This is a genomic window from Pseudofrankia saprophytica, assembly GCF_000235425.2.
GTDB lineage: Bacteria > Actinomycetota > Actinomycetes > Frankiales > Frankiaceae > Pseudofrankia > Pseudofrankia saprophytica.
Genome location: NZ_KI912266.1, coordinates 2,617,285 through 2,711,955 on the forward strand (window position 1 = coordinate 2,617,285; position 94,671 = coordinate 2,711,955).

Below are 94,671 nucleotides of genomic sequence, written 5' to 3' on the forward strand. Positions count from 1 at the left end.
CGTGATGCGCCTCGCGGGCCCGTTCCAGAACGGCCCGGTCGGGAGCGGTGAGGAGCGCGGCCCGGGCGTCGTCGTCCGCCCGCTCCGCGGCCTGGCGGTGCCGCGCGGCCTCGGCGGCGGCGCGCTGGGCGGCGCGCAGCAGCCCCGCGACCTCGACGACACCCGGTGGGGTGCGTACACCGGCCAGCAGGTCGCGGTCGGCCCGCAGCCGGGTCACCTCGTCGGCCGCCTCCCGTGCCCGCCGGGCGGCCTCGTCCCGCGCGACTGCCGCGGTGTCCCGGGCACCTCGGGTCTCGGCGACCGCGGCGGTGACCCGGTCGAGGGCCGCGCGGGCGGCCGTGTGGGTGGCCTGGGCCTCGGGCTGGGCCGCGAGCAGCCGTCCCAGCTCGTCGTGGTCACGGCTGGCCTGTTCCAACGGGGCGCGTGCGGGCGCGGCCGCCAGGTCGTCGCGGGCCGCGGTGTCGGCCCGCTCGGCCGCCTGCCGGCGTTCGGCCGTCTCGGCGGCGGTCCGGCTCGCGCTGGTCAGCCGGGTGGTCAGCTCGGCGACGCCGGCCGGCGTCCGGACCGCCGCCAGCAGGTCCCGCTCGGCGCGGGCCCGGTCCAGCTCGGCGGTGGCCTCCTGGGCGGCGCCGGCCTTGGCGGCGACGTCGGCGAGCGCCGCGTCGACCAGGCCGGCGACCTCGACGAGCGTGTCCACCCGGCCGGCGGCGCTGGCCTCGGCCTCCTCGGTGGCGTCGCGGTAGCCGTCGAGCTGTCTGTCGAGCACCTCGGCGCGGTGGCGCTGTTCGGTCGCGCGGTTGTTGGCGGCGACGCGGATCTCGTCGTAGACGCCCAGGCCGAGCAGCTTGGTGAGGATCTTCTGCCGGTCCGCCGGCTTGGCGTGCAGGAACTCGGCGAAGTCGCCCTGGGGGAGCACGACGCAGACGCAGAAGTGCTCGAAGCTCAGGCCGAGCAGCGCCTCGACGGCCCTGCTCACCTCGGAGTCCGCCGCGACCACCTCGGTCTGGTCGCCGGGGGCGCCGAGCCCGGCCGGGTCGGCGAGCTTCTCCAGCCGGGCATTGCGCACCGTGACCCCGCCGCTGGCCATCCGGCGCAGCTCCCTGGCCGCCACGAAGCGGCTGCCGGCCGCGTCGAACACCAGCCGCACCGTGCCGCGCGCCACCGTCGGGGCAAGGGCCAGCGACACCATCCGCCGGTCGTTCCACCGGGGCACCGAACCGTAGAGGGCGAACGTCATCGCGTCGATGACGGTCGACTTGCCGGACCCGGTCGGCCCGACGAGCGCGAAGTAGTCAGCATCCGCGAAGTCCACCGCCACCGGGTCCCGGAACGAGCCGAAACCGGCGATCTCCAGCAGCACCGGTCGCATCAGCTCTCTCCTTCCGGCGCCCGTCGGCCCCCGGCGGCCTCCCGACCAGCGACGACGACCGGGGCCGTCGGGCTAACCATGCCGGTCGGCTCCGACAGTTTCGTCGTGCAGGGCGGCGAAGAGCGCCTCCACCCGGTCGTCGGCGATGTTCTGCGTGCCGAGGTACTCGTGGAAGAGGTCCGTCGGGCCGCGCTGCCCCCCGTCCGCGAGGCGGCTGGGCCGCGAACCGGTGGCCGCGGCGGCGAACTCCGGGTCGATGCGCACCTCCAGCGCGTTCGGCAGCAGTTCCAGTACCTGCTCGCGCAGCCCGGCGCGCGCCGGCTCGCGTACCCACACCCGCAGCAGGGCGTCGCCGTACTCGGCAGCCGCCTCCGCGAGCTCCGCCACGGCGCCGCGCACCGTCCGCAGCCGCCGCCCCGCCGTGACCGGGATGTCCACGCCCTTCGCCGGGACGCCCGGCGACGCGTCGACGACCCGGACCACCGGCGTGTAGTCCTCCTCGCCGAAGTCGACGGCGAGCGGGGAGCCGCAGTACTCGACCGGGCAGGGCGCCGGCAGCGTCTGGCGGCGGTGCAGGTGGCCGAGCGCGACGTAGTGCGCGTCGGCGGGGAACGCCGTCGCCGGCACGTAGTAGTCGAAGATCGACTGCGCCAGCCGCTCGCCGCCGCCGAACCTCCCGCCGGTCACCGTGAGGTGCGCGAGCACCAGGTTGACGGCGTCGTCGTCGAAACCGCGGGACAGCGCGGCGAGCAGGTCGCGCACCATCTGGTCGTACCTCGCCGCGTTCTCGGCCGGGGTCTGGGTCACGAGCTCGGCGGCGCGCACCGCGTAGCGCTGCGACAGGAACGGCAGCACGGCCACCCGGACCGGTTCGCCGGTGCCGCGGGCGGTGAACGGGACGACCCCGCCCTTGTCCGCCCTGCGCACCGTGCCGACCATCGTGATCCCGGCGGCGTGCATCAGCGGCCGGTATGCCTCGAACGAGCGCGGATGGTCGTGGTTGCCGGCGATCACGATCACCTCGGCGCCCGTGCCGCGCAGGCCGAGCAGCGTCTGGACGGCGAGCCGCTGCGCCTCCGCGGACGGCGCCGCCGAGTCGTAGACGTCGCCCGCCACCAGCACCGCGTCGACCTCCTGGGCGCGGGCGATGCCGACGACCTCGCGCAGCACCGCTTCCTGGTCGTCGAGCCGGCTGCGGCCCTTCAGCGACTTGCCGATGTGCCAGTCGGACGTGTGCAGAAACCTCATGGCGAGCTGTCCTTCGCGGCGCGGCCGGGCGCGGGGCGTGCCGGCCGTTGGACGAGCGGTGCGGTGGAGGCGGTCGGGCGATCAGGTGGTCAGGCGGTCGCGCGGTCGCGCGGTCAGAAGGGCGGCGGGTCGTCGTCGGGGTCGGGTAGCTGGCCGAACGGGTCCGGGCGGGACGGCGCGGGCACCGCGGGCCCGCCGGCGGCCGTCGCCGGCGCTGTGAGGGCGTCGTCGTCGCCCGCCTCCGACGGCCGGGTCGCCCAGGCGGGGAACGGGAACGTGACGGCCAGCGGGACGGGGATCTCCGGCTGGGTGACGAACATCGAGCCCGGCTTCGCCAGTGTCGCCCTGGCGCGCTGGCTCGGCGGCAGGAACCCGTACTCCGGCCGGGCCGCCTCCGCCGGGTCGAGCCGCCCGACGATCCGGATCGCGCTGTTCGCGATGATCCGCCGTTCCACCTCGCTCGCCGTCTGCTGCGCGCCGACCAGGATGATGCCCAGCGACCGGCCGCGCTCCGCGATGTCGAGCAGCACCTCCTTGATCGGACTCGTCCCGTCCCGCGGCGCGTACTTGTTCAGCTCGTCGAGCATCGTGAACAGCAGCCCGCCGGGGCCCGCGTCCTCCTTGCGCCGCATCTCCGCCGCGAGCACCACGCCGACGACGAACCGCTGCGCCCGCTCCGGCAGGTTGTGCAGGTCGACGACGGTCACCTGGTGGCCGGCCGTGCTGACCCGCCGGCCCGCGGCGTCCGGCAGGTCAGCCCGGATGACCGTGCGCAGCGCCCGCAGCGACGAGCGCAGCCGGCGCACGAACGCGTTCACCGTGCCCGCGCCGGTCGCCGGCCCTGCCCACTTCGCCCGCGCGCCCTCGTCGTTCACCCGGTCGATGACGAAGTCGACGAGCTCCTCGTAGGTCCGCAGGACCTGCCCCTCGACCTTGACGCCGCCGTCCGCGCCGAACGGGACGGCGTCGAGGCGCAGCCGGTTGGTGACCTGGTGGACGACCATCGTGTACTGCTGGCGATCGTCCTCGGAGTCCGCGAAGACGTACGGGAGCAGCTCCTCCCGGCAGAACTCGAGCGGGGTCCACCAGAACGCGCTCACGCCGGACGTCCGTGCCGCGACGTGCGGGCGGCCGGTGGTGTCGCCCGGCAGCGGCGGGGCGAAGAAGCCGGCGGACGCGAACGGTTCGGCCGGCAGCCCGAGCCGGTCGTAGACCGCGCGGACCTCGTCTGTCAGCCGGATGTTCGGCCGGTCCAGGAACAGCAGGTCCTCGCCCTTGACCGAGAACACCAGCGCCTTCGCGTTCACCGCCGCCCGGCCGAGCACGCCACAGCGGAAGACCGAATACAGCAGGAACAGCGCGAAGCTGGTCTTCGTCGCGACGCCGGAGATGCCGCTGATGGAGACGTGCGCGCCGCGGGTGCCGTCCAGGAACTCCAGGTTGACGTAGATCGGGCTGCCGTCGCGGCCCAGGCCGACCGGGATGCGGCGGTCCATCTGGTCGAAGTAGAGCGCGGTCGCCCGCTCGTCGCCGGTGGCGCGGCGCACCAGCTCGCCCGGGCGGGGCGGGACGTAGATCTCCGGTTCGAGGCGCGTCGTCGTCACTTCGGCGATCTCCTGCACCTGGGCTGGCAGCACACCCTCGGCGATCAGGAATACGTCCGAGTCGAAGCTCGCGCCCTCGTGCCGTGCCTCGACCTGGGTGACCACACCGGCCGTCATCACCGGTCCGACCCCGGGCACGGTGCGGATCGTGACGACCACGTCGTCCAGCTGCAGGTAGCTGCCCTCGTTCAGCGCGACGTGGAACAGCAGCGGGGTCGCCTCTTCGGTGCCCATCACCCGCCCGACCGGGGGGGTGACCGCTGTGGGGGCGGCAGCCGGCCCGGCCGGCGCGAGGGCCGCGTCGTCCGGAGTCGCCTGGCGCGTGCCGTTCGACGGCGCGCCATTGCGGCCACCAGCCTCCGTCACCGTCACCGGGTCCGTCACCTCCACCGTCGCGCCGTCTGTCGCCCAGCGCCCGCCGCGCGTCCTCGTGCTCGTGCTCGGAGCGTGCACGCCCGGACCGCGATCACCCCGGCTCCGCATTATCCGGCCGGACGCGACCGTGGCACGTTCGCCCGACTTCGGCGTGTCTCGCCACATCCGATCCGTGGCCGTGGGGCGGGCTGGCCGCGGAGCCCGAACCGACCGCACCATATGCCGCGGTCCGGACAGTTCGCCGGCGCGTGGCTCTCGGTGGTTCCCCGCCGCCGGTTCCTCCAGGGGCTGTGATCGTCCTGACGGACAGATCGAGCACCCTGGAGGCGGCGCGCCCTTCCCGCGGCAGGGCGGTTACGGGCGGACCTCGTAGACGATGTTGAACGGGGTCTGGGCGGCCCGGCGGAACCGGGTGAAGCCAGCCTCGGCCGTCACCCGCCGGATCGCCGCCTCGCCCGCTTGCGCGCCCAACGCGTGACCGCCGGGCTGGGAGAGCGCGTTGGGCACGCACATGAACGTCGAGCCGCTGTAGTACGCGCGCCCGACCGGGTTGAAGTTGCCCTCCACCGTGTCCGCGGCGAAGGGCTCGACCAGCAGCCAGGTCCCATCCGGGGCCAGCGCCTCGCGCACCCGCCGGGCGGCGCCCACCGGGTCGCCCAGGTCGTGCAGGCAGTCGAACATCGCCACCAGGTCGAAGTCACCGCCGGTGAACGTCTGCGCCGTGCCCACCTCGAAGGTGACCCGGTCCGCGAGACCGGCGGTGGCGGCCTTCTTGCGGGCCAGCTCGATCGACTCGGCGTGGTAGTCCAGACCGACGACGGTGGTGCGCGGGTAGGCCTCGGCGATCAGGATCGACGAGGACCCCAGCCCGCAGCCGAGATCCGCGACCCGCGCCCCGGCGGTCAGCTTCGCGTCCACCCCGTCGAGCGCGGGGATCCAGCTGGGAACCAGTTCGGCCACGTAACCGGGGCGGTAGAACGCGTCACAGCCGAGGAACACGTCCTCGTGGTGCTCGTGCCAGCCGAAACCGGCGCCGGTGCGGAACGCCTCGCTGATCTGGGGCTCCGCCCGCAGCATGCCGAGCGAGAGGAGGAACGCTCCCGGGATGTTGGGACCGTTCGGGTCGGCCAGGCAGAACGCCTGCTCCGGCGTGAGCGAGAACTCACCGCTAGCCGGGTCGTAGCCGACATAGCCGCCGGCGGCCTGCCCCCGCAGCCACTCGGTCAGGTATCGCTCGTTGCAGCCGGTGCGCTCGGCGAACCGCTCCGGCGTCGCGGGGCCCTGGGCGAGCGCCTGGTAGAGGCCCAGCCGATGACCAATCACCACCGAGCCGGCGGCGTGGGTGGCCGAGAGATCGTTGACGGCCCTCCCGAGGAAGTCCATCACCCTGGCGTGGTCCATGACTGTCTCCTCATTTCCGTGCTTCGTAGTTCCGTCCGCGTCTCGTCGTCCGCCGGGGCTGGTGCCGGCCGACGAGGGAAAGATTCGGCCGGTGGCCTTGCACGCGACTTGCATGCGCTGACACGCCGCTAACGTGGCGCTCGCGGCAGGTTCTGATCGAGCCCACGCGGCCGGTTCGAACGAGGTGCGCCGGCCGTAAGGCCGATCGAGGCGGAACCACGACGCGCTGGCCTCGGACGGCGTCCACGGGCCGACGGTTCGGAGGGCTGACGGGTTCTCGTCAGGTCCGCCCCATCGCGGCTGGGACGGGAAATGCTGGCGCGCTGGGGGTGGGCGACGGTGGATGGGTTCGCGCCGGTGCGGGTGGAACTGCTGGGTCCGCTGCGGCTGGTCGTCGACGGCGTGCCGGTCGACGTGCGCGGCCCGAAGCAGCGCGCCGTGCTCGTGCTGCTGGCACTCGCCGAGAGCCGGATCGTTCCGGTCGACCGGCTGGTGGACGCGCTGTGGCCGGCGGAGGTCCCGGAGTCGGGCCGCCAGGCGTTGCACAGCCAGATCCATCGGCTGCGCGGGCAGCTGGCCGCGGCGGCCGGCCGGTTGCGCACGCTTCCCGACGGCTATCTGCTGGAGCTCGGCGACGACGGTCTGGACCTGACGCAAGCCCGTGCCCTGTTGGCCGCCGCGCGGCGGGATCCGGCCGGCGCGTTCGCGCGGCTGCGCCGGGCACACGGGTTGTGGCGCGGCCCGGTCCTCGCCGATCTCGGCGACGTCGAGCCGATCGCCGCCGCCATCGAGGGCTGCGCGCGGCTGCGCCGGGAGGTGATCGACGCGCTGGTCGCGGCCGGACTCGCCGAGGGGGAGGCGGCCGCGGTCGCCGGCCTTGCCGCGGCGTCCGTCGCCGCCGAGCCGCTGCGCGAGCCCGCGGTGCTGCTGTCAATGCGCGCGCTGGCGGCGACCGGCCAGGCACCGGAGGCGTTGCGTGTCGCGGCCGCCTACCGGCGCCAGCTCGTCGAGGAGACCGGCCTGGATCCGTCCCCGGCGCTGGATGCCCTGGTGCGGGACGTCGCCGCCGGGGCCGCTGGGCCACCGCCACCCTCGATGGCGGCCCCCGCGCCGCCATCGCCGTCCCCGAGGCCCGCACCCCCGATGCCCTCGCCGTCCCCGATGCCCCCGATGTTCCGGTCGGCGCCGCACCCGGCGACTCGGCTCTTCGGCCGCGACGGGCAGGTGGGGGCGCTGCACCGGCTGCTTGCCACGGAACGGCTGGTGACCCTCGTCGGGCCCGGCGGCGTTGGCAAGACCAGAGTCGCGCTGGAGGTGGCCCGGTCGAGTGACGTCGCGACGGTGCTGCCGCTCGCGCCCGTCACCGACCCGGCCGCGCTGCCGCATGCGCTGGCGGCGGCCCTGGACCTGGAGGTCGTCCAGGGCGACGTCCTGGCGGCCTGCGCCGCGGTCCTCGGCGCGCGTCCCGGCCTGCTGATGATCGACAACTGTGAGCACCTGCTCGACGCGGCACATGACGCGGTCGGCGCGCTGCTGTCGAGGTGCCCACGGCTGACGGTGCTCGCCACCAGCCGCGAGCCGCTGGGCCTGGCCGCGGAGTACGTCTGGCGGCTCGCGCCGCTGCCGCTTCCTCGCCCGTCCGGCCAGGCGCTCGCGGCTCCGGCCGGCTTCGAGGCTGCAGCGGACCCAGCGGACCCAGCTGGCCTGCCGGACTCCGCCAACCCGACGGACCGTGGCGGCCAGACGGATCCCGTCGACCCGGCCGGCCTTGCCCGCGTGCCGTCCGTGGCGCTCTTCCTCGAGCGGGCCGGCCGGGTGCGGCCCGGGCTGGCGCCGACGCCGGGCGAGCTGTGGACCGTGGCCGACATCGTGCGCAGGCTCGACGGGATGCCACTGGCCATCGAGCTCGCGGCGGGCCGGCTCTCGGCCTTCTCCTTCTCCGACCTGCGAGATCGGCTGGACCGCTCGCTCGACCTGCTCGGCGGTGGCCGGCCCAGCGGCGACCCGCGGCACCGAACGCTGCGGGCGACCATCGAGTGGTCCTACCGGCTGCTCACCGCTGACGAACGGCGCCTGTTCCGCCATCTGTCGGTCTTCGTCGACGGCGTCGGCCTCGACACCGCCGAACGGCTCGCCGCGGACCTTGGCCTGGCCGGCGATCCCGGCGGCGCCGTCGCCCGCCTCGTCGACACTTCCATGATCAACGCGGATTTCGCCGCCGGGCAGCCGCGGTACCGGATGCTCGAAACGCTCCGGGCCTTCGGCGTGGACCGGCTCGCAGCGGCCGGCGAGGACGAGGCCGCCGCCGGCCACCTGCTGCGCTGGGCCTGCCGGTTCGCGGGATGGTTCGACGCCGTGGTGCGCACGGAGCGCGAGCCCGAGGCCGACGCGGCCCTGCGCCGCGAGCTGCCGAGCCTGCGGGCCGCCTGGCGGCTGGCCCGCGACCGCGGGGATCTCGATGCGGCGGCCGCGTTGGTCGTCACGCTGTACGACGCGATCGCCTACCGCGATCTCATCGAGATCCGGGGCTGGGCCGAGGAACTGGCCGCCGACCCCGCGATGGCCACCCATCGGCACGCCGCCCCGGTGTTCGGCGCGGCCGCCGACGCCCTGTACCACCGTGGCGCATATGCCCAGGCCGAGCGGCTCGCGCGCATCGGACTGGCGCTTGCCACCGACGACGCGGCCCGGTCGTGCTGCCTGCTGCCACTGTCGATCTCGACCCTGGCCCGCGGCGCGTATGCCGAGACGATCGAACATTCCCTCGCGGCCTTCGAGCTCGACTGCCGCCCGCGCGAGAACCTGGGTGTCGCCGCCCTCGCCGCGACCTACGCGGGTGACCTGGAGCGTGCCCGGAGACTGAACGAACGCGGCTCGGTGGTGTCCGTGTCACCGTCATCGCGCGCCTGGGACGCCTATGTCGCCGGGGAGGTCGAGAACCACGCGGGCCGCGACGAGAGCGCCGAGGAGCGGTACACCGCCGCCATCGACCTGGCCCGCGGCTCCGGTGCCACCTTCCTCGTCGGGATCGCGGCCGTGGGGCTGCTGACCGTGCGAGCCCGTGCCGGCCGGGTCGACGAGGCGCTGGCCGGCTACCGCGAAGTGATCGACTACTTCGCCCGCACCGGGAACTGGATACACCTGTGGACTACCCTGCGCAACCTCGCCGACCTGCTGCGCCGCCTCGGGGACCACGCCCCCGCGGCCCTGCTCGCCGCCGCCGCCGACCACGCTCCGGACGCCTCGGCCGTCGCCGACCACTCGGCCGTCGCCGACCAGGACCTCCCAGCCCGGGTGGCCGATGGCGACGAGGAGCCGCGCGGCACGATGCCGTCCCCTGCCGCGAGTCCCGGCCGGGCCGAGGTCCTCGCCGCCGCCCGGCAGGCGATCACCCGCAACCTCGGCCGGACCTGAGCCCTGGCCAGCCGTAGCCGTAGCCTCGGCGGCTGGGGACGGCTACGCGTCGACGTACTGGGCGAGGTGCTGGCCGGTGAGCGTGGAGCGGGCCGCGACCAGGGCGGCCGGGGTTCCCTCGAACACGACCCGCCCGCCGTCATGGCCTGCGCCCGGGCCGAGGTCGATGATCCAGTCGGCGTGTGCCATGACCGCCTGATGGTGCTCGATCACGATCGCCGACGCGCCCGCGTCGACGAGCCGGTCCAGCAGCCCCAGCAGCTGCGCGACGTCGGCGAGGTGCAGACCCGTGGTCGGCTCGTCGAGCACGTAGACGCCGCCGGTCTCGGCCAGGTGGATCGCCAGCTTGAGCCGCTGGCGCTCCCCGCCGGACAAGGTCGTGAGCGGCTGGCCGAGGCGCAGGTAGCCGAGGCCGACGTCGGCCAGCCGGGCGAGGACGGCGTGCGCCGCCGGCGTCCTCGCCGGCCCGCTCGCGAAGAACTCCGCCGCCTCGTCGACCGACAGGGCGAGCACCTCGCTGATGTCCAGGCCGCCGAGCCGGTACGTGAGCACCTCGGCCTGGAAGCGCCGTCCCTCGCATTCCTCGCACACGGTCGAGACCCCGGCCATCATCGCGAGGTCCGTGTAGACGACGCCGTTGCCGTTGCAGTTCGGGCAGGCGCCCGCCGAGTTGGCGCTGAACAGGGCGGGCCTGACCCCGTTCGCCTTCGCGAAGGCCTTCCGGATCGGGTCGAGCAGGCCGGTGTAGGTCGCCGGGTTGCTGCGCCGTGAGCCTCGGATGGGGGCCTGGTCCACCGAGACGACACCGGCGCTCTTCGGGATCGAGCCGTGGATGAGGGAGCTCTTGCCCGACCCCGCGACCCCGGTGACGACGACCAGGACGCCGAGCGGGATGTCGACGTCGACGTCGCGCAGGTTGTGCCGGTTCGCGCCGCGGATCGCCAGCTTCCCGGTGGGCGCGCGGGTCACGGTCCGCGGCGCCGCCCGGTCGTCGAGGTGGCGGCCGGTGCGGGTGCCGCTCGCCCGCAGCCCGGCGACGGTGCCCTCGAAACACACCGTCCCGCCCGTGTTCCCGGCGCCGGGGCCGAGGTCGACGACGTGGTCGGCGATCGCGATGGTCTCCGGTTTGTGCTCGACGACCAGCACGGTGTTGCCCTTGTCGCGCAGGCGCAGCAGCAGGTCGTTCATGCGTTGGATGTCGTGCGGGTGCAGCCCGATGGTCGGCTCGTCGAAGACGTAGGTGACGTCGGTCAGGCTCGACCCGAGGTGGCGGATCATCTTGGTCCGCTGCGCCTCGCCGCCGGACAGCGTCCCGGACGGGCGGTCGAGGCCGAGGTAGCCGAGCCCGATCTCGACGAACGAGTCGAGAGTCGCCCGCAGGGTCGCCAGCAGCGGCGCGACCGATGACCCGTCGAGCGCGCGCACCCAGTCGGCGAGGTCGCTGATCTGCATCGCGCAGGCGTCCGCGATGTTGACGCCGCCGATGCGGGAGGCGAGCGCGGCCTGGTTCAGCCGGGCGCCCCCGCACTCCGGGCAGGCGGTGAACGTGACCGCCCGTTCCACGAAAGCCCGGACGTGTGGCCGCAACGCCTCCTTGTCCTTCTGAAGAAACGCCTTCTGGACTCGCGGGACGAGACCCTCGTAGGTCAGGTTCATGCTCTCGACCTTGACCTTGACGGGCTCCTTGTAGAGAAAGTCCCGTAGCTCCCGCTCGCTGTAGTCCCGGATCGGCTTGTCCGGGTCGAGAAACCCGGAGGCGGTGAAGACGCGGACCTGCCAGCCGTCGACGGTGTAACCGGGGATGGTGATTGCGCCCGCAGCGAGGGACTTCTCCCGGTCGAACAGCTCGTCGAGGTCGATGTCGGTCACCGAGCCCATGCCCTCGCACCGCGGGCAGGCGCCGGCGGGCAGGTTGAAGCTGTAGTGGAACGCTGGTCCGGCGCTTGGCACACCCAGCCGGCTGAACACGATCCGCAGCAGCGCGTTCGTGTCCGTGGCGGTTCCCACCGTCGACCGGGAGTTCGTGCCCATGCGTTCCTGGTCGATGATGATCGCGGTGGTGAGCCCCTCGAGCAGGTCGACGTCGGGGCGGGCCAGGCTCGGCATGAAGCCCTGCACGAAGGCGCTGTAGGTCTCGTTGATGAGCCGCTGTGACTCGGCCGCGATCGTGCCGAAGACGAGCGAGCTCTTACCGGAGCCCGACACGCCGGTGAAAACGGTCAGCCGGCGCTTGGGAATGTCGACGCTCACGTTCTTCAGGTTGTTCTCGCGAGCGCCGTGGACACGGATGAGGTCGTGACTGTCGGCGGCGTGCATAAGGCCAAGCTATCCACCGGTCCGGACAAATCGTGACCGCAATTCACCCCTCGGCGACGAGCGCGGCCTGCCGGCCACGACCTCAGTGGCGGCTGGTGGAGGTCGTGCGGGCCCGCTGGTGGGGGCGTGCGCGGCGAGGACGTCGGCGTGGCAGGGGCCGTCGAGGGGGCACCAGCAGGCGAGCGGGTGACCGGCGAGCTCGTCGAGGTGGGCGAGGACCCAGGAACGCGAGACGGCGCGGTGGCCGGCGGGCAGCTCGTCGGGGCCCTCGCCGCCGAGCCAGGCGGCGTACTCGCGGATGGCGACGGTGCGGTCCCGGCCGGGACCGCGATGGTCGAACGGGTTGCCCCAGGGGGTGGTGCGGTCGACCTTGACAGCGCCCGTGGGCATGCGCCAGCCTGGCGCGCGCGAAAGCCGGACGCGCGTCGGCGGGCCGTCTGATCGTCGCGGGCCGTCTGATCGTCGCTGGATGTCCATGACGGTCTTCTTCCCGGCTCCGGCCGCTCCAGGCAGTTCGGGGGCTATCCGAGGAGGGTGTCGAGGGTGACGAAGCCGTAGCCGCGGTCGCGCAGGGCGCTGATGATGCCGGGCAGTGCGTCGGCGTCGAGTGTCGAGTGGTCCTGCGGGTGGGAGCCCAGGTGCATGAGAACGATCTCGCCGGGCTGGAGCGCGTCGACGACGCGGGCGGTGACGGACGCGGCGCTGCGGCCACCGGACGTGCCCTGCCAGCCGAGGGTGTCGACCGTCCAGCGGACCGGCACGTAGCCGAGGGCGTTCACAGCGGCGATGTCGTGGGCGTTCCGGTCGCCGAAGGGGAAGCGGAACAATGGCCGCGGATCCCGGCCGCTCGCCGCCTGGATGTCGTGCTGGGCGCCCAGCACCTCGCTGCGCAGCGCGGCGTCGTCGAGCTTCGTGAAGTACGGGTGGGTCGACGAGTGGTTGCCGATCCGGCCGCCGGACGCCGCGATGTCGCGCACCTTCGACGAGTAGCTGTTGGCGAACTGCCCGGTGAGGAAGAACGTGCCCGGAACATGCTCGCGCGCGAGCGTCGCGAGGATCGGGGCGACGCCGTCCGCGTTGGCGCCGGCATCGAAGGTCAACGCGACGATCTTGCGGTCCGTCGGGATCCGCTCCCAGTCCTTCCCGAGCAGCCGCGCCGGCAGCGCGGTCCCCTGCGTCGTCGTCGGCGGCGGCCCCGCCGTGCCTGGCTTCGTTGTGCCTGGCTGTGGCGTCGCGGGCCGGGACGGCTGCTGGCTCGCGGGCCCGCTCGGGGTCGGCCCAGTCGGCGAAGCCGTCGCCTGGCCGGTGCCACCCGGCGAAGCCGTGGCGGTGGCGGTGGCCAGGCCGCCAGTGGGGCTGGACGTCGTGCCCGCCGGTTGGCCCTTCCCGTCCCCGCCGCAGGCCGGGAGCACGGCCAGGCACGCGGCGAACGCGCACAGAGCGGTGACACGGCGTCCGCGCGTCATGGTGGATCCGACGCTGTACCTGGCCACGGGGTTGCGCGTCCCGGCGCCTTCGCGCCTGGCGGCGGCCCCGTCCGCCTGAGCTGTCCGTGCCGGCATGACCGTCTCCCAGCCGTGTGTCGGCCGCCGGCCGATCGGGCGCTCGCCCACCTGTCAGCCACCTGCCTGGTGAACGCGTCCTGAGCTTCCGTGGACGTCAGGAGACAGCCACCCGCGCGCGGGACTGGGCCGGGTCGCGCATCCGGAGCAACGGCACGCCGATGCCGTAGCAGACGAAGTCGCCTTCGGGGGCGATCTCGATGACGCGGCTTTCCGCCCTGCGCTCCGGCGGCACCCTGGAGACCAGCTTCGCGGCCGGCGAGCCGTCGTCCAGGGAACAGGCGGGATGCACGACCGCCCGGCCGTGGAAGCTGATCGTCGCCGGCGGAATCGGCGCCAGCAGCGACAGGAGCCCGCCCCTGCGTACCGGCACCGTCACCGCGACGTGCCCGGTGGCCGCGATGTGCTTCGCCTTCCAGCTCTCCACGCCGGTGACCACGTAGAGGCGCCGGTCGGTGACCGTGTACAGGACTCCGCTCGAGCGCGGCTGCCCGGATGGGGTGACGTGCGAGACGGTCGCGAACGACGCCTTGCCGAGCGCGCGCCAGATCATGTCAGGCGTGAGCCGCCGCCCTGTGGGGTGTGCTCTGACGACCTTGTCCCGTGCTCTGACGACCTTGTCCCGTGCTCTGACGACCTTGTCCGTGACGGATTCCAGAGGGGCCCTGGTTGTCGTTTCCATGTCTGTCCCGCCTGTTGCCCGCGTGTCCTCGTGGGTAACCGTCCTCGACTGACCGCCTGCCGTCGCGTTCGGCGCGTCGGCGGGCCGAGGTGCTCCACCTCGCTTCCACCAGCGAACACCTGCCCGCCGACTCCGGGTAGGGGAGTTCGGCGCGGCCGGCCATGGCCTTTCGCGCAGCGAAAGGCCCACTGATGCTCGGCACGGGGGTCGAAAGACCCGTTTGATGAACGCCCCAGGAGCGACCTACCAACCCCGACGCCCTCCGCGTCGTCGGGGTGGTCGTCGGGGTATCAGCGGGCGCCGCGGATCAGCCGGCCGGGGCGGGCGCCGGTGTCAAGACCGTCGCGGCGGGTGACCGTGCCCGCGACCATGGTGAGGTCGTAGCCGGAGGCGTCCTGGACCAGGCGGCGGCCGCCGGCGGGCAGGTCGTAGGCCATCCGCGGGGTGTGCAGGGTCAACCGGTCGAGGTCGACGACGTTGAGGTCGGCCCGCTTGCCGGGGGCGAGGACGCCGCGGTCACCGAGGCCGAACAGGGCGGCGGTGTCGGAGGTCTGCTTCTTGACGACGTGCTCCAGCGGTAGCCGGGCGCCGCGGTGGCGGTCGCGGACCCAGTGGGTGAGCAGGAACGTCGGGTAGGAGGCGTCGCAGATCATGCCGCAGTGGGCGCCGGCGTCGGACAGGCCGGAGACGCCGGCCGGGTGCGTGAGCATCTCGCGGATCACGTCGTGGTTGGCCTCGGCGTAGTTGAAGAACGGGATCATCAGCATGGACGTCGCCGGATGGTCGGTGCCGGCGGCCTGCTCCAGCATCAGGTCGTAGAGGGCCTCGAGGCCGCCGACCCCGCGCCGCTCGGCGATGGCGGCGACCGTCTGCTCGCGGGTCGGCTCGTAGTCGGGCGGATCGCCCATCGCGTAGAGCCGGTCCAGGCTGAAGGCGATCAGGTCCTTCATGCCGTCGAACTGCCTCGCGCGGTCGACCGGCAGGTCCTCCTCGGCCAGGATCGCCTTCCTGACCGCCGGCTTCGCCAGCTCGAAGCCGCGCTCCGCCGGAGACAGGTGCGCGAGCGCGCGGAACGACGGCCGGTGGGTAAAGGCGTGGTGGCCGGCGAAACCGATGAGCATCCCGAACGGGCGAGCGGCGATCTGCGGGTACAGCGGCGATCCCGCTTGGAACGCGGCGGCGGAGGACTCCATCAGCTCACGCCACATGGTCGGGGCGGCATCGACCTGGAGCAGCGCGTAGGAGACCGGGCGGTCGATCTCCTTGGCGAGACGGCGCATCCAGTCGAGCTCGCGGGCCGGGGCGACGAGGTCCTCGCCGGCGGAGCCGGTCGGCGCCAGCTCGAAGACGGCCCGCCCGCCGCGCGCCATCGCCCGGCCAAGCCCGAACAGCTCGTCCTCGGCGGCATAGGTGCCCGGGACGGGCTCGCCGTTCATCGCCCGGTGGGCGACCGTCCGCGACGTCGAGAAGCCGAGCGCGCCGGCCTCGACCGCCTCCTGGACGAGACGCGCCATGGCGGCGATGTCGTCGGCGGTGGCGGCCTCGTTGCGGGCGCCGCGGTCGCCCATGACGTAGGCCCGGACCGGCCCGTGCGCGACCTGGACGCCGAAGTCCACGGCGAGCTCCCGGTCGGCGAGCCGGTCGAGGTAGCCGGGGAAGGACTCCCAGCCCCAGGTCATCCCCTCCGTGAGCGCCGTGCCCGGGATGTCCTCGACGCCCTCCATCAGCTCGATCAGCCATGGCTCGCGGCCGGGGGTCACCGGCGCGAAGCCGACGCCGCAGTTGCCGGACACCACGGTGGTGACCCCGTGCGAGCTGCTCGGCTCCAGCAGCGAGTCCCAGGTGACCTGTCCGTCGTAATGGGTGTGGATGTCCACGAACCCTGGAAGTACGTACCTGCCGGTCGCGTCGATCGTCTCGGCGGCCTCGGTCTCGATCCCGCCGGCACCGGCGCCGGCGCCGGCCACCCGGTGGACATCGACGATCTGCCCGTCCTTGACGCCGACATCGGCCCGGAACGGCGCCGTCCCCGTCCCGTCCACCACCAGGCCGCCAACGATCTTGGAATCCAGCATCTCGGGCAGCTCCGCTTCGGATCCAGCTGACCTGGGGCGATGTCGGCGCGCGACCGGACCGTCGCCAGGCAGATTTATACAATATCCACAGTATGACCCACATCACAGCTCAACGGAAGTGGCGCCGTTGGGTGGTGGCGCGGATGGCCGTCGCTTCGTCGCCGTCCTTAACCGATGGACCTGGCTGGAACAATGGGAGGCGACGAAGGAAGGATGTTCTCTGTGAGCAACCACGAGGTGCTGCCGCTGCTCGGTCAGGTCGCCGACGCCGTGTCCGGCGCGATCGGCCGAGCGCGCCCCGAGCTCGCGGGAGCGGACCCCGTGGTACGCCGGTCGGAGCACGCGGACTTCCAGGCCAACGCCGCGCTCGCTCTCGCCAAACGGGCTCGGATCAGGCCCGCGGACCTCGCGGCCGAGCTGGTCGCGGCGCTCGCCGACGGGCCGATCGGCACGGTCGAGGTCTCTGGCCCGGGCTTCCTCAACATCAGGGTTCCCGACGCCGCGGTCTGGGGGCAGGTGGCGGCGCGGCTGGGGAGCGCTCGCCTGGGCGTCGGCCTGCCGGACGAGGGCCGGCGGACCGTGGTCGACTATTCCGGGCCGAACATCGCCAAGGAGATGCACGTCGGGCATCTGCGGACGACGATCATCGGCGACAGCCTCGTCCGGGTCCTGGGTTTCCTGGGCGCGGACCTGGTCCGGCAGAACCATCTCGGGGACTGGGGCACCCAGTTCGGGATGCTGATCCAGTACCTCGACGAGCATCCCGAGTCCGCCTGGCACCAGGACGAGCTGTCCGCCGGCACCTCGGCCGTGTCGGCCCTGGACGAGCTGTACAAGGCCGCCCGCAAGGAGTTCGACGCCGACCCGGCCTTCGCGGACCGCTCCCGGCAACGGGTGGTCGGCCTTCAGTCCGGCGATCCGGCCACCCTCGCCAAGTGGAAGGAGATCGTCGCCGAGTCCGAGAAGGCCTTCCGGGTCATCTACGACCGCCTGGGCGTCCTGCTACGCCCCGAGGACTCGGTGGGCGAGTCGTTCTACAACCCCATGCTCGCGGAGACCATCGACGAACTGGTCAAGGCCGGGCTCGCCGTGGAGAGCGACGACGCCCTGGTGATCTTCTCCGAGGAGGTCACCGGTCCGGACGGCACCCCGGTGCCGCTGATGGTTCGCAAACGCGACGGTGGCTATGGCTATGACACCACGGATCTGGCGACGATCCGCTACCGCGTTCATGACCTCAAGGCGACCCGCCTGTTGTACGTCACCGACTCCCGGCAGGCCCTGCACTTCAAGATGATCTTCGAGGCCGCCCGCAGGATGGGCTGGCTCACCGACGCCATCGACGCCGAGCACGTCCCGTTCGGCACCGTGCTCGGCAAGGATGGCCGGCCGTTCAAGACGAGGGCGGGCGGCACCGTGCGGCTCATGGACCTTCTCGACGAGGCGGTCGCGCATGCCCGTGCCGTCGTCGCGGAGAAGAACCCGGAGCTGGCGGCCGCCGACCTCGACCAGATCGCCGAGCTGGCTGGCGTCGGGGCGGTCAAATACGCCGACCTGTCGACGTCGCGGCTCAAGGACTATGTCTTCGACCCCGATCGCATGGTCGCGCTGACCGGAAACACCGGCGTCTACCTGCAGTACGCGCACGCCCGGATCCGGTCGATCCTGCGCAAGGCGGGTGATCCGGAGGCCAGCGTCGACTCCGGCGTGGCCCTGGAACCCGCGGAACGTGCGCTGGCGCTCGAGCTCGACGGTTACGGCGCCACGCTGACCGAGGTCGGTACGACCCTGGAGCCACATCGCCTGGCTGGGTATCTGTACGAGCTCGCGCGGGACTTCACGGCCTTCTACGAGTCCTGCCGCGTCCTCGACGCCGAGGAGCCCGTCCGCTCCAACCGGCTGGCTCTCTGCCAGCTGACGGCCCGCACCCTCGGCCACGGCCTGTCACTCCTCGGCATCACGGCCCCCGAACGCATGTGACGCCGGAGCCCGTGCCAGGACGGCCGGGCGCCCGGATGTGACGCGGGTGCCCGGCCGTGCGGGTCGGCTGTCCAAGGTCGGCCCCGCGGCGTGGGCGACCGTACCTGGACGGCCGTTTGATCAGCTCGGCGCGTCACCCTGGATACCGGTGATACGAGCATCTCCGAACACCGACACCGACTGGTCCCAGTAGTCAGCCTGGACCTTTGTCGTCATGAGCCGCAGCCGCAGGACACCTGTGACGTCGATGTCGAGGGGAACCGAGTTGCCCAACTTGACCGTGTTCGAGGCCAGCCGGCGGCCGTCACCAAATATCTCGATCAGGTAAGTGGTGCCGCTGGTCGCGTCGTCCGAAAGGCCGACCGTCGCCTGGAGGCGGTGAGCATCCCGCCCAAGATCGTATTTAGCGTACGTCGAGGTATCGCCGCTGTATCCGTACTTTGAGGGGACCAGGACGCTTCCGGTATGGGCGGTCGACAGGCACGGGGATGCCCCAGATCCTGAGAACGGGCGTCACCTGTCGGCGAGAGTTGACCAGATTCGGCTCCAGCCGTCCCTGTGGTTCGTGGACCGTCGGCGCCCCATCCGTCGCCGCGGTGCCCGGCCGTGCCCCGGAGTTCCAGCCGGCGCGAACGCCACCGAGTACGTGGCCGGCGGCGGCCAGAGGCGGGAAGCGCCGTAGCCGGCTCGGGGACCGACGGGCGGGCGGGCTGTTCAATACCCACCCGACGATGGGTGTTCGCCCCGCTTGGTGAGCAGTTCGACGGTGTCGCCGGGCGGCGGCGACGACGAGACCGCCATGGTCGGCGGTTGTGGTGGGCAGCCGCCGGCCGAGGGACGAGAAGGGCGGCAGCCGATAAGTGACCAACCCCTCGCCGACGCCCGGTTGGGCGGGGTGACGGAGGCGTGCTATCGCCCTTGTCTGCGAATCTCGGAAAATTGATACCTCGTGCCGTCCTGTCCTCGCCGGTGTGGAATCCTGACGGTGGGCCGAGACGGCCCGCCACGAAGTCGGGAGCATCGAAAGCCTGGTGTTCTCACCGCCGGTGTTCGCATGTTTCACAGTGTTGAGGAGCTCTGGACCGGTGCGAGTTTCGAGGTTTCGCCGCCGTTGGGTGGCGGTCGGCGGATGCGTCGCGGCGCTTGCGTTCGGCTTGACCGCCTGTTCCGACTCGTCGAGCGGGCCCGGTGGGGTGAGCCCGTCCGCCACGGGGTCCGCCGCCGCGTCGCGTTACACGACGCCGCTGAAGGGGATCTGCCCGTCCACAGTCGTCATTCAGGCGAACTGGTGGCCCGGCCTTCCTGACGGGTACCTGTACCAGCTTCTCGGCCCGAACCCGACGATCGACGTGAGCAAGAACCGGGTCGAGGGAGCGCTGGGCGCTACCGGCGTGAGGCTCCAGGTGCGCGCCGGCGGGCCGGCGACGGGCTTCCAGCCGGTGACCTCGCTACTGGCTCAGGACGACAGCATCCTGGCCGGCTATGTGGGAACGGACGAGGCAGTGCAGGCTTCCGGGGGGCAGCCGACGGTCGCCGTCTTCGCGCCCTACGAGAAGTCTCCGCTGGCGCTGATCTGGGGCAACCCGGAGTGGAACTTCACCAGCGTTGCCGAGATCCGCCAGTCGGGCGCGACGGTGCTGGCCAGCGCGAGCGGGACGTCCTTTCCCGACGTCTTCATCCGGGAGGGGTCGCTGGCCAAGTCCCAGGTCGACACCTCCTATCAGGGATCTCCGGACCGGTTCGTCGCCGCCGATGGCAAGATCGTGCAGCAGGCGTTCGTGACCAACGAGCCCTATCTGCTCCAGCACGATGTCAAGGCGTGGGGCAAGCCGGTGAAGCACCTGCTTCTGCAGGACGAATACCCGGCGTACATCTCCGCGCTGGCCGTTCGGCCGGACAAGGTGTCGGCCCAGCACGCCTGCCTGGCCAAGCTGGTGCCGCTGTTGCAACAGGCGCAGCGGGACTACGTCGCCAATCCGGCGCCGGTGAATCAGCTCCTGCTGAAGGTCGTCGGCACGCTGCACACGGGTGGGTTCACCCTTTCGCCGGAGCTGCTCGCGTACGGGAACGCCACGCAGAAGCAACTCGGGTTGATCGCCGACGGCAGTGACGGAGTGTTGGGTAGCTTCGACACGGCCCGGGTACAGACGCTGATCGGCCGGCTGGTCCCGGTCTTCACCGCGAAGGGTAGCGAGCCGAAGCCGGGGCTGGCTCCTTCGGACCTGGTTACCAACGAGTTCCTCGACAAGACAGTGACGTTGAAGTAAGGGACGTTGACGTAAGTGACGGGCGGGGGCCGTCCCGGCCGGGACGGCCCCCGCCCGTCACTCCTGCCTGGCGAGGCGGTGAGCCGGGTGACCGGCCGGAATGGCGACGGAAGAAAGGCGACGTCCGGGCAGGGCCGCCTCGGACGATCCGTATGATGAGTATCGGGGTCTTGTGGCCTCCCCTGATAAGGCTGCGAAGGGAACGTCACCCATGAACGAAGGTTCGTCACCCGGCGTCGACATCACCGTGCCGCACTCGGCGCGAGTGTGGAACTACTGGCTCGGCGGGAAGGATTTCTATCCGGTCGACCGTGAGTTCGGCGACCGGCTCTACGAGCTGCTTCCCGAGATTGTGCAGATCGCCCGGCAGGCTCGGGCCTTTCTCGGCCGCGCGGTCACCTACCTGGCCGGAGAGGTGGGTATCCGGCAGTTCCTCGACGTCGGCACCGGCCTGCCGACGGCCGACAACACCCATGAAGTGGCGCAGCGGATCGCCCCCGAGTCACGGATCGTCTACGTCGACCACGATCCGCTGGTCCTGGTGCACGCGCGGGCCCTGCTGGTCGGCGCGCCCGAGGGGGCCACGAACTACGTGGACGCCGACGTCCGCGAGCCGAAGAAGATCCTCAGGGCTGCCCGTGAGACCCTGGACTTCACCCAACCAATTGGGTTGATCATGCTCGGGATCATGGGAAACGTGGCCGACCTCGACGAGGCGTACGCGATCGTGCGCGAACTGCGCGACGCCCTTCCCTCCGGCAGCTACCTCGTGTTCAAGGACGGCACCTACGCCATCATGGGCGAGGACCGCGCCGACACCATCCACGATCTCCACGAGCACGAGAAATTCCCGTACCACATGCGCACTCCCGAGCAGGTGGCCCGTTTCCTCGACGGTTTCGAACTCATCGAGCCGGGTCTGGTCTCGACGCCGTTGTGGCGGCCCGCCCCTTCGGCCGAACCGCCTCTGCCGATCGACGACCTGTGCGGCGTCGGCCGGAAGCCCTGACGTCCGCCGTCCAGTCGGAACGGGTGTCACACGGCGTGCTGTGAGTGGAGTGTGGCGATTTTTTGGATAACTTTTATCGTGTCGTCGGGCGTCGTGCTTTTGAGCGCCAGGTTGTCCATGGCGAGCATGTAGCGGATGACGTCTTCCGGTTTGTCGAGGTAGATGGCGCCCGTGAGGTGCTCCACGTAGACGACGTCGGCGATGTCCGGCTCGCCGAATCGTAGAATGCTGAATGCGCCTCCCTCGGCGGGGTGGGGGCTGACGCCGAACGGAATCACCTGGATGATGATGTTCGGGTTCGCGTTCAGAGCGATCAGGTGTTCGAGCTGGCCTTGCATGACGGCCGGCCCGGCGACCGAGCGCCGCAGTGCCGCCTCGTCGATCACCGCCCATGCCCGGGGCGGGTCTGGCCGGTCGAGAATGGCCTGCCGGCTCATCCGTGCCTGGACCCGGCGTTCGACGATGTCGGCGTTGTCCGCCTGGTGACCTCCGGATATGACGGCGCGGGCGTAGTCCTCGGTCTGGAACAGGCCGGGGATGAACTGAAGCTCGTAGGTCCGGATCAGGATCGCGGCTTCCTCCAGGCCCAGGTATGGCTGAAACCACCCCGGCATCACGTCGGCGAAACCCTGCCACCAACCGGGCTCGTTAGCCTCACGGGCGAGTTCGAGCAGCGGCGAGCGGTCCTTCTCGTCTGTGACGCCATACAGGGTCAGCAAGTCGGCGACATCGCGTTCCTTGAAACTGACCCGGCCCAGCTCCAACCGGCTGATCTTTGACTCGGACGCCCGAATGGTGTAGCCAGCGTCCGCCCGGCTAATGCCCTTCGCTTCCCGGAGTCGCCGTAGCTGCGTGCCCAGTACAACGCGGCGTACGATCGGCCCGCTCGCCCGTTGCAGCGTCATTCCTCCGCCTTCATCCGGCCACATTGCTGGCAGCGTACCGGATGATGATGGCAGTCCATGTGGCCGGGTTCACCAACAGCGCCGGGACAATCCGGCCTGGGAGTGCCCGCGCAGGCCGGGCGGCCCGCGCTCCGGGATTGTTTCGCGGCCGTGACCCGGGGGCGGCGCCAGGGTGTGCCGGTAGCGTCCCGCATCGGGGGCTACGATTCGTCCGGGAAGGACGTCGGCATGCCGCCGGCAGCCCGACCCCGTGGCCAGAGGGGAGTGACGATGCCCGCTGCCCCGGGGATCGCGTTGGCGTTCGACGACGTGGGAAAGACCTTTCCCGATGGCACCGACGCGTTGCGGGGGGTGTCGCTGACGGTAGCCGACGGCGAGTTCGTGGCGGTGGTCGGGCCTTCGGGCGCGGGGAAGTCCACGCTATTGCGGATCGCGTCGGGGTTGACCGAGCCCTCCAGCGGGACCGTTGCCGTCGGGCCCAACCCTCCCGGCTACGTTTTTCAGGATTCCACGCTGTTGCCGTGGCGCACCGTCGAGGGCAATGTCGGCCTGCTCGCCCAACTCGACCGCGTGCCGAAGAAGCGGCGGCGCGAACTCGTGGCCGCGTCCATCTCCCTCACCGGGCTCGAGGGGTTCGAGCGCCACCGGCCGACTGCGCTGTCCGGGGGCATGCGGATGCGGGTCTCGCTCGCCCGGGCGCTCACGGTGCGGCCGTCGCTGTTCCTCTTCGACGAGCCGTTCGGTGCGGTCGACGAGATCACCCGGCAGCGGCTCGGCGAGGAGGTGCAGCGGCTGCACGCCCGCGAGCGGTTCGCGGGCCTGTTCGTCACCCACTCGGTCGTGGAGGCGGTCTGGCTCGCGGGCCGGGTTGTCGTCCTGTCGGCCCGGCCGGGGCGGGTGATCGCGCAGGTCGACGTCCCGTTCGCCTACCCGCGGCCCGCCGACCTGCGTTTCGACGCCGCCTTCGGCACCGTCGCCCGGACCGTCTCGGCCGCGCTACAGGAGTCGTTCACGTGACCGCGACCGCCCAGGCACCGCTCGCGCTCCCTGCGGCCGAGAACCCCCGCCGCCCGCCCGGCCGCCCGCGCCGCGTGGCCCGCGCGGCCGGGCCGCCGCTGGCGGTGCTGGCCGCCGTCGTCGGCGTCTGGTACGCCGTGAGCTACCTCGCGCTGGCCCCCCGCCGCCGCTTCCTGCTGCCGCCGCCGCACGAGGTCGTCACCGACGGGTTCGGGGACTGGACCACCTTCCACGAGACCCTGAGGGGACTGGGCGCGACGGCGAAGGTCGCGTTCGTCGGGCTCGCCATCGCCGCCGCCCTCGGAGTGATCTTTGCTGTGCTGATGAGCCAGGCGGGCTGGGTCGAGCGGTCCTTCTACCCCTGGGCGGTGGTCCTCCAGACGATCCCGATCCTCGCGATCGTGCCGCTGATCGGGTTCTGGCTGGGGTACGGATTCTGGTCCCGCACCGTCGTGTGTGTCCTGGTCGCTCTGTTCCCCATCACCACCAACACCCTGTTCGGGCTCCAGTCGACGGACGCCGGGCAGCACGACCTGTTCACGCTGCGCCAGGCCGGCCGGTGGGCAAGGCTCGTCCACCTCGAGCTCCCTAGCGCCCTGCCCGCGGTGTTCACAGGGCTGCGCATCTCTGCCGGGCTGTCGGTCATCGGCGCGATCGTCGGCGACTTCTTCTTCCGGCAGGGGCAGCCGGGCATCGGCAGCCTCATCGACGACTACACCCAGCGCCTGCAATCCGCCCCGCTGTTCGCCGCGATCATGGTGTCCTCCCTGTTCGGCCTGGCGGTGTTCTGGCTGTTCGGGCTGGCCGCCCGCATAGCCGTCGGCACCTGGTACACCCCCCGCCGCCGTTCGTGACCACAGGGTTTGGCTGACCGGACCCCGGCGAGGTCGACGTGACCTTCGGCGCGGGACGCACGTGGCGCGGGAACAGCGGGAGACGACGTTCGGCGAGTACTACGAGCGGTGGCGTCGCGCTCGGCGGATCAGCGCGCCTCGGCAAGATACCGACGATTGATGCGGGAGCGGTATGACGAGGGACGTGCCGTGATGGAGCGGTACATGCGCGAAGGGCGGAAGGCGGTCTAGCTCAGGGCTTCCCGCCAGACCCTCTGGCGCCCCGCCGGGGAACGGTCACCACGCAACCGGGGGATTGTGAGATCTTCAGTGCTCCATGCGCCCACGTCCACCACCGTCCACCGGTGCAGGCCACGGGTCTGAGGACGGCCCCAGGCGTCTGTGCTTGTCCGCTGTTGCCCACCGGCTTGGCTGTCAACCCGGCCACGACGTTGCGGCCCGAGGACCCACTCCAGACACATCGGCGGCCCGAGTAGACGTTCGGTGGGAATCGGGCAGGTGGAACAGTGCGCCGGCCGTCATCCGACCGTCCCGTGCTCAGTTGTTACGGAGCGGTGTCCTGGCGATGGCGCCGTGCGGCAACGGCCACCGCGAGGGTGCCCACTGGCCAGAGAACGAACAGCGCGAGCGTTCCGTACCTTGCCGTCGATGGGTACTCGACATGTGTGCCCTCAGGAAGTGACCAGGTGCACCGGTTTCCTGGCGGCGTCCAGATCCAGTGCGTCTCGCCGTAGTCGGAGTCATGCAGGAGGGGCGGGCAGCCCAACACAGCCTCGCTCGCGAGCATGATGATCAGTACGGCGAGACAGAACAGCCATATGGCAAGCGAAGCCAATACGGCCGTACGGACGAGACGCCCCATGTAAATAGTTTCCCTCAACTGAGCCCCTGCCCGAGACGGGCTGTGACCCCGAGCCGCGGGTATCCGCGGACAGCTACCTGAACCGCCTCCGCGCTCGGCCTCCGCCCAAAGGGGTTCCGGCGAGGAGGCCCGGTTTCGCGTCAGCGCACCTCCCAGAGCCGAATCGTGTAGTCGTTGCTGGCGCTGGCGAGCGTTCGGCCGTCCGGTGCGAACGCCACCGCATTCACATGGCTGGTGTGGCCGGTGATGGAGAGTTCCAGTGGCTGGGGCGCGCTTCGCTTGGAGATGTCCCACAGCCGCACCGTGGTGTCGTCGCTGGCGCTGGCGAGGGTCCGGCCGTCCGGCGCGAATGCCACCGAGGTCGCCCAGCTGGTGTGGCCGATCAGGGGGACCCCCAGTGGCCTGGGCGCGCTGAGGTCGGAGACGTCCCACAGCCGTACCGTGCCGTCGTTGCTGGCGCTGGCGAGGGTCCGGCCATCGGGCGCGAATGCCACCGAGTACGCGTGGCCGGCATGGCCGGTGAGCGGGGCGCCCAGTGGCTGGGGCGCACTGAGGTCGGAGATGTCCCACAGCCGCACCGTGCCGTCGTCGCTGGCGCTGGCCAGGGTGCGCCCGTCCGGCGCGAACGCCACCGAGAACACCCAGTGAGTGTGGCCGGTCAGGGGCGCGCCCAGTGGCCTGGGCGCGCTGAGGTCGGAGACGTCCCACAGCCGCACCGTGGTGTCGAAGCTGGCGCTGGCCAGGGTTCGCCCATCCGGCGCGAACGCCACCGAATACACATAGCCGGTGTGGCCGGTGAGGGGCGCGCCCAGTGGCTTGGGCGCGCTGAGATTGGAGACGTCCCAGAGCCGCACCGTGTTGTCGGCGCTGGCGCTGGCGATGGTGCGCCCGTCCGGTGCGAACGCCACGCCGTACACGTTGTCGGCGTGTTCGGTAAGGGGGGCGCCCAGTGCCTCGGGCGCGTTCCGCTTGGAGATGTCCCACAGCCGCACCGTGCCGTCGTCGCTGGAGCTGACCAGAGTGCGCCCGCCTGGCGCGAACGCCACCGACCGCACGTCGCCCGTGTGGCCGATCAGGGGGGAGCCCAGCGGGCTGAGAGTGGGACGAGACGTGGGCCGCACCGAGGGGAGGGTGCTGGTCGTCTTGAGGGGGATGACGGAATCCGCGTCCTTGGGGATGGTGAGACCCAGGACGGTGCCGGTGATGGCCAGGAGGACGGCCGCGGCGGCCAAGGGCAGGCGGTGACGGTGTAGCCGGCTCCACGAGCGGCCGGATCGCCGGGTGGGCGGGCTGTTCGATGTCCCATCCGACAGCGGGCGTTCGGCGCGCTGGGTGGGGAGTACGACGGTGTTGCCGGACCCCGGCGGGGAGATCGCCATGGCGAGCGGCGCCACGGCGACGGGGGCGGTGGGCGATTCGGTGGCGGCGCGGATGTCCTCGTCGAGGCGCAGCCGAATACCGGCGCGGCTGGTCCACCCCGGGCCGTGCACCTCGGCGGCGGCCTGGGCAAGGGCGAGAGCGAAGGCGTGGGCGGTCTGCGGTCGGTCGGCGGGGTCCTTGGCCAGGGTGCGCATCACCACGTCGGCCACCGGGCCTGGCACCCCGGCCGGCGGCGCGGGGGCGACGTGGAGATGGTGGTGGGCCAGCGCCTGGCCGGACACGGCCGGGCCGAACAGCGACGTGCCGGTGAGCAGCTCGTAGAGCAGCACGCCCAGGGCGTACAGGTCGGTGGCCGGGCTCAGCCGGGCGCCCAGCAGCTGTTCGGGCGCCATGTACCGCGGCGTGCCGATGACCGCGCTGGCGGTGGTCGACGCCCCCTCCACGATCTTCGCGATGCCGAAGTCGGTGACCTTGAGCAGGTCGGCGGCGTCGAACAGGATGTTGTCCGGCTTGATGTCGCGGTGCAGCACCCCGGCCCGGTGCGCGCAGCCGAGCGCGTCGGCGACGGCCAGCCCCACGGCGCACGCGGTCTCGGCCGCCATGCCCTTGCGGCGGCGGGACAGGGTCCCCCCGGCCAGCAGCTCCATCACGATCAGGTGCAGATCGTCCGTCGCGACGGCGTCGTAGACCCGGACGATGTGCGGGTGGTCCAGGGCGGCGAGCAGCCGAGCCTCGGCACGGCCGCGCTCGATGGTCCCGTCCGGCCCGGCCGGCAGGACCTTGATGGCGACGTCGCGGTGCAGCTCCTGGTGCCGGCCCGCCAGCACCAGCCCGAACGCGCCCTGCCCGAGCTGGGCGCCCAGCTCGTAGCCCGGCAACGCCGCGGCCACCCGTGTCTCGTTGACGATCAACGTGTGGAAGCCGTCACACGCCGACTCCGGCGACCGCTGTTCACCATTGCGAGCTCCCCGATGTCCCCTATGTGGCTTGCGATCGTAGCGGCGCCACAGATAGGGGAGAGCAACCGTCGGCCACCCGACCAGCCAAGCGGTAGTTCAGACGTGAGTCGTCCGTCTGCCCTGCGTCGCTGCCGTAAAGCCAGACGCAGTCCACCCCAAAAGGGTGCTCAGGGGGCGAAGCTCACCCGGCGCGAGCTCCACAACCCGGCCAAGAGCAAATAACGCCGAGAGCCAACCGAAGGTCTGCGCACAGTCGACCCGGCCACCTCATCCGTACCCGGCAGGAAAAATGCGCACCACGCCACCCCCACGCCCAAGGCGCCCCACCCCACAATGGGCTCCAGGGCCGAAGCCTCCCTGCCCCAAAGAGCGAAGCCTCCCCAACCCAAAATGGGGGTGCAGGGGGCGAAGCCTCCCTGACCCAGAGGATGAAGCCTCCCCGACCCAAAACGGGGGTCCAGGGGGCGAAGCCTCCCTGGCGCGGGGTCCGGGGCTCGGCCCCGGAGCAACATGACGCGGGAGCCCGGGAGTAAACCCCAAAGGGGTTTACGAACAGGCAAGGCCGATCGCGTGCCCCCGGCAGGATTCGAACCTGCGCACCTGCCTCCGGAGGGCAGTGCTCTATCCCCTGAGCTACGGGGGCGGACCGGTTACGGGGCGGGGCGGTGAGGCCCCGCGCGGTTGCCGGATCGCCTTGGCAACGAGGCATACCGTACCAGGTCTGAACGGCGGACCGGGAAGCGGCCGCGCCGTAAGCTTCCGGCGTGCACTACGAACCTCCACGTGTCCTGGTCGTCGACGACGACCCGGTGATCCGCCAGCTCGTGGTCGTCAACCTGGAGCTGGAAGGGTTCGAGGTCCACACCGCCGTGGACGGGCAGGACTGCCTGGAGCGGATCCGTGAGATCGACCCGGCAGTGATCACCTTGGATCTCATGATGCCCAAGGTGGATGGCTGGGAGGTGGCGAGCCGGCTGCGGGCCGACCCGGCGACGGCGGGCATCAAGGTGGTCGTGCTCACCGCTCGCGCCCGGGAGGCGGACCTGCGCCGTGGCGCCCGCGTCGGCGTCGACTGCTACCTCACGAAGCCCTTCGACCCCGACGAACTGATCGGTGTCGTGCAACGGCTCGCGGCCGGCCAGCCGGTCTGACGCGTCGCGCGTCGCGGGTCGGGTGGGCCGGTCCGGTGAATCGGCCGGGCGAACTGGCTGTCCCGTCTGACAATCTGGCCTAAGTGAGAAGCTGTCGGGCGGCGGTCCAGCGGCCGCCCGACAGTGCCGTTGTGATCTTGTCGGATTCTGTGTTCGCACCGACTGTCCGGACGCGCCGATAGCATCGCGGGCATGACCCCCGCCGACGTCGCCGACGCGATCGTGTCGGCCGTCCGCGACGCCGTGGCGGACGGCGCGATCGACGTCGCGGTGCCGGCGACGGTCCCGGTGCGTCGTCCGAAGAATTCGGAGCATGGCGACTACGCCTCGGTCGCGGCGCTGGAGATCGCCAGGGCCGCCCGGCGCCCGGCGCGCGAGGTCGCGGATCTGCTCGCCGCCAGGCTGTGCCGGGGTCGCGGGATCGCCAGTGTCGAGGTGGCTGGTCCGGGGTTTCTCAACATCCGGCTGGCGCCGGCCGCGCTCGGTGAGCTCGCTCGCACGGTCGTGCGGGCGGGCGACGCCTACGGCCGGGCCGAGACGCGCCGCGGCATCCAGGCCGACGCCGCGTTCGCCGCCGCCTCCTGTGCAGACAGGTCGCCGTTCGCCCCGGCCAGGCGGCTGGTGGCCGCCGCTGCCCTCGCCCGGCTGCTCGACGCCGCGGGCTTCGACGTGAGCCCGGCGGGTCCCGCCGACCAGGCCGGTGCCGCGGCGCTGGCGGATCTCGCCGGAGTCGTCGGGACGGATGCCGCGCGGTACTCGCTGGCGCGGCAGCCGCTGGACGCGCCACTCGACCTCGATCTGGCCCTGGTCGGCCGGCAGGTGCCGGAGAACCCGGCCTTCGACGTGCGGTACGCGCACGCCGAGACCTGTCGGCTGCTGCGCCATGCGACCCAGCTGGGTATCCCGGCGGCGGGCGGTGACGTCCCGGTGCCGGGCGGCGTGGACGTGTCGCTGCTGGGTGACCCCCGGGAGGTCGACCTGCTGCGGGCGCTCGGCGAGCTGCCGAGTGTGCTCGCGGCGGCCGCGTCGTCGCGCGCGCCGCACCGGCTGGCCCGCTACCTCGAGGAGCTGGCCGGGACCTATCACCGTTTCTACGACGCCTGCCGGGTACTCCCGCGGGGGGACGAGGAGCCGACGCCGCTGACCCGCGCCCGGCTGCTGCTGGTCGAGGCGACGAAGGTCGTTCTCGCGAACGGGCTACGGCTGCTCTGCGTCCGCGCCCCGGAGCGACTGTGACAGCCGCCCCGGAGCACGTGTGACTGTCGCCCTGGAGCGCATGGGGCCGTCGCCCCGGACGAATCTGCTGGCCCCCCCGGAACGGATGTGAGTGTGAGCCCGATGTCGCGACCCTCTCCCGGCGCCGCCGCCCCCGCCATGCCGGCGGACGGGCCCGCGGCCACGCGGGGCTCCGCCATCCCCGGGGGGGCGTCTTCGGCGGGGACACCCCTGGAGGAACAGGTGTGGCCGGCGACGGCCGCGCTCGACGAGGACGGGGTGCTGCGGCTCGGCGGGCTGCGCGTCGACGAGCTGGCCGACCGGTTCGGCACGCCGACGTTCTTCCTGGACGAGGACGACTTCCGCGCCCGCGCCCGGGCCTGGCGGGCCGGATTCCCGGATGGCGAGGTGTACTACGCGGGCAAGGCGTTCCTGTGCCGGGCGGTCGCCCGCTGGGTGGCGGACGAGGGTCTGAGCCTCGACGTCTGCACCGGCGGTGAGCTGGCCGTCGCGGCCTCGGTCGCCTTCCCGCCGGAGCGGCTGCTCTTCCACGGCAACAACAAGTCGGTCGAGGAGCTGCGCCGGGCCGTCGCCCACGGCGTCGGGAGGATCGTCCTCGACTCGTTCGCCGAGATCGACCGGCTCGCCGAGATCGCCCGCGCCGCCGGCGCCCGCCAGCGTGTGCTCATCCGCGTCACCCCGGGCGTGGAGGCGCACACCCACGAGTACATCGCCACCGGTCAGGAGGACCAGAAGTTCGGGTTCTCGCTGGCCAGCGGCGCCGCCATGGCCGCGGTCGGCCGGGTGCTGGGGGCGGCGGACGCGCTGGAGCTGGTCGGCCTGCACGCCCACATCGGCTCGCAGATCTTCGACACGGCCGGCTTCGGGCTGGCCGCGCACCGGATGGTCGGCCTGCTCGCGGCCGTGCGTGACGAGCACGGCGTGGAGCTGCCCGAGCTGGACCTCGGGGGCGGCCTCGGCATCGCCTACACCGGCGAGGACGCGCCGCTGGCCGTCGCGGAGGTCGCCGACCGGCTGCACACCATCGTCGGCAAGGAGTGCGCCGGCGCGGGGCTTGGGGTGCCGCGCCTGGCCGTGGAGCCCGGCCGGGCGATGGTCGGGCCGACGACGGTCACGCTGTACCGGGTCGGCACCGTGAAGGAGCTGCCCGGGCTTCGCACCTATGTCAGCGTCGACGGGGGGATGAGCGACAACATCCGCACGGCGCTCTACGACGCCCGCTACACCGCCCGGCTGGTCTCCCGGCCGGGCCACGCCGAGCACCATGTCGTCACGCTGGTGGGCCGGCACTGCGAGTCCGGCGACGTGGTGGCGCACGACGTGCCACTGCCAGCCGATGTCGCCCCCGGCGACCTGGTCGCCGTCCCGGCCACGGGCGCGTATCACCGCTCCATGGCCAGCAACTACAACCACGTGGGCCGCCCGCCGGTGGTCGCGGTGCGCGCCGGCGCGGCGCGGGTGATCGTCCGCCGCGAGACCGAGGACGACCTGCTGCGCCTCGACGTCGACGTCGACGACACCGACGGCGCCGCGGGCGAGGGCTCGAAACCTGGGGAGGCCGGGAGATGAGGGTCGCGCTGCTGGGCTGCGGCGTGGTCGGCTCCGAGGTCGTCCGGCTGCTCCACGAGCAGGCCGCCGACATGACCGCGAGGGTCGGCGAGCCGTTGGAGCTCGTGGGCGTCGCGGTCCGCCGGCTCGGCCGCGAGCGGGACGTGCCCATTGACGCCTCGCTGTTCACGACGGACGCGGCGGGCCTGGTGGCCCGCGACGACGTGGACATCGTGGTCGAGGTGGTCGGCGGCATCGAGCCCGCGCGCAGCTGGCTGCTCGGTGCGCTGAACTCCGGCAAATCCGTGGTCAGCGCGAACAAGGCGCTGCTCGCCTCCGACGGATCGGCGCTGCACGACGCCGCCGCGGCGGCCGACGTCGACCTGTACTACGAGGCGGCGGTCGCCGGCGCGATCCCGCTGCTGCGTCCCCTGCGCGAGAGCCTGGCCGGTGACCGGGTGCGCAGGGTGCTCGGCATCGTCAACGGCACCACGAACTACATCCTCACCCGGATGGACGAGACCGGCGCGTCGTTCACCGAGGCACTCGAGGAGGCGGGCGCGCTCGGCTACGCCGAGGCCGACCCGAGCGCCGACATCGACGGCTACGACGCCGCGGCCAAGGCGGCGATCCTCGCCCAGCTGGCCTTCCACACGCGGGTGACGCTCGACGACGTGTACCGCGAGGGCATCGGGGCGGTCACCGCTGCCGACATCGCCAGTGCCCGCGCGATGGGCTGCACCGTCAAGGCCCTCGCGATCGCCGAGCGCTCCTCGGAACGCCCGGGGGTGAGCGTGCGGGTGCACCCGGCGATGGTGCCTCGCTCGCACCCGCTGGCCTCGGTGCGCGAGGCGTTCAACGCGGTGTTCATCGAGGCGGAGGCCGCCGGGCAGCTGATGTTCTACGGCCGCGGCGCCGGTGGCTCGCCGACCGCCTCGGCGGTGCTCGGTGATCTCGTCGCCGTCGCCCGCAACCGGGTCGCCGGCCGGCGCGGCCCCGGGGAGTCGGCCTACGCGCAGCTCCCGGTCCTGCCGATGGGCGAGACCATCACCAGCTACCACGTCAACCTGGACGTGACCGACAAGACCGGCGTGCTGGCGACCGTCGCCGGCGCGTTCGCCAGGCACGGCGTGTCCATCCGCAGCGTGCGCCAGGACGGCCGGGGAGACGATGCCAGCCTGGTGCTGGTCTCGCACCCCGCCACCGACGCGGCGCTGGCGGCGACTGTTGAGGACCTGCGCGGTCTGGACATCGTGCGCGCGGTGGCCGGGGTGCTGCGGGTCGAGGGAGGTGAGCCATGACCACCACGACCACGTCATCGGCATGGCCGCCGGGCGCGGCCGGCGACCAGCCCGGCCCGGCCGGGGTGGCGGGCGCGAACGGGGGCTCCGACCTGGGGGCCACGCCCGGCCCGCCGCCGCTGGGCGGCCCGGCCGGGCGAGCCGGCTCGGCCCGCCGCGGCTGGCGGGGGATCATCGAGGAGTACCGCGACCGGCTGCCGCTGGACGCCGGCACCCCGGTGGTGACCCTGCTCGAGGGCGGCACGCCTCTCGTGCCGGCCGCGCACCTGTCGGAGCTGACCGGCTGCGAGGTCCACCTCAAGGTCGAGGGCGCGAACCCGACCGGCTCGTTCAAGGACCGCGGCATGACCGTGGCGATCAGCGCGGCCGTCGGCGAGGGCTCCAGGGCCGTCATCTGCGCCTCGACCGGCAACACCAGCGCCTCGGCCGCCGCCTACGCGGCCCGCGCCGGGCTCGTCTGCGCGGTGCTCGTGCCCAGCGGCAAGATCGCGCTGGGCAAGATGGCGCAGGCGCTGGTGCACGGGGCCCGGCTGCTGCAGCTCGACGGTTCCTTCGACGACTGCCTGCGGGTGGCGCGCGAGCTGGCCGACACGTACCCGGTGACGCTGGTCAACTCGGTCAACCCGTACCGGCTGGAGGGCCAGAAGACCGCGTCGTTCGAGATCGTCGAGACGCTCGGCGTGGCTCCGGACATCCACTGCCTGCCGGTGGGCAACGCCGGGAACATCACTGCCTACTGGCGCGGCTACCTCGAGGCGGACGCGGGCGAGGGCACCGGACGGCCGCGGATGTTCGGCTTCCAGGCCGCGGGGGCGGCGCCGATCGTGCGCGGCAGCGTCGTCACCTCGCCGCAGACGATCGCGACGGCCATCCGGATCGGCAACCCGGCGTCCTGGCAGTTCGCGGTCGAGGCCAGGGACGCTTCCGGCGGGCTGATCGACGCGGTCAACGACCGTCAGATCCTGGCCGCCTACCGGATGCTCGCCCGCAGGGAGGGCGTGTTCGTCGAGCCGTCGAGCGCCGCGAGCGTGGCCGGCCTGCTCGCGGCGCACGCCGAGGGCAAGGTCGACCCCGGTCAGCGGATCGTCTGCACCGTGACCGGTAACGGCCTGAAGGACCCGGACTGGGCAATCAGCGGCGCGGCCAAGCCGGAGACGATCCGGCCGACGGTCGCCGGCGCGGCCGAGGCGCTCGGGCTACGGCGGTCGTGACGCTGCCCTCGGTCGGGGTCTCCGGTGCTGATGCTGTCGGCGCGGCCGCCAGCACCGGGACGGCCGGGGCTGCCGGGACTGCTGGCGCGCCGGCGGTGGCCGGCACCGGGCCGGGTGCCGACGCGCCAGTGGTTGGGGTGCGGGTTCGGGTGCCGGCGACCAGCGCCAATCTCGGGCCGGGTTTTGACGCGTTCGGGCTCGCGCTGGGCTTCTACGACGACGTCGAGGTGACGCTGCGCCCGGAGGGCCTCGCGGTGACCGTCGAGGGCGCCGAAAACGTGTCCAAGGGCGAGGACAACCTGGTCGTACGGGCGATTCGTGCGACCTTCGACGAACTGGGCCGCCCACAGCCGGGGCTCGTCGTTCGCTGCGTCAACCGGGTGCCGCATGGGCGCGGGCTCGGCTCGTCCGCCGCGGCGATCGTCGCGGGCGTCGCCGCCGCCTGGGTCCTCGACACCGCCGCCTACCTCGACGGCGCCGCCGCCGGCCGCACGGACGGCTCGCACCGGGCCGGTCCCGCGCGTCCTGGTGCGCCCGGCGGGCGAACCGCGGACGCGGTCGGGTTCGACCGGGCCGCCGCGCTGCGGGTGGCGACAGCGATCGAGGGACACCCCGACAACGTCGCCGCCGCCCTGTTCGGCGGTTTCACCGTGGCCTGGACCGGGCCGGCCGGTCCCGTCGCGCACCGGGCCGAGCCGGTCGCGGACCTGCGCCCGGTCGCCTTCGTGCCCTCGGCACGCACCTCGACGGCCGACTCCCGCGGTCGACTGCCGGATCGGCTCGCCCACGGCGACGCGGCGTTCTCGGCCGGCCGCGCCGGCCTGCTGGCGCTCGCGCTCACCCAGACCGATCTCGCCGCCGCCGTCGCGGCCGGCGGGACGCCCGGTGGTGTCGACGCCGCGGCCGGCGCCCGCTCGGCGCGAGCCGCCCGCGCCCGGCTGCTGCTCGCGGCCACCGAGGACCGGCTGCACCAGCCGTACCGGCTACCGGTGGTCCCGGAATCGGCCGCTCTCGTGGACCGGCTGCGGGCCGCCGGGGTGGCGGCCGTTCTGTCCGGTTCCGGTCCCACCGTGCTCGCGCTCGCGGTCGGCGGCGAGCAGGCAGCGGGCGCGGTCGGCGTCGCCGCACCGGGATTCGCCGTGCTCCCGTTGGCCGTCGACCGGGACGGTGTCCGGGTGGCGAACCTCTAGGTCACCTGGCCGTTGGGTGGTTGCACCCTATTTTTACCGTTTGCGCCGTGATCCTGATGACGTTGGGTGACGGCCATTGCGTCGCAGTGGATGGCGAGTACCGTAGGAGTACGGGGACCCCAGATCGGGAAGCCTGCGCAACCCCAGGTTGTTGCCGAGGTGTCTCCGTCTGGATAGTCTGATGGCTGCACCCGCCGCGCCGCGGCGCGTGCTCGCCCCGCCGGTCTGGCTGGAGCTTTCTCTAGTCCGTCCTGGCACAGGATTCCGGTGCCCCGCCTCGCCGTCGTTGCCTCGGCTCGACACCGGCGATGTGGTGGGCGAGCTTGGTCGCTGACCTCCGGTCAGCTTCCCTGCTGGCCCGCGATGTCTCACCGGGGGCGGCCCCGGACCCCGGTGCGGGGATTTCGGGTTCGTTCGCGGCTCGGAGTTGGTGCCGGATCGGCGAAGCCGGGTCCCTGCTGGATTGGTGAAGCCGATCCAGGAGGTCTGCCGGGAGGTTCGCTGGGAGGTCAGAGCCCTCCACATCGCCGACGGGCGCGTCATTCGGCCCGGCCAGCGGCGACATCTCCTTCATCTGTCATCCACGTAGGTGGTGGATCGGATGGTCGGAGGCCTATACGCATCACCCGGCTCGAGAGGAGCCGGTTCCTTCAGGGAAGGAAAACCTTGAGCGACACCACCGACGTGCTGCCTGAGAGCGCACGTGAGTCCGCGGCGCCCCCCGCACCGCTTCCCGTCAGCCAGCCGGCCGCGCCGGCAGGGCCGGCGCCGGTGACGGCGCCGATGGACAGCGGTGTATCCGGGGCCGGCAGCGCGCCGTCCGCGGACGCGGCCGACATGGCCGACGCGGCCGACGCGGAGGCCGGCGGTTCGGCCGGTCCTCGCCGCCGCCGCAGCGGTACCGGCCTGCAGGCGATGCTTCTGCCGGAGCTGCAGACCCTCGCCAGCTCGCTGGGAATCCAGGGCACCGGCCGGCTGCGCAAGGGCCAGCTGATCGCGGCCATCCAGAACGCGCAGAACGGCGGCCCGCCGCTCACGCCGAACGGCGTGGCAGCGAGCGAGCAGCCGGCCGCCACCGGCACCGCGCCGGCCGGCGACCCGCCGACCGCCACCACCGACGCCCCGCCGCGTACCCGCGGGCGGCGGGTGGTGCGTGCCACCGGAAGCCCCGCGCAGGCTGAGCTTGTTCAGCCACCCGTCCGTGAGACGGAGCCGGCGGAGCCCGCCGCCGAGCGGCCCGCCCGGGCGGAGGAGCCGCCGGCGCCGATCGTGGCCCGTGAGGAGAACGCCGCCCCGCGGGTTCGGGAGGGCCGCGAGCGTCCCGAGCGTGGGGAGCGTCCCGACCGCGCCGAGCGCCCGGACCGCGCCGAACGTCCGGACCGCGCCGAACGCCCGGACCGCGCCGAACGTCCGGAGCGCGCCGAGCGGACGCAGGGCGAGCGGCACGAGCGGGCCGACCGCTCGAACGGTCGGCAGACGGACCGTCAGAACGCTCGCCAGAGTGACCGCCCTGACCGGACCGATCGGACCGATCGCTCGGACCGGGCTGACCGGTCTGACCGCCCGGATCGGACCGACCGAGCGGACCGGACCGACCGGACTGACCGCTCGGACCGGGCTGACCGGACCGACCGCCCGGATCGGACCGACCGAGCTGACCGGACCGATCGTCAGACCGACCGGACCGATCGTCAGACTGACCGGACCGACCGCCAGGGCGGCCGCGCCGTCCAGGACGACGACGATGACAGCAGCCGCAGGCGGGGCCGCTTCCGCGAGCGTGGCCGCAACCGCCGTGGTCAGGGCGGTACAACCGAAAACGAGCCGGTGCTGCGCGAGGACGACGTCCTCGTCCCGGTCGCCGGCATCCTGGATGTTCTGGACAACTATGCGTTCGTCCGGACCAGCGGCTACCTGACGGGCCCGGCCGACGTGTACGTCAGCCTCGCCCAGGTCCGCCGGCACGGGCTGCGTCGTGGCGACGCCATCACCGGCGTCGTGCGTGCTCCGCAGGAGGGCGAGCCGCGCCGCGACAAGTACAACGCGCTCGTCCGGCTGGACACCATCAACGGAATGGACCCGGAGGAGGCCCGCGGCCGCCCCGAGTTCACCAAGCTCACCCCGCTCTACCCGCAGGACCGCCTGCGGATGGAGACCGAGCCGCACGTGCTGACCACCCGTGTCATCGACCTGGTGATGCCGATCGGCAAGGGCCAGCGGGCACTGATCGTCAGCCCGCCGAAGGCCGGCAAGACGATGGTGCTGCAGTCGATCGCGAACGCGATCACGACGAACAACCCGGAAGTCCACCTCATGGTCGTGCTCGTCGACGAGCGGCCGGAGGAGGTCACCGACATGCAGCGGTCGGTGAAGGGCGAGGTCATCGCCTCGACGTTCGACCGTCCGCCGTCGGACCACACGAACGTGGCGGAGCTGTCCATCGAGCGGGCCAAGCGGCTCGTCGAGCTGGGCCAGGACGTCGTCGTGCTGCTGGACTCCATCACCCGGCTCGGCCGCGCCTACAACCTGGCGGCCCCGGCGTCCGGGCGAATCCTGTCCGGTGGTGTCGACTCGACGGCGCTCTACCCGCCGAAGCGTTTCCTCGGCGCCGCCCGCAACATCGAGAACGGCGGCTCCCTGACCATCATCGCCACCGCTCTCGTCGAGACCGGTTCGACGATGGACACGGTCATCTTCGAGGAGTTCAAGGGCACCGGTAACGCGGAGCTGAAGCTCGACCGCAAGATCGCCGACAAGCGGACCTTCCCGGCGGTGGACGTGGACTCGTCCAGCACCCGCAAGGAGGAGATCCTGCTCGCCCCCGACGAGCTGGCGATCATGCACAAGCTGCGCCGCGTCCTGCACACTCGCGAACCGCAGCAGGCGATCGAGCTGCTGCTCGGCCAGCTCAAGCAGACCAGGACCAACTACGAGTTCCTCATGCAGATCGCCAAGTCCACCCCGTCGCAGGACTAGGGCGGCTGTCGGATTGGGATGGGATTAGGCGCGGTGCCGGTGGCGTTACGGCACTGGCACCGTGACCCAGTCACCAGGTCTGGCAGACTTGGGCCGGTTGGAGGCTCCGGTTCACGTCGTCGCGGCTGCGACGGCGACCCGGCGGCCAGGTGAGAAGAGGGAACATGAAGGCTGACATCCACCCGACGTACCACGAGACCTCCGTGGTCTGTACGTGCGGGAACACGTTCACCACGCGCAGCACCAAGGAGAACGGCTCGATCAACGTCGAGGTGTGCGCGCAGTGCCACCCGTTCTACACCGGCAAGCAGAAGATCATGGACGTCGGCGGCCGAGTGGAGAAGTTCGAGCGCCGGTTCGGCAAGCGCCAGCCTGGCCAGAAGGTCTCCGGCAACCAGTAGGCGGGGCGTCGGGGCGTCCGCCCCGGACCTCCCTGATCGCCGACCTGCCGGATCGGGCAGGGGACCGCGGTTGGTGTAGCGGCGGTGCGGCGCTCGTCCGGTATGGACCGGGCGGGCGCCGTTCCCGTTTCACACCACCGATTTGTTGAAGAGGTTTACTGATGGCGTCCGCGCTGGAGAAGCTGCTCGTCGAGCACGCCGACATCGAGAAGCGGCTCGCCGACCCCGCCGTGCACAACGATGCGGCCCAGGCTCGCTCGCTGGGGCGGCGGTACGCGGAGCTTTCGCCCGTCGTCGAGCTCGCGCGTGAGATCGAGGAGGCGAACGGCGACCTGGAGACGGCCCGGGAGCTGGCCGCCGAGGACGCGTCGTTCCGTTCCGAGGTGGCCGACCTGGAGGTCGTCGTCGGCGAGCTGCGCCAGCGGCTGCGGAGCCTGCTGGTGCCGGTCGACCCGGACGACAGCCGGGACGCCATTCTCGAGGTGAAGGCCGGAGCGGGCGGCGAGGAGTCAGCGCTGTTCGCCGGCGACCTGCTGCGGATGTACCTGCGCTACGCCGAGCGGCGCGGCTGGAAGACCGAGATCCTCGACGCCAACCCCAGCGACCTGGGCGGCTACCGCGACGTCAGCGTCGCGGTGAAGTACCGCGGCCAGGTCCCCCCCGGCCAGCCCGGTGTGTTCGGCCGGCTGCGCTTCGAGGGCGGTGTGCACCGCGTCCAGCGGGTGCCGGTGACCGAGTCGGCCGGGCGCATCCACACGTCCGCGGCGGGCGTGCTGGTCATGCCGGAGGCAGAGGAGGTCGACGTCGAGATCGACCCGAACGACCTGCGCATCGACGTCTTCCGCTCGTCCGGGCCTGGCGGCCAGAGCGTCAACACCACCGACTCGGCGGTGCGTATCACCCACCTGCCCACCGGGGTCGTCGTCTCCTGCCAGAACGAGAAGAGCCAGCTGCAGAACAAGGAGTCGGCGCTGCGGATCCTGCGCGCCCGGCTGCTGGCGATGGCGAGGGAGAAGGCCGAGTCGGAGAAGTCCGCGGCGAGGGCCAGCCAGGTCCGCACCCTGGACCGTTCGGACAAGGTGCGGACGTACAACTTTCCGGAGAACCGGATCGCCGATCACCGGGTCGGGTACAAGGCGCACAACCTGGAGCAGGTCCTCGACGGCGAGCTCGACGACGTGCTCGACGCGCTCATCGCGGCGGACCTCGCCGAGAGGCTCGCGGAAAACCCCGGCGAGGACGGCTGAGTGAGCGGCCCGGCGGTCCCGGCGATGCCGGCGGTCCCGGCGACGCCGGCCCGCTCCGCGGCCGCTGACGTCCCGCTCGCGGCCGAGCTCGCCTCGGCGGCGCGGCGGCTCGCCGAAGCGGGTGTGGCGAGCCCGCGCAACGACGCCGAGCTGCTCGCCGCGCACGCGCTGGGGGTCGCGCGCGGGCGGCTGCCGCTGGTTCGGGAGATCGCGCCGGACGCCGCCGAGCGGCTGCGCGACCTGGTCACGAGCCGGACACGGCGGGGGGCGGTGCAGCACCTCACCGGCGAGGCCTACTTCCGTCACCTCACGCTCGCCGTCGGACCCGGGGTCTTCGTGCCCCGGCCGGAGACCGAGACGGTCGCCGGCTGGGTGATCGACGCGTTGAAGGCCGCCGCCGCTGCCGCCGCCACCCGCGGGGGCGAGGCGGGCGCGGGCGTCCCCGCGGACGGTGCGGCGCGCTTCGTCTGCGTGGACCTGTGCGCCGGGTCGGGGGCGATCGCGCTCGCGCTCGCCGACGAGGTGCCTGGCGCGGAGGTACACGCGGTCGAGGCCGACCCTCTGGCGCTGCGCTGGCTGCGGCACAACGTCACCGCGACGGGCCTGCCCGTCTCGGTGCACGCCGCCGACGTCGCGGGTGCCGGCACGCCGGCGGCGGCGGGTGTACCGGCACCCGAGGGCTGGGCGCACGTGCCCGCGCTGAGCGCGCTCGCCCGGTTGGCCGGGCGGGTGGACGCCGTCGTCTCGAACCCGCCGTACCTGCCGGACGCGGACCGGGCCGTCGTCAGTCCCGAGGTGGGCGACCACGACCCGCCCTGGGCGTTGTGGGGCGGCGGCGCGGACGGGCTCGCGGGCCCACGCGCCGTGGTCTCGACCGCGATGGGCCTGCTGCGTCCAGGCGGGGTGTTCGCGATGGAGCACGCCGACGGCCAGGGCCCGGCCGCGCGGGAGCTGCTGGCCGCCGCCGGCGGCTGGTCCGAGATCGCCACCCACCGCGATCTCCTGGGACGAGATCGTTTCGTCACGGGCCGTCTGCTGAAGTCCTCAGATCGCGCCGAAGGCGCTGTCTGAGGGAGGCGACAGGCCGGGCGATCTAGCGGGGCGGAGCGCCGCGCCGCGCCGGGCCCGGCGTAGGTTTGTGCCCCAAGGGGCAGGCCGGCCCTGGAACAGGCGGCTTCACGCCTGGGCGCCGTCCAGGCGGCCCAGACGGTCGCACGACGGAGGTTCGGCGAGGGATCATGCGGCGGTTCGACTGCACGGACGAGGCGGCCAGGCGGACTGGCCTGGAGGCGGCCGCGGGCGCGGTCGGGCGGGGCGACCTCGTCGTCCTGCCCACCGACACGGTGTACGGGATCGGCGCGGACGCGTTCGACGCCTCCGCGGTGCGGGCGTTGCTCGCCGCGAAGGGACGCGGCCGGGATATGCCGGTGCCCGTCCTGATCGGCTCGTGGCGGACGCTCGAGGGCCTGGTCAACAACGTCACCATGCCCGTACGCGAGCTCACCAGGGCGTTCTGGCCCGGCGGCCTGACCGTCATCGTGCAGCAGGCTCCTTCGCTGCGCTGGGATCTCGGTGACAGCCGTGGCACGGTGGCGGTGCGGATGCCTCTCCACCCGGTCGCGATCGACCTTCTCGGCCGGACGGGGCCGATGGCCGTCTCCAGCGCGAACCGGTCCGGCAGGCCGGCCGCGACCACCGCGGACGAGGCCGTGGCCCAGCTCGGCGAACAGGTGGAGGTCTACCTCGACGCCGGACCCGTGACGGTGGGCATCGCGTCCACGATCGTCGACTGCACCACCGAGATTCCCCGGGTGGTCCGGCTCGGCGCGATCGACCTGGCGACGTTGCGCGCGGTGCTGCCTCTGGTCGAGGCGCCGGCGGGAGTCTCCTCATGACCTGCGGCGGTGGGGAGCGGCGCCGTGCGTGAGTACGCGCTCGTCTTCGTCGTCGCGGCGGCTGTCACCTACCTGACGACGCCGGTCGCGAGGGCGCTGGCGCTACGCATCGGCGCCGTCGCCGGGGTGCGGGCCCGAGACGTACATGTCATGCCGACGGCGCGGCTCGGCGGGCTCGCGATGCTGGCAGGCCTCTACGCCGGGCTCGCGGTCGCCGACCGGCTGCCGTTCCTGTCGCAGGTCTCGCGCGACTGGTCCGAGCCGCGCGCCGTGCTCATCGCGGCGACCCTGATCTGCCTGCTCGGCGTCGCCGACGACAAGTGGGAGCTGGACTCGCTGACCAAGCTGGCCGGCCAGATGGTGGCCGCCGCCGTGATGGTGCAGCTCGGGGTGCAGTTCTCGTTCGCCATCAACTGGGACAGCGAGACGACGCTCAGCCTCGGCCCGGAGACCGCCGTACCGATCTCGATCCTCGCCGTCGTCGTCCTCGTCAACGCGATGAACTTCATCGACGGTCTGGACGGGCTGGCCGCCGGCGTCGCCGCGATCGCCGCCGGGGCGACGTTCTACTTCGCCTACTCGCTCGCCGTCCTCAACGGTTTCGAGCGGGCCGCGCCGGCGGCGCTGCTGGCCGCCGTCACGGCGGGTGTCTGCATCGGCTTCCTGCCCCACAACTTCAACCCGGCCAAGCTGTTCATGGGCGACTCCGGGTCGATGCTCATCGGCCTGCTGTCGGCCTCGTCGATGATCTCGGTGACGGGCCAGGTCGCCTACGGCGGCTACGCCGGCCCGTCCCGCTCGCTGCCGTCGCTGATCCCGCTCGCGATCCCGATCGCCGTGCTGATGGTGCCGTTCCTCGATCTCGGCCTCGCGGTCATCCGCCGGACGAGGGCCGGCCGCTCGCCGTTCGCGCCGGACAAGATGCACCTGCACCACCGCATGCTGGAGATTGGCAAGTCGCAGGTCAGGGCCGTGCTGTTCATGTACTTCTGGGCCGCGCTCATCGGGTTCGGCGGGGTGGCGGCGTCGTTCTCGTCCGCGCCGCTGCCGATCCTGCTCGCGACCCTCGGGTTTGGCCTGCTTGGCCTCGTGGTGCTGCTCCTGCTCGGCCAACGCACCGCGCGGCGCGCGGCCAACGCCGCGGGCGTGTCGACCTCACCCTGACGCCCGGTCCGGGCTGGGCGGGACGGCCCTGGCCCGTCCCGCCGGGGGCCAATGTGGTCGGGGTCGCCTTGGCCGAGCTGGCGTGGGCCGCCGGCCGATACCGTGGAGGTGGTGTCCGCGCCAGTGGGCGGGGCCTGAACGGTCACGAAGGCCCGGCGGTCACGAAGGAGAGCCTGTTGGTGACAGGAAGAGTGGGCGACGCGCCCGCCGACGGCCGCGCGACCGAGACGAAGCCGCCCGTGGGCGCCGCTCCTCGGCAGCCGCTGAGCAGCGCGCCGATCATCAGGCTCGGGTTGATGGTCAGCGCGGTGATCGCCGTCGGCGCTGTCGCGCTCGGTGCGGGCCTGCGGGGCTGGCCGGGTGTCGCGGCGGCGCTTCTCGGCGTCGGAATCGTCGTGATCTTCTTCTCCGCCAGCAAGATCGCGGTCGGTTTCGTGGCTCGCCGGGCGCCGCAGCTGCTGCTGCCGGCCGCGCTCGGCATCTACGGCTTCAAGATCCTCCTGCTCGGGGTGCTGCTGGTGGCACTGGACGGGGTGGAGGCGGTGAACCTCTCGACGCTGGCCTGGACGGTGCTCGCTGGCGTGTTCGGGTGGGTCGGTGCCGAGGTGTGGGCCGCCACCCGCACCCGGGTGCCGTTCTTCGACCCGACCACGTTCGCCGCCCGCCACCCCGACGCCGCCGGCCGGCCGGACGGCCACGCCACCCGGTCCTCGGCGCGCGGCGCGTCGGCGCCCGGCTCGCGCGGGTAGCGGGCAGGCGATGAGCTCGACGAACAGGGGCGTGGGCCGGGAGCCCAGCGGCGACGGTGACCGTCGCGCCGGGAAAGCCCGGCGGGGCGGCGGCGGACCAGCGGGGGGCGGAAGCCGGCCGCCGAACCGGGAGCGCACCCCGGGTGAGGCCTGGAACGCGGTCGGCACGCTCGGCGCCGGCATCGCCTTCTGGGGCCTGGTCGGGTGGGGCATCGACCGGCTCACCGGCCTGCACAACGTGTTCCTGCCGATCGGGATCGTGCTCGGCCTCGCCGCGGCCCTCTACCTGGTGATCTACCAGGCGCTGCGCCGGTAGGCCGGGTCCTGGTCGCGGGGCGAGTCCCATGGCTGGACCGCGTGGTCGGTGGCGGTGCGTAGCCGGGGGCCTCGGCCGGTTCGGTGCGCAGCGCGATCGGGTGAATCGTCCGCTGTCCGAAATGTCGCTCCGCGTGTCCGCGCGCCCCCGTAACGCCAAGGGGCGCACAACAGACCGAAAAGCGGCGGCAACGTGTAGATGAACCCGACGCGGGGCGGATCGCAGCGCGTGCCGCGATGGCGGAGGTGTGGATAGTATTCGCGGTACCGGGCGCCGACACGTCGGCCCCGCCGGAGACGGTCTGCCGCTGGGCCACGCGCCTGGCCGAAGGACATGCGATCATGCGGTCCACGCATGTCCATGGGCCATGGGCATCGTTAGTCTCTAAGCTCGGGCGGCGCTCACGATGCGTACAACTCGGGCGGTTGAGCCTGCGGTGCCGGTAGGGTGGGGTCCCCTCCTACGTGGGGCGGGCCTGGTTCGCCTGGTGACACTGCGTTGAAATTTAGATCATGGAGGTGTGTTGCGTGCCCGTCCTCGCCGCTAGTGACGAGGGCTTCGAGGGTCCTACGACCGCGGTCTTCAACCCGCCGCATTGGTTTGACGTGGACCTGGGTCCCTTCAACTTCTACCTGAACAAGGCCACCGCGCTGGTGATCTTCTCGGCGCTGTTCGTCGGTGTCCTGTTCTGGCTCGCGTACCGTCGCGCCTCGATCGTCCCTCGTGGGCTGCAGAACTTCGCCGAGTCGATTTACGACTTCATCGACGGCCAGATCTCGCGCGAGATCATCGGGAAGACCGGCCCACGGTACACCCCCTACCTGATGGTGCTGTTCTGCTTCGTCGCGGTCTGCAACCTGCTTGCCATCATTCCGGTGGCGCAGTTCCCGGCCACGTCGCGCATCGCCATCCCGATGGTGCTGGCGATCATCACCTGGGTGATCTTCAACTGGGTCGGTATGAGGGCCAACGGCGCGGGTGCGTACTTCAAGGAGATGGTCGACCCGGCGCCGCAGGCGATGCTGCCGATCCGGCTCATCCTCGCGCCGATCGAGATCCTGTCGACGCTGATCGTGCGGCCCTTCACGCTCGCGGTCCGGCTCTTCGCGAACATGTTCGCCGGCCACATGCTGCTCCTCATCTTCAGCCTCGGCGCGGAGTACATGATCCAGCGGCCGCCGTACGTGTTCGGCGCCTTCTCGTTCCTGATGACGGTCATCATGACCGGGTTCGAGCTGGTCATCGACCTGCTGCAGGCCTACATCATCACCGTGCTCACCGCCGCGTACATCGGTGGCGCGCTGGCCGCCCACGGCGGCGGCCACGACGACCCGAACGCGGAGCACGGCACCGAAGCGCCCGAGCCCGAGTCCGCGCCCGTCGCGGCCGTCGCGGCGCACTCCTGATTTTTCGGACACCACGACCCGCACCGGTGAGTCCCGGTGCCCGACAGGATAAGGAACACCTCACATGGCTTCACCCGTCGTTCTGGCGGCCACCGACGCCGTCAGCGGTAACCTCGGCGCCGTCGCCTACGGCCTCGCCGCCATCGGCCCGGGTATCGGCATTGGTCTCATCTTCGGTCTGGGCGTGCAGGCCATCGCCCGCCAGCCGGAGGCAGAGCAGGTCGCCTTCCGGTACATGCTGATCGGATTCGCCCTGGTCGAGGCGCTCGCCCTGATCGGTTTCGTCGTTCCGTTCGTCTTCAAGTAATCCGAGGACGAGCGTGAGCGCCACGTCGACAATCCTGCTCGCCGCCACCACCACGGATCACTCGGACGAAAACGTCCTGGTTCCGCCGGTGGGCGAACTCATCATCGGCATTGTTTCGTTCGGGCTGCTCGTCGCGTTCTTCTTCTGGAAGGTCAAGCCCCAGATCCAGAAGTTCTACGCGGACCGGACCGAGCGCATCGAGGGCGGCCTGGCTCGGGCCGAGGCCGCTCAGGTGGAGGCGCAGGCACTGCTGGAGCAGTACCGCGCGCAGCTCGCCGAGGCACGCGCCGAGGCGTCGCGAATCCGCGACGAGGCGGCCGTGCAGGGCCGTCAGATCGTGGCGGACCTGCGGGCCCAGGCCGACCGCGAGGTCGCTGAGATCCGGGCCCGCGGCGAGACGCAGCTCGCGGCGGAGCGATCGCAGATCGTCAACTCGCTGCGCGCCGAGCTGGGTGGGGTGGCTCTCGAGCTCGCCACCAAGATCGTCGGGCACGAGCTGGCTCGGCCGGAGGAGCACGCCCACCTGATCGACGACTTCATCGCGGCGCTCGACGCTTCCGGTGACGCTGCCGCGGCCGCGCCCGCCGGGTCGGGAGGCTGACGGTGGAGGGACCCAGCCGGGCGGCTCTCGTCGCGGCGCGGGCGACCCTTGACCAGATCACCGCGGTCCCGCCGGGTGGCGGGGCCGTGGCCGGTCAGGCGAGACGGCCGGACGCGGGGCGGATCGGTGCCGATCTGCGCGCCGTCGCCGACCTGCTCGGTGAGGATCTGACCCTGCGGCGCGCGTTCGCTGACTCGAGCGTGCCCGCCGGTGCCCGCGAGATCCTCGCTGAACGGCTGTTCGCGGCCCAGCTCGGCGAGGACTCGCTCACCGTCGTCAAGTCGGCCGTCGCGCGCCGTTGGACGCGTCCGCTCGACCTGCGGCTCGGCCTGATCGAGCTGTCCGTGGAGGCGCTGCTCGTCGACGCCGAAACCGCGGGCGCGCTGGACGAGGTCGAGGACGAGCTGTTCAGGTTCGGCCGGATCCTCGACCGCAACCCGCAGCTCTCGCTCGCGCTCACCGACCCGGCCGCGCCCGGGGCGCTCAAGGAGACGCTCGTCGAGCGGCTGCTGGCCGGCAAGGCGCACCCGGTGACGGTGCGGCTGGCCAAGCAGGCCGTGGCCGACCGGGAGTTCGGCGACCTCTCCCGGCGGATCGAGCAGTTCAGCCGGATCGCCGCCGCGCGCCGCGACCGCGTGGTCGCCGTCGTGCGCACCGCCGTGCCACTCGACGGCGACCAGCTCACCCGGCTGCGCACGGCGCTGTCCCGGTACTTCGGCCGCGAGATCCAGGTGCAGACCGACCTCGACCCCGCCGTGCTCGGCGGTGTCGTCGTGCGGGTCGGCGACGAGCTCGTCGACGGGTCCGTGCTGCGCCGGCTCGCCGCCGCCCGCCAGGCTCTGGCGCGGTAGCGCCGGTGAGCATGACGACCCAGGTACGAGGCCACGCCGCCGGCGGTCACCGCCGACGGCGCGGCCTCGCGTCCCTCGCCTGCTCCGAACTGAAGGTTCCGGTCCCGACAAAGGCCGACTCCGTACTTGCCGTCCTCTTCGAGGCCGGACATACCCATGCTGGGCGACCGATTCCCATGCCCCGCAATGAAGGACCGAAGCGATGACAGAGCTGACCATCCGGCCGGAGGAGATTCGCGACGCCCTCCGGGACTACGTCGAATCGTTCCAGGCCACCTCCGCCGACCGGGAGGAGGTGGGCCGCGTCATCCTGACCGGTGACGGGATCGCCCGGGTCGAGGGCCTCCCGCACACCATGACCAACGAGCTGCTGGAGTTCTCCGGCGGCGTGCTCGGCCTCGCGCTCAACCTAGAGGTCGGCGAGATCGGCTGCGTCATCCTCGGTGAGGGCTCGCACATCGAGGAGGGCCAGGAGGTCCGCCGGACCGGGCGCATCCTGGCGGCCCCGGTCGGCGACGGCTTCCTCGGGCGAGTCGTCGACCCGCTGGGCCGGCCGATCGACGGCCTCGGCCCGCTCGAGACCGAGGGCGAGCGTGCCCTGGAGCTGCAGGCGCCCACGGTCGTGCAGCGCCAGCCGGTCAAGGAGCCACTGCAGACCGGCATCAAGGCCATCGACGCGATGACCGCCATCGGTCGCGGCCAGCGGCAGCTGATCATCGGTGACCGGCAGACGGGCAAGACCACCGTCGCCATCGACGCGATCATCAACCAGCGCGCGAACTGGGAGAGCGGCGACCCGAAGAAGCAGGTCAAGTGCGTCTACGTCGCCATCGGCCAGAAGAAGTCGACCATCCGTGAGGTCGTCAACACGCTGGAAGAGGCCGGCGCGCTGGCGTACACCACGATCGTCGCGGCTCCCGCTGACGAGCCGGCCGGCTTCAAGTACATCGCCCCGTACACCGGCTCGGCCATCGGCCAGCACTGGATGTACAACGGCCAGCACGCGCTGATCGTCTTCGACGACCTCTCGAAGCAGGCCGAGGCGTACCGCGCGATCTCGCTGCTGCTGCGCCGCCCGCCGGGCCGTGAGGCCTACCCGGGAGACGTCTTCTACCTGCACTCCCGCCTGCTGGAGCGCTGCGCGAAGCTGTCCGACGAGCTGGGTGGCGGCTCGATGACCGGCCTGCCGATCATCGAGACCAAGGGCAACGACATCTCGGCGTACATCCCGACGAACGTCATCTCCATCACCGACGGCCAGATCTTCCTGGAGTCGGACCTGTTCAACCAGGGTGTGCGGCCGGCCATCAACGTCGGTACCTCGGTGTCCCGGGTCGGCGGCAGCGCGCAGGTCAAGGCGATGAAGTCGGTCGCCGGCCGCCTGCGCCTCGACCTCGCCCAGTACCGCGAGCTGGAGTCGTTCGCGTCGTTCGGCTCCGACCTGGACAAGGCCTCGCGCGACCAGCTCGCCCGTGGTTCGCGGCTCGTCGAGCTGCTCAAGCAGCCGCAGAACCAGCCGTTCCCGGTCGAGCGCCAGGTCGCGTCGGTCTGGGCCGGCACCACCGGGAAGCTCGACGAGATCCCGGTCGGGGAGATCCGCCGGTTCGAGACCGAGTTCCTCGACTTCCTCAGCCGGTCGTACGCCGGCATCTACGAGGTCATCTCGGCCACGGGCAAGCTCGACGACTCGACGGTGGCCGACCTGGAGAAGGCGATCGGCGAGTTCAAGGGGCAGTTCACGCTTTCGTCCGGCCAGCCGCTGGTCAACGAGGCGGCCCCCGACGCGCTGGAGCCCGAGGAGATCGAGCAGGAAGCGATCCGGGTGCACCGCCCGAAGCCGGTCGAGAAGGTCTGATCCAGTGGCCGGCCAGCTTCGCGAGTATCGGCGGCGTGTCCGCACGGTCCAGTCGACGAAGAAGATCACCCGCGCGATGGAGCTCATCGCGGCGTCCCGGATCGCCAAGGCCCGCGCGCGGGTCGCGGCGTCCCGGCCGTACGCGGCCGAGATCACCCGGGTGATCAGCGCGGTGGCGTCGCAGTCGACCGTCAACCACCCGCTGACCACCGAGCGGTCCGGGGTCACCCGGGCCGCGGTGGTGGTCGTGACCTCCGACCGCGGCCTCGCGGGCGGCTACAGCTCCAACGCACTGCGGCGGGCGGGCGAGCTCATGGAGCTGCTCGACGACGAGGGCAAGTCCGTGGCCCTGTACGCGGTCGGCCGCAAAGCCGTCACGTACTACCGGTTCCGTGGCCGGGAGCTCGCGAGCGAGTTCACCGGGTTCACCGAGCAGCCGTCGTACGCGGACGCGAAGGCGATCGCGGACGAGCTGCTCGGGGCGTTCGTCACCGACGAGGCTGACGGCGGCGTGGGCGAGATCCACATCGTCTACACCGAGTACGTCAGCGCGCTGACGCAGACGCCCGAGGCGCACCGGCTGCTGCCGATGGTGCTGGAGGAGACGACCGAGGCGCCGGTGGGCGGTCCGCTGCCGGTGTACGAGTTCGAGCCGTCGGCGGAGGGGGTGCTCGACGCGCTGCTGCCCCGCTACGTCGAGAGCCGTCTCTACGTCGCGCTGCTCGAGGCGGCCGCCTCGGAGTCGGCCTCCCGGCAACGGGCGATGAAGTCGGCGACGGACAACGCCGAGGAGCTCATCCGCACCTACACCCGGCTGGCCAACCGGGCCCGCCAGGAGGCGATCACCCAGGAGATCTCGGAGATCGTCGGCGGCGCGAACGCGCTGGCGGACGCCGGGTAGCGAACGGCGCGGGTAGTAGTCGGCTCCCGTCTGATGGCGGGTGGGGTGCCGGGATCGGATCCGTAAGGCATGGTAGGTGGGGACAACTACCACAGCGAGGTCAAAGGTTCGCGATCGGACCGTCGGCCAGGCAGTTTGGCGGGCGGTCTGATCGAGCCGGTGGCGACGCGCCCGACGGAGGCCCGGAACTCGGCCCGTCGGACGCCGCTGATGTGGTCCGAAAGACGTGGCACCACCTGAAAGACGTGGCACCACCCGTAAGACCAAGCATCATCCGAAAGATCACGTATCACCGCGATATCGCAGCACTTCAGCACCGCAGCACCGCTCGACAGACGCGGTACCGCAGCACTGCCGAACAGAAGAGACTGCCTGACGCCGTGGGTGGCCGAGGGCGCCAAGCCAGCCCTTAGGGGTCCCATCGGTAGCACGTGGGCCTCCGGGGGCGCGGAGAAATCGCAGTACGCGCCCCCTTCGGCGCTCTAGTGAAGATCGAGGACGCCATGACCGTCACCACCAGCTCAACGGGGATCGGCCGGGTCGCCCGAGTCATCGGCCCGGTTGTCGACGTGGAGTTCGCTCCCGAGGAGCTCCCGGAGATCTACCACGCCCTGCACGTCGAGCGCACGCTCGGCGACGAGACCGCCACCCTTACCCTTGAGGTCGCCCAGCACATCGGGGACAACACCGTCCGGGCGATCTCCATGCAGCAGACCGACGGCCTGGTCCGCGGTGCCCCGGTCAAGGCCACCGGCGCGCCGATCTCGGTCCCGGTCGGCAACGCGACCAAGGGGCACGTGTTCAACGTGCTCGGCCAGCCGCTCGACGTCGAGTCCGTCGACGCCGAGACCTACATGCCGATCCACGCGTCCGCCCCGGCGTTCGACCAGCTCGAGTCCAAGACCGCGATGTTCGAGACGGGCATCAAGGTCATCGACCTGCTGGCCCCGTACGTCCGCGGTGGCAAGATCGGCCTGTTCGGCGGCGCCGGCGTCGGCAAGACCGTCATCATCCAGGAGATGATCCGTCGAGTCGCCAAGGAGTTCGGTGGCGTCTCGGTGTTCGCCGGCGTCGGCGAGCGCACCCGCGAGGGTAACGACCTGTTCCTGGAGATGACCGAGGCCGGCGTCATCGACGACACCGCGCTGGTCTTCGGCCAGATGGACGAGCCTCCGGGCACCCGGCTGCGGGTCGCGCTGGCCGCGCTGACCATGGCCGAGTACTTCCGCGACGTCCAGAAGCAGGACGTGCTGCTGTTCATCGACAACATCTTCCGGTTCACCCAGGCCGGCTCCGAGGTGTCCACGCTGCTCGGCCGTATGCCGTCGGCCGTGGGCTACCAGCCGACCCTGGCCGACGAGATGGGCGTGCTGCAGGAGCGGATCACCTCGACCCGAGGCCACTCCATCACGTCGCTGCAGGCCATCTACGTGCCCGCCGACGACCTGACCGACCCGGCGCCGGCGACCACGTTCACCCACCTCGACGCCCAGACCGTGCTCGACCGGTCGATCTCCGACCTCGGCATCTACCCAGCGGTGAGCCCGCTGGAGTCGACGTCCCGGATCCTGGACGCCCGGTATGTCGGCCAGGAGCACTACGACACCGCGCGCGAGGTGCAGCGGATCCTGCAGCGTTACAAGGACCTGCAGGACATCATCGCCATCCTCGGCATCGACGAGCTCTCCGAGGAGGACAAGGTCCTCGTCCGGCGGGCCCGGCGCATCCAGCGGTTCCTGTCGCAGCCGTTCTTCGTCGCCGAGCAGTTCACCGGCATTCCCGGCAAGTTCGTCCCGGTCGCCGAGACGATCGACTCGTTCAAGCGGATGACCCTCGGCGAGTTCGACCATCTGCCGGAGCAGGCCTTCTTCATGTGCGGCGGGATCGAGGACGCGCAGAAGAACGCGGAGAACCTGTAGTGGCGACGATGCGGGTCGCGATCGTCTCCCCGGAGGAGGAGATCTGGTCCGGCGAGGCGAACTTCGTCCTCGCCACGACCACCGACGGCGACCTCGGTGTCTGGCCACGGCACGTCCCGTTGCTGGGCGTGCTGAGGGACGGCGGCGACGTCAAGGTGGAGACCGACGGGGGCGACTTCCTCTACACCGTCGGCGGCGGGTTCATCTCCGTCACCAAGGACGGCGTCAGCATCCTCGCCGAGACGGCGGCGCTGAAGTCCTGACGGCCGCTGGCCAGGTCCCACGCTGAACTCCACGGCGGGGCGCGTTCACCACGAACGCGCCCCGCCGCTGTTGTTTCCTGACTTGTCAACGAGAGCGCGCTGTGTGGCGCGATCCGCTCACAGCTCCGGTCAGGCGTTGCCGCCTGGGCGCCACTTGACGTCACCGCCGGGGTTGGCGACGCGGCTCAGGATGAACAGCAGGTCGGAGAGGCGGTTGAGGTAGCGGGCCGTCAGCGGGTTCGTCCGCTCCCCGTCGACCGCGAGGAGCGTCCAGACGCTGCGCTCCGCGCGCCGCGAGACCGTCCGGGCCACGTGCAGCAGCGCGGCCCCCGCTGTGCCGCCCGGCAGGATGAACGAGTCGAGCTTCGGCAGGTCCTCGTTGAACCGGTCGCAGGCCGCCTCCAACCGGTCGACATACGCCTGTGTCACCCGCAGCGGTGGGTACTTGGGGTCCGGCACGACCGGCGTCGACAGATCGGCGCCGACGTCGAACAGGTCGTTCTGGATCTGCTGGAGCACCTCGCGCACCTCGTCCGACAACCCACCGAGCGCCAGCGCCACGCCGATCGCCGCGTTCGTCTCGTCGGTATCCGCGTACGCCCCCAGGCGCGGATCCGTCTTCACCGTCCGCGACATATCCCCCAACGCGGTCGTCCCGTCGTCACCAGTCCTCGTGTAGATGCGCGTCAGATGGACAGCCATGGAGCGACCCTATGGCCGAGGCGCGTACGGGCGCCTAACTCGATCACCCGAGATCACACCTGAGCCCAGACGAGAGTCGCGTCGTCGTGCGCGCCGAAGCGTGGGAACCGGGTGCAGTCCGGGTCGGCGGACGCGGCGGATCTGAGCGCTTGGAGCAGGTCGGCGGCGGCACGGGCCGACTGCCCGGAGGCGATGTTCGCGGCCGTCGTGGGAGGCACCGGCCACGCCAGAGCCGACGCACCAAGGTGCCGGATTTGCCATCCCCAGCGCGAGACCGCGGCCGTGTTGACGTGCGACTCTCTCCCGCACGGTGGACGCTTGCCCACTCGGGCGCGTACCGCCGCCATGACACCGAAGGAGCCACAAGTGTTATTGCTAGCCAGCGAGCGATTACTGAGAGTGGCTGCGCTCGCGATTGGTGCCAGCGGCCTGGCCGCTTCCCTGGTCGCCTGCGGCGGCGCGGGTGCGAGCGGGGCGGGCGGGGCGTGCTCGGCGACGGCGCCCGGCATCACGCCCACCGAGGTCAAGGCCGGCATGGTCTGGAGTGACACCGGCCCGGGGGCCGACTCCATGCGTGCCTTCCGGGCCGGCGTGGACGCCCGCTTCCACGCCGCCAACGAGGAGGACGGCGGCGTCTACGGCCGCAAGGTCACTTACGCCTGGCGGGACAACGGAGGCGACACGGCGCTCAGCCTGTCCGTGACCCAGGAGCTCCTCGACCGTGAGAAGATCTTCGGGCTCATCCATGCGCCCGGCGGCACCGGCGCGGACTCGGCCAAGCTTTTGCAGGAGCGCAACGTCCCGGTAACGGGCATCGCCAGCGAGCCGGTCTGGTTGGGGATGGACAACATGTTCTCGTGGTTCTACCTCGGGAAGGGCTCCAGCACGACCTTGGGCAAGTACATCCACGACCAGGGCGGCACCCGTGCGGCCCTCTTCGCGATCGACGGGAGCGCCACGGGCGGGGACTACACGCAGCAGGTCGTGGCGAGCCTGAAGGCAAGCAACGTCAAGGTCGTCAAGACGTTCTACACCAGCGAGATCACGAGCTTCCAGACCGTCGCCCAGCAGATCAAGGAAAACAACATCGACGCCCTCGCGGGCGTGCTGATGCCGGCCGATGCCGCCAAGCTGCTGCCGGAACTCGCCAGGATCGGCGTGGCCCTGGGTGGCAGCCTCAAAGTCGCGCTGATGCCGCTGGGCTACGACAACAGCGTCCTCGCCCAGTACGGCCGCGCACTCGCCGGCGTGTCCATCTCCACCACCACCCAGCCCTTCGAGCTCAACACTCCGGCGCAGCAGAAGTTCGAGCAGGCGATGAACAAGTACGCCCCGGAGATCCAACCACCGACCCAGGACATCGCGGTGGACGGCTGGATCTCCGCCGACCTGTTCCTCCGCGGCCTCGAAGCCGCCGGAAAATGCCCCACCAGGGAGTCGTTCATCTCCGGCCTACGCGCCGTCAAGGACTACGACGGAGCGGGTTTGACGCCCGACGCCAGCAACGACCTGTCGACGAACTTCCGCCAGACCTCCACCTGCTACTACACCATCAAGATCAGCCTGGACGGGTCGAAGTTCCAGCCGGCCAGTTCCACGGCCACCTGCGGAGACGTCATCACCCCGGAGCAGATGGCCAACCTGAACCAGCAGCCCTGACCGGTAGCTCGGCAAACCGTGTGGGGTTCGTCCGCTATACCACGGTGTGGCGGACGAACCGGACTGTCCCAGGGACGGCTCTGTGCGTACTTTCGATGGTGTGGAAGTCGCCACGTAGGGTGCGGACGCGCGCGAGCATCACGTGGTACCGGAGGTAGCTCGGGAGGACATCGCCGTTGGCGAGACGTCCACGCTCGACGAGGTTCGGGCCGAGCTGGAACACCGTCGCGGCGGCCCAGCCTGATGCGGCGGACAGGGCAGGGCGGCCGTCAGCGCTTCTTGGTGGGAAAGGCTGGACCGGGTTGGTAGCGGACGCTTGGGCCGCGGGTTGGGGAGTCGGCGGTTCGCTCGATGACGCCTCGCTCCGCGAGGGAGCGCAGGATGACACTGGCGCGTTGGCTGCCCACGAGCAGGAGGTTCTGGACGGTCTGGTTGGAGATGGTCCCGTACTCACGCAGGTGGGCGACTATTCGTCGTTCGGATTCGTCCGAGGAGTTGCGGTGGTACGGGAGCAGGGCGCCGAGCTCGGCGCGGACCCGTTCCCGGAACCGGTAGGTCGGTAGCCGGTAACGGCGGGTCTCGCGTGCTGGCTCGAGGAGGTCGTAGGCGTCGTCGGACAGCCGCCGGAGCGCCTCGCTGGCCTCCTCGACGCTCTTCTGCAGGACCGGAGCGATCGTCGGGGCATCGACGGTCGGGTGGGAGCGCAGGTAGTGGATGACCAGGATGGCGTCTGTGTCGTCCTGGATCTCGGACGGCAGGCTGGCGATCATGACGGAGAGCCGGGCGGCCGGCGCGCCGCCGTCGAGCACGACCCGGACGCTGCCTCCGCCGCTGTGAAACACCGGAGGGGTGTGCCCGGCGCGCACCATCGCGCGGACCATGACGTCGACTCCGGTACCGGCTCGCTCCGCGAGGCGAAGGACCCGTAGCGCGTCGATCAGGCAGCGGTTCCTCGGCTTCGACACGTGCGTGAGGATGTTCTCCTCGGTCACTCCGAACACCAGGTCACCCGGCGAGGTGACGACGAGGCGGCTCGGGCTGTGCTCGAGCACGATCGGTTCTGGGTGACGGTAGTCGCGGTGCGCGACCGCGTTCACGACCGCTTCCCGAACGGCCGGACCGGGGATCGTCTCCAACTGCTGTTGGACGCCAGTCGGCAGCGTCACGGACGTAGTTTCGTTGATTGCGTCGATGCCACGCAGTACGTCGACGACCGCGACGATCAACGGAGTGTCGTGGACAGACGGCGGACGAGCGAGGGAACCGGCCGGCGTGCGCCGCCGCAGGTAGTGCAGGGATGGTTCGGCGGCCAACCCCGTGGCTGCGCAGAACAGCAATGCACCCGCTCGTGTCAGGTGCCCGTCGTCCAGCAGCACCCCGCATTCACGAAGCAGATCCGCGGTGCTCAACTCGGCCCGTCGGCGGCTCTGCGCGTCACCTGCCTCGACGAGAAGGCGCCGCGCCTCCTCTTCGGCACGGGCGGAGACATCCTCCACACGCAGGTGCGTTCGCTCGGCGGACCAGTCGTAGCCCCGTCGGTCCTCCCGCATGGCGGCTTCTCGCGCGGCTGTCAGCGGCTCGCAGGAGGTGCCGATTCGTTCCCGCAGTTTGCCGCCCACGCGGACAAGGTCGAACCCGGGTTCTACAGCTAGCAACAGGATGCGATGGCCGCTGACCTGCCGGTCCTCGAGATCGACAACGAGTGGCGGTGAGGTCAGCTGCCAGATCCGTCGCCGCAGTTCGTCGGCATCGAGATTGTCCGGAACGCCGACTACGGCTGCCTGTCCGGAGCTGGCGTCCGAAATGCCGACGATGACTGTGCCACCTCGGCTGTTCGACAGGCAGGCGACAGCTTCGGCCAGGTCCGTGGCCGCGGCCTTGAGCGGGTCGCGGTCATTGGCCGCGGGCCGCTTGAGCTCCTTGAAGTCCAGAGTCAGCGACTCCAGCTCGGACGCCCTGCGCCCGCCGAGCACCTCCTGGAGCGCTCGGTCGATCTCGCGAGTGAGGCTCTGGCGGCTGGCTGCCATGGACTAGTTTTATATCACCCTGTCAAGACAGGGTGATATAAAACTGCGCCGATTTGCAGGCGGGGCGAGCGTGAGCGGTCGTTGCGCGCGGGGGTGTCAGGACAGGCCGCCCGCGTGGCGGATGATGTCGACGAAGCCGGACATGATCGCGGTCAGGCCGTAGTCCTTGGGGGTGTAGACGGCGGCGACGCCGGCGGAGCGCAGGGTCTCGGCGTCGCGGTCGGGGATGATGCCGCCGACGACGACCGGGAGGTCGTCGAGGCCGGCGGCGCGCAGGCCGTGGAGCACCTGAGGAACCAGCTCGAGGTGCGAGCCGGACAGGATCGACAGGCCGACGAGGTGGACGTCCTCCTGGACGGCGGCGGCGACGATCTGCTCTGGCGTCAGGCGGATGCCCTGGTAGACGACCTCGAAACCGGCGTCGCGGGCGCGCACCGCTATCTGCTCGGCGCCGTTGGAGTGCCCGTCCAGGCCGGGTTTGCCGATGAGGACCTTCACCCGGCGGCCCAGCTCGCGGCCGGTCTCGGCGACCCGCTCCCGGACGGCGGCCAGCTCGTCGCCCGCGGCGGTGCCGGCCGACGCGCCGACGGTCACGCCGGACACTCCGGTGGGCGCCCGGTACTCGCCGAAGACCTCGCGCAGCACCTCGGACCACTCGCCGGTGGTGACACCGACGCGGGCGCAGGCGAGCGTCGCCGGGACCAGGTTGGTGTCGGACTTGGCCGCCTCGCGCAGCGCCAGCAGCGCCTCGTCGACGGCGGCCGGGTCGCGCTTCGCCCGCCAGGAGGCCAGTGCCTCCTTCGCCGCCGCCTCGACCGCCGGGTTGACCGTCTGGATCGCGGCGTCCAGGTCGGCGATCAGCGGGTTCGGCTCGGTCTCGGTGAACCGGTTCACGCCGACGACGACGTCCTCGCCACTCTCGATCCGGCCGCGGCGGGCCGCCTGCGAGGCGACGAGCTGGGACTTCATGTAGCCGGACTCGACGGCGGCGACCGCGCCGCCCATCGCCTGCACGCGGTCGATCTCGGCCCGTGCCGCCTCGACCAGCTCGGCGACCCGCTTCTCGATGACGACCGAGCCCTCGAAGATGTCCTCGTACTCCAGCAGGTCCGTCTCGTAGGCCAGGATCTGCTGGATGCGCAGCGACCACTGCTGGTCCCACGGCCGCGGCAGGCCGAGCGCCTCGTTCCAGGCCGGCAGTTGCAGCGCCCGGCAGCGAGCGTCCTTCGACAGGGTGACGCCGAGTGCCTCGAGAACGATCCGGATCACGTTGTTCTCCGGCTGCGCCTCGGTCAGGCCGAGCGAGTTGACCTGCACGCCGTAGCGGAACCGGCGGTGCTTGGGGTTCTCGACGCCGTAGCGGGTGCGCAGCAGGTCATCCCACAGCGCCCCGAAGGCGCGCATCTTGCACATCTCCTCGACAAAGCGCACCCCGGCGTTGACGAAGAAGGAGATCCGGGCGCAGACGTCACCCATCCGCTCCGTCGGCACCTGTCCGGAGGCGACCACGGCGTCCAGCACCGCGATCACCGTGCAGATCGAGTAGGCCAGCTCCTGCACCGGCGTGGCGCCGGCCTCCTGCAGGTGGTAGCTGCAGACATTGATCGGGTTCCACTTAGGGATCTCGGTCACCGTGTAGGCGATGAGGTCGGTGATCAGCCGAAGCGACGGCCCCGGCGGGAAGACGTAGGTCCCGCGGGACAGGTACTCCTTGATGATGTCGTTCTGGGTGGTCCCGTTGAGCGCGGCCGGGCCGACGCCCTGCTCCTCCGCGACGACCTGGTAGAGAGCCAACAGCCACATCGCGGTGGCATTGATCGTCATGGAGGTGTTCATCCGGTCGAGCGGGATGCCCTCGAAGAGCGCTCGCATGTCGCCCACGTGCGCGACGGGTACGCCGACCTTGCCGACCTCGCCGCGGGCGAGCACGTGGTCGGGGTCGTAGCCGGTCTGCGTCGGCAGGTCGAAGGCGACCGACAACCCGGTCTGGCCCTTGGCGAGGTTGCGCCGGTAGAGCGTGTTGCTCTCGGCCGCGCTGGAGTGGCCCGCGTACGTCCGGACGATCCACGGCCGATCCCGCTCCGGGCGGGTGCCCGCGCTGTCCGTGCTCTGACCGGCTTGGTCAACCATCGCCAGCCATCCCCTCACCCTGGGGGAGGCCGCGCCGGCGAAGCGCCACCTCCCAGATCGTGGCCAACGGCGAAAGCGTACCGGCGCCACCCTGTCGCGCGCCCGCTAAGTGAACTGTCACCAATCACCGCTGACCTGGGCGATCTGGGACCGTGGTGCGGCTCATGCTAGGTAGGCGGACCCCGAGCCCATAGGAATGGTGGCCGGGAGGGTGCGAGGCTCAGCTTTGACTGGCGCACAGCGCCGGTGGACCCCAGATGGTGAGCAGGGTTTTGGGCACTACTCTGCCGCAGGCACCGGCTCCGCTCGCCACCTCGGTCCACGGCCCGGCACCGACCCGCTTCCAGACGTGCAGCTTGGCGACTGACACGGCGGTGTTCGATGTCTCGGTGAGACCGGCGGCCCAGAACTCGTCGGTGGCCGCACTCGAGCCCTCGACGGCGCCGTAGTAGAGGTCGCCCTGTCGGATCGTGATGGAGTCGGCGGTCAGCTCCGCGCCGCCCGTGGCTGACTGGGCACCCGCCGAGCCTGCCGGGCTCGTGGAGCCAGATGCCTGGACTGCCGCAGACAAGGTGGTCTTGCCGGCCTTGGCGAGCGCGGCGTCCGCTGTTGCCCAGGTCAGGGCCGGGCGCAGCTCGTCGCCGACCTTCATGTTCACCGCGGTTCCCGGGGAGCGCTTGCCCTCCCAGTCGAGCGGGGGCAGCTGTGGGCTCCGCGCCGCGGCGGCGGCGCCAGCGCTGTCGGGCTCGGCCGAGGTGTTCCCGTCTGGCGCGGTGGCCAGGCCGATGACTATGCCGAGCACGACCGCCAGGCCGAACGCGGCGCCGATCACGAGCCGGCGCCGATCCTCCACCCAGGTCATCCAGGGCGCGCTGGCGGCGCGGGCCCCGCCGTCGGACCCCGCCGGCATCGGTACGTCCATCTCCAGCACGTGCCTCCGTTCGGCCTCGACACCTTCCCCCGTCGTTACCCCGGGGACGTAGGCCTCAGGCCTGTGCAATCGAAAGGCAGGATCGCACAGGCACGCGTCCACCGGCGCCTCCGGGGTCGGTAGCGCGCCCGCGTCGCGGTGCGGCTCCCCCCGGGTAGCCCTCGACGTTCGCGGGCGCCGTGGCGAGGCCAACGCCCGCCGGACGGTTGCTCCCGTATCCCGCCAAGCTACGTGGCGAGAGCGGCGGTGTGCCGTTCGCCCGTCAGGCGGCCAGGCCGGGTAGCGCGGAACCACCGGCTGGCGACCCGGATCCCCTTGGCACTCACCTCATGCCGCCGCGGTGACCTGATCGCGGCGGATGTCGGCGCCGAGGGCCCGAAGGTTCTCCACGAAGCCCGCGTAGCCACGGTCGATGTGGTGGACCTCATGCACCTCGGTCATCCCCTCGGCGACCAGGCCCGCGAGCACCAGGCCCGCTCCGGCCCGCACGTCGGAGGCGACCACCGACGTGCCGACCAGCTGAGGGGACGGCCGGACGACGACGTGATGACCGTCGGTGCGTAGCTGGGCGCCCAGGCGCAGCAGCTCTCGGCAGAACACGAACCGGCTGTCGAAGACGTTCTCGGTGATCAGGGAGATGCCCTGGCTGACGGCCTCCAGGGCGATGATCTGGGGAAGCAGGTCCGTCGGGAAGCCGGGGTACGGCAGGGTGACGACGTCGATCGAGCGCGGCTGGTCCGTGGCGCTTACCCGGAAACCGTCGACGCCGATCTCGACGCTGGCCCCAGCGGCCGTCAGCTTCTCCAACACGATCCCAAGGTGCTCAGCGCGCCCGTTGCGGATCATCACGTCCCCGCGGGTCATCACCGCGCCGATGGCGTAGGTCCCGGCGACGATCCGGTCTGGCACGGTCTCGTGTGCCACCGGACGCAGCTCGTCCACGCCCTCGATGACGAGCGTCGACCCACCGATTCCCTCGATACGCGCGCCCATCTCCGTCAGGAACTCGCACAGGTCGGCGATCTCTGGCTCGCGGGCGGCGTTGTCGATGACCGTTGTTCCCTTGGCGACCACGCCGGCCATCAGCAGGTTCTCGGTGGCGCCGACGCTCGGGAAGTCCAGCCAGATCGCCGCGCCCTGCAGTCGGCCGGACGAGCGGGCGACGAGCGCGCCGTCCTCGATGTCCACCACCGCGCCGAGGCGTCGCAGGCCGTTGACATGCATGTCGAGCGCCCGGGAACCGATCGCGTCCCCACCGGGCAGCGCCACCCGTGCCTCACCGCGCCGGCCGACCAGTGGGCCGAGGATGGCGACCGAGGCGCGGATCCGGCGCACCAGCGCGGGGTCGGCCGCCGCTCCCGGCATCGCAGGGGTGTCGATGGCCATCGACCCGGCGGCCAGGTCCCGGTGGACCGTCGCGCCGAGCGCGGTCAGCACGTCCGCCATGACGCCGACATCGAGGATGTCCGGCACCGCCGACAGCGTCGTCGTGCCAGGCGCGAGCAGGCTGGCGGCCATCAGCTTGAGGACGGAGTTCTTCGCCCCAGGAATATGGATCTGGCCGGCAAGCCTCGATCCACCGGTTACGACGAAGCGCTCCACGGAAGGCGATGCTAGGGCCTGTCTGCATGGTCTTCCTGCCCTAGGGGAGAGCATCGGCTGTCCATCACCCGATAGGGGTTCGTCCGTCGCCTCCGGCATTCCCCGCACCTTCCCTGCCGGCAAGGCCCTCATGCGTGCCTAGGGGCCACAGGATAAGGGTCCATGAGCCCGTGCCGACCGGGCGACCGGGGTCCTGGGGCACCCGGAGCGCACCGAGCGCCACCGTCGATGAGACCGTCAGACGGGACGGTAGATCCCAACCGACCGGCCAGAAGGGCACCGACGTGGATTCGCCCGCTACGCCAACGCTCGAGGAGACGGTCGCGTTCGCGTCCGAGATGCACGCCGGGCAGCTGGACAAGGCCGGCGAGGAGTACATCGGCCACCCGATGCGGGTCCGGGCCACGGTGGAACGCACCGCGCCGGCCGCCGGGGTGGACCCGGTGCACGCGCAGCTCGCGGCGCTGCTGCACGACGTCGTCGAGGACACGCCCGTGACCCTCGACGAGCTCAGGGCCCGCGGATACCCATCGGGGGTCGTCGCGGCCGTGGACGCCCTGTCGAAGCGTCCGGGTGAGGCCACCGAGGTCTACCTGGCCAGGGTCGCGGCGAACCCGCTCGCGGTCGTGGTGAAGCGCGCCGACATGGCGGACAACAGCGATCCGGTGCGCCTCGGCCGCCTGCCGGCGGAGCAGGCCGATCGGCTGGCCACCCGCTACGTCGGGCGCAAGGTACTGCTCGACGACCTGGTGGCGGCAGCGGGCGCCTCGGCGTCGTCGTCCCCCGAGTCCCCCGAGTCCGCCGCCTCGGCGGGCGACGATCCTCGGCGACCTGGCGTTGCCGTCACCCAAACCGGGAAGACGGGGGACTCCGCGATAACGTGAGCCAATGCGCCTCGTGATCGCTCGGTGCAGCGTGGACTACGTCGGCAGGCTCAACGCCCACCTGCCCAGCGCGGTGCGGCTGCTGCTGGTCAAAGCCGACGGGTCCGTATCGATCCACGCCGATGGCCGCGCCTACAAGCCGCTCAACTGGATGAGCCCGCCGTGTGTCCTCACTGAGGAAGAGGGCGGCTGGCGCGTCACCAACAAGGCCGACGAGTCCTTGTTGATCACCATCGAAGAGGTGATGCACGACTCGTCCCATGAGCTCGGTCGCGACCCGGGCCTGCAGAAGGACGGCGTCGAGGCGCACCTGCAGGTGCTACTGGCCGACCGGCCGGACGCGATCCGCGACGACCTGACGCTGGTGCGCCGCGAGTACGAGACCGGGATCGGGCCGGTCGACCTGCTCTGCCGCGCCGGCGACGGCTCGACCGTGGCCGTCGAGATCAAGCGGCGCGGTGAGATCGACGGCGTGGAGCAGCTGACCCGCTACGTGGCCAGGATGACCGAGGATCCGGGTCTGTCGCACCCGGTACACGGCATTCTGGTCGCCCAGTCGATCACGCCCCAGGCTCGCCGGCTGGCCACCGACCGCGGCCTGTCGGCCGTCACCGTGAACTACGACGCCCTACGAGGCCTGGAACCCTCCATCCCCACCCTGTTCTAGCTTCTAGGCCGCCGCGCCCGCACGGAGCGAACCAATGTCACCGCGCGTGGTTGTGGAAGCCTCGGCCGGTCTTGCGGCCGAGGTAGCCGGCTCGCACCAGGTGCTCGATGAGCGGCGCGGGCGCGTAGCCCGGCTCGCGGAACTCCAGGTAGAGGGTGCGCTGGATCGCCAGCGTCACGTCCAGCCCGACGACGTCGGCGAGCTCGAACGGGCCCATCGGGTGCCCACAGCCGACCTTCATCGCGGTGTCGATGTCCTCGACGGTGGCGTAGTGCGCCTCCAGCATCCGCACCGCGTCGTTGAGGTACGGGAACAGCAGCGCGTTCACGATGAATCCGGCGCGGTCCGCGCAGGTCACCGGGTGCTTGCGCGCGGCCCTGGCGACGGCGAGCACGGTCGCGACGACGTCGGGCGCGGTGAGGACCGTCGGAACCACCTCGACCAGCTTCATCGCCGGCGCCGGGTTGAACCAGTGCATGCCGATGACGTCGGCCGGCCGGGACGTCGCCGCCGCGCACTCGACGACGGGCAGCGACGAGGTGGTCGTGGCGAGCACCGCGCCCGGCTTCGCGACCTTGTCCAGCTCGGTGAACAGCTCCCGCTTGACGTCGAGGTCCTCGACGACCGCCTCGATGATCAGATCGGCCTCGGCGAGGTCGCCGAGGTCGGTGGTGCCGCGCAGCCGGGAAAGCGTGGCGTCCCGGTCGTCCGAGGACATCCGGCCCTTCGCGACCGACTTCTCCAGCGAGGACTCGACCCGCTTGCGCACCGCCGCGACCTTCTCCTCGCCGCGGGCCCGGACGATGACGTCGTAGCCGGATTTCGTCAGCACCTCGACGATGCCGGCCGCCATGGTCCCGGTGCCGACGACGCCGACGGTGCGCACCGCGCGGGCCTCGACGCCGGCGACGGTCCCGGGCGCCGCCTGGTCCACGACCTCGGGTGAGTCGGGCGCGGCGTAGGTGTAGATGCCCCGGCCGGTCTTGCGGCCCAGCATCCCCGCCGTGATCAGTTGCTTGAGCAGCGGTGCCGGCGCGTGCAGGTGGTCGCGCGACGTGTGGTAGATCGAGTCGAGGATCGCGTAGGCGGTGTCCAGGCCGATGAGGTCGAGCAACGCGAGCGGGCCCATCGGGTGGCCGCAGCCGAAGCGCATCGCCGCGTCGATGTCCTCGCGGCTGGCGTAGCGCGCCTCCAGCATCCGTACCGCGTTGTTGAGGTAGCCGAACAGCAGCGCGTCGACGATGAACCCGGCCCGGTCGCCGGCGGTCACCGCGCTCTTGCCGACCCGCTCGACGAGGGCGGTGACGTCGACCAGCACGGTCGGGTCGGTGACGACGGTGCTGATGATCTCGACGAGGCCCATCACCGGGGCGGGGTTGAACCAGTGCGTGCCCACCACGCGCCCCGGCCGGCCGGTCGCGGCCGCGAGCTCGGTGACCGACAGCGAGCTGGTGTTGGTGGCGAAGATGGTCTCGGCGGAGCAGAGCTCGTCCAGCCGCGCGAACAGTGCCTTCTTCTCGTCGAGGTCCTCATCGATCGCCTCGATGACGAGCCGCGCCGGCGCGACGGCGCTCAGGTCGGTGCCCGTCCGGATCCGGCCGAGCACCGCGTCGCGCTCCGGCTCGGTCAGCTTGCCGCCACGCACCGCCCGGTCTGTCGAGTGCGCCAGGTGACCGCGCCCGCGATCGAGGCCCGCGTCGTCCTTCTCGACGCCGATCACCTCGATGCCGGCCCTGGCGAGCACCTCGGCGATGCCGGCGCCCATCGTGCCGAGACCGACCACCGCCACCGTCGTCTGGTCGAGACCCATGCCAGCCCCCTGTGTCGAGTTGTGCCCGCGTCCCCGGCCCGCGCGCCAGAAGAGTCTGCCGCTGACCGGATCCTCCCAGATTGGTGACGAACAAGCTTGTGATCGCCAAGCAGAGTGCCTTCTATGGCCGGCTCTCCGTGGCTCTCCGTGGCTCGCCTCTCGCCTCCCGCCTCGCGGCACGGGCCCGGTCGTCGTCGTGGCCGTGCCGTCGCCCCGTGCCGTCGACGGAGTGTCCCCACGGAGCGCGGTGGCGCGCCAACCGGACGTGGGCCAGCCGGACGCGCGCCTCCCCGGAGGCCCGCCGCGGCCGGGGGAGGAGCGGCGCGGGCGCGAGGCCGCCCGTCGTCACGCCTCCCGGTGCCTCGCCCGGGCCAGGGCGAGTGTTCGCCGGGGGCTGTGTGGTCGTACGCCCGTTCTAGGATGGGTCGGCAGGTGGCGCCGGGCTGGTACCAGCCTGGCCGAGTGTCAGTGGCTTGCTCTCGCCGCGGCGTCATGGTGGGCGGAGCCCGCGCGCGCTGGCGCGGCGGGCCGGACGGGGAGGAAGGTCGGCCGATGGCCTCGCTGGACAAGGACGCGTTGCGCACGTTCGGCCGAGAGGTCGCGACATTCCTGCCGGACCTGGTGTTCATGCTGCGCGGAGTGGTGGCTGACCCGCGCGTGCCGCAGCAGGCCAAGCTCGAGGCGGGGGCCGCGCTCGCCTACCTCGTGTCCCCGAAGAACAAGATCACCAACCTGGTGCCCCTCATCGGGCAGCTGGACGACGTCGCGGTGGTCGCGTTCGCGTTCCGCCGGCTGGTGGTCGGGGCCGGCGAGCCGATCCTGCGCGAGCACTGGCGCGGGAGCGACCGGGCCTTCCACGCGCTCATCGGGGCGTCGTCCGCGCTCGCGAGCCCGGCGGGAGTGCTGCGCAGGGCGAAGGTCGCGACCACGATCGCCACCGCCGCGTTCGGGCGCGTGGGCGGGGTCGGTGGCTGGGGCCGGTCTGGCGGTTCCGACCGCGTCGTCGACGGCGAGGTGATCGGCCGCGTGGACGAAGCCGCCCCCGGCGCCTCGGCGCCGGGCAAGGATGCCCGCGGCGATCGTCTGCGCAAGTAGGTCCGGGCAGGCGGCCGGTGGCCAGGCATCCAGTGATCAGGCGGCGGCGGTGAGCCCGCGACGCACCCGGCCCGAGCGCGGGTCCCGGCGTTCCGGGAAGGCCGGCGACGGCGGCGAGGACGAGCGGCGGCCGTACTGGCTGGTCGACGCCGTGACGGTGGACGGCGAGGACTGGGCGGTCCGCCCGGTGACCGGGGCGGCCAGCACGAAGGCCTACCGGTGCCCGGGCTGCGACCACGAGATCTCGTCGGGCGTCCCGCACGTGGTCGCCTGGCCGAGCGGGCGGATGGAGAACCGCCGCCACTGGCACACGCCCTGCTGGAACCGGCGTCGAGCCGGCGCCCGGCCCTACCGCGCGCCGTACTGACCGCTGGCGGAACCCCTCGTGGCCGGCCGGCGGACGTCCGGCCACGAGGCTGGGTACCGAGCCCCCATCCAGGCGGGCGATGGGGGGAGCGGGCTCAGATGCGGGAGCCGGCCTTGGAGTTGGAGCCGACCGCCTTGGCCTCGTCCACGCCGGGGAGCTCGATCGCGGCGGTGGCGGCGGCCAGCTGGTTGCGCAGCGCGGACAGCTGTGAGGTGACCTGGTCGCGCAGCGCGCCGAGCTGTGAGGTGACCTGGTCGCGCTGGCGCTCCAGCTCGGTCAGCCGCTGCTGCGACTCACCCTCCAGCTTGTGTGCCTTGCTGCGGGAGGTCTCGATGATGTGCTCCGCCTCGCCACGCGCGGTCGACACGATCCCGGCGGCCTGCTCGTCCGCCTCGCGCAGGGTGCGGTCGCGGGTGTGCTCGGCGTCGGAGACGATCCGCCGGGCCTCGTCGAGCTGTGCCTCGGCGTCCCTGGTCCGCTCGGACCGCACAGTGGCGGCCTCTTCCTCGGCGAGCATGAGGATCTGGGTGATACGACCACCGAAGTCGTCCCAGGCGGGGCGGCCCGAGGCCAGGTCGTCACGGATGCGCGCGGCCTCGGCGGCGGCCTCGGACGCGGCCGCCTCGGCGGCGGCCCGGTGCGCCTCGGCCTCACGGAGCTGTTCCATCAGCCAGGCGACGTGGGAGTTGACCTGGTGCGGGTCATAGCCGCGGCGAACCAGGTCGAAGCCGGGGGAGCCCTCGCCCTCGCCGGCCATCGGGATGAGATCGGAGTGCTCGGTCATACGAGACCTGCATTCCAGACGGTGGCGTGGCTAGTCACAGCCGTCACCCTACCGCTCCCCCTTCCATCACGTGCATCGCCCCTACCCCTTCGCCGGGACTCTCCGGAAGCGCGCTTTCCGATGATCCGGAGGCTCGCTCCGACCGTCGCTTTCCGTACTGGTCGTGACGCGCCGGGCAGGGCCTTCCCACGGGTTCGACGTAGGTCCCGCGTTCGTTGGGATACCTGGTCGTTGCCCGTCGTGTTCGGCTGGCCCCGCCCAGCCTGGCGATGTGGGGATGAGGAGTTGTTCAGGCGTCGCGGAAGCGGTTGATCGCACTCAGGTGGCGGTCGCGCATGGCCTGGTCACGGACGCCGAGGCCTTCGCGGGGGGACAGGCAGAGCACGCCGACCTTGCCCTGGTGGGCGTTGCGGTGCACGTCGTATGCCGCCTGGCCCGTCTGCTCCAGGGGGTAGACCCGGGACAGGGTCGGGTGGATCAAGCCGCGGGCGATAAGCCGGTTTGCTTCCCATGCCTCCCGATAGTTCGCGAAATGTGACCCAATGATGCGCTTGAGGTTCATCCATAGATAACGGTTGTCGTAGCTGTGCATAAATCCGCTGGTCGAGGCGCAGGTGACGATCTGACCGCCACGCCGGGCGACGTAGACCGAGGCGCCGAACGTCTCGCGGCCCGGGTGCTCGAACACGATGTCCGGGTCCTCACCGCCGGTGAGCTCGCGGATCCGCTTACCGAAGCGCTGCCACTCCTTCGGGTTCTGCGTCTGGTCGTCGCTCCAGAATCGATAGCCCTCGGCGCTGCGGTCGATGACCAGCTCCGCGCCGAGCGAGCGGCAGATGTCGGCCTTCTCCGGCGACGACACGACGCACACCGGGATCCCGCCGCCGTTCAGCGCCATCTGGGTGGCATACGAGCCCAGCCCGCCGGAGGCGCCCCAGATCAGGACGATGTCGCCCTGCTTCATCGCCGCCCCGTTGCGGGACACGAGCTGGCGGTAGGCCGTCGAGTTCACCAGCCCTGGGCTCGCCGCCTCCTCCCAGCTCAGGTGACCGGGCTTCGGCATCAGCTGGTTGGCCTTCACCAGCGCGAGCTCGGCCAGGCCGCCGAAGTTCGTCTCGAACCCCCAGATCCGCTGCTCCGGGTCGAGCATGGTGTCGTCGTGACCCTCGGGCCGCTCCAGCTCGACCGACAGGCAGTGCGCGACGACCTCGTCGCCCGGCTTCCAGGCGTGTACCCCGGCGCCGGCGCGCAGGACCACGCCGGCCAGGTCCGAGCCGACCACGTGGTACGGCAGGTCGTGCCGCTTCGCCAATGGCGACGTGCGGCCGTAGCGCTCCAGGAAACCGAACGTCGAGAGTGGCTCGAAGATCGACGTCCACACCGTGTTGTAGTTGATCGACGACGCCATCACCGCGATCAGCGCCTCACCCGGCCCCAGCTCGGGCGTGGGGACCTCGTCGAGGTGCAACGACCGGCGAGGGTCCTTGTCGCGGGACGTCAGGCCCTCGAACATGCCCGTCTCGTCCTTGCGGACGACCATGCCCCGGTATGACTCGGGAACGGCCAGCGCGCCGAACTCCTTCTCCCGGGTCTCGGTTGGGGCCGCCTCGGCGAGGATGGCGTCGAGGATGTCCTTCACGGTCTACCTCCGGCAGTCGGGCGGGCGAGCGGCACCGCAAGTGTCATCGATTGAGGGCCGCTCGGTCGCGCGGAAGTGCCACGTCCAGGTGAAGGTGTGGCCGGCGACACCGCCCCCGTGCGCCGGTCGGTTGTCCGCCAGAAGCACTACCCGGACAAGGTCGACTGGCCGACAGGCACGGCTTCCGTGAGAAGGCTGTCTCCCCTGGGTGCAAAGCGGTAGAACGGTGGGGACAACCCACACGGCTCGGTCAGCGTCAGAAATGTCGTGACTGCGCCCATGACCCTGGTGGAAGGGTGGCGGCCCGTGCCTGCGCGGAGCGACGCCGCCCGTAGCGCCGTTGCCAGGGACGCGGACCAGGCTCTCACCGCCCTGTACTCGGAGCACTACCGCTCGCTGGTCCGCCTCGCCGCCCTCCTGCTCGACGACATCGGCCTCTGCGAGGAGGTCGTCCAGGACGCCTACATCCGCGTCCACGCCGCCTGGGGCCGCCTCCAGGACAAGGACAAGGCGCTCGCCTACCTCCGCCAGACGGTCGTCAACCTCGCCCGCTCGACGCTGCGGCGCCGACTCGTCGCGCTCAAGCACGCCCCCAAGCCGATGCCCGACGCCGCCAGCGCCGAGGAGGGGGCCTACTCTCTGGTCGAACGGGCCGCGGTCATCCAGGCGCTGCGGGAGCTGCCCCGCCGCCAACGGGAGGCCGTCGTCCTGCGCTACTACGCGGACATGTCCGAGGCCGATGCCGCCGCCGTGATGGGGTGCAGCGTGGGCTCGGTCAAGGCCTACACGTCCCGGGGGCTGGCCGCCCTGTCGACCAAGCTGGCGGACCTACGGTGAACGGCTCGGAGCAGTCCCAGCTCGACCCCCAGGAGCTGAGCAGGCTACTGCATGCCGCCGTCGACCCGATCCGGCCGTCGCCGGAGGCCTACCAGCGGATCAAGGCCGGCGTCGAGCGGCGAGGCCGCTGGCGGCTGCCGCTGTACGCGGCCGGTGGCGCCGTGGTCGCCGGGCTGGTGGTGCTGGCCGTGCTCCTGATGCGGCCCGGGCCGTCGTCCCAGGTCGTCGAACCGGCGGCTCGCCTGAGCCTGACACCTGGGGTCGCCTCGCAGTCCGACCCGAGCGTCGGGACGAGCGGCTCCGGCACGACCCCCCGTGGCACGTCCGGGGGGTCGGACCCAAGCCAGTCCGCGACCCTGCCGGTCATCACGCCACCCATCAACCCGCTGACGACGCCCCCGGTGAGCCCCAACGCCACCGGGACCGGCGACCAGAACAGCCCGACCCGGCCGCCGCTGACCGGTGACCGCCCGGCCATGCCGGGCGACGTCGACGGCGATGGCAAGGCCGACACGGTCCGGCTGAGCGGCGCCACCGTCGAGGTGACCCTGAGCCGTGGTGGCGCGCCCGCGAGGGTCACCCTGCCGGACGGGGCGACGGCCAGCCGGTGGGCCGGCTCCGACCTCGACGGGGACGGCTTCTCCGAGCTGGTCGTGCAGATCGGCTCCTCGGGCGGCCTCGACCAGTTCGCGGTGCTGCGGTTCATGGCGCTCGGCCAGATCTCCGTGCTGGCGGACGCCGCGTCGCAGCCGGTTGTCGCCGGCACCATGTCGACCGGTTCCACGACAATGAGCACCGGGTTCAGCTGCTCGACCAGCGGGCTGCGTCTGGTCGTCGGCACGTCGCCGGACGGCGGCGCGAACTACGACGTCACCACGACCACCGTCGCCGCGACGATCGACGGGCTGACCAAGGTCGGCACGCCGTCGAGGAGCACGCTGCCCGCGGCCACCGCGACCCCGTCCTTCGACGCGCGCTGCGGCACCTGGAACCCCTGAGGCTGGGACCGAGGCACGGGGGCGCCGAGGCCGTGAGCGCCTCGGGACCACCCGGCCGGACGCGGCGCGGGAACGGGATGGCCCGCGGGACCCAGGTCGTTGACGCTGGTGGCAGGCGTGTCGCGGGAGGGCGATGACCGCGGGCCCGGCCTCGCCGGGCGGCGGTGACGGGTGACCGGCGGGGGTGGTGCTGGCCACGCTCCGGCGGCACGTCGGCCAAGATCACGTTATGGTTTCAAGCACAGCGAACAACGTCCTTCCCTTCCAGCATCCTTTTCTCCAGGGAGGCAGCCATGCCTGGTTCGGTCATCGTGGCCGGCGCGCGGACCCCGATCGGCAAGCTCTCCGGGGCGCTCAAGGGCTTCTCCGCGACCGAGCTGGGCGGGATCGCGATCAAGGGCGCGCTCGAGCGCGCCGGCATCGCCGGTGACGCCGTCCAGTACGTCATCTTCGGCCAGGTCATCCAGGCCGGCTCCGGCCAGGCGGCCGCGCGTCAGGCGGCCGCCAAGGGCGGCATCCCGCTGGACGTGCCGTCGATCACGATCAACAAGGTGTGCCTGTCGGGGCTGAACGCGATCTCGCTCGCCGACACCTACATCTCCAGCGGTGAGTACGACGTCGTCGTCGCCGGGGGCATGGAGTCGATGACGAACACCCCGCACATGCTGCTGAACGGCCGCGCCGGGATCCGGTACGGCAGCGCGCCGCTGGTCGACGCCACCGAGTACGACGCGCTGACCTGCGCCTTCGACCAGGTCGGCATGGGCGTGTCCACCGAGCGCTTCAACGTGCCGCTGAACATCAGCCGCGCCGAGCAGGACGAGTTCTCGGCGCTGTCGCACCAGCGGGCCGCGGCCGCGATCAAGAACGGCCTGTTCGACGAGGAGATCGCCCCGGTCGAGGTGCCGCAGCGCAAGGGCGACCCGATCGTCGTCAAGGACGACGAGGGCGTGCGCGCCGACACCACCGCCGAGACGCTCGCGCGGCTGCGCCCGGCGTTCAGCAAGGACGGCACGATCACCGCCGGCTCGTCCTCGCAGATCTCCGACGGTGCCTGCGCCGTCGTCGTGATGAGCAGGGCGAAGGCCGAGGAGCTGGGCCTGCCCATCCTCGCCGAGGTCGGCCACCACGGCTTCGTCGCCGGCCCGGACACCTCGCTGCAGTCGCAGCCGGCGAACGCCATCAAGGCGGCGCTCGCCAAGGAAGGCCTCACCCCGGCCGACGTCGACCTGTACGAGATCAACGAGGCGTTCGCCTCGGTCGGCGTCCAGTCGATGCGTGAGCTGGGCATCTCCTCCGAGGTCACCAACGTCAATGGTGGCGCGATCGCGCTCGGCCACCCGGTCGGCATGTCCGGCGCCCGCATCGCCCTGACGCTGGCGCTGGAGCTTCGTCGCCGCGGCGGTGGCGTCGGCGCGGCCGGGCTGTGCGGCGGCGGTGGCCAGGGCGACGCGCTGATCCTGCGGGTGCCGGCGGCCTCCTGACACCCAGGCTCGTTCCCAGGTGACGTCCAGGTTGGTCACGCCCGGCCCGGGCGCCGGAAGGTCGGCGCCATACGGGAGCCCGGCCGAGCTGGTCGCCGCGGCGGTCGAGGACCGGTCGCCGCGCGCGGTCGCCCGGCTGATCTCGCTGGTCGAGGACAGCTCGCCGTGGCTGCGGGAGATCTCGCGGCTGCTCGCGCCGCGGTCCGGGCGCGCCGAGATCGTCGGCGTCACCGGCGCGCCCGGGGTCGGCAAGTCGACGTCGACGTCGGCGCTGGTGGCCGCCTTCCGGGCGGCCGGCCGGCGGGTCGGAGTGCTGGCCGTCGACCCGTCCTCGCCGTTCACCGGCGGAGCGCTGCTCGGCGATCGGGTGCGGATGACGGCGCACACGACCGACCCGGACGTCTACATCCGCTCGCTGGCCTCCCGCGGCCACCTCGGCGGCCTGTCCTGGGCGACGCCGCAGGCGGTCCGGGTGCTCGACGCGGCCGGGTACGACGTCGTGCTCATCGAGACGGTGGGGGTCGGCCAGGCCGAGGTGGACATCGCCTCGCTGGCCGACACCACCCTCGTGCTGCTGGCACCCGGGATGGGCGACGGCATCCAGGCGGCCAAGGCCGGCATTCTGGAGATCGCCGACGTCCTGGTCGTCAACAAGGCCGACCGTCCCGGCGCCGACGACACCTACCGCGACCTGAGGAACATGGTCGCGCTGTCACGGCGCACCGGGCACGGCGGCCGTGACCGGGGTGCCGCCGCCGCGGATGACGCGGGCCACTGGGTGCCGCGGGTGGTGCGCACCGTCGCCGCCGAGGGAAGCGGCATCGCCGAGGTGGTCGAGGCGGTCACCGCCCACCGCGGCTGGCTCGCGGCCACCGGCGAGCTGGTCCGCCGGCGCGAGCGGCGCGCGGCCGACGAGATCGAGCAGATCGCCCTGGGAGCGCTGCGGGCCCGCTTCGGCGACCCGCGCGGCACCCGCCACCTCGGCGCCCTCGCCCGGGAGGTCGTGGCGGGCCGCCTGGACTCCTGGACCGCCGCCGACGACCTGCTCGCCACCCTGACGGACGGGACGCGCCGGTGAGCGCGATCGGCCGTCATCCACTGATCGACGCGCTGGGACTGGCCCCGCACCCGGAAGGCGGCTGGTACCGGCGTACCTGGGCGAGCCCCGACGAGATCCCCGCGCACGGCGGCACCCGCCCGGTCGCCACCTCGATCCTCTTTCTGCTCCAGCCGGGCGAGGTGTCCGCCTGGCACCGGGTCGCCTCGGCGGAGATCTGGCTCTGGCAGGGCGGCGGCCGGCTCACCCTCACCCTCGGCGGCCCGGGCCCTGGCCCCGTCGCGGCCAGCTGGATCGTCCTGGGCCCCGACCCGGCGGCTGGCGACGCCCTCCAGGCCGTCGTCCCCGCCGGCCACTGGCAGACGGCCGAGCCCATGGCCGGCGATGCCGGCGATGCCGGCGACGCCGGCGATGCTGTTCTGGTCGGCTGCGTCGTGGCTCCCGGTTTCGACTTCGCCGACTTCGAGCTTCACAACGAATGGACCTCCCCCACTGATCGGCCAAGCCCCGACTCGGTGCCCACGCGCATGCCCGACCCATCCCAACTGGGAGCCAATCCGGACCTCCCAGATCACGACCTCCCAGATCGGCTTCGCCGATCCGGCAGGGACCCGTCCGCAAGCTCCACCGATCCGGCAGGGACCCCGGGGGACCCCGGGGAAGGGTCGATGCAGAAGAAGGCGAGTAGAGGCCCAGCCTGAGTCTCAGGCGGGGTACTGGGTGACCGACTGGTGGTCGAGGACCCGGTGGGTGGCGGTGCCCGCGGCGCCCTTGACGGCGATGACGAGGGCGCCGGTGTCCATCGGGGAGGGGACGACGTCACGGGCGCCGGCCTGGCGCAGGCGCAGGACCTCGACCGGGTCGTCGGCGGCGGACAGCACGACCGTCGGGATGGCGCTGGCCGTCGGGTCGGCCGCGAGATGGGCGAGCAGGTCGGCCGCGGTGGTGTCGGGGAGCTGCTGGTCGATCATGATGAGGTCGGGCCGGGCGCGGTGGACGGCGTCGAGCGCGAGCACACCGCGCGGCACGCTGACGGTGTCCGCCGCGAAGGTGCGGGTGAGCGTCTGGCTGACCTGGGCGCGGGTCGCCGGGTCGCCGCTCACGTGGACGACGCGCATGGTGGCGTCGGTGGGGATCCGGCCGCCGATGCCGGGCGGGAACATGTCCAGCTCCGGGTCCGGGTGTGGGTAGCGGACGTCGACGGCGTCGAGTACCACGGCGAACACGCTGCCGACGCCGTGGCGGCTGGCGGCGGTGAGCACGCCGCCCATCGCCGTCACCAGCGCGTGCGAGAGCGCGAGGCCGAGCCCGCTGCCCTCGGTGCGGGTGTGCTCGGCGCCGAGCCGCTCGAAGGGGCGGAAGAGCCGGTTCATGGCGTCGGGGGGGAGGCCCTGCCCGTCGTCCTCGACCTCGATGCGCAGCCGGCCGCCGGTGACCGGGACGATCCCGACCCGGACGGTGCCGCCGTCGCGCCCGTACTTGATCGCGTTGCCGAGCAGGTTGAGCAGCACCTGCCAGAGCCGGCGTCGGTCGGCGTCGGCGACCAGCGGCTCGCAGGGGTGGACGATCCGGCGGATGCCGCGCCGCTGGGCGAGCGGCTCGACCAGCTCGACGACGCCCTCGACGATGTCGAGGACGTTGACCGGCGCCTTGGTGATGTCGCCGCGGCCGGCGCGCAGCCTGGCGAGGTCGAGCACGTCGTCGATGATCGCCTGCATGTGCCGGCCGCCGGTGATGATCCGTTGGACGTCGTCGAGCACGCCGTCGGGCAGCCGCTCGAGCTCGAGCAGCTGCGCGAAGCCGAGCATGGCGTTCAGCGGGGTGCGCAGCTCGTGCCCAAGGCGGGCCATGAACTCGTCCTTGGCCCGGGAGTCCCGCTCGGCGGCGATCCGGGCCCGCCGGTCGGTGGTCTCCTTGGCCACGAAGACCACCCAGCCGGCCCGGTCGGCCCGGACCGTGACGTCGAAGGGCACGGGGTTGCCGGCCATGTCCAGCAGGTTCGCCGAGCCGCGCCACTCGCCCGCGCGTCCAAGCGCGTCCAGGACGGCATCGGGGCCCGCCTCGACGGAGGGCTCGACGACGCCGGCGAGCTCGCGCAGGCAGGTGACGCCCACCAGCCGGTCGCCGAGGAAGGCGCGCGCCGCCGCGCCGACGTCGAGGATCCGACCGTCGGTGCTGACTACAACCACTAGGTCGTTCAGCGCGTCCAACAGCGTGCGGGTGCTCACCTGGACCACATCCCGTTGGGCTGCCCGTGGCGTGTGATCCCGTAGGACCGGCCGCGGCGGTGCGGTGTGGCTGGACGGAGGGACACGGCAGTGTTAGCCGAGACCCCTCGGCGGGTCAGTGCTGCCTGTATCCGCCCCACGGCGGCCAATGGTAGGGCGTGCCTTCATCCGGTGTTGTGGCGGGTTTGCGTAGCAAGGCCAGCCGTAGCTTCATCGGGGACCGATGCGCGACCATTCGTTACCGTCGCCAGCTCGGCCTGACGCTTATGTCACGTGCTGGATCGTCTCCGCCGCCGGGTGTGTTCGAAGCGTGTCCGGCGACGGCGAGGCGGCCGGTGGCGGGTACTTATCGTAGTCCCCGCTATGTGGTCCACCTTCCGTACCCGCCGCCGGACCGGTCCAGCCCGCGGCGAGCCAGTGCCGGCGTCGAAACCACGGGCGCCCACAACGGGAACCCGTGGCGACGCGGGCATGGTAAGCCGGGACCATGCTTGTGGCATTCAGCGTGACCCCGATCGGCGCGGGCGAGGACGTCGGCGCCCTGGTGGCCGAGGCCGTCCGGGTGGTGCGGGCCAGTGGCCTGCCGAACGAGACGACCTCGATGTTCACGACCATCGAGGGCGAGTGGGACGAGGTCATGGACGTCGTGCGCAGGGCGACGGAGGCGGTCGCCGCCGGCGGCGGCCGGGTGAGCCTCGTCCTCAAGGCCGACATCCGCCCCGGCGTCGTCGACGCACTTCATGCCAAGGTGGCAACCGTCGAGCGCTACCTGGAGCGCTGAGTACCGCTCGGCGCCGTCCCGGCCGGGGCGATTCCGTCCCCGGGGCGGGAATAGTGATCATTTCGTGTGGCGCCCGGGTGCCACGGGCGGCGGCGCGAGGCTGACCGGCGGGCGATGGCCGGCTGGACGCGGAGAAAACTCTCGCGGGCGCCGCGGCCAACGCGCCGTGGGAGATGTCACGATGGTAGGTATGCAACGTAGGCCTCCTGTCCCCGGACGCCCGCCAGGCGCACAGCCCTCGCGTGCCCAGTCCTCGCGTGCCCAGGCCGGCCCGCTCCCGGACCGGCTCGGCGGGCTGCGGCTGGCTGGCGCGGTGCCGCTCGACCCGAAGCCGGCGTCGCCGCCACCTCCACCGGCGGCGCGCCAGGCCGCTCCCGGCGCGCCGGCTCCCGGCGCCCCGGGCGGCGAGGTACCCGGCGGTCCGGTCGTCATCGACGTGACCGAGGCGACCTTCGCGCAGGACGTCGTCAACCGGTCGATGCAGGTGCCGGTGGTGCTGGACTTCTGGGCGTCGTGGTGCGGCCCCTGCAAGCAGCTGAGCCCGGTGCTGGAGCGCCTGGCCGAGGCGGACGGCGGGCGGTGGGTGCTCGCCAGGATCGACGTGGACGCCAACCCCGGCCTCGCGCAGGCCGCCGGTGTCCAGGGCATCCCGGCGGTGAAGGCCGTCGTCGGCGGCCGCATCATCGGCGAGTTCACCGGGGCGCTGCCAGAGCGGGAGGTGCGCGGCTGGCTCGACCAGCTGCTGGAGCTCGTCGCCGAGGCGCTCGGCGGCGTGCCGGGCGCCAGCGGCGCGGGCCCCGAGCGCGAGCCGAACCTGGCCGCCGCCGACGAGGCGCTCGAACGCGGCGACCTGCCGGCGGCCGCCACGGCGTTCCGCGCCCGGCTCGCCGAGGCGCCGGCGGACCCGGAGGCGGTCCTCGGTCTCGCCCGGGTGTCCCTGCTCGAGCGGGTCGGCGGGCTCGACCCGGCGGACGTGCGCCGCCGGCTCGCCGCCAACCCCGACGACGTCGACGCGGCTCTCGCCGCGGCCGACCTGATGATCGCGCAGGGGCAGGTCGAGGAGGCGTTCAGCGAGCTCGTCGCGTTCGTCCGGCGCGCCTCGGGCGACGAGCGCGAGAAGGCCCGCGCGCACCTCGTCGGTCTGTTCCAGGCCCTCGGCGACGCCGACCCGGCCGTAGCCCCTGCCCGCCGGGCACTCGCCGCAGCGCTGTTCTAGCCTGGTTCGCTCCGTCCGGGCACGGCGCTACGGTCCCTTACTCGCTTCGCTCCCAAGGGACCTACGCGCCGCGTCCTCCTCCGCTCACGTGCGCTCCGGCGACCTCCGCTGCGGCCCGCCTACTTCGCTGCGCTCGTAGGCAGGCCTCCGCGGAGGCGCGCCTCCGCGCCGCACGGTCACCCACCACTGAATGCCGCCCGCACGGCCTGCCGTGGTCTCACAACGTCCAAGCGTGACGCAACCGAGCTGGCGCGGAGGCGCACCTCCGCGCCAGCTCGGTTGCTCTGCGCTTGAAACGGGCCGGTCCACAGCCGGACGGGACAGGCGTCTCTGGCGCGGCGGCCCCTACTCCTCGCCGTCGTAGGCGAACCAGATGGTTGACAGGGCGGGGAGGGTGAGGGGGGCCGAGGCGGGCTGGCCGTGGTGGGGCTCCTCGGTGGCGTACACGGCGCCGAGGTTGCCCTGGCCGGCGCCGCCGTAGGTGATGGCGTCGGTGTTCACCACCTCCTGCCAGCGCCCGGCGCGGGGCAGTCCGAGCCGGTAGCCGTAGTGCGGGGCGCCGGAGAAGTTGGTCACGCAGGCGAGCAAGGTCGCCCCGTCGCCGTCGCTCTGGCCGGTGGCGGGCTGGTCGCCGAGACGCAGGAACGACAGGACGTTGTTCTCGGCGTCGTTCGCGTCGATCCAGCCGAAGCCGCTCGGGTCGTTGTCGCGGGTCCACAGCGCCGGCGTGGCGCGGTAGGCGCGGTTGAGGTCGGCGACCAGGCGGTGCACGCCCCGGTGGCCCGGGTCGTCGAGGCGGTACCAGTCGAGCGTCGTCGCCTCGTCCCACTCCCGCTCCTGGGCGAACTCGCTGCCCATGAACAGCAGCTGCTTGCCGGGGTGCGCCCACATGTACGCATAGAGCGCGCGCAGGTTCGCCAGCTGCTGCCAGCGGTCGCCGGGCATCTTGTTGAGCAGCGAGCCCTTGCCGTGCACGACCTCGTCATGGCTGAACGGCAGCATGTAGTTCTCGGAGTAGGCGTAGACCATCGAGAACGTGACCTGGTGGTGGTGGTACATCCGGTAGACGGGTGCCTTGGTCATGTAGTCGAGCGTGTCGTGCATCCAGCCCATGTTCCATTTGAAGCCGAACCCGAGCCCGCCGAGGTGCGTCGGGCGGGTCACGCCTGGCCAGGCCGTCGACTCCTCGGCGATCATCATCGCGCCGGGCGCCTTGCGGTAGACCGTCGCGTTGACCTCCTGCAGGAACGCCACCGCGTCCAGGTTCTCCCGGCCGCCGTGGATGTTCGGCAGCCACTGGCCGTCCGGCCGGGAGTAGTCGAGGTAGAGCATCGAGGCGACGGCGTCCACCCGCAGCCCGTCGATGTGGAACTCCTCGAACCAGTACAGGGCGTTCGCGACCAGGAAGTTGCGCACCTCGGAGCGGCCGAAGTCGAAGACGAAGGTGCCCCAGTCCGGGTGCTCGCCGCGGCGCGGGTCGCCGTGCTCGTACAGCGGTGTGCCGTCGAACCGGCCGAGGGCCCAGTTGTCCCGGGGGAAGTGCGCGGGCACCCAGTCGACGAGCACGCCGATGCCCGCCTGGTGCAGCGCGTCCACCAGGTAGCGGAAGTCGTCGGGGCTGCCGAACCGGGACGTCGGCGCGTAATACGCGGAGACCTGGTAGCCCCAGGAGCCGCCGAACGGGTGCTCGGCGACCGGGAGGAGCTCGACGTGGGTGAACCCGGCCTCTTTGACGTAGTCGACCAGCTCGGTGGCCAGCTGCCGGTAGGACAGGCCACGGCGCCACGAGCCGAGGTGCACCTCGTACGCGGATACGGGCGCCGCGTGCCACGGCGTGCCGGCGCGTTCGGCCATCCACGTCTCGTCCGACCAGGAGTAGTCGGACTCGTACACCACGCTGGCCGTCGCCGGTGGAGTCTCGGTGTGCATAGCCATCGGGTCGGCCTTCTGCCGCCAGACCCCGTCGAAGCCGAGGATCTCGTACTTGTAACGGGTGCCGGCCGAGATGCCGGGCACGAACAGCTCCCAGATGCCGGTGTGGCCCAGCGAGCGCATCGGGAAGGCCCGGCCGTCCCAGAAGTCGAAGTCGCCGACCACCCGCACACCGCGGGCGTTGGGCGCCCAGACGGCGAAACTGACCCCGGTGACCACCCGGCCGTCCTCGGACGGGTAACGGCGCACCTGCGCGCCCAGCACGGTCCACAGCCGCTCATGGCGGCCCTCGCCGATCAGGTGCAGGTCGATCTCGCCGACCGTCGGCAGGTACCGGTAGGGGTCATCGACGACGTAGCGCGCGTTGGGGTAGCTGACCTCGAGCTGGTAGCTCGGCACTTCCCGCCCGGGGACGGCGACGGCGAAGACGCCGCCGCTGTGCAGCCGCGTCGCCTCGTACCGCTCGTCGCCGACGAGCACCCAGACGCCCACCGCGTCCGGGCGCAGGGCCCGCACGATCGTCCAGTCGCCGGCCGGGTGGGCGCCCAGCACGCCATGCGGGTCGTGGTTGCGCCCATTGACCAGGCGATCGAGCTCGGCGCGGGGCACGTCGACACTGGGTGGCGGGGCGAGGACCGCCGGCGCGGCGAACGAGGCCGGCGGGCGGCTCTCGGGGGCCGGCGACTGGCCTGCCTGCCTGTCTGGGCCGGCGGCCTGCCCGGCCGTTGCCGATACCTTCTCGCGGGCCGGCCCGGCGGCCGATGGCCTGGGGCGACCGTCGTCGGTGTCGATCACTACTTCTCCCAAGCTTGTGCGGCTTACGTGACCAAATCTCTCGTCGCGGCGGCCGTGGGCCGCGCGACCGGGCCTGCGGGCCCGACCGGGCCTGCCAGCCCGTCCCCTGGCGGTTCCGCGTGGCATGCCCCCGGAACGGGGCCGCCACGCGAGGCTGATGCGGATCTCATACCCCGGCCGATTTCGTCGCCAGCGGCGGGTGCAGCGAGGTCAGTCGGCGCACCGCGCCGAGTGGGATCTCAATCCAGGTCGGCCGGTGCCGCGCCTCGTACAGCACCTCGTAGATCGCCTTGTCCAGCTCGAACGCCCGTAGCACGACCTCGAACGCCGCCAGGTCGAGACCGCTGCCTGCCTGGTAGCCGGCGAGGAACGCCCCCCGGTTGCGGTCGGCCCACTCACGGGCGCTCTGGCCGAGCCCCTGCTCGCCCTGGCGCTCCAGCAACATGGACTGGGCCGCGTAGTCGAACGAGCGGAGCATGCCCGCGACGTCGCGAAGCGGTGAGGCCAGCCGGCGCCGCTCCGGCACTGGCCGGGCCGGCTCGCCCTCGAAGTCGAACAGCACCCAGCCGGCGTCGGTGCGCAGCGCCTGGCCGAGGTGCAGGTCGCCGTGAATCCGCTGGAACGGCGGCGCCGACGTCTCGGCGGCCAGCGCCTCGAAGGCGGCGCGCGCGCCGGCCTCGTAGGGGGCGAGCCGCGGGACGCCCTCGAGCGCCACGTCGAGGCGGGAATGCAGGTGGCTGGCCGTGGCGCGCAACGCCGCCTGGTCGACCTCGACGACGGGGAAGCAGCGGGCGAGCAGCGTGTGCACCTCGGCGGTGGCCTGGCCCAGCCGCTCGGACTCGCCGGCGAAGTCGCCGCCGACCTCGTCGGCGTGCAGGTCGCCCTCGGCGTAGAGATCCCGCACGCTCGTCTGTGCGAGCTTCCAGCCCTCGGTGCCGCTTCGCAGGAAGTCCTGCATGAACGCGAAGGTGGTCAACTCCTCCGGCTGACCGCCGGTCACGGCGGTCTCGGTGCCCGCCGCCGTGCCCTCGGCGGTGGCGCTGTCGACCTCGGAGGTCGCGACCTCGGAGGTCGCGGCGGCGGGGCCGGGTAGGCGCCCTTCGAGCCAGGCGAGCGGGCGGGCTACGTGTGGGCTGCCCGCGGCGGCCAGCGCCCTGGTCACCTCGAGGTCCGGGTTCACGCCAGGCCAGAGCCGGCGGAACACCTTCAGGATGTAGGCCTCGCCATAGACGATCGACGTGTTCGACTGCTCGGCCCCGACGGAGTGCGCGGGCAGCGCGGTCAGCTGAGTCACGGCATGCGCCGACAGCCCGTCGCGGTCGCACTGGGCGGCGAGGAAGTCGAGCAGCGCGGCGCTGCCGTCCGGGTCGTGCAACCCGTCGTAGACCAGCCCGCCCGACGACTCACCCAGCAGGAAGCCGGTGTGCCCGTGCGGTGCGTCTGGCCGGATCACCAGCGGGACCTGGTAGGTGTCGGCCGGGCCGCCGTCCTCGTACCGGACCTCGACGACCAGGTGGCGCAGCCGGTCCGAGATCCCGATGTCCTGACGGATCTCCAGCCGCGGACCGGGGCGGCCCTTGCCCGCGAACCAGCGCTGTTTGGGCAGCCACTCTGCCAGCAGAGACCCCAGCTCGGAATGGTCTCGCACGGTCGACCTCCCTTTGGCCCGAGGCATTGCGATCACGGATTCGTCGCACTGCCGGAGGCCTACGCGATGTCACAGGTCCAGGGGCGGCGCGACCGGATGCCGCGCTGGTCGCACCACCGGAGAGCCGTCGTCCCCGGCGCCGCGGGTCCGGGCTCCGCCGGATCGGCCAGGCCGATCCGCCGGGTCCACGATCCGCCCCGTCGACCGGGCGAACCCGAACGAACCGATCTCAGAGCGGGCGGATCGGTATAGGAGGTACTCCCCGCATGCATCGGATGTAAGCGCTGTTCAGTTCAGTGGTTCCCCCGATAGGCCAACCAAGACCGGTGACCTTGCGGCGACCGTTCCGGCTGCCCACTCTCGGTCCAGCTGGAGTCGAACTCGACGTCGATGGCCGGCAGCCGCCCGGGGCGCACAGGGTCGCCTTCTGCCGACATATGCGGCGGCCCACCAGGAGCCGGCCTTCGCCAGCGGCCGTGGTGGGCCCTACCGGAACGGGCATGCTGCCTGTCAGTCAACCTAACGGACATGCCGGCCGGGAGACAGCACTTGTTCAACTGATTTTCCCGGGGATGGCCGGCCGTGCCCGACCGTAGGCAAGCGCAGCCTACGGTCGGCTCTGACTCAACCAGAACCCATCGAGTTCTCCCGGCACCAGCGATCCGGCGCGGCCACCGGCCGCGCGGCCCGATGGACCGGGCGCAACGCGCCCTTCGTTCAGGGGGTGAATTCCCCGGCCGCCGTGAGCGCGAACCAGTAGTGGCCGTGGCCGGGCAGGGTGAGCAGGTAGGGAAGCTCGCCGATCGGCGGGAAATGCACGCGGCCGAGCAGCTCCACCGGGACCATTCCCTCGAATCTCCGCAGGTCCAGCTCGACCGGCTGGGCGAACCGGGAGAGGTTCGCGACGCACAGCACCCGGTCGTCGCCGAGGGTGCGCACATAGGCGAACACGGACGGGTTCGACGCGGCCAGTTCCTCGAAGCCGCCGAGGCCGAAGACATGGTGCCGCTTGCGCACCTCGATCATCCGCTTCGTCCAGGCCAGGAACGACGTGGACAGCCGCTGCCCCGCCTCGACGTTGAGGCCCTGGTAGCCGTAGACCGGGTCCATGATCGGTGGGAGGTAAAGCCGCGCCGGGTCGGCCTTCGAAAAGCCGCCATTGCGGTCCGGCGACCACTGCATCGGGGTACGCACACCGTCCCGGTCGCCCAGGTAGATGTTGTCGCCCATGCCGATCTCGTCGCCGTAGTAGATCACCGGGGAGCCGGGCAGCGAGAGCAGCAGCGAGGTGAACAGCTCCATCTGGTCGCGGCTGTTGTCCAGCAGCGGGGCGAGCCGACGGCGAATGCCGATGTTCGCCTTCATACGCGGGTCCTTCGCGTACTCGGTGTACATGTAGTCGCGCTCTTCGTCGGTCACCATCTCCAGGGTGAGCTCGTCGTGGTTGCGCAGGAAGATGCCCCACTGGCAGTTCGGCGGGATCGCCGGCGTCTGCGCGAGGATCTCGGAGATCGGGTAGCGCGACTCGCGGCGCACCGCCATGAAGATGCGCGGCATCAGCGGGAAGTGGAACGCCATGTGGCACTCGTCGTCGTTGCCGAAGTACTGCACGACGTCCGACGGCCACTGGTTCGCCTCGGCGAGCATGACCCGGTCCGCGTACTTGGCGTCGATCTCCTTGCGGACCCGGCGCAGGTAGTCGTGGGTCTCCGGCAGGTTCTCGCCGTTCGTCCCGTCCCGCACGTACAGGTAGGGCACCGCGTCGAGGCGGAACCCGTCGATCCCCAGGTCCAGCCAGAAGCGCAGGACCTCCAGCATGGCGTCCTGGACGTCGGGGTTGTCGAAGTTCAGGTCCGGCTGGTGGGCGAAGAACCGGTGCCAGTAGTACTGGCCGCGCACCGGGTCCCACGTCCAGTTGGACTTCTCCGTGTCGACGAAGATGATCCGGGCGTCCGGGTACCGGTCGTCGGTGTCCGACCAGACGTAGAAGTCGCCGTAAGGGCCCGCCGGGTCCGCCCGCGACGCCTGGAACCAGGGGTGCTGGTCGGACGTGTGGTTCATCACCAGGTCGGCGATGATCCGGATGCCCCGCCTGTGCGCCTGGTCGACCAGCTCGACGAAGTCCCCGAGGTCTCCGAACTCCGGCAGGATCTGGAAGTAGTCGGAGATGTCGTAGCCGCCGTCCTTCAGGGGCGACTCGTAGATGGGCAGCAGCCAGAGGCAGTCGACGCCGAGCCACTGCAGATAGTCCAGCTTGCTGATGAGCCCGCGGATGTCACCGGTGCCGTCGCCGTTGGAGTCGGCGAAGCCCCGGATCAGCACCTCGTAGAAGACCGCCCGCTTGTACCAGAGGGGGTCGCTCGAAAGCCGGTCGCCGAGCAGCGGCTCGGCGCCGGTCTCCGGGCCGGCCCCCGCCTCCCCGTCGCCAGTCACGAGCGTCGCGCCAGCGTCAGCACATGTGCCGGCTCGACGAACGGGTCGAGCCTGACGTAGTTCTCCCTGCCCCACGTGTAGGTGGCACCGGTGATCTCGTCCCGGACGTCGAAGGTGTCCCACCACTCGAGGCCGAGGGCGGGCATGTCAAGTCGCACGGTCGTCTCCCGGGCAGCATGCGGGTCGAGGTTGACGACGACTAGCACGACGTCGGCGTCCGGTCCGGTCCCGGATCGTTTCGAGTACACGATGATCTCGTCGCCGTCCGCATGGTGGAGATGCAGGTTGCTCAGCCAGTGCAGCGCCGGGTGGGCACGCCGGACGGCGTTGAGCCTGCGCAGGTAAGGCGCGAGCGACGCCCCGGCGCGTTCGGCGCCGGCCCAGTCGCGCGGGCGGTACTGGTACTTCTCCGAGTCGAGGTACTCCTCGCTGCCCGGCCGTACCGGCACGCGCTCGTAGAGCTCGTACCCGGCGTACACGCCCCAGGTGGGGGAGAGGGTCGCCGCCAGCGCCGCGCGGATTTTGAACGCCGCCGGGCCGCCGTGCTGCAGGTACTCGCTCAGGATGTCCGGGGTGTTCACGAAGAAGTTGGGCCGCATGTAGTACGCGCCCTCGACGAGTTCGCGGGCGTACTCCTCGAGCTCCCACTTCGCATTGCGCCAGGTGAAATAGGTGTACGACTGGGTGAATCCCACCTTCGCCAGCGTCTGCATCATCGCCGGCCGGGTGAAGGCCTCGGCGAGGAAGAGCACGTCCGGCTCCGTCGCCTTCACCTCGCGTATGAGCCACTCCCAGAACTCCACCGGCTTCGTGTGCGGGTTGTCCACCCGGAATATACGCACACCATGCGCGGTCCAGTGCCGGACCACCCGCAGAATCTCCTGGTAGATACCCGCCGGATCCATGTCGAAGTTAAGCGGATATATGTCCTGGTACTTCTTCGGCGGGTTCTCGGCGTACGCGATCGAACCGTCGGAGCGCACCGTGAACCATTCCGGGTGCCGTTTGGCCCACGGGTGGTCGGGAGCGCACTGGAGCGCCAGGTCGAGCGCCACCTCCATGCCCAGCGAGCGGGCCCGCGCGACGAACTCGTCGAAGTCCTCGAGCGTCCCCAGGTCGGGGTGCACGGCGTCGTGGCCGCCGTGCTCGCTGCCGATCGCCCAGGGCGAGCCCGGGTCGTCCGGCCCGGGGACGAGGGTGTTGTTCGGACCCTTGCGGTTCACCTCGCCGATCGGGTGGATCGGCGGCAGGTAGACCACGTCGAAGCCCATCTCGGCGACCGCGGGCAGCCGCTCCGCCGCGCTGCGGAAGGTGCCCGAGCGGGGCGGGTCCAGCGAGGCGCCCTCAGACCGGGGGAAGAGCTCGTACCAGCTCCCATAGAGCGCGCGCTCGCGGTCCACCCAGACCCGGTGCAGCGGCGAGCGGGTCACCAGCTCCCGCATCGGGTAGCGGGCCAGCAGGTCGGTGAGCTCCGGGTCACACGCCGGGTCGATACGTGCATAGGGGTCGTCGACGGAGTCGTCCCGCAGCGCCGCGGCGGCGCGCGCGACAGCCGCCCGGTCGCTTTCGGGTACTCCGGGCAGCGCGCGCAGCAGCAGGCGCGCACCGTCCTCGAAGTCGACGGCGAGCTCGTCGGTGGTCTGCCCGGCACCCACTTTCAGCTCGATGCCGTGCACCCAGGTCGCGACGGGATCTGCCCACGCCTCGATCCGGAAGCCCCACAGCCCCTGCGCGGTGACGGTGAGATCGGCTTCATAACGATCGGTTCCGGCCGCGACGAGCCGCATCCGAGTGAACGGTGCGCCGAGCCCGTCTGGGCCGGACAGCACCGCGTTCACCCCGATGAGGTCGTGACCTTCCCGAAACACGGTAGCGCCTACGGTGATGGTTTCGCCGATCACCGCGCGCGAGGGCCAACGGCCACACGAGACGGCCGGGGTGACGTCGGAGATGACGACCCGGCCTACTGAACGTCCGATCATCACATCGACCTTATCCAGGCGGACCACGCCCCAATGATCCGCCTCCCAGATGGCAAATGGCGACACCCCAACGTGAACTGCGTGAGACCACCGGATGCCCCAATGTGGTGGGCCGGGAGGGCGTACCCTGGGTGCGTTCGCGCCAAGGGGTCGGTCGGCCCGTGCTTGATGTTCCCAGGTTGGGCCGACGAAACCGCGTATCTGCCACCAGATGTGCGCAGCGCTCGCCCGAAGTCGCCGCCCTCACGGCCATCCCCGCCCACCACGGCCTCGTCGCCGCTGGTCAGGCCCCGAGCCGCCGCGAATCGCCCCAGGCCGATGGCACGTTCGGGTAGCTGTGTTTCTGGTTCGCTCCGTGCGGGCACGGCGCTCCGGCCCCGTACTCGCTTCGCTCCCACGGGACCTCCGCGCCGCGGGGTTCCTGCCGGATCGGCGGAGCTTGCGGAGTCGATCTGGGAGGTCCGCCTCCTCCGCTCACGTGCGCTGCGGCGACCTCCGCTGCGGCACCCCTACGTCGCTTCGCTCGTAGGGATGCCTCCGCGGAGGCGGGCCTCCGCGCCGCGTGGTCACTTACCGCTGATCGTCACCAACCCGAAACCTCAGCGCTCATGTGGGCACTTCGCTTCGCTTGTGGGCGGGCCTCCGCGCCGCGTGGTCACTTACCGCTGATCGTCACCAACCCGAAACCTCAGCGCTCATGTGGGCACTTCGCTTCGCTTGTGGGCGGGCCTCCGCGCCGCGTGGTCACTTACCGCTGATCGTCACCAACCCGAAACCTCAGCGCTCATGTGGGCACTTCGCTTCGCTTGTGGGCGGGCCTCCGCGCCGCGTGGTCACTTACCGCTGATCGTCACCAACCCGAAACCTCAGCGCTCATGTAGGCACTTCGCTTCGCTCGTGGGCGGCCTCCGTGGAGGCGGGCTCCGCGCCAGAGCGGTCACCTTGCGTTGGGACGTCACTAACCGAAACCACCGTGTTCATATGGGTACTTCGCTGCGCTCGTGGGGCGGTCTTCGCGCCTGATGGGTATGGATTGCTCGACGATCACCGTGTTAGGCACTCCACGAGCGCAGCGAAGTGGCCCTACGGATGGGACTGCTTCGGATGGGTGACGTTAAGCGGCGGGTGACCGTGCGGCGCGGAGGCGCGCCTCCGCGGAGGCCCGGCCACGGAGCGAAGCGAACGTGGTTGGGCCGCAGCGGAGGTCGCCGGAGCGCACGTGAGCGCAGGAGGCGGACCTGCCAGATCGACTCCGCAAGCTCCGCCGATCCGGCAGGAACCCCGCGGCCCGGAGGTAGCCCGCGAGCCGCCAGGCGAGCGGGCTGCCGGAGGGCCGTGCCCGGACGGAGCGAACCAGAGACACAGCACGCCGCCCGGACGGAGCGAACCAGGCAACAACCTTCTGCCCCGGCCCCGATCCCCCAACGGAGCGAACCACCAATTCGGCGCGCCGCCCGCGCTGGGAACTTCCGGGCCGCCATCATTCGTATGGCTCATAGAGGTCCCGGTGGATGCCGCCCAAGCGGGCGAGCGTCTGGTCTGCCCACCTATGGGCATAGGCTGTCGATCACACTGGCAGCGAGCCGGGGCTAGGGTGCTCGGGGCGCCGAAGCCCCGTCCGCACGGACAGCGGGAGGAAACACAGTGGGAGTCAGCCTCAGCAAGGGTGGCAACGTCTCGTTGTCGAAGGAGGCGCCTGGTCTCACGAGCATGATCGTCGGCCTCGGCTGGGACGCTCGGACGACGACCGGGAGCGACTTCGACCTGGACGCGAGCGCGATCGCCTGCCGCGCCGACGGCCGGGTGCTCTCCGACCAGTACTTCATCTTCTTCAACAACCTGAAGAGCCCGGACGGCGCGATCGAGCACCAGGGCGACAACCTCACCGGCGAGGGTGAGGGTGACGACGAGCAGGTGAAGGTGAACCTCGCCAACCTGCCGGCGGAAATCGACAAGATTGTCTTCCCGGTGTCGATCTACGACGCCGAGGCGCGTCAGCAGAGCTTCGGCCAGGTGCGCAACGCCTTCATCCGGATCGTCAACGACCTCGGCGGTGCCGAGATCGCTCGCTACGACCTGTCCGAGGACGCGTCGACCGAGACCGCCATGATCTTCGGTGAGGTCTACCGGCACGGCAGCGACTGGAAGTTCCGCGCGGTCGGCCAGGGCTACGCGACCGGCCTGCGCGGCATCGCGCAGGACTACGGCGTCAACGTCTGAGCGAACGTCTGAGCACCTGGCCTTCCGGTTCCTGCCGGATCATCTTCGCTGATCCGGCAGGAACCAGGTCTTTCAGGGCTCTCGGACCACCGAGCTGAGCGTCATCCGGGTGGTCGCCCGCGTCCATGGCACGGTGGCGCACGGTGGCGGATAGCAGTCCGAGGGTGGCGGTCCTGGCTGGGATCGTGATTGTTGGCGTCGTGTCGCCCGCTTGTCACCTTTGTCCTCCGTGGTGCTGGCTACGATGCCGAGAGCCGCGCAGGTACCACGAGCGTGTCGAAGGTCGTTCGGCCCGTGGCCCAGCTCGCCGGAGCCACTCGGCGCCGCCAGGCGCGGGCGGAGGACCGGGCGCTCGGGGCGGCGCGACAGACGGCGGCGCCAGTGACGGCGGTGCGGCGGACTCCGGCGGACCGGAGCCGCAGTGCCAGGTGCCCGCCGGCCACCTTCCTCAACCGGTCCGCGGAGGTGCTGGTACTGGTGCACATCTTGCGGATCTTCGGCTGGTCCTTCGCGATAACCGCCGTGGTCATCGCGGCGGCCGGAGTGCTCGGCGGCTGGCACGCCGCCGCGATCGTGGCGATCCTCGCGGTCCTGGAGATCAGCCTGTCGTTCGACAACGCGGTGATCAACGCGACCATCCTGGGCCGGATGAGCCCCGTCTGGCAGCGGCTCTTCCTTACCGTGGGTGTGCTCATCGCCGTCTTCGGGATGCGGCTGATCTTCCCGATCGTCGTGGTCGCGCTCACCGCGCATCTTGGGCCGATACAGGTCATCGACCTGGCGGTCAACTCGGACAAGGTGAGTGACGGGTTCACCTATGCCGGCCATCTGCACAACGCCCACCCGGCGATCGCGGCCTTCGGCGGCATCTTCCTTTTCATGATCTTCCTGGACTTCATGTTCGACCCCGAGCGCGAGGTCCAGTGGCTGCGCTGGATCGAGGAGCCGCTGCGCAAGGCCGGCCAGCTCGACGTCATTCCCGTGGTGCTCGGGCTGGTCGCGCTGCTCGTCGTCGGCGAGGCGTTCTCCGACGGCCATACCGAGCAGGTCCTCGTCGCCGGGCTCGCGGGCCTCGCGACCTATCTGGGTGTGCGCGGCCTTGGTGAGTTCTTCGAGGCGCAGGGGATCGGGGCCGAGGAGGAGGACGGCGACGCGGAGCCGGGCGCTGTCGCGGCCACCGGTGCCCCGCGCGGCGGCGTGGTCCAGGCGACGGGGAAGGCGGCCTTCTTCCTCTTCCTCTACCTCGAGGTCCTGGACGCGTCGTTCTCGTTCGACGGCGTCGTCGGCGCGTTCGCCATCTCGCAGAACATCTTCATCATCGCCGCCGGCCTGGGCATCGGCGCGATGTACATCCGGTCGCTCACCGTCTACCTGGTGCGGCAGGGAACGCTGTCGGAGTACGTGTTCCTGGAGCACGGTGCTCACTACGCGATCGGCGCGCTCGCCGTCATTCTCGCCGTGTCGATCGAGACCGAGGTTCCCGAGATCGTCACCGGGCTGATCGGTGTCGCCTTCATCGGTATCGCCCTGCTGTCGTCGATGCGACACCGCAACGCGAACCGTGACGAAGGCGACGAGGCTGGCGAGCAGGAGGCGCCGGAACCGGTCGGCGCCAAGTCCTGACCGCGTACGACCCGGGGCCGCGCGCGAAGGCGGCCAACGGTCAAACGGTAAGGCCATCCGCGGTCCTCTAGCCGGCGGCTGGTGCCGTGCCCGTGCACGGCCCGGCCGCGCGGCCGGGAGGAAGTCCCTCCCGGCCGGGCCGTGATGGCGGTACTCCACACCTTCTACCGCTGTGCAGAATGGTTGACGGGGTCGTCGGGCCGGTGCTGGCCGGAAGGTCCGCGTTGGGGCCGCCCCCGGTCCTCCCGATCCGACGGGCCGTCGCGGACGACACCGCAAAGGAGCGGACATGGCAATTGACTACTCGAAGCGTCCGAGCGACACGCCTGGCGCGGCGCCCGGCGTGTCCCTGAGCAAGGTCACCCTCACCAAGTCCGCTCCCTCCGTATCGCTCTCCAAGCAGGGCGGCGGCGGGCGGTTGCACGTCAACCTCAACTGGAACACGGGCTCCGCCCCCCAGAAGGGCGGATTCCTCAAGCGCGTGCTCGGCGCGAACAACGGGATCGACCTCGACCTCGCCGCCATGTTCGAGCTGTCCAACGGCCAGTCCGGCGTGGTCCAGGCCCTGGGCAACAGCTTCGGGTCGTTCGACGCGCCGCCCTTCGTCGTGCTGGACGCCGACGACCGCACGGGTGCGGCGACCGGCGGTGAGAACCTCTACGTCAACCTCGCGCAGGCGGCCAACATCCGCCGGGTCCTGATCTTCGCCTTCATCTACGAGGGCGTCGCGTCCTTCGATCAGGCCGACGCGGTCGTGACGCTGACCCCGGCACAGGGCGCGCCGATCGAGGTCCGCCTCGACGAGCAGGCCGGCGGCAACCGGATGTGCGCGATCGCGCTGCTCACCAACAACGGCGCCGGCGACTTCACCGTCAGCCGGGAGGTCCGGTACGTCGGTGGCCACCGCCAGCTGGACGCCCTCTACAACTGGGGCCTGAACTGGACTCCGGGCCGCAAGTGACCGAGCCGCACTCCCGTCGCCGCCGCGAGCGGTCCGGCCGCTGGTTCCCCGGGCTGGACCCAGTCGGGCCGTCCGGGCAGGGCCAGGGCGCCGGGCCGGACGACGGCGACGTGGCGGGGCTCCCCGGGCTGGGGAGCCCCAGCGGCTCACCGACGACGCTGCCGATCATGTCGACGTCCGACGGGGGGCGCGGCAAGCCCGCGGCCGGGAGCGCTGTCGACATCTCCAACCCGATCTCCGACCCGCGGGGCATGCCGGGCCGGACCGGTGGGGCCCTCGACGGCCGGCCGCCCTTCGAGGCGGGGTCCTACGACAGCTACGACCGAGGCGACGAGCCGTCGGGTGGTGGCCCGGACTGGGGCGCGCCGCCCCAGCGGCCTCTCACCCCTCCGGGTGGCGAGCGGGTGGCCGGGGGGATGCCGGCCGGGCTCGCGGTGGGTCCGCCGACCCCGCCGGGCGGGGCCGTCGGCGACCTGGCCGGGCAGCTGGCCGCGCTCGCCCGCCGGGTAGACGAGCTCGCCCGGCTGCGCCGGCATGACGTCGAGCTGGTCGACCGGCTGCACGAGGAGAACACCCGGCTGCGCCAGGGCGAGCTGACCGAGGCGATGGCCCCGCTGCTGCGCGGCCTGATCAGGCTGCACGACCAGATGTCGAGCCTCGGCGCGGACGACCCGCAGAGCGTGGCGGGAATTCTGCGCAAGCAGCTCCTGCAGGTGCTCGACATCGCCGCCGATGTGCGGCCCTACATCGCCGTGCCGGGCAGTCAGTTCGATCCGACGCGCCACCTCGCGCTGCGCGGCATCGGCACCGACGAGCCCGCGCGTGACCGCACCATCGCCCGCGGCGTGCGGCCTGGCTTCGTGCGTGGCACCTCGACCGTGCTCCGCCCCGCCGAGGCCGAGGTCTACCGCCACAGATAGGGGTTGGTGACGGGTGGCTCGGTCGCGCTAGGTACAAAGGACGGAATAGGCGGGTCGACGACCGTAGGGGACGCGGCGCGCCAGAAGGGACGGTGGCGGCGTGGCGGAGGGCAACGGCGCCCGGGGCGCCAAGGTCTTCGGGATCGACCTGGGCACGACGTACTCGTGTATAGCCCGGCTGGATGAGTACGGCCGGCCGGACGTGATCCGCAACATCGAGTCGCAGCCGACCACTCCGTCGGTGGTGCTGTTCGACGAGGGCGCCGACAGCCAGGTCTCGTTCGTGGTCGGCACGCAGGCCAAGCGGCAGCTGCGGATCCGGCCGGACGACGTGGCCAGCCTGGTCAAGCGGCACATGGGCACGTCCGACTGGCGGTTCGTCGCGCACGGCGTCGAGTACACGGCGGCAGCCGTCTCCAGCCTCGTGCTCAAGGCGCTGGTCGGCGACGCCGAGCGAGCCACCGGCGGTCCGGTGACCGACGTCGTCATCACCGTGCCCGCCTACTTCGGCGACGAGGAGCGCAAGGCGACCAAGCTGGCGGGCGAGCTCGCCGGGCTGAACGTCGTCGACATCATCAACGAGCCGACCGCCGCCGCGTTCGCGTACGGGTTCGCCCAGGACGGCGCGGCGGAGTCGACCGTCCTCGTCTACGACCTCGGCGGTGGCACCTTCGACACGACGGTGATCCGGCTGCGCGAGGGCGGCATCACGGTCGTGGCCACGGACGGCGACCACGAGCTCGGCGGCGCCGACTGGGACCTGGAGCTGGTCCGCCATCTCGCCCGCCGGTTCGTGGAGGCGCAGCCCGAGGCCGGCGACCCGCTGGACGACGTCTACGACGAGCAGGAGCTGCTCACGTCCGCGGAGGACACCAAGCTCGCGCTGTCGGGCCGGGAGAGCGTCGACGTGCTCGTGGTGCACGGCGGCCGGCGCACCAGCGTGCAGCTGACCAGGGCGGCGTTCGAGGACCTCACCAAGCCGCTGCTCGACCGCACCGTCGAGCTCACCCGCTCGGTCCTGGACCGGGCCAGGGAGAAGGGTGTCGAGAAGATCGACACCTGCCTGCTCGTCGGCGGCATGAGCAAGTCGCCGGCGGTCGCGCGGCGGCTCGCGGAGGAGTTCGGCCTGGTCTGCAAGCTGGTCGACCCGGATCTCGCCGTCGCCAAGGGCGCCGCGGTCTACGGCCAGAAGAAGGCCCTGGAACGTGCCGTCCACGACGACCTGGTCAAGGCGGGGCGGATCGGGGCCGACGACGATCTCACCGCGGCCTCGGACGCCGACATCGCCGCGGCGGCGGCCGAGCGGGCGGGGGAGGTGGGCCTGCCGGCGGCGGCGGTCGCCGGCCTCGTGCGCACCACCGTCACCAACGTCACGTCGCGCGGCTTCGGGATCTTCGCCGAAGACCGGGGCCGGCCGGTGGCGGCGTTCCTCGCTCACCAGAACGACCCGTTGCCGATCTCGGTGACCAGGACCTTCTATACCGTCACCGACGACCAGACCGAGGTCGACATCCGCGTCTTCGAGCAGGGCACCGCGGTCGCGTCGCCCGTCATCGAGGACAACAAGGTCATCGTCGCCGACGCGCTGCGCGGCATTCCGTCCGGCCATTCCAGGGGCACACCTGTCGAGGTGAGCTTCGTGATGGGCCGCGACCAGACGATCGAGGTGCGCGCCACCCACCCGGGTACCCCGGAGCCGCTGGTGCTGCGGGTCACCGCCGGCGTGGGCAGCGAGGCGCTGCGCACCGCCGAGGCCGAGAAGGTCGGCAAGCTCATCGAGCGCCGCGAGTAGTCCCCGTCCCGCCGCCGAGTCAGGTCGACGCCGGGGCAGAGCCGGTGCCGGTCCCAGGACGCGAAACGGGGATGCGAGGCCGGCCTGCCCCGCGCGTCCGGATCATGCACCCGGATCGGCGCGTCCGGATCCGTGCGCCCGATGGGTGTGGCGTCCGGATCGGTGCGGCGTCCGTTCCTCGATGTCCGATCAAGACCGGAATGGCGGGTGAGGCGGCGTCCGAGTGGGGTTGGTGCGGCTGGCCCGATTCGGGGTCGACGCCTGGAAACCCGTTGTATCGGCGGCTCGGGCCGGTCCGTAACCTGGGTGGCGTATGGATCTGGCGGCTGGGGAGGCCGACCTGGCGTCGTCGTGTGATGCCGCCTGGTCGGTGGTGACGGCGCGATCACGAGATCCCGTCCGTGAACGGCTGCCCGTTCGGTTCTGACGGTGGTGGATGTACGGGCGGCTGGCGCTCGCTCGCTCGGCACGGCGTTTACATGAGGTGAGGCGTGAGCGCGGCGTTTGACGGCAGCGGCTACCGCCAGCGGGTGCTGGCGGTGCTGCGCGCGCGCTCCCCGCTGCGGCTCGACGACCCGTTCTTCGTCGCGGACCTCGATCCCGAGGGCGGCGACACCGACGCCGAGGTGCAGGCGCGGCTCGCCCGGGTGCTCGCGTTCCTGCAGCGGGAGCGCAGCTCGGCGAAGTACGCCACGCTCGCCGCCGAGCTGGTCCGCCGCCGGGCGGAGTGGGAGGCGCCGCTGCGCGACGCCGAGGCGCGGGAACGGACGCGCCAGCGCGTCGTCGAGGCCCGCCGCGACGGCGACACCGAGCGGCTGGCCAAGGTCGACGGCTACCTGGCCACGGTGCGCGAGCGGTTCGGCGGCATCCCGGTCTCCAGGGTCGAGGGCCTGCGACGGCTCGCCGCCCAGGCCGGGGTGGCCGGCGAGCGCTTCGAGGTGCGCCTCGCCAGGGAGCGGCTCATCGACGACGCCGCCGGGGTGGGCGTCGCGCCGCTGCCCGCCGACGCGCGTGGCCAGATCCGGGACCGGCTCGACGAGCTGCGGGCACTGCGCCGCGGGGACCACGCCTCGACCGCCTCGCTGTGGGCCTTCCTCGGGGTGGCGCCGGACGGCCCGCCGGCCCGGCTCGTGGCCGCCTACGAGGCGGTCGCGGCGGTGAACGCCCGCCGGCCGCACGACCGGGAGAAGACGGTCACCGCGGACCTGCTCGCCCTGGTCCGCGGCCGGCTGCTCGAGGGTGATCCAGCCGCCTACACCGCCGGCCTGCTCGCCGACGCGGCCGACGAGCTGCGCGCCGCCGTGGAGGAGCACGTCCTGCTGGACGGCGAGATCACCGCGGTCGCCTTCGAAGGCCTGATGCGCCGGGCGCTGGGCGCCGGCCGCGGCCTGTCCGCGGCCCAGGTCAGGTCGGTCGTGCTGGGCCTCGCCCGCGACCTGGGCGTCCCGGTGAGCACCGGCGCGACGGTCGACTTCGTCGTCTGCCCGGGCTGCGGGCGCCCGGAGCCTGTCGGCGAGGTCCGGGTCTGCCGATACTGCGACACCGATCTCTACATCGTCTGCCCCACCTGCGGGCGGCTTACCGAGGCGGCCGCCGTCGTCTGCCGGCAGTGCGGGCAGAGCGTGCGCCAGTCCAGGGACGCGACCGAGGCGCTCGCCGCGATCCGCCGCGCGCTCGACGACGGCCGGCCGGCCGAGGCG

Annotated in this window: 72 protein-coding genes and 1 tRNA gene; 46 read left to right on the plus strand and 27 right to left on the minus strand. The window is 71.7% G+C overall.

Annotation, left to right across the window (positions count from 1 at the left end; genetic code table 11):
- The 4 genes from FRCN3DRAFT_RS43875 to FRCN3DRAFT_RS0210905 all read right to left on the minus strand — a co-directional run.
- Positions 1-1,369: AAA family ATPase (locus tag FRCN3DRAFT_RS43875; protein WP_007514678.1), on the minus strand; the 1,369-nt coding region annotated here is incomplete at its 3' end.
- 72 nt (positions 1,370-1,441) lie between these two features.
- Positions 1,442-2,617: a metallophosphoesterase family protein gene (locus FRCN3DRAFT_RS0210895; protein ID WP_007514679.1), complete on the minus strand. Its 1,176-nt coding sequence runs from the start codon at positions 2,615-2,617 to the stop codon at positions 1,442-1,444.
- A gap of 113 nt (positions 2,618-2,730) precedes the next feature.
- A complete protein-coding gene (locus FRCN3DRAFT_RS0210900) occupies positions 2,731-4,593 on the minus strand; it encodes an ATP-binding protein (RefSeq protein ID WP_007514680.1) in 1,863 nt (620 codons plus the stop codon).
- 357 nt (positions 4,594-4,950) lie between these two features.
- Positions 4,951-5,997: a class I SAM-dependent methyltransferase gene (locus FRCN3DRAFT_RS0210905; protein WP_007514681.1), complete on the minus strand. Its 1,047-nt coding sequence runs from the start codon at positions 5,995-5,997 to the stop codon at positions 4,951-4,953.
- A gap of 339 nt (positions 5,998-6,336) precedes the next feature.
- Here FRCN3DRAFT_RS0210905 and FRCN3DRAFT_RS0210910 point away from each other — a divergent pair, with 339 nt between their 5' ends.
- The gene (locus tag FRCN3DRAFT_RS0210910) at positions 6,337-9,411 is read left to right on the plus strand and encodes an AfsR/SARP family transcriptional regulator (RefSeq protein WP_035927375.1); all 3,075 of its coding nucleotides are present in this window, start codon (positions 6,337-6,339) and stop codon (positions 9,409-9,411) included.
- A gap of 42 nt (positions 9,412-9,453) precedes the next feature.
- Here the strand turns inward: FRCN3DRAFT_RS0210910 and FRCN3DRAFT_RS0210915 are convergent, their stop codons facing one another.
- The 5 genes from FRCN3DRAFT_RS0210915 to FRCN3DRAFT_RS0210945 all read right to left on the minus strand — a co-directional run bounded on the left by FRCN3DRAFT_RS0210915 (position 9,454) and on the right by FRCN3DRAFT_RS0210945 (position 16,046).
- Positions 9,454-11,727, minus strand: coding sequence for an ATP-binding cassette domain-containing protein (locus tag FRCN3DRAFT_RS0210915; protein WP_007514683.1), 2,274 nt, complete (start codon positions 11,725-11,727; stop codon positions 9,454-9,456).
- Positions 11,728-11,736: 9 nt separating this feature from the next.
- Positions 11,737-12,204 (minus strand): DUF4326 domain-containing protein, encoded by a 468-nt coding sequence (locus FRCN3DRAFT_RS43885; RefSeq protein WP_083401448.1) that lies wholly within the window; start codon positions 12,202-12,204, stop codon positions 11,737-11,739.
- Positions 12,205-12,248: 44 nt separating this feature from the next.
- The gene (locus FRCN3DRAFT_RS0210930; RefSeq protein WP_106410431.1) at positions 12,249-13,193 is read right to left on the minus strand and encodes a polysaccharide deacetylase family protein; all 945 of its coding nucleotides are present in this window, start codon (positions 13,191-13,193) and stop codon (positions 12,249-12,251) included.
- A gap of 193 nt (positions 13,194-13,386) precedes the next feature.
- Positions 13,387-13,842: a pyridoxamine 5'-phosphate oxidase family protein gene (locus FRCN3DRAFT_RS0210935; protein WP_027140465.1), complete on the minus strand. Its 456-nt coding sequence runs from the start codon at positions 13,840-13,842 to the stop codon at positions 13,387-13,389.
- A 419-nt stretch (positions 13,843-14,261) separates the two neighbouring features.
- Positions 14,262-16,046 carry an N-acyl-D-amino-acid deacylase family protein gene (locus FRCN3DRAFT_RS0210945; RefSeq protein WP_007514687.1) on the minus strand — a complete coding sequence of 595 codons (1,785 nt, stop codon included), beginning with the start codon at positions 16,044-16,046 and terminating at the stop codon, positions 14,262-14,264.
- A gap of 213 nt (positions 16,047-16,259) precedes the next feature.
- On the opposite strand from FRCN3DRAFT_RS0210945, the gene argS reads away from it, so the two are divergent.
- Positions 16,260-18,026: an arginine--tRNA ligase gene (gene argS / locus FRCN3DRAFT_RS0210950; RefSeq protein WP_051466224.1), complete on the plus strand. Its 1,767-nt coding sequence runs from the start codon at positions 16,260-16,262 to the stop codon at positions 18,024-18,026.
- A gap of 120 nt (positions 18,027-18,146) precedes the next feature.
- On the opposite strand, the gene FRCN3DRAFT_RS51255 is transcribed toward argS, so the two are convergent.
- The gene (locus tag FRCN3DRAFT_RS51255) at positions 18,147-18,506 is read right to left on the minus strand and encodes an NPCBM/NEW2 domain-containing protein (protein WP_083401450.1); all 360 of its coding nucleotides are present in this window, start codon (positions 18,504-18,506) and stop codon (positions 18,147-18,149) included.
- A 605-nt stretch (positions 18,507-19,111) separates the two neighbouring features.
- Between FRCN3DRAFT_RS51255 and FRCN3DRAFT_RS0210960 the strand changes: the two genes are divergently transcribed.
- On the plus strand, positions 19,112-20,293 hold the full coding sequence (locus FRCN3DRAFT_RS0210960; protein ID WP_007514690.1) for a substrate-binding domain-containing protein: 1,182 nt from the start codon (positions 19,112-19,114) through the stop codon (positions 20,291-20,293).
- Between the two features lie 211 nt (positions 20,294-20,504).
- Positions 20,505-21,302, plus strand: a complete 798-nt coding sequence (locus FRCN3DRAFT_RS0210965; RefSeq protein WP_007514691.1) for an SAM-dependent methyltransferase — start codon at positions 20,505-20,507, stop codon at positions 21,300-21,302.
- Positions 21,303-21,328: 26 nt separating this feature from the next.
- Here FRCN3DRAFT_RS0210965 and FRCN3DRAFT_RS0210970 read toward each other — a convergent pair whose 3' ends face one another.
- Positions 21,329-22,207, minus strand: a complete 879-nt coding sequence (locus tag FRCN3DRAFT_RS0210970) for a helix-turn-helix domain-containing protein (RefSeq protein ID WP_007514692.1) — start codon at positions 22,205-22,207, stop codon at positions 21,329-21,331.
- A 270-nt stretch (positions 22,208-22,477) separates the two neighbouring features.
- On the opposite strand from FRCN3DRAFT_RS0210970, the gene FRCN3DRAFT_RS0210975 reads away from it, so the two are divergent.
- The gene (locus FRCN3DRAFT_RS0210975) at positions 22,478-23,224 is read left to right on the plus strand and encodes an ABC transporter ATP-binding protein (protein ID WP_007514693.1); all 747 of its coding nucleotides are present in this window, start codon (positions 22,478-22,480) and stop codon (positions 23,222-23,224) included.
- Positions 23,221-24,078 carry an ABC transporter permease gene (locus FRCN3DRAFT_RS0210980; RefSeq protein WP_007514694.1) on the plus strand — a complete coding sequence of 286 codons (858 nt, stop codon included), beginning with the start codon at positions 23,221-23,223 and terminating at the stop codon, positions 24,076-24,078. Before FRCN3DRAFT_RS0210975 ends, FRCN3DRAFT_RS0210980 begins: the two co-directional genes overlap by 4 nt.
- Positions 24,079-25,080: 1,002 nt before the next feature.
- Here FRCN3DRAFT_RS0210980 and FRCN3DRAFT_RS0210985 read toward each other — a convergent pair.
- Both FRCN3DRAFT_RS0210985 and FRCN3DRAFT_RS0210990 read right to left on the minus strand, forming a co-directional pair.
- Complete coding sequence (locus tag FRCN3DRAFT_RS0210985) at positions 25,081-27,210, minus strand: WD40 repeat domain-containing serine/threonine protein kinase (protein ID WP_007514696.1); 2,130 nt, start codon at positions 27,208-27,210, stop codon at positions 25,081-25,083.
- A gap of 640 nt (positions 27,211-27,850) precedes the next feature.
- Positions 27,851-27,922: transfer RNA gene (locus tag FRCN3DRAFT_RS0210990), tRNA-Arg, on the minus strand.
- A gap of 121 nt (positions 27,923-28,043) precedes the next feature.
- Here FRCN3DRAFT_RS0210990 and FRCN3DRAFT_RS0210995 point away from each other — a divergent pair.
- The 22 genes from FRCN3DRAFT_RS0210995 (at position 28,044) to FRCN3DRAFT_RS0211100 (ending at position 51,767) form a co-directional block, all read left to right on the plus strand.
- Positions 28,044-28,430, plus strand: coding sequence for a response regulator transcription factor (locus FRCN3DRAFT_RS0210995; RefSeq protein WP_007514697.1), 387 nt, complete (start codon positions 28,044-28,046; stop codon positions 28,428-28,430).
- A 192-nt stretch (positions 28,431-28,622) separates the two neighbouring features.
- Entirely contained in the window at positions 28,623-29,666 is a 1,044-nt protein-coding gene (locus tag FRCN3DRAFT_RS0211000) for a DALR anticodon-binding domain-containing protein (protein WP_007514698.1), read from the plus strand.
- A gap of 222 nt (positions 29,667-29,888) precedes the next feature.
- On the plus strand, positions 29,889-31,235 hold the full coding sequence (gene lysA, locus FRCN3DRAFT_RS43895) for a diaminopimelate decarboxylase (protein ID WP_007514700.1): 1,347 nt from the start codon (positions 29,889-29,891) through the stop codon (positions 31,233-31,235).
- The gene (locus FRCN3DRAFT_RS0211010) at positions 31,232-32,515 is read left to right on the plus strand and encodes a homoserine dehydrogenase (protein ID WP_007514702.1); all 1,284 of its coding nucleotides are present in this window, start codon (positions 31,232-31,234) and stop codon (positions 32,513-32,515) included. The genes lysA and FRCN3DRAFT_RS0211010 overlap by 4 nt, the downstream gene beginning before the upstream one ends.
- Complete coding sequence (gene thrC / locus FRCN3DRAFT_RS0211015) at positions 32,512-33,726, plus strand: threonine synthase (protein WP_007514704.1); 1,215 nt, start codon at positions 32,512-32,514, stop codon at positions 33,724-33,726. Before FRCN3DRAFT_RS0211010 ends, thrC begins: the two co-directional genes overlap by 4 nt.
- The gene (locus FRCN3DRAFT_RS43900; RefSeq protein WP_007514706.1) at positions 33,723-34,916 is read left to right on the plus strand and encodes a homoserine kinase; all 1,194 of its coding nucleotides are present in this window, start codon (positions 33,723-33,725) and stop codon (positions 34,914-34,916) included. The genes thrC and FRCN3DRAFT_RS43900 overlap by 4 nt, the downstream gene beginning before the upstream one ends.
- Before the next feature lie 666 nt (positions 34,917-35,582).
- A complete protein-coding gene (gene rho, locus FRCN3DRAFT_RS0211025) occupies positions 35,583-37,892 on the plus strand; it encodes a transcription termination factor Rho (protein WP_007514708.1) in 2,310 nt (769 codons plus the stop codon).
- Positions 37,893-38,056: 164 nt separating this feature from the next.
- Entirely contained in the window at positions 38,057-38,293 is a 237-nt protein-coding gene (rpmE, locus tag FRCN3DRAFT_RS0211030) for a 50S ribosomal protein L31 (protein ID WP_007514710.1), read from the plus strand.
- A gap of 161 nt (positions 38,294-38,454) precedes the next feature.
- Positions 38,455-39,540 carry a peptide chain release factor 1 gene (gene prfA / locus FRCN3DRAFT_RS0211035; RefSeq protein ID WP_007514712.1) on the plus strand — a complete coding sequence of 362 codons (1,086 nt, stop codon included), beginning with the start codon at positions 38,455-38,457 and terminating at the stop codon, positions 39,538-39,540.
- Positions 39,541-40,611 (plus strand): peptide chain release factor N(5)-glutamine methyltransferase, encoded by a 1,071-nt coding sequence (gene prmC, locus FRCN3DRAFT_RS0211040; RefSeq protein WP_007514714.1) that lies wholly within the window; start codon positions 39,541-39,543, stop codon positions 40,609-40,611.
- A 167-nt stretch (positions 40,612-40,778) separates the two neighbouring features.
- Positions 40,779-41,435, plus strand: coding sequence for an L-threonylcarbamoyladenylate synthase (locus FRCN3DRAFT_RS0211045; RefSeq protein ID WP_007514715.1), 657 nt, complete (start codon positions 40,779-40,781; stop codon positions 41,433-41,435).
- Positions 41,436-41,459: 24 nt separating this feature from the next.
- Complete coding sequence (locus tag FRCN3DRAFT_RS0211050) at positions 41,460-42,599, plus strand: MraY family glycosyltransferase (protein ID WP_007514717.1); 1,140 nt, start codon at positions 41,460-41,462, stop codon at positions 42,597-42,599.
- A 179-nt stretch (positions 42,600-42,778) separates the two neighbouring features.
- Positions 42,779-43,348 (plus strand): Cg1360 family ATP-synthase-associated protein, encoded by a 570-nt coding sequence (locus tag FRCN3DRAFT_RS54970; protein ID WP_198535959.1) that lies wholly within the window; start codon positions 42,779-42,781, stop codon positions 43,346-43,348.
- A 10-nt stretch (positions 43,349-43,358) separates the two neighbouring features.
- Complete coding sequence (locus FRCN3DRAFT_RS56065; protein WP_007514721.1) at positions 43,359-43,664, plus strand: AtpZ/AtpI family protein; 306 nt, start codon at positions 43,359-43,361, stop codon at positions 43,662-43,664.
- A gap of 512 nt (positions 43,665-44,176) precedes the next feature.
- Positions 44,177-45,070, plus strand: coding sequence for a F0F1 ATP synthase subunit A (atpB, locus tag FRCN3DRAFT_RS0211065; protein ID WP_035924632.1), 894 nt, complete (start codon positions 44,177-44,179; stop codon positions 45,068-45,070).
- A 64-nt stretch (positions 45,071-45,134) separates the two neighbouring features.
- Positions 45,135-45,377 carry an ATP synthase subunit c family protein gene (locus FRCN3DRAFT_RS0211070; RefSeq protein WP_007514724.1) on the plus strand — a complete coding sequence of 81 codons (243 nt, stop codon included), beginning with the start codon at positions 45,135-45,137 and terminating at the stop codon, positions 45,375-45,377.
- Between the two features lie 13 nt (positions 45,378-45,390).
- Positions 45,391-45,978 (plus strand): F0F1 ATP synthase subunit B, encoded by a 588-nt coding sequence (locus FRCN3DRAFT_RS0211075; protein ID WP_007514726.1) that lies wholly within the window; start codon positions 45,391-45,393, stop codon positions 45,976-45,978.
- Between the two features lie 2 nt (positions 45,979-45,980).
- Positions 45,981-46,829, plus strand: coding sequence for a F0F1 ATP synthase subunit delta (locus tag FRCN3DRAFT_RS0211080; protein WP_007514729.1), 849 nt, complete (start codon positions 45,981-45,983; stop codon positions 46,827-46,829).
- A gap of 202 nt (positions 46,830-47,031) precedes the next feature.
- Entirely contained in the window at positions 47,032-48,684 is a 1,653-nt protein-coding gene (atpA, locus tag FRCN3DRAFT_RS0211085; protein WP_007514730.1) for a F0F1 ATP synthase subunit alpha, read from the plus strand.
- A gap of 4 nt (positions 48,685-48,688) precedes the next feature.
- Positions 48,689-49,585 carry a F0F1 ATP synthase subunit gamma gene (locus FRCN3DRAFT_RS0211090; protein WP_007514731.1) on the plus strand — a complete coding sequence of 299 codons (897 nt, stop codon included), beginning with the start codon at positions 48,689-48,691 and terminating at the stop codon, positions 49,583-49,585.
- 503 nt (positions 49,586-50,088) lie between these two features.
- Positions 50,089-51,504 (plus strand): F0F1 ATP synthase subunit beta, encoded by a 1,416-nt coding sequence (atpD, locus tag FRCN3DRAFT_RS0211095; RefSeq protein WP_007514732.1) that lies wholly within the window; start codon positions 50,089-50,091, stop codon positions 51,502-51,504.
- A gap of 8 nt (positions 51,505-51,512) precedes the next feature.
- Positions 51,513-51,767 (plus strand): F0F1 ATP synthase subunit epsilon, encoded by a 255-nt coding sequence (locus FRCN3DRAFT_RS0211100; protein WP_035927401.1) that lies wholly within the window; start codon positions 51,513-51,515, stop codon positions 51,765-51,767.
- A 129-nt stretch (positions 51,768-51,896) separates the two neighbouring features.
- On the opposite strand, the gene FRCN3DRAFT_RS0211105 is transcribed toward FRCN3DRAFT_RS0211100, so the two are convergent.
- Together FRCN3DRAFT_RS0211105 and FRCN3DRAFT_RS53975 are read right to left on the minus strand one after the other, a co-directional pair.
- The gene (locus FRCN3DRAFT_RS0211105) at positions 51,897-52,469 is read right to left on the minus strand and encodes a cob(I)yrinic acid a,c-diamide adenosyltransferase (protein WP_007514734.1); all 573 of its coding nucleotides are present in this window, start codon (positions 52,467-52,469) and stop codon (positions 51,897-51,899) included.
- A 53-nt stretch (positions 52,470-52,522) separates the two neighbouring features.
- Positions 52,523-52,687, minus strand: coding sequence for a hypothetical protein (locus FRCN3DRAFT_RS53975; RefSeq protein WP_157845202.1), 165 nt, complete (start codon positions 52,685-52,687; stop codon positions 52,523-52,525).
- 127 nt (positions 52,688-52,814) lie between these two features.
- Between FRCN3DRAFT_RS53975 and FRCN3DRAFT_RS0211115 the strand changes: the two genes are divergently transcribed.
- Positions 52,815-54,128, plus strand: coding sequence for an ABC transporter substrate-binding protein (locus FRCN3DRAFT_RS0211115; RefSeq protein WP_063630153.1), 1,314 nt, complete (start codon positions 52,815-52,817; stop codon positions 54,126-54,128).
- Positions 54,129-54,397: 269 nt separating this feature from the next.
- On the opposite strand, the gene FRCN3DRAFT_RS43915 is transcribed toward FRCN3DRAFT_RS0211115, so the two are convergent.
- The 4 genes from FRCN3DRAFT_RS43915 to murA all read right to left on the minus strand — a co-directional run bounded on the left by FRCN3DRAFT_RS43915 (position 54,398) and on the right by murA (position 60,818).
- A complete protein-coding gene (locus FRCN3DRAFT_RS43915) occupies positions 54,398-56,155 on the minus strand; it encodes an ATP-binding protein (protein WP_007514738.1) in 1,758 nt (585 codons plus the stop codon).
- A 96-nt stretch (positions 56,156-56,251) separates the two neighbouring features.
- Positions 56,252-58,285 (minus strand): protein meaA, encoded by a 2,034-nt coding sequence (locus FRCN3DRAFT_RS0211130; RefSeq protein ID WP_007514739.1) that lies wholly within the window; start codon positions 58,283-58,285, stop codon positions 56,252-56,254.
- A 220-nt stretch (positions 58,286-58,505) separates the two neighbouring features.
- Positions 58,506-59,195, minus strand: coding sequence for a hypothetical protein (locus tag FRCN3DRAFT_RS0211135; protein ID WP_131803459.1), 690 nt, complete (start codon positions 59,193-59,195; stop codon positions 58,506-58,508).
- 348 nt (positions 59,196-59,543) lie between these two features.
- Positions 59,544-60,818, minus strand: a complete 1,275-nt coding sequence (gene murA, locus FRCN3DRAFT_RS0211140; RefSeq protein ID WP_007514741.1) for a UDP-N-acetylglucosamine 1-carboxyvinyltransferase — start codon at positions 60,816-60,818, stop codon at positions 59,544-59,546.
- A gap of 284 nt (positions 60,819-61,102) precedes the next feature.
- On the opposite strand from murA, the gene FRCN3DRAFT_RS43920 reads away from it, so the two are divergent.
- Together FRCN3DRAFT_RS43920 and nucS are read left to right on the plus strand one after the other, a co-directional pair.
- Entirely contained in the window at positions 61,103-61,702 is a 600-nt protein-coding gene (locus tag FRCN3DRAFT_RS43920; protein WP_007514742.1) for an HD domain-containing protein, read from the plus strand.
- Between the two features lie 4 nt (positions 61,703-61,706).
- Complete coding sequence (nucS, locus tag FRCN3DRAFT_RS0211150) at positions 61,707-62,369, plus strand: endonuclease NucS (protein ID WP_007514743.1); 663 nt, start codon at positions 61,707-61,709, stop codon at positions 62,367-62,369.
- A 37-nt stretch (positions 62,370-62,406) separates the two neighbouring features.
- On the opposite strand, the gene FRCN3DRAFT_RS0211155 is transcribed toward nucS, so the two are convergent.
- Entirely contained in the window at positions 62,407-64,179 is a 1,773-nt protein-coding gene (locus FRCN3DRAFT_RS0211155) for a 3-hydroxyacyl-CoA dehydrogenase family protein (protein ID WP_007514744.1), read from the minus strand.
- 552 nt (positions 64,180-64,731) lie between these two features.
- On the opposite strand from FRCN3DRAFT_RS0211155, the gene FRCN3DRAFT_RS43925 reads away from it, so the two are divergent.
- Both FRCN3DRAFT_RS43925 and FRCN3DRAFT_RS0211165 read left to right on the plus strand, forming a co-directional pair.
- Positions 64,732-65,274, plus strand: coding sequence for a YkvA family protein (locus FRCN3DRAFT_RS43925; protein ID WP_007514745.1), 543 nt, complete (start codon positions 64,732-64,734; stop codon positions 65,272-65,274).
- A 49-nt stretch (positions 65,275-65,323) separates the two neighbouring features.
- Positions 65,324-65,641, plus strand: coding sequence for a hypothetical protein (locus tag FRCN3DRAFT_RS0211165; RefSeq protein ID WP_007514746.1), 318 nt, complete (start codon positions 65,324-65,326; stop codon positions 65,639-65,641).
- Positions 65,642-65,735: 94 nt separating this feature from the next.
- Here the strand turns inward: FRCN3DRAFT_RS0211165 and FRCN3DRAFT_RS0211170 are convergent, their stop codons facing one another.
- Both FRCN3DRAFT_RS0211170 and ccrA read right to left on the minus strand, forming a co-directional pair.
- Entirely contained in the window at positions 65,736-66,425 is a 690-nt protein-coding gene (locus FRCN3DRAFT_RS0211170) for a F0F1 ATP synthase subunit B family protein (protein WP_007514747.1), read from the minus strand.
- Between the two features lie 289 nt (positions 66,426-66,714).
- Positions 66,715-68,064, minus strand: a complete 1,350-nt coding sequence (ccrA, locus tag FRCN3DRAFT_RS0211175; RefSeq protein ID WP_007514748.1) for a crotonyl-CoA carboxylase/reductase — start codon at positions 68,062-68,064, stop codon at positions 66,715-66,717.
- Positions 68,065-68,343: 279 nt separating this feature from the next.
- Here ccrA and FRCN3DRAFT_RS0211180 point away from each other — a divergent pair, with 279 nt between their 5' ends.
- The 5 genes from FRCN3DRAFT_RS0211180 (at position 68,344) to FRCN3DRAFT_RS43930 (ending at position 73,141) form a co-directional block, all read left to right on the plus strand.
- The gene (locus tag FRCN3DRAFT_RS0211180; protein WP_007514750.1) at positions 68,344-68,901 is read left to right on the plus strand and encodes a SigE family RNA polymerase sigma factor; all 558 of its coding nucleotides are present in this window, start codon (positions 68,344-68,346) and stop codon (positions 68,899-68,901) included.
- The gene (locus FRCN3DRAFT_RS0211185; RefSeq protein ID WP_007514751.1) at positions 68,898-69,899 is read left to right on the plus strand and encodes an FG-GAP repeat domain-containing protein; all 1,002 of its coding nucleotides are present in this window, start codon (positions 68,898-68,900) and stop codon (positions 69,897-69,899) included. The genes FRCN3DRAFT_RS0211180 and FRCN3DRAFT_RS0211185 overlap by 4 nt, the downstream gene beginning before the upstream one ends.
- Before the next feature lie 293 nt (positions 69,900-70,192).
- Positions 70,193-71,383, plus strand: coding sequence for an acetyl-CoA C-acetyltransferase (locus tag FRCN3DRAFT_RS0211190; RefSeq protein WP_007514752.1), 1,191 nt, complete (start codon positions 70,193-70,195; stop codon positions 71,381-71,383).
- 19 nt (positions 71,384-71,402) lie between these two features.
- A complete protein-coding gene (gene meaB, locus FRCN3DRAFT_RS0211195; protein ID WP_007514753.1) occupies positions 71,403-72,461 on the plus strand; it encodes a methylmalonyl Co-A mutase-associated GTPase MeaB in 1,059 nt (352 codons plus the stop codon).
- On the plus strand, positions 72,458-73,141 hold the full coding sequence (locus FRCN3DRAFT_RS43930; RefSeq protein WP_007514754.1) for a cupin domain-containing protein: 684 nt from the start codon (positions 72,458-72,460) through the stop codon (positions 73,139-73,141). The genes meaB and FRCN3DRAFT_RS43930 overlap by 4 nt, the downstream gene beginning before the upstream one ends.
- A 3-nt stretch (positions 73,142-73,144) precedes the next feature.
- On the opposite strand, the gene FRCN3DRAFT_RS0211205 is transcribed toward FRCN3DRAFT_RS43930, so the two are convergent.
- Positions 73,145-74,668 (minus strand): ATP-binding response regulator, encoded by a 1,524-nt coding sequence (locus FRCN3DRAFT_RS0211205; RefSeq protein ID WP_007514755.1) that lies wholly within the window; start codon positions 74,666-74,668, stop codon positions 73,145-73,147.
- A gap of 487 nt (positions 74,669-75,155) precedes the next feature.
- Between FRCN3DRAFT_RS0211205 and FRCN3DRAFT_RS0211210 the strand changes: the two genes are divergently transcribed.
- Positions 75,156-75,449 (plus strand): MTH1187 family thiamine-binding protein, encoded by a 294-nt coding sequence (locus tag FRCN3DRAFT_RS0211210; protein ID WP_027140470.1) that lies wholly within the window; start codon positions 75,156-75,158, stop codon positions 75,447-75,449.
- A gap of 181 nt (positions 75,450-75,630) precedes the next feature.
- Positions 75,631-76,665 carry a tetratricopeptide repeat protein gene (locus FRCN3DRAFT_RS0211215; RefSeq protein WP_007514757.1) on the plus strand — a complete coding sequence of 345 codons (1,035 nt, stop codon included), beginning with the start codon at positions 75,631-75,633 and terminating at the stop codon, positions 76,663-76,665.
- Positions 76,666-77,010: 345 nt separating this feature from the next.
- Here the strand turns inward: FRCN3DRAFT_RS0211215 and glgB are convergent, their stop codons facing one another.
- The 4 genes from glgB to FRCN3DRAFT_RS0211235 all read right to left on the minus strand — a co-directional run bounded on the left by glgB (position 77,011) and on the right by FRCN3DRAFT_RS0211235 (position 85,455).
- Complete coding sequence (glgB, locus tag FRCN3DRAFT_RS43935; protein WP_007514758.1) at positions 77,011-79,392, minus strand: 1,4-alpha-glucan branching protein GlgB; 2,382 nt, start codon at positions 79,390-79,392, stop codon at positions 77,011-77,013.
- Between the two features lie 166 nt (positions 79,393-79,558).
- Complete coding sequence (locus tag FRCN3DRAFT_RS0211225; RefSeq protein WP_051466227.1) at positions 79,559-81,067, minus strand: maltokinase N-terminal cap-like domain-containing protein; 1,509 nt, start codon at positions 81,065-81,067, stop codon at positions 79,559-79,561.
- Positions 81,068-81,757: 690 nt separating this feature from the next.
- Positions 81,758-83,473: a maltose alpha-D-glucosyltransferase gene (gene treS / locus FRCN3DRAFT_RS0211230; protein ID WP_007514760.1), complete on the minus strand. Its 1,716-nt coding sequence runs from the start codon at positions 83,471-83,473 to the stop codon at positions 81,758-81,760.
- Positions 83,470-85,455 (minus strand): maltotransferase domain-containing protein, encoded by a 1,986-nt coding sequence (locus tag FRCN3DRAFT_RS0211235; RefSeq protein WP_198535960.1) that lies wholly within the window; start codon positions 85,453-85,455, stop codon positions 83,470-83,472. Before FRCN3DRAFT_RS0211235 ends, treS begins: the two co-directional genes overlap by 4 nt.
- Positions 85,456-87,099: 1,644 nt before the next feature.
- Between FRCN3DRAFT_RS0211235 and FRCN3DRAFT_RS0211240 the strand changes: the two genes are divergently transcribed.
- The 6 genes from FRCN3DRAFT_RS0211240 to FRCN3DRAFT_RS43940 all read left to right on the plus strand — a co-directional run.
- Positions 87,100-87,675, plus strand: a complete 576-nt coding sequence (locus FRCN3DRAFT_RS0211240; protein WP_007520242.1) for a TerD family protein — start codon at positions 87,100-87,102, stop codon at positions 87,673-87,675.
- Positions 87,676-88,152: 477 nt separating this feature from the next.
- Complete coding sequence (locus FRCN3DRAFT_RS0211245) at positions 88,153-89,298, plus strand: DUF475 domain-containing protein (protein ID WP_035927421.1); 1,146 nt, start codon at positions 88,153-88,155, stop codon at positions 89,296-89,298.
- 289 nt (positions 89,299-89,587) lie between these two features.
- Positions 89,588-90,259 carry a TerD family protein gene (locus tag FRCN3DRAFT_RS0211250; RefSeq protein WP_007520238.1) on the plus strand — a complete coding sequence of 224 codons (672 nt, stop codon included), beginning with the start codon at positions 89,588-89,590 and terminating at the stop codon, positions 90,257-90,259.
- A complete protein-coding gene (locus FRCN3DRAFT_RS0211255) occupies positions 90,256-91,179 on the plus strand; it encodes a hypothetical protein (RefSeq protein ID WP_007520237.1) in 924 nt (307 codons plus the stop codon). Before FRCN3DRAFT_RS0211250 ends, FRCN3DRAFT_RS0211255 begins: the two co-directional genes overlap by 4 nt.
- A gap of 100 nt (positions 91,180-91,279) precedes the next feature.
- A complete protein-coding gene (locus FRCN3DRAFT_RS0211260) occupies positions 91,280-92,971 on the plus strand; it encodes an Hsp70 family protein (protein ID WP_007520235.1) in 1,692 nt (563 codons plus the stop codon).
- Between the two features lie 491 nt (positions 92,972-93,462).
- A partial coding sequence (locus FRCN3DRAFT_RS43940; protein WP_007520234.1) for a zinc ribbon domain-containing protein occupies positions 93,463-94,671 on the plus strand: 1,209 nt, incomplete at its 3' end.

What these genes read in the sequence shown, in the direction of transcription:
- FRCN3DRAFT_RS0211135 (WP_131803459.1), bottom strand. Translation starts at nt 59,195, where the DNA reads ATGCCGGCGGGGTCCGACGGCGGGGCCCGCGCCGCCAGCGCGCCCTGG.
- FRCN3DRAFT_RS0211010 (WP_007514702.1), top strand. Translation starts at nt 31,232, where the DNA reads ATGAGGGTCGCGCTGCTGGGCTGCGGCGTGGTCGGCTCCGAGGTCGTC.
- FRCN3DRAFT_RS43915 (WP_007514738.1), bottom strand. Translation starts at nt 56,155, where the DNA reads ATGGCAGCCAGCCGCCAGAGCCTCACTCGCGAGATCGACCGAGCGCTC.
- FRCN3DRAFT_RS0211115 (WP_063630153.1), top strand. Translation starts at nt 52,815, where the DNA reads ATGACACCGAAGGAGCCACAAGTGTTATTGCTAGCCAGCGAGCGATTA.
- atpA (WP_007514730.1), top strand. Translation starts at nt 47,032, where the DNA reads ATGACAGAGCTGACCATCCGGCCGGAGGAGATTCGCGACGCCCTCCGG.
- FRCN3DRAFT_RS0211225 (WP_051466227.1), bottom strand. Translation starts at nt 81,067, where the DNA reads ATGCCTCGGGCCAAAGGGAGGTCGACCGTGCGAGACCATTCCGAGCTG.
- FRCN3DRAFT_RS0211210 (WP_027140470.1), top strand. Translation starts at nt 75,156, where the DNA reads ATGCTTGTGGCATTCAGCGTGACCCCGATCGGCGCGGGCGAGGACGTC.
- FRCN3DRAFT_RS0210935 (WP_027140465.1), bottom strand. Translation starts at nt 13,842, where the DNA reads ATGATCTGGCGCGCGCTCGGCAAGGCGTCGTTCGCGACCGTCTCGCAC.
- FRCN3DRAFT_RS0211250 (WP_007520238.1), top strand. Translation starts at nt 89,588, where the DNA reads ATGGCAATTGACTACTCGAAGCGTCCGAGCGACACGCCTGGCGCGGCG.
- FRCN3DRAFT_RS0210975 (WP_007514693.1), top strand. Translation starts at nt 22,478, where the DNA reads ATGCCCGCTGCCCCGGGGATCGCGTTGGCGTTCGACGACGTGGGAAAG.
- atpD (WP_007514732.1), top strand. Translation starts at nt 50,089, where the DNA reads ATGACCGTCACCACCAGCTCAACGGGGATCGGCCGGGTCGCCCGAGTC.
- FRCN3DRAFT_RS0211000 (WP_007514698.1), top strand. Translation starts at nt 28,623, where the DNA reads ATGACCCCCGCCGACGTCGCCGACGCGATCGTGTCGGCCGTCCGCGAC.
- atpB (WP_035924632.1), top strand. Translation starts at nt 44,177, where the DNA reads ATGGAGGTGTGTTGCGTGCCCGTCCTCGCCGCTAGTGACGAGGGCTTC.
- FRCN3DRAFT_RS0211235 (WP_198535960.1), bottom strand. Translation starts at nt 85,455, where the DNA reads ATGATCGGACGTTCAGTAGGCCGGGTCGTCATCTCCGACGTCACCCCG.
- FRCN3DRAFT_RS0210915 (WP_007514683.1), bottom strand. Translation starts at nt 11,727, where the DNA reads ATGCACGCCGCCGACAGTCACGACCTCATCCGTGTCCACGGCGCTCGC.
- FRCN3DRAFT_RS43925 (WP_007514745.1), top strand. Translation starts at nt 64,732, where the DNA reads ATGGCCTCGCTGGACAAGGACGCGTTGCGCACGTTCGGCCGAGAGGTC.
- FRCN3DRAFT_RS0210905 (WP_007514681.1), bottom strand. Translation starts at nt 5,997, where the DNA reads ATGGACCACGCCAGGGTGATGGACTTCCTCGGGAGGGCCGTCAACGAT.
- FRCN3DRAFT_RS43885 (WP_083401448.1), bottom strand. Translation starts at nt 12,204, where the DNA reads ATGGACATCCAGCGACGATCAGACGGCCCGCGACGATCAGACGGCCCG.
- FRCN3DRAFT_RS0211215 (WP_007514757.1), top strand. Translation starts at nt 75,631, where the DNA reads ATGGTAGGTATGCAACGTAGGCCTCCTGTCCCCGGACGCCCGCCAGGC.
- FRCN3DRAFT_RS0211130 (WP_007514739.1), bottom strand. Translation starts at nt 58,285, where the DNA reads ATGGTTGACCAAGCCGGTCAGAGCACGGACAGCGCGGGCACCCGCCCG.
- FRCN3DRAFT_RS0211190 (WP_007514752.1), top strand. Translation starts at nt 70,193, where the DNA reads ATGCCTGGTTCGGTCATCGTGGCCGGCGCGCGGACCCCGATCGGCAAG.
- FRCN3DRAFT_RS0211155 (WP_007514744.1), bottom strand. Translation starts at nt 64,179, where the DNA reads ATGGGTCTCGACCAGACGACGGTGGCGGTGGTCGGTCTCGGCACGATG.
- FRCN3DRAFT_RS0211070 (WP_007514724.1), top strand. Translation starts at nt 45,135, where the DNA reads ATGGCTTCACCCGTCGTTCTGGCGGCCACCGACGCCGTCAGCGGTAAC.
- FRCN3DRAFT_RS0210945 (WP_007514687.1), bottom strand. Translation starts at nt 16,046, where the DNA reads ATGCTGGATTCCAAGATCGTTGGCGGCCTGGTGGTGGACGGGACGGGG.
- FRCN3DRAFT_RS0211170 (WP_007514747.1), bottom strand. Translation starts at nt 66,425, where the DNA reads ATGACCGAGCACTCCGATCTCATCCCGATGGCCGGCGAGGGCGAGGGC.
- FRCN3DRAFT_RS0210930 (WP_106410431.1), bottom strand. Translation starts at nt 13,193, where the DNA reads ATGACGCGCGGACGCCGTGTCACCGCTCTGTGCGCGTTCGCCGCGTGC.
- FRCN3DRAFT_RS0210970 (WP_007514692.1), bottom strand. Translation starts at nt 22,207, where the DNA reads ATGACGCTGCAACGGGCGAGCGGGCCGATCGTACGCCGCGTTGTACTG.
- FRCN3DRAFT_RS0210895 (WP_007514679.1), bottom strand. Translation starts at nt 2,617, where the DNA reads ATGAGGTTTCTGCACACGTCCGACTGGCACATCGGCAAGTCGCTGAAG.
- FRCN3DRAFT_RS0211100 (WP_035927401.1), top strand. Translation starts at nt 51,513, where the DNA reads ATGCGGGTCGCGATCGTCTCCCCGGAGGAGGAGATCTGGTCCGGCGAG.
- FRCN3DRAFT_RS0211105 (WP_007514734.1), bottom strand. Translation starts at nt 52,469, where the DNA reads ATGGCTGTCCATCTGACGCGCATCTACACGAGGACTGGTGACGACGGG.
- FRCN3DRAFT_RS56065 (WP_007514721.1), top strand. Translation starts at nt 43,359, where the DNA reads ATGAGCTCGACGAACAGGGGCGTGGGCCGGGAGCCCAGCGGCGACGGT.
- thrC (WP_007514704.1), top strand. Translation starts at nt 32,512, where the DNA reads ATGACCACCACGACCACGTCATCGGCATGGCCGCCGGGCGCGGCCGGC.
- FRCN3DRAFT_RS0210965 (WP_007514691.1), top strand. Translation starts at nt 20,505, where the DNA reads ATGAACGAAGGTTCGTCACCCGGCGTCGACATCACCGTGCCGCACTCG.
- FRCN3DRAFT_RS0211045 (WP_007514715.1), top strand. Translation starts at nt 40,779, where the DNA reads ATGCGGCGGTTCGACTGCACGGACGAGGCGGCCAGGCGGACTGGCCTG.
- FRCN3DRAFT_RS0211180 (WP_007514750.1), top strand. Translation starts at nt 68,344, where the DNA reads ATGACCCTGGTGGAAGGGTGGCGGCCCGTGCCTGCGCGGAGCGACGCC.
- argS (WP_051466224.1), top strand. Translation starts at nt 16,260, where the DNA reads ATGTTCTCTGTGAGCAACCACGAGGTGCTGCCGCTGCTCGGTCAGGTC.
- prfA (WP_007514712.1), top strand. Translation starts at nt 38,455, where the DNA reads ATGGCGTCCGCGCTGGAGAAGCTGCTCGTCGAGCACGCCGACATCGAG.
- nucS (WP_007514743.1), top strand. Translation starts at nt 61,707, where the DNA reads ATGCGCCTCGTGATCGCTCGGTGCAGCGTGGACTACGTCGGCAGGCTC.
- rpmE (WP_007514710.1), top strand. Translation starts at nt 38,057, where the DNA reads ATGAAGGCTGACATCCACCCGACGTACCACGAGACCTCCGTGGTCTGT.